The sequence below is a fragment of the Allosphingosinicella sp. genome (assembly GCF_059502505.1).
On sequence record NZ_JCACEU010000019.1, the window covers coordinates 277,085 to 383,429 of the forward strand.

Annotated in this window: 118 protein-coding genes, 1 tRNA gene, 2 other RNA genes and 3 pseudogenes (2 of these 124 cut by a window edge); 66 read left to right on the plus strand and 58 right to left on the minus strand. The window is 67.0% G+C overall.

Annotation, left to right across the window (positions count from 1 at the left end):
- From AC5JBD_RS13790 to AC5JBD_RS13805, 4 genes are all read left to right on the plus strand, one after another.
- Nucleotides 1-14, plus strand: partial view of a hypothetical protein gene (locus AC5JBD_RS13790; protein ID WP_495722391.1) — the end only. 667 nt of this gene lie to the left of the window's left edge; the window shows 14 of its 681 coding nt (coding positions 668-681); the start codon falls outside the window, past its left edge; its stop codon occupies nt 12-14.
- A gap of 61 nt (nt 15-75) precedes the next feature.
- Nucleotides 76-173: signal recognition particle sRNA small type (gene ffs / locus AC5JBD_RS13795), an RNA gene on the plus strand.
- A 308-nt stretch (nt 174-481) separates the two neighbouring features.
- Nucleotides 482-2,113, plus strand: coding sequence for a DNA polymerase III subunit gamma/tau (locus tag AC5JBD_RS13800; protein WP_495722392.1), 1,632 nt, complete (start codon nt 482-484; stop codon nt 2,111-2,113).
- On the plus strand, nt 2,113-2,436 hold the full coding sequence (locus AC5JBD_RS13805) for a YbaB/EbfC family nucleoid-associated protein (protein ID WP_495722393.1): 324 nt from the start codon (nt 2,113-2,115) through the stop codon (nt 2,434-2,436). Before AC5JBD_RS13800 ends, AC5JBD_RS13805 begins: the two co-directional genes overlap by 1 nt.
- A 209-nt stretch (nt 2,437-2,645) precedes the next feature.
- Here AC5JBD_RS13805 and mtgA read toward each other — a convergent pair.
- From mtgA to AC5JBD_RS13820, 3 genes and pseudogenes are all read right to left on the minus strand, one after another.
- Nucleotides 2,646-3,356: pseudogene (gene mtgA / locus AC5JBD_RS13810) on the minus strand (monofunctional biosynthetic peptidoglycan transglycosylase); the annotation flags it as partial.
- A gap of 48 nt (nt 3,357-3,404) precedes the next feature.
- Nucleotides 3,405-4,307: an RNA polymerase sigma factor RpoH gene (rpoH, locus tag AC5JBD_RS13815; protein WP_495722394.1), complete on the minus strand. Its 903-nt coding sequence runs from the start codon at nt 4,305-4,307 to the stop codon at nt 3,405-3,407.
- Between the two features lie 57 nt (nt 4,308-4,364).
- Nucleotides 4,365-5,318, minus strand: a complete 954-nt coding sequence (locus tag AC5JBD_RS13820; protein ID WP_495722395.1) for an RluA family pseudouridine synthase — start codon at nt 5,316-5,318, stop codon at nt 4,365-4,367.
- A 157-nt stretch (nt 5,319-5,475) separates the two neighbouring features.
- On the opposite strand from AC5JBD_RS13820, the gene AC5JBD_RS13825 reads away from it, so the two are divergent.
- The 9 genes from AC5JBD_RS13825 to AC5JBD_RS13865 all read left to right on the plus strand — a co-directional run bounded on the left by AC5JBD_RS13825 (nt 5,476) and on the right by AC5JBD_RS13865 (nt 13,053).
- Nucleotides 5,476-6,111: a histidine phosphotransferase family protein gene (locus AC5JBD_RS13825; RefSeq protein WP_495722396.1), complete on the plus strand. Its 636-nt coding sequence runs from the start codon at nt 5,476-5,478 to the stop codon at nt 6,109-6,111.
- Nucleotides 6,112-6,181: 70 nt separating this feature from the next.
- Entirely contained in the window at nt 6,182-8,518 is a 2,337-nt protein-coding gene (locus AC5JBD_RS13830; protein WP_495722397.1) for a chemotaxis protein CheA, read from the plus strand.
- 3 nt (nt 8,519-8,521) lie between these two features.
- Nucleotides 8,522-8,956, plus strand: a complete 435-nt coding sequence (locus tag AC5JBD_RS13835; protein WP_495722398.1) for a chemotaxis protein CheW — start codon at nt 8,522-8,524, stop codon at nt 8,954-8,956.
- 70 nt (nt 8,957-9,026) lie between these two features.
- Nucleotides 9,027-9,392, plus strand: a complete 366-nt coding sequence (locus tag AC5JBD_RS13840) for a response regulator (RefSeq protein WP_495722399.1) — start codon at nt 9,027-9,029, stop codon at nt 9,390-9,392.
- Nucleotides 9,389-10,504, plus strand: coding sequence for a chemotaxis protein CheB (locus AC5JBD_RS13845; protein WP_495722400.1), 1,116 nt, complete (start codon nt 9,389-9,391; stop codon nt 10,502-10,504). Before AC5JBD_RS13840 ends, AC5JBD_RS13845 begins: the two co-directional genes overlap by 4 nt.
- The gene (locus AC5JBD_RS13850; protein ID WP_495722401.1) at nt 10,495-11,349 is read left to right on the plus strand and encodes a CheR family methyltransferase; all 855 of its coding nucleotides are present in this window, start codon (nt 10,495-10,497) and stop codon (nt 11,347-11,349) included. The genes AC5JBD_RS13845 and AC5JBD_RS13850 overlap by 10 nt, the downstream gene beginning before the upstream one ends.
- A 49-nt stretch (nt 11,350-11,398) precedes the next feature.
- The gene (locus tag AC5JBD_RS13855; RefSeq protein ID WP_495722402.1) at nt 11,399-12,091 is read left to right on the plus strand and encodes an N-acetylmuramoyl-L-alanine amidase; all 693 of its coding nucleotides are present in this window, start codon (nt 11,399-11,401) and stop codon (nt 12,089-12,091) included.
- A 10-nt stretch (nt 12,092-12,101) separates the two neighbouring features.
- Nucleotides 12,102-12,466: RNase P RNA component class A (rnpB, locus tag AC5JBD_RS13860), an RNA gene on the plus strand.
- A 50-nt stretch (nt 12,467-12,516) separates the two neighbouring features.
- Nucleotides 12,517-13,053, plus strand: a complete 537-nt coding sequence (locus AC5JBD_RS13865) for a J domain-containing protein (RefSeq protein WP_495722403.1) — start codon at nt 12,517-12,519, stop codon at nt 13,051-13,053.
- A gap of 124 nt (nt 13,054-13,177) precedes the next feature.
- Here the strand turns inward: AC5JBD_RS13865 and AC5JBD_RS13870 are convergent, their stop codons facing one another.
- The 12 genes from AC5JBD_RS13870 to AC5JBD_RS13925 all read right to left on the minus strand — a co-directional run bounded on the left by AC5JBD_RS13870 (nt 13,178) and on the right by AC5JBD_RS13925 (nt 17,409).
- Nucleotides 13,178-13,603, minus strand: coding sequence for a PaaI family thioesterase (locus AC5JBD_RS13870; RefSeq protein ID WP_495722753.1), 426 nt, complete (start codon nt 13,601-13,603; stop codon nt 13,178-13,180).
- A 20-nt stretch (nt 13,604-13,623) separates the two neighbouring features.
- Nucleotides 13,624-14,031: a SufE family protein gene (locus AC5JBD_RS13875; protein WP_495722404.1), complete on the minus strand. Its 408-nt coding sequence runs from the start codon at nt 14,029-14,031 to the stop codon at nt 13,624-13,626.
- 44 nt (nt 14,032-14,075) lie between these two features.
- A complete protein-coding gene (locus tag AC5JBD_RS13880) occupies nt 14,076-14,285 on the minus strand; it encodes a hypothetical protein (protein WP_495722405.1) in 210 nt (69 codons plus the stop codon).
- Nucleotides 14,282-14,539, minus strand: a complete 258-nt coding sequence (locus AC5JBD_RS13885; RefSeq protein WP_495722406.1) for a hypothetical protein — start codon at nt 14,537-14,539, stop codon at nt 14,282-14,284. The genes AC5JBD_RS13880 and AC5JBD_RS13885 overlap by 4 nt, the downstream gene beginning before the upstream one ends.
- Before the next feature lie 28 nt (nt 14,540-14,567).
- Nucleotides 14,568-14,828: a hypothetical protein gene (locus AC5JBD_RS13890; RefSeq protein WP_495722407.1), complete on the minus strand. Its 261-nt coding sequence runs from the start codon at nt 14,826-14,828 to the stop codon at nt 14,568-14,570.
- A 10-nt stretch (nt 14,829-14,838) separates the two neighbouring features.
- On the minus strand, nt 14,839-15,108 hold the full coding sequence (locus AC5JBD_RS13895) for a hypothetical protein (protein ID WP_495722408.1): 270 nt from the start codon (nt 15,106-15,108) through the stop codon (nt 14,839-14,841).
- Nucleotides 15,109-15,118: 10 nt separating this feature from the next.
- Nucleotides 15,119-15,439 carry a hypothetical protein gene (locus tag AC5JBD_RS13900; protein WP_495722409.1) on the minus strand — a complete coding sequence of 107 codons (321 nt, stop codon included), beginning with the start codon at nt 15,437-15,439 and terminating at the stop codon, nt 15,119-15,121.
- A gap of 26 nt (nt 15,440-15,465) precedes the next feature.
- Nucleotides 15,466-15,753 (minus strand): hypothetical protein, encoded by a 288-nt coding sequence (locus AC5JBD_RS13905; RefSeq protein WP_495722410.1) that lies wholly within the window; start codon nt 15,751-15,753, stop codon nt 15,466-15,468.
- Between the two features lie 26 nt (nt 15,754-15,779).
- A complete protein-coding gene (gene pspC / locus AC5JBD_RS13910) occupies nt 15,780-16,160 on the minus strand; it encodes an envelope stress response membrane protein PspC (protein WP_495722411.1) in 381 nt (126 codons plus the stop codon).
- Nucleotides 16,157-16,438: an envelope stress response membrane protein PspB gene (pspB, locus tag AC5JBD_RS13915; RefSeq protein ID WP_495722412.1), complete on the minus strand. Its 282-nt coding sequence runs from the start codon at nt 16,436-16,438 to the stop codon at nt 16,157-16,159. Before pspB ends, pspC begins: the two co-directional genes overlap by 4 nt.
- A gap of 4 nt (nt 16,439-16,442) precedes the next feature.
- Nucleotides 16,443-17,117: a phage shock protein PspA gene (pspA, locus tag AC5JBD_RS13920; protein ID WP_495722413.1), complete on the minus strand. Its 675-nt coding sequence runs from the start codon at nt 17,115-17,117 to the stop codon at nt 16,443-16,445.
- A gap of 133 nt (nt 17,118-17,250) precedes the next feature.
- Nucleotides 17,251-17,409, minus strand: a complete 159-nt coding sequence (locus AC5JBD_RS13925; protein ID WP_495722414.1) for a hypothetical protein — start codon at nt 17,407-17,409, stop codon at nt 17,251-17,253.
- A gap of 185 nt (nt 17,410-17,594) precedes the next feature.
- On the opposite strand from AC5JBD_RS13925, the gene pspF reads away from it, so the two are divergent.
- The 4 genes from pspF to AC5JBD_RS13945 all read left to right on the plus strand — a co-directional run bounded on the left by pspF (nt 17,595) and on the right by AC5JBD_RS13945 (nt 20,382).
- Nucleotides 17,595-18,650, plus strand: coding sequence for a phage shock protein operon transcriptional activator (gene pspF, locus AC5JBD_RS13930; protein ID WP_495722415.1), 1,056 nt, complete (start codon nt 17,595-17,597; stop codon nt 18,648-18,650).
- A gap of 25 nt (nt 18,651-18,675) precedes the next feature.
- Nucleotides 18,676-19,230, plus strand: coding sequence for a tetratricopeptide repeat protein (locus AC5JBD_RS13935; RefSeq protein ID WP_495722416.1), 555 nt, complete (start codon nt 18,676-18,678; stop codon nt 19,228-19,230).
- A 91-nt stretch (nt 19,231-19,321) separates the two neighbouring features.
- Nucleotides 19,322-19,936: a superoxide dismutase gene (locus AC5JBD_RS13940; RefSeq protein ID WP_495722417.1), complete on the plus strand. Its 615-nt coding sequence runs from the start codon at nt 19,322-19,324 to the stop codon at nt 19,934-19,936.
- 65 nt (nt 19,937-20,001) lie between these two features.
- Nucleotides 20,002-20,382, plus strand: coding sequence for an endonuclease domain-containing protein (locus AC5JBD_RS13945; protein WP_495722418.1), 381 nt, complete (start codon nt 20,002-20,004; stop codon nt 20,380-20,382).
- 15 nt (nt 20,383-20,397) lie between these two features.
- Here the strand turns inward: AC5JBD_RS13945 and AC5JBD_RS13950 are convergent, their stop codons facing one another.
- From AC5JBD_RS13950 to AC5JBD_RS13980, 7 genes are read right to left on the minus strand one after another with little or no spacing between them, the layout of a single operon-like run.
- Nucleotides 20,398-21,174, minus strand: coding sequence for an ABC transporter permease (locus AC5JBD_RS13950; RefSeq protein ID WP_495722419.1), 777 nt, complete (start codon nt 21,172-21,174; stop codon nt 20,398-20,400).
- Nucleotides 21,171-22,106 (minus strand): ABC transporter ATP-binding protein, encoded by a 936-nt coding sequence (locus AC5JBD_RS13955; protein WP_495722420.1) that lies wholly within the window; start codon nt 22,104-22,106, stop codon nt 21,171-21,173. Before AC5JBD_RS13955 ends, AC5JBD_RS13950 begins: the two co-directional genes overlap by 4 nt.
- Entirely contained in the window at nt 22,103-22,708 is a 606-nt protein-coding gene (locus AC5JBD_RS13960) for a septation protein A (RefSeq protein WP_495722421.1), read from the minus strand. Before AC5JBD_RS13960 ends, AC5JBD_RS13955 begins: the two co-directional genes overlap by 4 nt.
- Entirely contained in the window at nt 22,705-23,640 is a 936-nt protein-coding gene (gene ftsY / locus AC5JBD_RS13965; RefSeq protein WP_495722422.1) for a signal recognition particle-docking protein FtsY, read from the minus strand. The genes AC5JBD_RS13960 and ftsY overlap by 4 nt, the downstream gene beginning before the upstream one ends.
- Complete coding sequence (gene mtaB, locus AC5JBD_RS13970; RefSeq protein ID WP_495722423.1) at nt 23,637-24,932, minus strand: tRNA (N(6)-L-threonylcarbamoyladenosine(37)-C(2))-methylthiotransferase MtaB; 1,296 nt, start codon at nt 24,930-24,932, stop codon at nt 23,637-23,639. The genes ftsY and mtaB overlap by 4 nt, the downstream gene beginning before the upstream one ends.
- Nucleotides 24,929-25,732, minus strand: coding sequence for a diaminopimelate epimerase (gene dapF / locus AC5JBD_RS13975; RefSeq protein ID WP_495722424.1), 804 nt, complete (start codon nt 25,730-25,732; stop codon nt 24,929-24,931). The genes mtaB and dapF overlap by 4 nt, the downstream gene beginning before the upstream one ends.
- Nucleotides 25,733-25,780: 48 nt before the next feature.
- A complete protein-coding gene (locus AC5JBD_RS13980; protein ID WP_495722425.1) occupies nt 25,781-27,418 on the minus strand; it encodes a putative bifunctional diguanylate cyclase/phosphodiesterase in 1,638 nt (545 codons plus the stop codon).
- Nucleotides 27,419-27,643: 225 nt separating this feature from the next.
- On the opposite strand from AC5JBD_RS13980, the gene ffh reads away from it, so the two are divergent.
- From ffh to mscL, 4 genes and pseudogenes are all read left to right on the plus strand, one after another.
- The gene (gene ffh, locus AC5JBD_RS13985) at nt 27,644-29,125 is read left to right on the plus strand and encodes a signal recognition particle protein (RefSeq protein ID WP_495722426.1); all 1,482 of its coding nucleotides are present in this window, start codon (nt 27,644-27,646) and stop codon (nt 29,123-29,125) included.
- Nucleotides 29,126-29,241: 116 nt separating this feature from the next.
- Nucleotides 29,242-29,793: a 30S ribosomal protein S16 gene (gene rpsP, locus AC5JBD_RS13990; RefSeq protein WP_495722427.1), complete on the plus strand. Its 552-nt coding sequence runs from the start codon at nt 29,242-29,244 to the stop codon at nt 29,791-29,793.
- Nucleotides 29,794-29,796: 3 nt separating this feature from the next.
- Complete coding sequence (rimM, locus tag AC5JBD_RS13995; RefSeq protein WP_495722428.1) at nt 29,797-30,282, plus strand: ribosome maturation factor RimM; 486 nt, start codon at nt 29,797-29,799, stop codon at nt 30,280-30,282.
- A gap of 46 nt (nt 30,283-30,328) precedes the next feature.
- Nucleotides 30,329-30,752 (plus strand): annotated as a pseudogene (mscL, locus tag AC5JBD_RS14000) (large conductance mechanosensitive channel protein MscL).
- A 3-nt stretch (nt 30,753-30,755) separates the two neighbouring features.
- On the opposite strand, the gene AC5JBD_RS14005 reads toward mscL, so the two are convergent.
- Complete coding sequence (locus tag AC5JBD_RS14005) at nt 30,756-31,139, minus strand: hypothetical protein (RefSeq protein ID WP_495722429.1); 384 nt, start codon at nt 31,137-31,139, stop codon at nt 30,756-30,758.
- The gene (locus AC5JBD_RS14010; protein ID WP_495722430.1) at nt 31,140-32,084 is read right to left on the minus strand and encodes an NAD(P)/FAD-dependent oxidoreductase; all 945 of its coding nucleotides are present in this window, start codon (nt 32,082-32,084) and stop codon (nt 31,140-31,142) included.
- A gap of 94 nt (nt 32,085-32,178) precedes the next feature.
- Between AC5JBD_RS14010 and AC5JBD_RS14015 the strand changes: the two genes are divergently transcribed.
- The 3 genes from AC5JBD_RS14015 to rplS are packed head-to-tail and all read left to right on the plus strand — an operon-like array spanning nt 32,179 to nt 34,846.
- Nucleotides 32,179-33,681 (plus strand): serine hydrolase domain-containing protein, encoded by a 1,503-nt coding sequence (locus tag AC5JBD_RS14015; protein ID WP_495722431.1) that lies wholly within the window; start codon nt 32,179-32,181, stop codon nt 33,679-33,681.
- The gene (gene trmD, locus AC5JBD_RS14020) at nt 33,678-34,424 is read left to right on the plus strand and encodes a tRNA (guanosine(37)-N1)-methyltransferase TrmD (protein WP_495722432.1); all 747 of its coding nucleotides are present in this window, start codon (nt 33,678-33,680) and stop codon (nt 34,422-34,424) included. The genes AC5JBD_RS14015 and trmD overlap by 4 nt, the downstream gene beginning before the upstream one ends.
- Nucleotides 34,421-34,846 carry a 50S ribosomal protein L19 gene (rplS, locus tag AC5JBD_RS14025; protein WP_495722433.1) on the plus strand — a complete coding sequence of 142 codons (426 nt, stop codon included), beginning with the start codon at nt 34,421-34,423 and terminating at the stop codon, nt 34,844-34,846. The genes trmD and rplS overlap by 4 nt, the downstream gene beginning before the upstream one ends.
- A 51-nt stretch (nt 34,847-34,897) precedes the next feature.
- Here rplS and AC5JBD_RS14030 read toward each other — a convergent pair whose 3' ends face one another.
- Nucleotides 34,898-36,079 (minus strand): hypothetical protein, encoded by a 1,182-nt coding sequence (locus tag AC5JBD_RS14030; RefSeq protein WP_495722434.1) that lies wholly within the window; start codon nt 36,077-36,079, stop codon nt 34,898-34,900.
- A gap of 150 nt (nt 36,080-36,229) precedes the next feature.
- On the opposite strand from AC5JBD_RS14030, the gene AC5JBD_RS14035 reads away from it, so the two are divergent.
- The 5 genes from AC5JBD_RS14035 to AC5JBD_RS14055 are packed head-to-tail and all read left to right on the plus strand — an operon-like array spanning nt 36,230 to nt 41,976.
- Nucleotides 36,230-36,652 carry a MerR family transcriptional regulator gene (locus AC5JBD_RS14035; RefSeq protein ID WP_495722435.1) on the plus strand — a complete coding sequence of 141 codons (423 nt, stop codon included), beginning with the start codon at nt 36,230-36,232 and terminating at the stop codon, nt 36,650-36,652.
- An 18-nt stretch (nt 36,653-36,670) separates the two neighbouring features.
- Nucleotides 36,671-38,464 (plus strand): acyl-CoA dehydrogenase C-terminal domain-containing protein, encoded by a 1,794-nt coding sequence (locus tag AC5JBD_RS14040; RefSeq protein WP_495722436.1) that lies wholly within the window; start codon nt 36,671-36,673, stop codon nt 38,462-38,464.
- Nucleotides 38,465-38,502: 38 nt separating this feature from the next.
- Nucleotides 38,503-38,964: a PH domain-containing protein gene (locus AC5JBD_RS14045; protein ID WP_495722437.1), complete on the plus strand. Its 462-nt coding sequence runs from the start codon at nt 38,503-38,505 to the stop codon at nt 38,962-38,964.
- On the plus strand, nt 38,961-40,433 hold the full coding sequence (locus tag AC5JBD_RS14050; protein ID WP_495722438.1) for a PH domain-containing protein: 1,473 nt from the start codon (nt 38,961-38,963) through the stop codon (nt 40,431-40,433). The genes AC5JBD_RS14045 and AC5JBD_RS14050 overlap by 4 nt, the downstream gene beginning before the upstream one ends.
- 16 nt (nt 40,434-40,449) lie before the next feature.
- Nucleotides 40,450-41,976, plus strand: a complete 1,527-nt coding sequence (locus AC5JBD_RS14055; protein WP_495722439.1) for a M20/M25/M40 family metallo-hydrolase — start codon at nt 40,450-40,452, stop codon at nt 41,974-41,976.
- Here AC5JBD_RS14055 and AC5JBD_RS14060 read toward each other — a convergent pair.
- Nucleotides 41,969-42,823: an ATP-grasp domain-containing protein gene (locus AC5JBD_RS14060; RefSeq protein ID WP_495722440.1), complete on the minus strand. Its 855-nt coding sequence runs from the start codon at nt 42,821-42,823 to the stop codon at nt 41,969-41,971. The genes AC5JBD_RS14055 and AC5JBD_RS14060 overlap by 8 nt on opposite strands.
- A gap of 263 nt (nt 42,824-43,086) precedes the next feature.
- Between AC5JBD_RS14060 and phhA the strand changes: the two genes are divergently transcribed.
- A complete protein-coding gene (phhA, locus tag AC5JBD_RS14065; protein WP_495722441.1) occupies nt 43,087-43,902 on the plus strand; it encodes a phenylalanine 4-monooxygenase in 816 nt (271 codons plus the stop codon).
- Here the strand turns inward: phhA and AC5JBD_RS14070 are convergent.
- From AC5JBD_RS14070 to AC5JBD_RS14080, 3 genes are read right to left on the minus strand one after another with little or no spacing between them, the layout of a single operon-like run.
- Entirely contained in the window at nt 43,899-44,522 is a 624-nt protein-coding gene (locus AC5JBD_RS14070) for a LysE family translocator (RefSeq protein ID WP_495722442.1), read from the minus strand. The two genes, phhA and AC5JBD_RS14070, sit on opposite strands and share 4 nt — an antisense overlap.
- Nucleotides 44,519-45,436, minus strand: a complete 918-nt coding sequence (cysK, locus tag AC5JBD_RS14075; RefSeq protein WP_495722443.1) for a cysteine synthase A — start codon at nt 45,434-45,436, stop codon at nt 44,519-44,521. Before cysK ends, AC5JBD_RS14070 begins: the two co-directional genes overlap by 4 nt.
- Nucleotides 45,433-46,776: an MFS transporter gene (locus tag AC5JBD_RS14080; RefSeq protein WP_495722444.1), complete on the minus strand. Its 1,344-nt coding sequence runs from the start codon at nt 46,774-46,776 to the stop codon at nt 45,433-45,435. The genes cysK and AC5JBD_RS14080 overlap by 4 nt, the downstream gene beginning before the upstream one ends.
- Before the next feature lie 206 nt (nt 46,777-46,982).
- On the opposite strand from AC5JBD_RS14080, the gene AC5JBD_RS14085 reads away from it, so the two are divergent.
- Nucleotides 46,983-47,789: an energy transducer TonB gene (locus AC5JBD_RS14085; RefSeq protein WP_495722445.1), complete on the plus strand. Its 807-nt coding sequence runs from the start codon at nt 46,983-46,985 to the stop codon at nt 47,787-47,789.
- 12 nt (nt 47,790-47,801) lie between these two features.
- On the opposite strand, the gene AC5JBD_RS14090 is transcribed toward AC5JBD_RS14085, so the two are convergent.
- Nucleotides 47,802-50,084: an ATP-dependent helicase gene (locus AC5JBD_RS14090; RefSeq protein WP_495722446.1), complete on the minus strand. Its 2,283-nt coding sequence runs from the start codon at nt 50,082-50,084 to the stop codon at nt 47,802-47,804.
- 104 nt (nt 50,085-50,188) lie between these two features.
- On the opposite strand from AC5JBD_RS14090, the gene AC5JBD_RS14095 reads away from it, so the two are divergent.
- Entirely contained in the window at nt 50,189-50,581 is a 393-nt protein-coding gene (locus AC5JBD_RS14095) for a GFA family protein (protein WP_495722447.1), read from the plus strand.
- On the opposite strand, the gene AC5JBD_RS14100 is transcribed toward AC5JBD_RS14095, so the two are convergent.
- From AC5JBD_RS14100 to AC5JBD_RS14110, 3 genes are all read right to left on the minus strand, one after another.
- A complete protein-coding gene (locus tag AC5JBD_RS14100; protein WP_495722448.1) occupies nt 50,578-50,751 on the minus strand; it encodes a hypothetical protein in 174 nt (57 codons plus the stop codon). The two genes, AC5JBD_RS14095 and AC5JBD_RS14100, sit on opposite strands and share 4 nt — an antisense overlap.
- 117 nt (nt 50,752-50,868) lie before the next feature.
- Nucleotides 50,869-51,411 (minus strand): 16S rRNA (guanine(966)-N(2))-methyltransferase RsmD, encoded by a 543-nt coding sequence (rsmD, locus tag AC5JBD_RS14105; RefSeq protein ID WP_495722449.1) that lies wholly within the window; start codon nt 51,409-51,411, stop codon nt 50,869-50,871.
- A complete protein-coding gene (locus AC5JBD_RS14110) occupies nt 51,408-52,370 on the minus strand; it encodes a pseudouridine synthase (protein WP_495722450.1) in 963 nt (320 codons plus the stop codon). Before AC5JBD_RS14110 ends, rsmD begins: the two co-directional genes overlap by 4 nt.
- A 140-nt stretch (nt 52,371-52,510) precedes the next feature.
- On the opposite strand from AC5JBD_RS14110, the gene AC5JBD_RS14115 reads away from it, so the two are divergent.
- Nucleotides 52,511-52,939, plus strand: a complete 429-nt coding sequence (locus AC5JBD_RS14115) for a response regulator (protein ID WP_495722451.1) — start codon at nt 52,511-52,513, stop codon at nt 52,937-52,939.
- 19 nt (nt 52,940-52,958) lie between these two features.
- On the opposite strand, the gene AC5JBD_RS14120 is transcribed toward AC5JBD_RS14115, so the two are convergent.
- A complete protein-coding gene (locus AC5JBD_RS14120) occupies nt 52,959-54,098 on the minus strand; it encodes an aromatic ring-hydroxylating oxygenase subunit alpha (protein WP_495722452.1) in 1,140 nt (379 codons plus the stop codon).
- 233 nt (nt 54,099-54,331) lie between these two features.
- Here AC5JBD_RS14120 and AC5JBD_RS14125 point away from each other — a divergent pair, with 233 nt between their 5' ends.
- Nucleotides 54,332-56,044 (plus strand): AmpG family muropeptide MFS transporter, encoded by a 1,713-nt coding sequence (locus AC5JBD_RS14125; protein WP_495722453.1) that lies wholly within the window; start codon nt 54,332-54,334, stop codon nt 56,042-56,044.
- 3 nt (nt 56,045-56,047) lie between these two features.
- Here the strand turns inward: AC5JBD_RS14125 and AC5JBD_RS14130 are convergent, their stop codons facing one another.
- The 5 genes from AC5JBD_RS14130 to AC5JBD_RS14150 are packed head-to-tail and all read right to left on the minus strand — an operon-like array spanning nt 56,048 to nt 61,661.
- Nucleotides 56,048-57,376 (minus strand): bifunctional folylpolyglutamate synthase/dihydrofolate synthase, encoded by a 1,329-nt coding sequence (locus tag AC5JBD_RS14130; RefSeq protein WP_495722454.1) that lies wholly within the window; start codon nt 57,374-57,376, stop codon nt 56,048-56,050.
- Nucleotides 57,377-58,228 (minus strand): acetyl-CoA carboxylase, carboxyltransferase subunit beta, encoded by an 852-nt coding sequence (gene accD, locus AC5JBD_RS14135; protein WP_495722455.1) that lies wholly within the window; start codon nt 58,226-58,228, stop codon nt 57,377-57,379. It lies immediately after the preceding gene.
- A 42-nt stretch (nt 58,229-58,270) separates the two neighbouring features.
- Nucleotides 58,271-58,942: an orotidine-5'-phosphate decarboxylase gene (gene pyrF, locus AC5JBD_RS14140; RefSeq protein WP_495722456.1), complete on the minus strand. Its 672-nt coding sequence runs from the start codon at nt 58,940-58,942 to the stop codon at nt 58,271-58,273.
- A complete protein-coding gene (locus tag AC5JBD_RS14145) occupies nt 58,939-59,295 on the minus strand; it encodes a LapA family protein (RefSeq protein ID WP_495722457.1) in 357 nt (118 codons plus the stop codon). Before AC5JBD_RS14145 ends, pyrF begins: the two co-directional genes overlap by 4 nt.
- 50 nt (nt 59,296-59,345) lie before the next feature.
- Entirely contained in the window at nt 59,346-61,661 is a 2,316-nt protein-coding gene (locus tag AC5JBD_RS14150; protein WP_495722458.1) for a patatin-like protein, read from the minus strand.
- 173 nt (nt 61,662-61,834) lie between these two features.
- Between AC5JBD_RS14150 and AC5JBD_RS14155 the strand changes: the two genes are divergently transcribed.
- The 3 genes from AC5JBD_RS14155 (at nt 61,835) to AC5JBD_RS14165 (ending at nt 65,882) form a co-directional block, all read left to right on the plus strand.
- Nucleotides 61,835-62,329 (plus strand): septal ring lytic transglycosylase RlpA family protein, encoded by a 495-nt coding sequence (locus tag AC5JBD_RS14155; protein ID WP_495722459.1) that lies wholly within the window; start codon nt 61,835-61,837, stop codon nt 62,327-62,329.
- Between the two features lie 128 nt (nt 62,330-62,457).
- A complete protein-coding gene (locus tag AC5JBD_RS14160) occupies nt 62,458-64,518 on the plus strand; it encodes a M13 family metallopeptidase (RefSeq protein WP_495722460.1) in 2,061 nt (686 codons plus the stop codon).
- Between the two features lie 104 nt (nt 64,519-64,622).
- Complete coding sequence (locus tag AC5JBD_RS14165; protein WP_495722461.1) at nt 64,623-65,882, plus strand: serine hydrolase domain-containing protein; 1,260 nt, start codon at nt 64,623-64,625, stop codon at nt 65,880-65,882.
- On the opposite strand, the gene AC5JBD_RS14170 is transcribed toward AC5JBD_RS14165, so the two are convergent.
- Both AC5JBD_RS14170 and AC5JBD_RS14175 read right to left on the minus strand, forming a co-directional pair.
- Entirely contained in the window at nt 65,879-66,622 is a 744-nt protein-coding gene (locus AC5JBD_RS14170; RefSeq protein WP_495722462.1) for an endonuclease/exonuclease/phosphatase family protein, read from the minus strand. The two genes, AC5JBD_RS14165 and AC5JBD_RS14170, sit on opposite strands and share 4 nt — an antisense overlap.
- Nucleotides 66,623-66,665: 43 nt before the next feature.
- Nucleotides 66,666-66,989, minus strand: coding sequence for an HPF/RaiA family ribosome-associated protein (locus AC5JBD_RS14175; protein ID WP_495722463.1), 324 nt, complete (start codon nt 66,987-66,989; stop codon nt 66,666-66,668).
- 118 nt (nt 66,990-67,107) lie between these two features.
- Here AC5JBD_RS14175 and radA point away from each other — a divergent pair, with 118 nt between their 5' ends.
- The 5 genes from radA to AC5JBD_RS14200 all read left to right on the plus strand — a co-directional run bounded on the left by radA (nt 67,108) and on the right by AC5JBD_RS14200 (nt 72,854).
- On the plus strand, nt 67,108-68,475 hold the full coding sequence (radA, locus tag AC5JBD_RS14180) for a DNA repair protein RadA (RefSeq protein WP_495722464.1): 1,368 nt from the start codon (nt 67,108-67,110) through the stop codon (nt 68,473-68,475).
- A 42-nt stretch (nt 68,476-68,517) separates the two neighbouring features.
- Complete coding sequence (locus AC5JBD_RS14185) at nt 68,518-69,069, plus strand: CvpA family protein (protein ID WP_495722465.1); 552 nt, start codon at nt 68,518-68,520, stop codon at nt 69,067-69,069.
- Complete coding sequence (gene cysS, locus AC5JBD_RS14190) at nt 69,066-70,385, plus strand: cysteine--tRNA ligase (protein ID WP_495722466.1); 1,320 nt, start codon at nt 69,066-69,068, stop codon at nt 70,383-70,385. The genes AC5JBD_RS14185 and cysS overlap by 4 nt, the downstream gene beginning before the upstream one ends.
- A 232-nt stretch (nt 70,386-70,617) precedes the next feature.
- Complete coding sequence (locus tag AC5JBD_RS14195) at nt 70,618-71,052, plus strand: iron-sulfur cluster assembly scaffold protein (protein WP_495722467.1); 435 nt, start codon at nt 70,618-70,620, stop codon at nt 71,050-71,052.
- Nucleotides 71,052-72,854, plus strand: a complete 1,803-nt coding sequence (locus AC5JBD_RS14200) for a cation:proton antiporter domain-containing protein (protein ID WP_495722468.1) — start codon at nt 71,052-71,054, stop codon at nt 72,852-72,854. The genes AC5JBD_RS14195 and AC5JBD_RS14200 overlap by 1 nt, the downstream gene beginning before the upstream one ends.
- Here AC5JBD_RS14200 and aroB read toward each other — a convergent pair.
- Both aroB and AC5JBD_RS14210 read right to left on the minus strand, forming a co-directional pair.
- Nucleotides 72,851-73,957, minus strand: coding sequence for a 3-dehydroquinate synthase (aroB, locus tag AC5JBD_RS14205; protein ID WP_495722469.1), 1,107 nt, complete (start codon nt 73,955-73,957; stop codon nt 72,851-72,853). The genes AC5JBD_RS14200 and aroB overlap by 4 nt on opposite strands.
- Complete coding sequence (locus AC5JBD_RS14210) at nt 73,954-74,496, minus strand: shikimate kinase (protein ID WP_495722470.1); 543 nt, start codon at nt 74,494-74,496, stop codon at nt 73,954-73,956. Before AC5JBD_RS14210 ends, aroB begins: the two co-directional genes overlap by 4 nt.
- A 47-nt stretch (nt 74,497-74,543) precedes the next feature.
- Between AC5JBD_RS14210 and AC5JBD_RS14215 the strand changes: the two genes are divergently transcribed.
- Genes AC5JBD_RS14215 through AC5JBD_RS14230 form a run of 4 tightly spaced genes read left to right on the plus strand, consistent with a single transcriptional unit; the run spans nt 74,544 to nt 78,380 of the window.
- Nucleotides 74,544-74,717 carry a hypothetical protein gene (locus tag AC5JBD_RS14215; protein ID WP_495722471.1) on the plus strand — a complete coding sequence of 58 codons (174 nt, stop codon included), beginning with the start codon at nt 74,544-74,546 and terminating at the stop codon, nt 74,715-74,717.
- Nucleotides 74,701-76,524: a hypothetical protein gene (locus AC5JBD_RS14220; RefSeq protein ID WP_495722472.1), complete on the plus strand. Its 1,824-nt coding sequence runs from the start codon at nt 74,701-74,703 to the stop codon at nt 76,522-76,524. Before AC5JBD_RS14215 ends, AC5JBD_RS14220 begins: the two co-directional genes overlap by 17 nt.
- Before the next feature lie 44 nt (nt 76,525-76,568).
- Entirely contained in the window at nt 76,569-77,426 is an 858-nt protein-coding gene (locus AC5JBD_RS14225; protein WP_495722754.1) for a tyrosine recombinase, read from the plus strand.
- 12 nt (nt 77,427-77,438) lie between these two features.
- Nucleotides 77,439-78,380 carry an acetyl-CoA carboxylase carboxyltransferase subunit alpha gene (locus AC5JBD_RS14230; protein ID WP_495722473.1) on the plus strand — a complete coding sequence of 314 codons (942 nt, stop codon included), beginning with the start codon at nt 77,439-77,441 and terminating at the stop codon, nt 78,378-78,380.
- A gap of 95 nt (nt 78,381-78,475) precedes the next feature.
- Here the strand turns inward: AC5JBD_RS14230 and AC5JBD_RS14235 are convergent, their stop codons facing one another.
- On the minus strand, nt 78,476-78,637 hold the full coding sequence (locus AC5JBD_RS14235; protein WP_495722755.1) for a Flp family type IVb pilin: 162 nt from the start codon (nt 78,635-78,637) through the stop codon (nt 78,476-78,478).
- 137 nt (nt 78,638-78,774) lie between these two features.
- Nucleotides 78,775-78,948 (minus strand): Flp family type IVb pilin, encoded by a 174-nt coding sequence (locus AC5JBD_RS14240; RefSeq protein ID WP_495722474.1) that lies wholly within the window; start codon nt 78,946-78,948, stop codon nt 78,775-78,777.
- Between the two features lie 93 nt (nt 78,949-79,041).
- Between AC5JBD_RS14240 and AC5JBD_RS14245 the strand changes: the two genes are divergently transcribed.
- Nucleotides 79,042-79,449, plus strand: coding sequence for a (deoxy)nucleoside triphosphate pyrophosphohydrolase (locus AC5JBD_RS14245; RefSeq protein WP_495722475.1), 408 nt, complete (start codon nt 79,042-79,044; stop codon nt 79,447-79,449).
- On the opposite strand, the gene AC5JBD_RS14250 is transcribed toward AC5JBD_RS14245, so the two are convergent.
- Complete coding sequence (locus tag AC5JBD_RS14250; RefSeq protein ID WP_495722476.1) at nt 79,442-80,302, minus strand: methyltransferase domain-containing protein; 861 nt, start codon at nt 80,300-80,302, stop codon at nt 79,442-79,444. The two genes, AC5JBD_RS14245 and AC5JBD_RS14250, sit on opposite strands and share 8 nt — an antisense overlap.
- A 44-nt stretch (nt 80,303-80,346) precedes the next feature.
- On the opposite strand from AC5JBD_RS14250, the gene AC5JBD_RS14255 reads away from it, so the two are divergent.
- From AC5JBD_RS14255 to AC5JBD_RS14290, 8 genes are all read left to right on the plus strand, one after another.
- On the plus strand, nt 80,347-81,090 hold the full coding sequence (locus AC5JBD_RS14255) for a double zinc ribbon domain-containing protein (RefSeq protein WP_495722477.1): 744 nt from the start codon (nt 80,347-80,349) through the stop codon (nt 81,088-81,090).
- Between the two features lie 48 nt (nt 81,091-81,138).
- On the plus strand, nt 81,139-81,396 hold the full coding sequence (grxC, locus tag AC5JBD_RS14260) for a glutaredoxin 3 (RefSeq protein ID WP_495722478.1): 258 nt from the start codon (nt 81,139-81,141) through the stop codon (nt 81,394-81,396).
- Nucleotides 81,397-82,224 (plus strand): carbon-nitrogen hydrolase family protein, encoded by an 828-nt coding sequence (locus tag AC5JBD_RS14265; protein WP_495722479.1) that lies wholly within the window; start codon nt 81,397-81,399, stop codon nt 82,222-82,224.
- On the plus strand, nt 82,221-82,652 hold the full coding sequence (locus tag AC5JBD_RS14270) for a DUF1178 family protein (RefSeq protein WP_495722480.1): 432 nt from the start codon (nt 82,221-82,223) through the stop codon (nt 82,650-82,652). The genes AC5JBD_RS14265 and AC5JBD_RS14270 overlap by 4 nt, the downstream gene beginning before the upstream one ends.
- Nucleotides 82,653-82,691: 39 nt before the next feature.
- Nucleotides 82,692-82,768: transfer RNA gene (locus AC5JBD_RS14275), tRNA-Arg, on the plus strand.
- Nucleotides 82,769-82,837: 69 nt separating this feature from the next.
- Nucleotides 82,838-83,362: a hypothetical protein gene (locus AC5JBD_RS14280; protein WP_495722481.1), complete on the plus strand. Its 525-nt coding sequence runs from the start codon at nt 82,838-82,840 to the stop codon at nt 83,360-83,362.
- Nucleotides 83,362-83,979 (plus strand): GTP cyclohydrolase I FolE, encoded by a 618-nt coding sequence (folE, locus tag AC5JBD_RS14285; RefSeq protein WP_495722482.1) that lies wholly within the window; start codon nt 83,362-83,364, stop codon nt 83,977-83,979. Before AC5JBD_RS14280 ends, folE begins: the two co-directional genes overlap by 1 nt.
- Nucleotides 83,980-84,165: 186 nt before the next feature.
- Nucleotides 84,166-85,461: an MFS transporter gene (locus AC5JBD_RS14290; RefSeq protein ID WP_495722483.1), complete on the plus strand. Its 1,296-nt coding sequence runs from the start codon at nt 84,166-84,168 to the stop codon at nt 85,459-85,461.
- Between the two features lie 65 nt (nt 85,462-85,526).
- Here the strand turns inward: AC5JBD_RS14290 and AC5JBD_RS14295 are convergent, their stop codons facing one another.
- The 6 genes from AC5JBD_RS14295 to rpsF all read right to left on the minus strand — a co-directional run bounded on the left by AC5JBD_RS14295 (nt 85,527) and on the right by rpsF (nt 88,979).
- A complete protein-coding gene (locus tag AC5JBD_RS14295) occupies nt 85,527-85,817 on the minus strand; it encodes a hypothetical protein (protein ID WP_495722484.1) in 291 nt (96 codons plus the stop codon).
- Between the two features lie 3 nt (nt 85,818-85,820).
- Entirely contained in the window at nt 85,821-86,483 is a 663-nt protein-coding gene (locus AC5JBD_RS14300) for a Fe2+-dependent dioxygenase (protein ID WP_495722485.1), read from the minus strand.
- An 8-nt stretch (nt 86,484-86,491) separates the two neighbouring features.
- Nucleotides 86,492-87,553 carry a hypothetical protein gene (locus tag AC5JBD_RS14305; protein ID WP_495722486.1) on the minus strand — a complete coding sequence of 354 codons (1,062 nt, stop codon included), beginning with the start codon at nt 87,551-87,553 and terminating at the stop codon, nt 86,492-86,494.
- Between the two features lie 110 nt (nt 87,554-87,663).
- On the minus strand, nt 87,664-88,272 hold the full coding sequence (gene rplI / locus AC5JBD_RS14310) for a 50S ribosomal protein L9 (protein ID WP_495722487.1): 609 nt from the start codon (nt 88,270-88,272) through the stop codon (nt 87,664-87,666).
- Between the two features lie 12 nt (nt 88,273-88,284).
- A complete protein-coding gene (rpsR, locus tag AC5JBD_RS14315; RefSeq protein WP_295371920.1) occupies nt 88,285-88,509 on the minus strand; it encodes a 30S ribosomal protein S18 in 225 nt (74 codons plus the stop codon).
- Nucleotides 88,510-88,523: 14 nt separating this feature from the next.
- Nucleotides 88,524-88,979, minus strand: coding sequence for a 30S ribosomal protein S6 (rpsF, locus tag AC5JBD_RS14320; RefSeq protein WP_495722488.1), 456 nt, complete (start codon nt 88,977-88,979; stop codon nt 88,524-88,526).
- Nucleotides 88,980-89,182: 203 nt separating this feature from the next.
- On the opposite strand from rpsF, the gene fabD reads away from it, so the two are divergent.
- The 5 genes from fabD (at nt 89,183) to mltG (ending at nt 93,567) form a co-directional block, all read left to right on the plus strand.
- The gene (fabD, locus tag AC5JBD_RS14325; protein WP_495722489.1) at nt 89,183-90,118 is read left to right on the plus strand and encodes an ACP S-malonyltransferase; all 936 of its coding nucleotides are present in this window, start codon (nt 89,183-89,185) and stop codon (nt 90,116-90,118) included.
- A gap of 2 nt (nt 90,119-90,120) precedes the next feature.
- Nucleotides 90,121-90,858 (plus strand): 3-oxoacyl-[acyl-carrier-protein] reductase, encoded by a 738-nt coding sequence (fabG, locus tag AC5JBD_RS14330; RefSeq protein ID WP_495722490.1) that lies wholly within the window; start codon nt 90,121-90,123, stop codon nt 90,856-90,858.
- A gap of 91 nt (nt 90,859-90,949) precedes the next feature.
- The gene (locus AC5JBD_RS14335; RefSeq protein WP_495722491.1) at nt 90,950-91,186 is read left to right on the plus strand and encodes an acyl carrier protein; all 237 of its coding nucleotides are present in this window, start codon (nt 90,950-90,952) and stop codon (nt 91,184-91,186) included.
- Between the two features lie 138 nt (nt 91,187-91,324).
- Nucleotides 91,325-92,587 carry a beta-ketoacyl-ACP synthase II gene (fabF, locus tag AC5JBD_RS14340; RefSeq protein WP_495722492.1) on the plus strand — a complete coding sequence of 421 codons (1,263 nt, stop codon included), beginning with the start codon at nt 91,325-91,327 and terminating at the stop codon, nt 92,585-92,587.
- Nucleotides 92,584-93,567: an endolytic transglycosylase MltG gene (gene mltG / locus AC5JBD_RS14345; protein WP_495722493.1), complete on the plus strand. Its 984-nt coding sequence runs from the start codon at nt 92,584-92,586 to the stop codon at nt 93,565-93,567. The genes fabF and mltG overlap by 4 nt, the downstream gene beginning before the upstream one ends.
- A gap of 53 nt (nt 93,568-93,620) precedes the next feature.
- Here the strand turns inward: mltG and AC5JBD_RS14350 are convergent, their stop codons facing one another.
- From AC5JBD_RS14350 to rimO, 4 genes are all read right to left on the minus strand, one after another.
- Nucleotides 93,621-94,430 (minus strand): C40 family peptidase, encoded by an 810-nt coding sequence (locus AC5JBD_RS14350; RefSeq protein WP_495722494.1) that lies wholly within the window; start codon nt 94,428-94,430, stop codon nt 93,621-93,623.
- A gap of 28 nt (nt 94,431-94,458) precedes the next feature.
- Nucleotides 94,459-94,800, minus strand: a complete 342-nt coding sequence (locus AC5JBD_RS14355; protein WP_495722495.1) for a MarR family winged helix-turn-helix transcriptional regulator — start codon at nt 94,798-94,800, stop codon at nt 94,459-94,461.
- A gap of 137 nt (nt 94,801-94,937) precedes the next feature.
- Nucleotides 94,938-96,326, minus strand: a complete 1,389-nt coding sequence (locus tag AC5JBD_RS14360; RefSeq protein WP_495722496.1) for a leucyl aminopeptidase family protein — start codon at nt 96,324-96,326, stop codon at nt 94,938-94,940.
- Nucleotides 96,323-97,657: a 30S ribosomal protein S12 methylthiotransferase RimO gene (gene rimO, locus AC5JBD_RS14365; protein WP_495722497.1), complete on the minus strand. Its 1,335-nt coding sequence runs from the start codon at nt 97,655-97,657 to the stop codon at nt 96,323-96,325. Before rimO ends, AC5JBD_RS14360 begins: the two co-directional genes overlap by 4 nt.
- Nucleotides 97,658-97,952: 295 nt before the next feature.
- Between rimO and AC5JBD_RS14370 the strand changes: the two are divergent.
- From AC5JBD_RS14370 to AC5JBD_RS14380, 3 genes and pseudogenes are all read left to right on the plus strand, one after another.
- Nucleotides 97,953-99,818, plus strand: a pseudogene (locus AC5JBD_RS14370) (PAS domain S-box protein); the annotation flags it as partial.
- 9 nt (nt 99,819-99,827) lie between these two features.
- Complete coding sequence (locus tag AC5JBD_RS14375) at nt 99,828-101,420, plus strand: hybrid sensor histidine kinase/response regulator (RefSeq protein WP_495722756.1); 1,593 nt, start codon at nt 99,828-99,830, stop codon at nt 101,418-101,420.
- Nucleotides 101,421-101,505: 85 nt separating this feature from the next.
- On the plus strand, nt 101,506-102,951 hold the full coding sequence (locus AC5JBD_RS14380) for an AMP nucleosidase (RefSeq protein WP_495722498.1): 1,446 nt from the start codon (nt 101,506-101,508) through the stop codon (nt 102,949-102,951).
- On the opposite strand, the gene AC5JBD_RS14385 is transcribed toward AC5JBD_RS14380, so the two are convergent.
- Both AC5JBD_RS14385 and surE read right to left on the minus strand, forming a co-directional pair.
- Nucleotides 102,948-103,997 carry a potassium channel family protein gene (locus tag AC5JBD_RS14385; RefSeq protein WP_495722499.1) on the minus strand — a complete coding sequence of 350 codons (1,050 nt, stop codon included), beginning with the start codon at nt 103,995-103,997 and terminating at the stop codon, nt 102,948-102,950. The genes AC5JBD_RS14380 and AC5JBD_RS14385 overlap by 4 nt on opposite strands.
- Complete coding sequence (surE, locus tag AC5JBD_RS14390) at nt 103,997-104,761, minus strand: 5'/3'-nucleotidase SurE (RefSeq protein WP_495722500.1); 765 nt, start codon at nt 104,759-104,761, stop codon at nt 103,997-103,999. Before surE ends, AC5JBD_RS14385 begins: the two co-directional genes overlap by 1 nt.
- A 98-nt stretch (nt 104,762-104,859) precedes the next feature.
- On the opposite strand from surE, the gene AC5JBD_RS14395 reads away from it, so the two are divergent.
- The 3 genes from AC5JBD_RS14395 to AC5JBD_RS14405 form a co-directional block, all read left to right on the plus strand.
- The gene (locus AC5JBD_RS14395; protein ID WP_495722501.1) at nt 104,860-105,303 is read left to right on the plus strand and encodes a host attachment family protein; all 444 of its coding nucleotides are present in this window, start codon (nt 104,860-104,862) and stop codon (nt 105,301-105,303) included.
- A 53-nt stretch (nt 105,304-105,356) separates the two neighbouring features.
- A complete protein-coding gene (locus tag AC5JBD_RS14400) occupies nt 105,357-105,893 on the plus strand; it encodes a hypothetical protein (protein WP_495722502.1) in 537 nt (178 codons plus the stop codon).
- Between the two features lie 95 nt (nt 105,894-105,988).
- A protein-coding gene (locus AC5JBD_RS14405) for a hypothetical protein (RefSeq protein ID WP_495722503.1) crosses the window boundary here: on the plus strand, nt 105,989-106,345 show its 5' portion. Its footprint extends 330 nt past the window's final position; only the first 357 of its 687 coding nucleotides appear in the window; its start codon is at nt 105,989-105,991; its stop codon lies beyond the right edge, outside the window.

A 106,345-nucleotide genomic window follows, 5' to 3' on the forward strand; every position in this document is an offset into this window, starting at 1 on the left:
GCGCTGTGCAGTAAGCGGGACTTCTCACTCCGGCCCGGCAATCTTGCGCGGGAGGAGGCCTTGCCCCATATGCGCCGCGGGAGTCGGGCGGACGGAGTTGTCGCCAACCCGGTCAGGTCCGGAAGGAAGCAGCCGTAACGATTTCGCTTCGGGTCGTTCCGGCTCCCACCGCGCAGCGCGCACGAAGATAGCAAAGCTATCTACGAGACGCGCAAGCGCGGCCGGCCTCGCTCAGGCGAGGACCGACGGCGCGGCTTTGCCGCGGCGCCATGGCGCGAGCTTCCTTTCCTACAGCTGCGCCGCCGGGCTATCGCGTAGCCATGGGTTTACGAATCTCCCATCGGCCAATTTCCATGAGCAAATGTCCTGAAGCCAAAGCTGCGAAAGCCGACGCGATACACCTGCCGATGTGTCGGCTTCGTCAGCTTTGGGGGCAGCGCCGGCCTTCGACAGCCTGCCGGGGAGGCGCTAGGGTCCGGTGATGTCCGAATCCTTCGATGAACTTGGCCTCGGCCTCGACGAGCCGCCGCAGCCGCAAAAGGCGCAGCCTTATCGCGTGCTCGCCCGCAAATACCGGCCGCAGCGTTTCGACGAGCTGATCGGCCAGGATGCGATGGTGCAGACGCTCGGCAACGCGATCCGGCGCGACCGGCTCGCTCACGCCTTCCTGCTCACCGGCGTCCGCGGGGTCGGCAAGACCTCAACCGCACGCCTGATCGCCAAGGCGCTCAACTGTATCGGCCCGGACGGGCAGGGGGGACCGACGATCAGCCCCTGCAACGTCTGCGAGCCCTGCGTCGCCATCGCCGAAGGACGCCACATCGACGTGGTCGAGATGGACGCCGCCTCTCACACCGGCGTCGACGACGTGCGCGAGATAATCGAGGCGGTCCGCTACGCGGCAGTGTCGGCGCGCTACAAGGTCTACATCATCGACGAAGTTCACATGTTGTCGAAGAACGCGTTCAACGCACTCTTGAAGACGCTTGAGGAACCCCCTGCGCACGTTAAGTTTCTCTTCGCCACCACCGAGGTGAACAAGGTGCCGGTGACGGTGCTGTCGCGCTGCCAGCGCTTCGACCTGCGCCGCATCTCGGCCGAGCAGCTCGCCGACCATTTCGCGATGGTGAGCGAAAAGGAGGGGGTGCAAGTCGAACCGGAAGCGCTGGCGCTGATCGCTCGTGCCGCGGAAGGCTCGGCCCGCGACGGCCTCTCGATCCTCGACCAGGCGATCGCCCACGGCGCCGAGGGCGTAACCGCCGATCAGGTGCGGATCATGCTCGGTCTTTCCGATAGGGGTGCGGTCCGCAAGCTGCTCGGCCTGCTTCTGGCCGGCGATGCGCAGGGCGCCCTGACGGCGGTGAAGGAGCAATATGATCTGGGCGTCGAGCCGTCGGCGCTGGTCCGCGGACTGCTCGAAAGCGTCCACGGCATCACTCGCGCCAAGGTCGGTGGTGTCCAGGACCGGGCTCAGTCGGTCGAAGAGCGCGAAGCCTATGCCGACTGGGCGAGCCGCCTCGGCTACGCCACCATCCACCGGCTGTGGCAGCTGCTGCTGAAGGGCCTCGGCGAAGTGAACAGCGCCGCGCTGCCGCTGGAAGCGGCCGAGATGGCGCTGCTGCGCGTTATCCACGCCTCGGAGCTTCCCGACCCGGGCACTCTGCTCGAGAAGCTGCAGAGCGGCGAGGCGCTGCCGGCACGCGCGGCCGAGGCTGCGGCAGCGCCGGCCCAGGGCTCCACGATGAAGGCGCCTGCGACCTTCGCGGCTCTGGTCGATCTGCTCTCGAACAACGGCAAGCCGCACCTTGCCCAGCAGTTGCACGATTATGCCGGCGTCGTCCGCTACGCTCCGCCGGAGCTGGTGATCAAGCCGTCCAAGCCGCTCGGCGATCTCGTCCGGGATCTCGCCGGCACGCTGAAGGGCCTCACTGGCGTTACCTGGCAGGTCACCACCTCGGACGGACCCGCCGAGCCCAGCCTTCTCGACCAGGAGAAGGCTCAGGCGGAGGAGCTGAGGCAGTCGGTGCTTGCCTCGCCGGTGGTGAAGGCGGCATTCGACGCCTTTCCCGACGCGGAACTCACCCACTACGATTTGAACGAACGGAGCGCATGATGCCGGATTTCGACGAGATCATGAAGATGGCGCAGAACGCCCAGGCCGAGCTGATGAAGGCGCAGGACAATCTCGACAACATCATCGTCGACGGCGCGTCCGGCGGCGGGCTGGTCAAGATCCGCGCCAGCGCCAAGGGCCGGATCGTCTCGGTCGAAATAGACGAGAGCCTGCTCCAGCCATCCGAGAAGCAGATGGTCGAGGACCTCGTCGCCGCCGCCCTCAACGACGCCCGCGCCAAGGCCGACCAGGCGGCGCAGGCCGAAATGTCCAAGATGACCAGCGGTCTGCAATTGCCGCCGGGCTTCAAGATGCCGTTCTAGAGGCCGTTCGTCACCGGCTCCTCCGCCTCCGGAACGGGCTCGGGAGCGGGCGCCTCGACGGCTTCAGGCTCGGGTTCGGCGGGAGCCGGCTCGATATAATCCTCGACTCGCTCGGGCGGCGGGGAAGGAGGCGGGGTCTCCGCGCGCTTCGGGCGCGAGCGCTTCGGCGCCGGCTCGTCTGCTTCGGGCGCCACGGCCTCCGCATCGTATACGCAGGCGTCGAGCCCGTCGCGCGCCACCACGCCGATGCGCCTGGAGATGCTGTTGCCGTAGCGGCGGGTGAAGCCGCCCGGCGTCACCGCCTCGCGCTTCTTGGGCAGCGGCAGCACCGCCGCGATCCGCGCCGCCTCCTGCCGGCTGAGGTTCGAGGCGTCCTTGTCGAAGTAACGCTGCGCGCCGGCATTGACGCCATAGGTGCCGATGCCGGTCTCGGCGACGTTGAGATAGACCTCCATGATCCGCCGCTTCGACCAGAGGTTCTCGATCAGCAGGGTGAACCAGGCCTCCAGCCCTTTGCGGAAGTAGCCGCCGCCCTGCCACAGAAAGGCGTTCTTCGCGGTCTGCTGGCTGATCGTCGAGCCGCCCCGCATCACGCCGCGCCCTTCGGCGTTCCGCCGCATCGCCTCGGCAATCGCGTCCTGGTCGAACCCCCAGTGGCTGCAGAATTTGCTGTCCTCGGCCGCGATCGCCGCCCGCGCCATGTCGCGGTCGATCTCGTCGATGCTCATCCAGTCCTTGGTGACGCCGCGCCCGCCGAGCGCGTCGCCCATCATCGTGAAGGTGATCGGCGGCGGCACGAAGCGGTAGAGCAGGACCCAAGCCAAGCTGACGACGATGAACAGGAGGAAGGCGCGGATGACCCAGCCGATCACCCGGCCGAACCCTCCGCGCCTCTGTCTGCCCCGCTTCGCTCTTGCCATCGCGGCTGCTTAGCGGGCGCTCAGTGCCTCGTCACCAGACCCCGCGGCTCAATGCGCCGGAAGGAGCCGGCGCTCGCCTGCGAGGTTCATCAGCGCCTTCTGGAGCTTCTCGAACGCGCGCACCTCGATCTGGCGGATGCGCTCGCGGCTAACGTCATAGACCTGGCTCAGCTCCTCGAGCGTCTTCGGATCCTCCGACAGGCGCCGCTCGGTGAGGATGTGCTTCTCGCGGTCATTGAGCGCGCCCATCGCCTCGACGAGCAGCTCGTGGCGGACCTTGGTCTCCTCGGCCTCGGCGACGCGCTCGTCCTGCAGCGGATCGGTGTCGACCAGCCAGTCCTGCCACTGCCCTTCGCCTTCCTCGCGCAGCGGCACGTTGAGCGACGTATCGCCGCCCATCGCCATGCGCCGGTTCATCGAAATGACGTCATCCTCGCTGACGCCGAGATCGGTCGCGATCTTGGCCACATCCTCGGGCTTGAGGTCGCCGTCCTCGAACGCCTCGATCTGGTTCTTCATCCGGCGGAGGTTGAAGAACAGCTTCTTCTGCGCCGCTGTGGTGCCCATCTTGACGAGGCTCCACGAGCGCAGGATGAATTCCTGGATCGAGGCGCGGATCCACCACATTGCATAGGTCGCAAGCCGGAAGCCCCTTTCGGGCTCGAACTTCTTCACGCCCTGCATCAGGCCGATATTGCCCTCCGAGATGAGCTCGGCGACGGGCAGGCCGTAGCCGCGATAGCCCATCGCGATCTTGGCCACGAGACGAAGGTGCGAGTTGACCAGCTTGGCCGCCGCCTCAGTGTCCTGATGCTCGGTCCAGCGCTTGGCCAGCATATATTCCTCCTCGGGGGCGAGGATCGGAAACTTCTTGATCTCGGCGAGATAGCGATTGAGCCCGGCTTCGCCGCCCATGGCGGGGATCGAGGGCACGTTCTTACCGCTTGCCATTACTTCACCTATCTCCCTGGCCGGTCGGGCATTCCCGCCTTTTCCGGTATCTGGTTGCTATAACGTGAGCGCCCTGAACAGTTCCTGCATGTCCGACGGAACGGCGCTTTTGAAGGACAGAGTCGCTTTCGAAATTGGGTGGACGAAGCCAAGTTCGGCTGCGTGCAGCGCTTGGCGTTTGAAGTCCAATTGATTGAGTAGATCACGGTGAACGATCCTGGTGCGCCCATAAACCGGGTCCCCCAGCAACGGGTGCCCGATCGAGGTCATGTGGACCCGCACCTGGTGCGTCCGGCCGGTCTCCAGCCGGCATTCGACAAGCGCCGCTTCCTTCAGCGCCTGGACGACCCGGTAATGGGTGACCGCACGCTTGCCGCGGCCATCGGCGACGATCGCCATCTTCTGGCGATTAGCCGACGAGCGGGCGAGTGGAGCATCGACCGATCCTTCGGACGGGTTCGGCAGCCCGGCGACGATTGCCTGGTAGCGGCGGTCGATGCTGTGCTTTGCAAACTGCTTGGCCAGCCCTTCATGCGCGACGTCGGTCTTGGCGACGACGAGAAGACCCGACGTGTCCTTGTCGATCCGGTGGACGATGCCGGGCCGCGCAACGCCGCCGATGCCGGACAGCCGTCCCGCACAATGATGGAGCAGGGCGTTGACGAGCGTGCCGTCCAGATTACCCGCGGCCGGATGCACCACCATCCCCGCCGGCTTATCGACAACGAGCAGATGATCGTCCTCGAACACGATCTCCAGCGCGATGTCCTGCGCCACATTGTGCGCAGGAGTCGGGGCGGGAACACGAACTTCGTAATCGCCGGCCTTGGCCTTCGAGGACGGGTCGCGCACCTGGGCACCGGCTTGGTCGCGCACTTCGCCGCTGCTGATCAGCGCCTTCACGCGTTCGCGGGAGAGGGTCGGGAGCGCCGCTGCGAGCGCACGATCGAGCCGCCAGCCTGCGGCATCGGCAGCAATCGTCGCGCGTATGATCGACACCCCCCGGTTCATCGAGCATCGGATGTGGGTATTGTGCGCTGATTTTCAAGAGCGGTGCGGCTCCGAAACGGCTGCCGGAACAGGGTTAACGCGATGGTAACCACCGCCTTGCAAGCTGGGCCGGCAAGCGCCAATAGGACGGGCGACAAGGACAGGGGCCGGTAACCGTATGAAATCCTACGAATTCGCGAGCCTGCTTTGTTCGCGCCTCTGTCACGACCTGTTGTCGCCGGTTGGTGCGCTCAACAACGGGATCGAGCTGCTCGCCGACGAGCATGATCCCGAAATGCGGGCCCGCTGCCTGGAGCTGCTGAGCGAAAGCGCCCGCGCGTCGGCCAACAAGCTCAAATTCTTCCGTCTCGCTTTCGGCGCCGCCGGCGGCTTCGCCGACGAGGTCGACACGCGCGAGGCGCGGGTCGCGATCGAGGGCCTGTTCGGCGGCGACGGCCGAATCCAGCTCGGTTGGATGGTCGACGATCCCACGATGAGCAAGTCGGCGCTGAAGGTGCTGCTGAACCTGGTGCTGATCGCGGGCGACGCTTTGGTGCGCGGCGGCCGGCTTGACGTCGGTGCGGAGCGGCACGGCAACGGCCTCGACATCGTCGTCCGCGCCGAGGGGACGCGCATCGTCCTCGATCCGGAGCTGAAGCAGGTGCTGATCGGCAAGACGGCGGAGGATGCGATCGCGCCGCGGGCCGCGGCCGCCTGGCTGGTCCACTGCCTCGTCACCGACGGCGGCGGCGAAGTCCAGGTGATGGACGGCGATGCCGGAATGCTGCTGCTGGGCGCTTCCGTGCCGGCCTGAACCGCAGGCCGGGTAAACGCCTCCTTTACCAACTCCTCTCCATAAGGCCTCCGCACGCGCTGAGGGCTCCATGGAAGACCTGATCAACGAATTCATCGCCGAAACCCGCGAGATGCTCGAGGCATTGGGCGGCGAAATCGTCGCCTGGGAAGCGACGCCCGACGACCGCGAGCGCCTCGACGCAATCTTTCGCTTCGTCCACACGGTGAAGGGCAATTGCGGCTTCTTCGACCTGCCGCGGCTGGAAGCTCTCAGCCACGCCGCCGAGGATGTCCTGGCCGAGGTTCGCTCCGGCAAGCGCGTCGCCGACCACCGGCTGGTCAGCGCCGTCCTCGCCGTGATCGACCGCATCGGCGAGCTGGTGCAGGCGCTGGAGACCGGTGAATCTTTGTCCAGCGAGGACGACCAGCAGCTCATCGACGCCCTGAGCGAGACCTGCGAGCCGCTCGAAGCTCAGCATTCCGCCGCCTCCGCGCAGATGGAGAACCGGAAGGCGATCCGCAGCATCCGCCTCTCCGTCGATCTCCTCGACCGGATGATGAGCGGCGTCTCCGACATGGTCCTGGCCAGGAACGAGCTCGCCCGCCGCCTGCGCGAGGTGCCGGGCGACATGGCCGTCGAGGCCGCCTTCGACCGCGTCTCGGCCTGTATCGCCGAGATGCGCGACGCGATCACCCGCACCCGGATGCAGCGGATCGACAATCTCTTCGCGACCCTGCCGCGCATGGTCCGGGACCTCAGCAGCGAACTTGGAAAGCAGGTGGCGCTGGATGTCGACGGCGGCGACGTGGAGCTCGATCGCGAAATGATCGAGATGATACGCGATCCGATGACGCACATCATCCGGAACGCGATCGATCATGGCATCGAGACGCCGGAGGAACGCCAGAAGGCGAAGAAGCCGGAGGCCGGGATGCTTCGCATCTGCGCCCGCCAGTCCGGCAACCAGATATTGATCGAGGTGGTCGACGACGGCCGCGGTCTCGACGGCGAGAAGCTCGTCCGCAAGGCCATCGCCAATGGCGTCATGACGCCGGAGCAGGCCGAACGCCTCTCGCCGGCCCAGCGTGCCGGCCTGATCTTCGAGGCAGGCCTTTCGACGGCGTCCGAAGTGACGGCGATTTCGGGCCGGGGCGTCGGCATGGATGTGGTCCGCGCCAATATCGAGCGGATCGGGGGCGTCGTCGACGTCGACTCCAGGCCGGGGCAGGGGGTCCGGCTGACGCTGCGCGTGCCGTTGACGCTGACGATCATCCCGGCGCTCACGGTCAGCGCGGGCGGCCAATGCTATGCCATACCGCGCTCGGCGATCGAGGAGATCGTCCGGCGCAACAATGCCATGGTGCGCATCGAAGCCGTCGGCGGGTCCCACGTCGTCAGCATCCGCGACAAGCGCATCCCGCTGGCATCGCTGGCGGAGGTGCTCGGCGTTCCGGAAGAATACGGGCCGGCCGAGCAGAGCCTGATCGTGCTGAAGCCCGCGGGCGGCGATCTCTACGCCCTCGCCGTGGACGCCGTGCTCGACCATGAGGAACTGGTGGTGAAGCCGGCGGCGCCGATCGTGATGGCCACCGGCCTTTATGCCGGCACCACGCTTGCCGACGACGGCAGTCCGATCCTGCTGATCGATGCCTCGGGCGTCGCCTCGGCAGCCGGCGTGGTGCTCGACCAGAACGAGATCGACAAGCTCACTGCCAAGGCGCCAGAGAGCAGCGCCAAGATCAAGACCAGCCCCGCCTTGCTGTTCCGCGGCCTCGATGGCGTGAAGCGCGTCGTGAGGCTCGCCGTTGTCGAGCGGATCGAGGACGTCGCGGCCGATCGCGTCCAGCTCAGCGCCGGCCGCATTCGCGTCGGGCTCGGCGAGCGCATCCTGCCGCTGGCCGGAGCCGCCGCTCTCCCGCAGGGCAATGTCCGTATCCTGCGCCTCTCCGACGGCCTGAGCGAAATCGCTTATGCCTTCGCCGAAGTTGTCGACCTGGTCGAGCTCACCCCCGAGCTCCAGCCGGCAGCCACATCCGGGGAAGTGAGCGGCGTCACCCTGATTGCCGGCGAGCAGGTCGAGGTGCTCGACCCCTTCTGGATCTTCGCCGCTCATGCGACCAAGGAAGCGGGCGAGACCTGCAAGCCCGTCTGCGCGCTGCCCAAGGACGATCCGTGGATGGACAACATCTTGCGGCCGATCGTCGAGAGCGCCGGCTATCGGGTAGTCGGCAGCGCCGAGGCCGAAACGGCCGACCTGGTGATCGCGAGTGCCGACGACGCGCCGCCGCAGGCGGGAGAAGGGAAAGTCCTTCGGCTCCGTTCGCAGCCGGATCTCGTCCATGAGAATGACGACAGCATCTATCGCTACGACCGCGCCGGCCTGCTCGCCGCGCTCAGCCGCAGCGCCGCGGCCCGGAAAGGCTGATCCATGACCCACCTCCTGCTCATCATCAAGCTGGCTGGCGAGCGCGTCGCAATCCCTGCCGAAGACGTCGAATCCGTCGTCGAGATCGAGGGGCTGACGCCGATCCCCCGCGGGGCACCTCATGTCGCCGGTCTCACCGCACTCAGGAGCCGCGTGCTGACGGCGATCGACTGCTTTGCGTCGCTGGAGCTCGGCTGCTCACACGTCGAAGGGCTGAGGGATGCCATCGTCGTCGAGCTGGACGGCTACCCCTATGCGCTGATCGTCGACAGCGTCGAGGATGTACTCGAATTTTCAGGTGAGGTCCGGCCGGTCCGCACCGCGCTCGATGCCGGCTGGCGCCGCGTCGCCAAGGGTGTGGTGGACGTGGACGGCGACCTCCTTTTGCTGATCGACACTGCGGCCCTGTTGGCGGGTCCGACCGCGGCAGCCGCCTGATGTCGTTAAGACTGTCCTTACATGTTGCCGCTAGCGTGCTCGCTACGGCCGAAGTGAAGCGAGAGCGGGAATGAAAAGCTGCCTAGTCGTCGATGATTCCAAGGTGATCCGCAAGGTTGCCCGCCATATCCTCGAGACCCTCAATTTCACGGTCGACGAGGCTGAGGACGGCCGCCAGGCGCTCGACCGGGTCGAGGCGCAGATGCCGGACGTCGTCCTGCTCGACTGGAACATGCCGGTGATGAGCGGGATGGAGTTCCTCCGCACGCTGCGGCAGCGTCATTTCGAGGTGCAGCCCAAGGTCGTCTTCTGCACGACCGAAAATGATGCGGCTCACATCCGCGCGGCGATCGACGCCGGCGCCGACGAATATGTGATGAAGCCGTTCGACCGCGAGACCCTGGAAAGCAAGCTGCAGATCGTCGGGGTCGCGTGACCCCATCCCATGCGACCGCGCCGACGGCGGCGGCGGGAGCGCCGCGGCCGGCCGAGGCCCCGATCCGACTGATGATCGTCGACGATTCGCAGATCGCACGGGCCGTGCTGTCGCGGATGCTGGCGAGCCACAAAAGGTTCGAAGTCGTCGCGCTGGCGAGCAACGCCCCGGAGGCGCTCGAGGCGCTGAAGACGACAAAAGTCGACATCGTCCTTCTTGACGTCGAGATGCCCGGTACGAGCGGGCTGGACGTCCTTCCCGAAATCCTGCGGAACGGCGCCGGCGCCAAGGTGCTGATCGTCTCTTCCCATGGCGAAGAAGGTGCCGCGGCAGCCGTGAGAGCGCTGGCGCTCGGGGCGGCCGACACGCTTCCCAAGCCCGGCGTCGGCAATTTCGGCGGCCGCTTCTCCGACGTGCTTGCCGAGCGTCTGCTCAGGATCGCCGGCGCTTCGGCGCTGTCCAAGCCGAAATCGGCAGCTCCCGCGCCCGACGCTCCCGAATTCAGCCTGCGGGCGATGCCGCCTTGGAAGCTCGGCTGCCTTGCGCTCGGCGCGTCCACCGGCGGTCTGCACGCAATCGGCGAATTCCTGCGGGCGCTGCCGCCCAAGGTAGGCGCGCCGATCCTGATCACCCAGCATCTGCCGCCGGTCTTCATGCCATTCTTCGCTCGCCAGATCGAAGCGGCGTCGGGGCGGGCGTCGTCCGTCGCCGAAGAGGGAATGACCCTCCAGCCCGAGCAGGTCGTGATCGCGCCGGGCGAGGCTCATCTCGGCCTTGAGCGGATCGGGAGCGCGGTCAAGGTTCGGCTCAACGAGACGCCGGCCAGCTCCGGCTGCCTGCCTTCGGTCGATCCGATGCTGTGGGCGGTCAGCGAAGCTTATGGGAAGAGCGCACTGGCGGTGATCTTCAGCGGCATGGGCCGGGACGGGCTCGTCGGCAGCGCCCGCGTCGCCGATCGCGGCGGCGGCGTGCTCGCCCAGGACCAGCGCAGCTCCGCCGTCTGGGGCATGCCGCGTGCCGTGGCCGAAGCGGGCCTCGCCTGCGTCGTCGCCGGTCCTGCCGAGCTGGCCCGCCGGGTCGCCTCCCGCATCGAGGGCGCCCCGTGGAAGTGAACGACGCGTCGAGCCGGATCCTCGCCGGCCTGCTCGAAACCCGCACCGGCCAGCAGCTCACCATCAGCCGCCGCTGGCGGATCGAGACCGCTCTCAAATCCCTGCTGCGCGAGCGCGGCATTCGAACACTGGACCAGCTGATCGCCACCCTCGTCGCCGGCCGGGAGCCGGGCCTCGCCGAGGAGGTGGTCGAGGCGCTGCTCAACAACGAGACCTACTTCTACCGCGACCGGCAGCCGTTCGACCTGCTGCTCAAGGGCGCCTTGCCCCGGCTCCAGCAGGCGCGGCAGCGGGAGAAGAGGCTCTCCATCTGGTGCGCCGGCTGCTCGACGGGCCAAGAGGTCTATTCACTGGCGATGAGCTTCGCCGAGCAGAAGCTCCGCTGGCAGGACTGGAAGATCGACATCGTCGGCACCGACGTCTCCCGCACCGCGGTCGAGCGCGCGCGGCAGGGCCTCTATTCCCAATTCGAAGTGCAGCGCGGCCTTCCGGTCATGCAGATGATGCGCTGGTTCGACGAAGTCGGCGCCCAGCAGTGGCAGATCTCCGCCGAGCTTCAGAAGGCGGTCCGCTTCCAGGTCCACAGCCTGCTCGAAGTGCCGCCGCAGCCCAGGCGTTTCGACATCATCCTCTGCCGCAATGTCCTGCTCTATTTCGCGGGGGACACGCAGAAGGCGGTGTTCAGGCGTCTCGCCGAAGCAAGCGCTCCCGACGCCTCGCTGATGCTCGGGGCAGGGGAGACGGTGATTGGCCATACCGAGGATTTCATCTCCGATCCCGAGCAGCGCGGCCTCTACATCCGCAGGCCGGTTCAGGCCCCGCCGGCGCGCGCCGCCGTCGGCTGAGCGGCACACTCTTGACCTCGCGCGAATTTTGGCGCGCAACACCGAAACCATGCTGCAGGTCATCGACACGCCCTCGCCCAATTTCGACGAGCGCGCGCTCCCCGTTTCGATGATCGTCCTCCATTATACCGGGATGGTGGATGCGCCGTCCGCCATCGCCCGCCTGTGCGATCCGGAGAGCCAGGTCTCGTGCCACTACTGCGTGGCCGAGGACGGGCAGATCCTGCGCATGGTCAACGAGGAGAAGCGCGCCTGGCATGCAGGCGCCTCCTACTGGCGCGGCATCACCGACGTGAACTCGGCAAGCATCGGCATCGAGATCGTCAATCCGGGTCACGAATTCGGCTACCGCCCGTTCCCCGAGGAACAGATCGACGCGCTGGTGCCGCTCGTCGCGGACATTGTCGGACGCCACGGCATCACGCGCGGCAACATCGTCGGTCATTCGGACATCGCTCCCACGCGCAAGCAGGACCCAGGCGAACTCTTCCCCTGGTCCCGGCTGGCCAAGCTCCGCCTCGCGCTGCCGCGGCCGACCAAGTGCCTGATGGACCCCAATTGGACCGACGGCGGCTTCCTGCTGGCGCTCGAGCGCTTCGGCTACGACGTCAGCGACAAGCTCGCCGCGGTCGTCGCCTTCCAGCGCCGCTACCGGCCCGAGTTGATCGACGGCGAGATCGACGGCGAGTGCCGCGCGATCCTGCTCGCCCTTCTGCTTCCCAAACCGCAAGGCGACGACTAGATAGACGCGGCCAGAGGGTCGGGCGGCCGCGGCTCGCACTCGTGCGAGGCGAGGAAAGTCCGGGCTCCACGGAACGACGGTGCCGGGTAATGCCCGGCGAGGGTGACCTCAGGGAAAGTGCCACAGAAAGGATACCGCCTGGCTTCGGCCCGGTAAGGTCGAAAGGGTGCGGCAAGAGCGCACCGCGGGCCCGGCAACGGGACCGGCACGGCAAACCCCACCGGGAGCAAAACCGAATAGGGGCGGCACATGGGCCTGTTCCGGCTCGTCGCCCGGGTTGGTTGCTTGAGGGGCGGAGCAATCCGTCCCCTAGAGGAATGGTCGCCTATCCCTGCAAGGGGTGGACAGAACCCGGCTTACAGACCCTCTGGCATTTTTCCGGCTCGCGGGTGGCGCGGGGGCGGGGCCGTCGCTATCTCGGGACGATGGCCAGGCAGACGCGTTCGAACGATTGGGGATTTCCGCGCTGGCGCGCCTATGGCAGCGAGCGGGCGGCGCAGCAGGTGCGGCTGTGCGATCGGCACGGCTGTTCCGAGCCCGGTGATCGGCCAGCCCCCAAATCTCCCAACAGCCGCGACCGCTGGTATTTCTGCGAGCGGCACGCGGCCGAGTACAACCGCAACTGGAATTATTTCGAAGGCCTGACCGCCGAGGAAGCCGCCAAGCGCGAGGCCGAGGAACGGCGCGACGCCGAGAGCTTCGGCGAGACCAAATTCTACGGTTGGGGTGGCCCGGGCGACGGCAATCGCAGCCGGGACGAGATGCGAGCGCTCGATGTGCTGGAGATAGAGGGCGATCCGGATTTCGAACAGATCAAGACGGCTTATCGCCGCCTCGCCAAGGCTAGTCACCCCGATGTCGCTGGCGAAGATCCGGAAGCCGCCAAACGCTTCCAAGCGGTGCAGACGGCATATGAAGTGCTCCGCAAGGCCGAGGAACGGCGCGCGAATCTCTCGCCCTAAGGCTTGATTCTCTGCTCCGTTCGCCCTGAGCCTGTCGAAGGGCTGTCCTTCTTCCGGTGAAAGCGACGGGCAGGGCTTCGACAGGCTCAGCCCGAACGGTTTCGCTTATTCCAAAGCTTGGGGGTCAGGGCTTGGTCGTGAACATGAAGGTTGCCGCGACGTGGGCGACCGGGTCGGCCGGATCGCCGTCATGCGCGACGCCGCGGACGAAGCCGACCGACCGCGTGACCGCATAGCATTCGCCGCGGCCGAAGATGCGCCGGCCTGGCGCCGCGGCGCGCATATAATCCACGCGGAGGTCGAGCGTCGCCTGATGCCGGAAGCGGCCGAGCTTCACCCAGATCGCCATGCTGGTTGCCATGTCCATCAGGCTGATGATCGGACCAGATGCGATCACGCCGGTCTCGGCGACGCCGACCAGCTTCTCCTGATAATCGAGAGCGAGCTCGACCCAGTCGGGGCCGTGGTCGTGGTAGAGGATGCCGAGCGCGCCGCCATGGCCGACCTGGCTCGCGTAAGCGGTGAAGAGCTTCGGGTCGAAGCCCTGCATCTTGCTGAGATCCGGCCGGCTCACGCGGCGAGCCGCTCCGCCGTCTGCCGGATGAGCGCGATCATGTTGGGAATGCCCTGCGTGCGGTTGGAGCTCAATTGGCGGCTGAGGTCGAATGGTCCGAGCGCCTCATCGATGTCGGTGGCGAGGATCTCATGCGGTGTGCGGTCCTGCACCGCCTCGAGCACCAGAGCAATGATGCCCTTGGTGATCGCCGCATTGCTGTCGGCGAGGAAATGGAGCGTGCCGTCGGGCCGGGCGACGGGGTAGACCCAGACGGCGGCGGAGCAGCCGCGCACCAGCGTCGCGTCGGTCTTCAGCGCCTCGGACATCGGCTCCAGCTGCCGACCGAGGTCGATCAGCAGCCGATAGCGGTCGTCGGGCTCGAGCAGATCGTAATCGGCATGAATGTCGGCGAGACTGGACATGCGGGCCGCCTAGCAAAGCCGCCGAGGCGCGTCACCTGACGCTCTCACTCTCCGGATGCAATCGCCTCGAGCTTGCGGACGCGCTGTTTGAGGTCGGCGAGTTCGCCGTTGGGGCGCGAGCGGCGCGGACCGCTCAGCAGCTCTTGCTGCCTGAGCTCCAGCCAGCCCTGCCACCCCCTCAGCAGGGCGAGCGCACCGAGCACGAGCGCCACGAGCGCGGTGCCGGCGACGACCAGGGCCAGCTCCGGAGTCACCGGTCCCTCAGCTTCTCGATCTCACGCTCGAGGCTGTTTTCCTTCTCGACCGTGATCCGCTCCAGCACCGCCAGCCGCTCCTTCAGCTGCTTCACTTCGGCGCGGAGCTGCTGGTTCTCGCCGCTGTCGATGCCCGCTTCGGAGTCGATCTCGCCATGGCGGTTACGACGGCGGTAGCCGTGCTTCGACTTGATGATGCTCGCGAGCATTACGATCGCGACGATCAGCACCACCATCATTTGACCACCGGTCATTCGATCCTCCCTTGTTTCGCCGCGGCGCTCAGTTGAGCGGTTTGTCCCGCAGATTTTCGATCTCGTCCGCGACGACCAGGCCCTTGTCGGTGACGATGCGTTCCAGCACGCGCAGCCTCTGCTCCATGCGCTCGGTGCCGGCGGCATATTGCGCAGCCCGCTCGGCGGTGGCCGCGACCCGCAGTTCCAGGCGGCGGTCGCGATATTTGAACCAGTTGTAGAAGACGACGCTGATCGTCAGGCAGATGGCGACGATCGCGATCGCGTCGGGAAAGCCGAAGCTGTCCATCCTTACCTCCTCAGTTGACCGGGGGTTGCCGGCGGAGATCCTCGATCTCGTCCGCGAGGTGAATGCCCTTGTCGGTCACGATCCGCTCCAGCACCCGCACCCGTTGCTCCAGCCGCTCGGTATGGGCGGCATATTGCGCCGCCTTCTCGGCCGTGATCTGGGCCTCCAGCGCCATCCTTTTTTCCTGGTGCTTCAGCCAGCGTCGATAGCTGTCGCCGAGCACGCCCATGATCGTGGGGATCCCGACCACGATCACGAAGAACCAGATCCATGCCGGCATCGCGGCCTCCTCAGTTGCGTGGGACGCGCAGGGATACGATCTCCTGCGTCAGGCGATGGCTGTCGTCGGTGACGATCCGCTCGACATTGGCGAGCCGGTCCTTGACCGATCCGAGCTCCGCGCGGAGCTGCGCGTTCTCCGTGCTGAGTAGCTTGATCCGCTCCATCGATTCATCGCTGGTCTTCGGATAGATGGCCTGCCCCCAGGCGCCATCGAGCGGATAGCCATTCTTGATGCGCATCCAGGTGGTAATCACCCATCCCGCGACGCCCACACACACGATGATGGCGATGAGCGGCGCCAAGTTGGCAACGAAATGCAGCGTGTCCATGCTTTACCCCTCTTTCGGGCCGCGTGTTAGCGCAGCCCGTCAATCTCTCGTGAAATGCGCTCGGCGGGATCGGTGGCGATCCGCTCCAGCGTCGCGATGCGCTCCTCAAGCCGGCTGACCTGACCTTTCAGCCGATCATTCTCATTGGCCATCAATTCAGCCGCTCGACGCGTCTCTATCTCGCCAGTTCCGCTCCCGTCGCTCCATTCGTCAAGCGGGTAGCCGTGCTTGACGCGAAGCCAGGTGGTGATCACCCAGGCTGCCATGCACATCGCGACGATCGTGATGACAAAGGCCGGACTTCCGAAGCTCATCCCGTGTTTCCCCGTTCGGCCTTCGCTCAGCGAAGGCTCTCGATCTCCTGCGACAGCCGGCTATTCGAACTGGTGACGTAGGTCTCGACGCTCGCCAGGCGGCGATCGATCTCACGGAACTTGGAGCGCACGTCGCGCACCATCCGCTTCGGCGAGGCGCGCACGCCCTGCCAGAACTTGGCGTCATCGGCATTGCGCGGATAGAGTTCGATCGGCTTGCGCGGCGCGAGCCAGGCGGTGACGAAATAAGCAGGAAAGGTCATCCCGCCGCTGACAAAGGTCATGATGATCATGCCGACGCGGACGATGGTTACGTCAATGCCCGTATAGTCGGCGATACCGGAGCAGACGCCGAACCACTTGGCATTGAGCTTGTCGCGATAGAAGCGGGTGCGGCTCGGGTTCACTTGCGGATGCTCCTGATCGTCTGGTCCTCGATGCCGATGCTTGCCGGATCGGCGGTCAGCGAGCGCCAGTTCGGGTTCTCGGCAGTCATGATCCGCTCGACCGTCACCAGCCGCTCTTCGAGCCGGCGGGCGAGATCATGCAGCTCATCGAGCAGATTCTCGTCCTCAGTGGTGAGGGTGGCCTGGGTCTTCCACTTGGTGATGTAGTGGAAGATGATCCAGGGCAGCCCGATGAACAGGATGCCCATGACCAGGGAGACTTGCATGACGTCTTCCATCTGATCAGCCTTCCTGGCCCGAGTTGCGCTTCGCCTTCAGGGCTTCGAGCTCGGCTTCCACCTTCTCCGCATTGCGCAGCTCGGCGATCTCCTCGTCGAGCGTCTTGGGCGGCGCGCCGAGGCTCAGCGCATCGGCGCGACCCTCGGCGAAGTCGGCGTGGCGCTCCAGGATGTCGAAGCGGCTGAATGCCTCGTCGACCTTGGGGCCGGCATACATTTCGCGCAGCTTGACGCGGTTCTGGGCGCTTTCGAGGCGGCTCTGGATCGCATTCTGGCGAGTGCGGGCCTCGCGCAGCTTGGTCTGGAGCTTGGCGATGTCGGCCTCGGAGGCGCGCAGCGCATCGTCGAGCACCCCGATCTCGGCACGCAGGCTGTCGGCCATGTCGCCGGCCTTCTGCTTCTCCATGAGGGCGGCCTTGGCGAGATCCTCGCGATCCTTGGAAAGAGCCAGCTCGGCCTTTTCGGTCCAGCTGTCCTGCAGCCGCTCCAGCTTCTGGATCTGGCGCCGCATTTCCTTCTGGTCGGCGATCGTGCGCGCGGCAGAAGCGCGGACTTCGACGAGCGTCTCCTCCATCTCCATGATGATCATGCGGATCATCTTGGCCGGATCTTCCGCCTTATCGAGGAGATCCGCGACGTTGGCGGCGACGATGTCGCGGGTCCGCGAGAAAATACCCATATTCCAGAACTCCTTGATAATTACTGCGGGCCCCGGCGGGCTGATCGGACTGGCCGGCCGCGCGGGGCGCGGCGGGCGGGGCGGACGGGGCGGCGTCATGAGTCTGAGATCCTCCCGTCCGACCAATATCACATCAGACATTCGCGCGATCCGCAACCTGGCTTTGCGCATAGACGACCGGGCTGGTCTCGACCGAGCGGGCCGGACCGACCGCGGCGCCGACCGACACGGTGGTGAGAATGAGAGCGCCGATCGCGGCAGTGGCGACGCGCTGGAAATCGGTGTTGAACATTTTCGGTCTCCTCTGAACCTGTCTGGCGTTGTCCCATCCCGCCACATCGGCGGTGATGCCCATTCTTCTACAAAAGCCGTGCCAAACCGAAAAAGTCGCTGTTTTGCTTGTTTTTTGATGATCTTGGACCCTCGGAGACCAGTTTGGACTTGCCAAGCTATGGGAGAATCCACCAACATCTGGGCATGGAGCGAACCACCCAGTTAGTCGGCCAGTCATCGTCCTTCCTGGACGCGATCGAGCGTGCCAGCCGCGCCGCGCCGCTCGACCGGCCGGTGCTGGTGATCGGCGAGCGCGGGACCGGCAAGGAGCTCGTCGCCGAGCGCCTCCACCATCTGTCGAGCCGCTGGGACGGGCCGCTGGTGGTGATGAACTGCGCCGCTCTGCCGGAAACCCTGATCGAGGCGGAGCTGTTCGGCCACGAGGCGGGCTCTTTCACCGGGGCGACCAAGTCACGGGTCGGCCGCTTCGAGGAGGCGGACGGCGGCACCTTGTTCCTGGACGAGCTCGCCACCTTGTCCAAAGCCGCCCAGGACCGGCTGCTGCGCGCGGTCGAATATGGCGAGGTGACCCGCATCGGCGCGTCGAAGCCGATGAAGGTCGACGTCCGCATCGTCGCCGCCACCAACGAGCATCTGCCAAAGCTGGTCGAGGAGAACCGCTTTCGCGCCGACCTGCTCGACCGGCTTTCATTCGAGGTCGTGACGCTGCCGCCGCTCCGCCACCGCGTCAGCGACATCCCCGTCCTGGCCGACCATTATGCCCGCCGCATGGCGCTGGAGCTGGAATGGCCGCGCTGGCCGGGCTTCAGCAATGCCGCCTCGAACCGCCTGCTCTCCTACGATTGGCCCGGGAACGTTCGCGAGCTTCGCAACGTCGTCGAACGCGCCGTCTACCGCTGGGAGGATCCGGACAGTCCGATCGACTCGATTCAGTTCGATCCGTTCGAGTCTCCCTGGCGCCCTTCCGCCGGTGAGGCCCGGTCGGTGGAGCTTCCAACGGCTGCGGCGTCGGCGCCGTCCCAGCTGCCGGCAATCGCATCCGGGGCTTACGATCCGGGCTCCTGCGCAGACTTCCGCCTCGCCGTGGCCGAGTATGAAAAGGCGATCCTCGCCGCGGCGCTTGAAAAATGCCGTTGGAATCAACGCGCTGCGGCCACCGCCCTGAAACTGTCCTACGATCAGCTCCGCCACGCGCTGAAGCGCCACGAAATGATGGCGCAAGCCTCGCAAATGGGGTAGATTCGAGCTCTTGAAGGAGGGCTCGATGATGAAGTTCAAATTCCTTCTTACCGCCGCCGGGTTTATCGCCGTTGCGGCTCCTGCGGGCGCCGCGGTCACGGTGCTCGGCTCAAGCTCCGCCAGAATGTGCTACGAAGCTGCGGAGACCACCGCGATGCCCGAGCGCGGCGCGCTCGAATATTGCAACGTCGCGCTCGCCGGCGAGGCCACGGACACGTACGAGATGGTTGCGAGCCACGTCAACCGCGGCATTCTCAGGTCCCGCCTCGGCAATGCCCAGGGCGCGCTGAGCGATTTCGACGCTGCGCTGGCGCTCGATCCGAACCAGCCCGAAGCCTATCTCAACAAGGGCGTGGTGCTGATCCGGCAGGACAGCGCGGATGCGGCGCTGCCGCTCTTCACCATGGCGCTGCAGAAGAACACCAGGCGCCCTGCTTTGGCCTATTACGGCCGCGGCATCGCCCATGAGGAGCTCGGCAACCTCAAGTCCGCTTATGCCGACTACAAGCGTGCTACGCAGGAAGATCCGAAGTGGAAGGAGCCTCGGAACGACCTCGCGAGGTTCGTCGTCACGAAGTAGGCCTCCTTCGTTGCGGCTCCGGAAAAAAGGGGCTGGAACTTTGCGGTGGGAGCACTAGCTCGGGCGGGACTCAAAAGCAGGAGATCCCGCCATGGCTTTCACGCTCCCACCGCTCCCCTATGGTTATGACGCGCTCGAGCCGACCATCGACGCGCAGACGATGACGCTTCACCATTCGAAGCATCACCAGGCTTATGTGGACAAATTAAACGAGGGTGTGGGCGAGGATCCGAGCCTCGAAGGCAAAAGCCTCGAGGAGATCCTGGCGGGCATCTCCAAGGCGTCTAAGAAGGTCCGCAACAATGGCGGCGGGCACTGGAACCACAGCTTCTTCTGGCAGATCATGGGCCCGGGCGGCGGCGCCCCGAGCGGCCGTCTGCAGGAGGCGATCAACAGCGCCTTCGGCTCGTTCGATGTCCTCAAGGCCAAGTTCAACGAAGCGGGCGTCGGCCAGTTCGGCTCCGGCTGGGTGTGGCTGATCGCGGGGCCGGACGGGCGGCTCCAGGTCACCTCGACGCCCAACCAGGACAACCCGCTGATGGACGACGCACCCGTAAAGGGCACGCCGATCCTGGGCAACGACGTGTGGGAGCACGCTTATTATCTGAAGTACAACAATCGCCGCCCCGAATATCTCGGCGCCTGGTGGAACGTGGTGAACTGGGCGAAGGTCGCCGAGCATTACGAGCGGGTGGCCGCGCGCTAAAACGAGCAACCCTCTCCCCTTCAGGGGAGAGGGTGCCGCCGAAGGCGGCGGGAGAGGGGGAGTCGATGCGGGACCCGATCCTCGTCGAGCGCGCCAAATGGATGCGCGCCAATCCAACTCCCGCCGAGCTCCGCCTCTGGCACGCCTTGCGGGCGCGCCGTTTTCACGCGTTCAAGTTCCGCCGACAAGTCGTCATCGAGCGCTACATCGTCGATTTCGCCTGCCGAACGCCGATGCACGTCATCGAAGTCGATGGCGACGCGCACGACCTTCAGGGTCAGTATGACGAACGCCGGACCCGCTTTCTGGAGGGTCTCGGCTATAGGCTGATCCGCTTCCATAATGATGACGTTATACACCATCTGGGAGGCGTGCTCGCCATGCTGGAGGAGTTCGTCGACTCCCCCTCTCCCGGCGCCGCTGCGCGTCACCACCCTCTCCCCTGAAGGGGAGAGGGTTGATTAGCTCTTCAGTCGGTACCCCGTCCGGAAGATCCAGGCGACGACGGCGAGGCAGATGAGGAAGAAGCCGCTGGTCGCGAGCAGGCTCCAATGTACCGGCACGTCGGCCTGGCCGAAGAAGGTCCAGCGGAAGCCGTTGATCAGGTAGACGATAGGGTTGAACAGCGTGATCGTCCGCCATGGCTCCGGCAGCATCTCGATCGAGTAAAAGGAGCCGCCGAGGAAGGTGAGGGGGGTCACCACGAGCAGTGGGATCACTTGCAATTGCTCGAAGCCCTTGGCCCAGATGCCGACGATGAAGCCGAACAGGCAGAAGGTCGCCGCGATCAGAAGCAGGAACCCGATCATAGCGAACGGATGAGCGATCTGCACGTCAACGAACAGGTTCGCGGTGGCGAGGATCACCAGGGCCACGATCGTCGATTTGGTCGCGGCGGCGCCGACATAGCCGAGCACCGTCTCCAGCGCCGACAGCGGAGCCGAGAGGATCTCGTAGATGGTGCCGGTGAAGCGCGGCATGTGAATGCCGAAGGAGGCGTTGAAGATGCTCTCCGTGAACAGCGACAGCATCATCAGGCCGGGCACGATGAAGCTGCCGTAGGGGATGCCGTTGATCTCGGTCATGCGGCTGCCGATGGCGGAGCCGAACACGACGAAATAGAGCGAGGTGGTGATCACCGGCACGGCGAGGCCCGTCCACAAGGTGCGGGCGAAGCGGTGCATCTCGAAACGGTAGATGGCCCAGACGCCGCGGGCGTTGAATGCGGCCGGGTTCATGCCGCCCGCCTTTCGCTGACCAGGTCCACGAAGATGTCCTCCAGCGAGCTTTGGCGGGTATTGAGGTCGGAGAAGCCGATGCCGAGGTCGCGCATCCGGGAGAGCAGGGAGGGGATCCCGGTCCGCTCCGCCTTGGCATCGAAGATGTAGAGCAAGGTGTGGCCCTCGTCGCGGAGCTCGAGCCGCCATTCGCCGAGTTCGGGAGGAATGGTCGTCATCGCCTCCGTGAGGTTCAGCGTCAGCTCCTTCTTGCCGAGCTTCTGCATCAGCCTCGCCTTCTCCTCGACCAGGATGAGTTCGCCCTTGCGGATGACGCCGACGCGGTCCGCCATCTCCTCCGCCTCCTCGATATAATGAGTGGTGAGGATGATGGTGACGCCGCTCTCGCGGAGCTGGCGGACCAGTTCCCACATGTCCCGGCGAAGCTCGACGTCGACGCCCGCGGTCGGCTCGTCGAGGAACAGGATCTCCGGCTCGTGGCTGAGCGCCTTGGCGATCATCACGCGGCGCTTCATTCCGCCGGACAGTTCCTTGATCCGCTCGTTGCGTTTCTCCCAGAGCGAAAGGTCGCGCAGCACCTTCTCGACATAGGCAGGGTTACGGGGCCGGCCGAATACGCCCCGGCTGAACGAGACGGTGTCGATCACCCGCTCGAAAGCGTCGGTGTAGAGCTCCTGCGGCACGAGGCCGATCTTCGCGCGGGCCGCGCGGTAGTCGCTTATGATGTCGTGCCCGGCCGCCTCGATCTGGCCGGTCGTGGGAGTGACAAGGCCGCAGACGATGCTGATGAGCGTCGTCTTGCCGGCGCCGTTCGGCCCGAGCAATGCGAAGATCTCGCCGCGGCTGATGTCGAGGTCGACATTCTTCAGCGCCTGCAGGCCGGAATCATAGGTCTTGGTGAGACCGCGGATCGAGAGGACGGGTGCGTTCATTGGGTGGGCGGAACCGGCGGTTCCTCTTTCGTCTCGAGCTGCATGCCGTGGCGCATCAGCATCGGCACGTTGGCGAGCGCGAACAGGAAGGTGGCGGGGAGGGCGCCCCAGAGCTTGAATCCGACCCAGAAGTCGGTGGTGGTGGTCCGCCACACGGCCTCGTTGACCAGCGCCATGAAGACGAAGAACAGGGCCCAGTTGCGGGTCAGGATCTTCCAGCCCTCGTCGGACAGGCCAGGATAGGCGGTGCCGAGCACCATCTTCAGCAGATTGCGCCCGGTATACATGCCGAACAGGAGGAGACCTGCGACCATCGTATAGTAGATGGTCGGCTTGATCTTGATGAAGGTCTCGTCGTGCAGCCAGATCGTGATGCTGCCGAGGATCAGCACCATCGCGCCGGAGAACCAGAGCAAGGGTGAGATGTGCTTGTACTTGATCTTCGAGACGAGCATCGCGGCGGCGATCGCAACCATGAAGGCGATCGTCGCCGAGAAGATGCCGCGCCAGGCATTGACGGCGAAAAAGATGACGAGCGGGCCGAGATCGATCGCGAGGCGCGCGCCAGCGCTCGGGCCTTGCTGTTCCGCTTCGGCGCTCATGCTGCCGCTCCGGCGACGCCCGCGATCGCCCGGGCCGCGTGGGCGGGGTTGAAGGGACGCAGGTCGTCGATCCCTTCGCCGATGCCGATGGCGTGGATGGGGATGCCGTATTTTTCGGCTGCCGCGACGAGCACGCCGCCGCGCGCGGTGCCGTCGAGCTTGGTCATTACGAGGCCGGTGACGCCGGCCACTTCTCTGAACACCTCGATCTGGCCGAGCGCATTCTGGCCGGTGGTGGCGTCGAGCACGAGCACCACGTCGTGCGGCGCGGCCGGGTTGAGGCGGCCGAGCACGCGGCGGATCTTGGCGAGCTCGTCCATCAATTCCTTCTTGTTCTGGAGACGCCCGGCGGTGTCGACGATCAGCACGTCGATGCCCTCGGCGGTGGCCTTCTTGACCCCGTCGAAGACGAGGGCGGACGGATCGCCTCCCTCAGGTCCGGTGATGATCGGAACGCCGATCCGGTCCGCCCACACCTTCAATTGCGCGATCGCGGCCGCGCGGAAGGTATCGCCGGCGGCGAGCAGCACGCCATAATCCTGCTCCAGGAAGAGGTGGGCGAGCTTGGCGATCGTGGTCGTCTTGCCGGAGCCGTTGACGCCGACGACCAGTATCACCTGCGGGCGCGGAAAGGCGTCGATCTCGAGCGGCACTGCGACCGGCTCCAATATCTCCGCCAGTTCCTCGGCGACGATCTCCCGGACCCGCGCCTCGGTGAGATCCAGCTCGTAATGCTCCTCGGCGAGCCGCGCGCGGACTTTGGCCGCGGTCTCCGGTCCGAGGTCGGACGCGATCAGCGCCTCCTCGATCTGGTCGAGCACCCGCTCGTCCAGCTGCGCCTTGGTGAACAGGCCCGTCAGATTGTCGCCGAGCCGGTCCGACGTCTTGCGGAAGCCCGCCGTCAGCCGCTCGAGCCATCCTGCTTCGCTCAAGCGAAATCTCCGATGAGGGCGCCGCCTTCGACGCCGGTGATATCCATGATGCCGACGTTGCCCGGCTCCCGCCCACTGACGCGGACGGTCGCGAAATTCTCCGCGTGGCCGGTGCCGCCGCGCTCGACAAGAACCTGCTGTTTCGTGCCGACAAGGCTCTTCAGCCAATCGGTCTTCCGCCGCTCCGTCGCCTCGCGCAGCCGGCGCGCCCGCGCCTTGACTGCGGACGGCGTGACCTGCGGCATGCGCGCCGCGGGCGTGCCGACGCGGGGCGAGAAGGGGAAGATATGGCCCATGACGATGTCGCACTCGTCGATCAGCCGCATGCTGTTCTCGTGCATCTCGTCGGTCTCTGTCGGGAAGCCGGCGATGAGGTCGGCGCCGATCGCGATCTCGGGCCGCCGCGCCTTCAGCCGCGCCACCGTGTCCACCGCCTGGGCGCGGCTGTGGCGGCGCTTCATGCGCTTCAGGATCATGTCGTCGCCGGCCTGGAAGCTCATGTGGAGGTGCGGCATGAAGCGAGGCTCGCCGCAGATGATCTCCTCCAGCCGCGGGTCGATCTCGACGCTGTCGATCGAGGAGAGGCGGAGGCGGGGAAGGGTCGGCACGTGGCGGAGGATACGCTCGACGAGCTGGCCGAGCGTCGGGGAGCCGGGCAGGTCGGGCCCGTAGCTGGTGACGTCGACGCCGGTGAGGACGACCTCCTGGACGCCTTCGTCGACCAGCTCCTTGATGCGTTCCACGACGATCCCGGCGGGCACCGAACGGCTGTTCCCGCGGCCGTAGGGGATGATGCAGAAGGTGCAGCGATGATCGCAGCCATTCTGCACTTCGACGAAGGCGCGGGAGCGCTCGCAGAAGGCGGCGGCGAGGTGGGGGCTCTTCTCCTGCACGGCAAAGATGTCGGAGACCACAATCCTTTCCGTCATCCCGGCGAAAGCCGGGATCTCAGGGAGAGGTGGTTCGGCGCCATTGTCTCGCTGAGAGCCCGGCTTTGGCCGGAATGACGAGGGGCGGAATTTCTCGCCATTGCCGATGACGCGGCTGACTTCCGGCATGACCGCAAAGGTCTCCGGCTCGACCTGAGCCGCGCAGCCGGTGACGATCACCCGAGCATTGGGTCTCGCCCGCTTTGCGCGGCGGATTGCCTGACGCGCTTGCCGGACCGCTTCGCCGGTGACGGCGCAGCTGTTGACGATGACGAGGTCGTCCTCGTCCGAAGCGAGGCGGCGCATGGTCTCGCTCTCGGCAGCATTGAGGCGGCAGCCCATGGTGATGACCTCCACGCTCATGCGAGCGCCTCGAGGTCGATCTCACCGGTGAAGACGTGGGCGGCGGGACCGCTCATCTGGATGCGGCCGCCGCGTTCCCAGGCTATGTTGAGGGTGCCGCCGGGCAGGCGGACCTCGACCGGCGACTTGGCCCGGCCGAGGCTGATCGCCGCCACCGCCGTCGCGCAGGCGCCGGTGCCGCAGGCCTGGGTCAGGCCGGCCCCGCGCTCCCAAACGCGCAGCCGGATCGCCTTACCCTCGGCAGAGGCGACGTTGATGTTGATCCGCTCGGGGAACAGCGGATCATTCTCGATCAGGGGCCCGAGCCGATCAAGCTCGATCGCTTGCGCATCGTCGACGAAGAAGATGAGGTGGGGATTGCCGACATTGACGGCGAACGGCGTCTGAAGCGCCTCCCAGGCCACCGGCATCGCGCGCGTGTCCATCGGGTAGGCGAGGGGGATCTCCTCCCAGCCGAAGCGCGGGCAACCCATGTCGACGCTGGCGCCGGCGCCGTTGGTCACGCCGGCGATGATTCCGCCCAGCGTCTCGATCCGCTGCACGCCGCCTTCGAGCAGGGTCACGCAGCGCGCAGCATTGCCGCAGGACTGGACCTCGCTGCCGTCGGCGTTGAAGATGCGCATGCGGATGTCCGCCACCTTCGACGGCTCCAGCAGGATCAGCTGGTCGCAGCCGATCCCCGTCCGCCGATCGGCGATGGCGCGAGCGCGCCCCGCGTCGAGACTGACCGGATGCTCGCGCCCGTCGAGCACGACGAAGTCGTTGCCGAGGCCGTGCATCTTGTGAAAGCGGCGCACCATCGCCGCGCGATCTAGGGTGCGGCGGAGATCAAGTCCACCTTGGCCGCCTCACTGGCTGCGGACGGCGCGGTCCCGGTTGTTGAGGCGGCGGCGGGGCTCGGCACAGTCGCGCGCCACCGCGAGCAGGCCCTTTTCGGCGAGCAGGGTGCGGACCTCGGGGATCGGCATCGGCCGCCCGAACAGCCAGCCCTGGCCCTTGTAGTTACCGATCGTGCGCAGCCGCGCCTCGACCATCTCATTCTCGATGCCCTCGGCCGTGACTGCGAGATTGAGGCTGTCGGCGAGCCGGGTGATCGCATTCACGATCGCCGCGCTCTCCGGATTGTCGTTGATCGAGGTGACGAAGCTGCGGTCGATCTTGATCCGGTCGAACGGCAGCGCGCGGAGGTGCGCGAGCGACGAATAGCCGGTGCCGAAATCGTCGAGCGCAAGGCGGATGCCCTGGTTCTTCAATGAGCCGACGATCGACTGGGCAAGGCCGAGATTTTCGAACAGCGAGCTTTCGGTGATCTCGACCTCGAGCCGCTCGGCCGGGAAGCCGGTCTCGACCAGCAGCTTGACGATGCGCTGGGCGAGCCACGGGTCCTTGAGCTGCGACGGCGAGATGTTGACCGACATGGTGAGCGAAGGATCCCAGCCACGGGCTTCCTCGAATGCCTGGCGCATTACCGACAGCGAGAGGTCGCTGATCAGGCCGCATTCCTCGGCGACGCCGATGAACTCGTCGGGCGGGACGATGCCGCGCTCCGGGTGCTTCCAGCGGGCGAGCATCTCGAAGCCGTGCAGGCTGCCCGTGACGAGGTCGATCTGCTGCTCGAAATAGGGAACGAACTGGCCTTCCGGGATGCCGCTCCTGAGGCCTGCCTCGGTGGCGTTCCGGCTCTGGAGCTCGCGTTCCATGCTCCCGTCGAACCAGACGCAGCGGCCGCGGCCGAGCTTCTTGGCGGCATACATGGCGATGTCGGCGCGGCGCAGCAGGGGGTCGACGCCGTCGCAATCGGTGTCCGACCGCGCGACGCCGAGCGAGGCGCTGATATGGACATGGACGCCGGCCAGGTCGAACGGCTTGCCGAGCCGGTCGACGATATAATTGGCGATCGCATCGACGCCGCCGAGATTGTCGGGATCGAAGATGAAGGCCGCGGCGAACTCGTCGCCGCCCAGTCGGGCCGCGACGGAGCCGTTGGGCAGCGCCTTCTGGATCACCTCGGCGGTCGTGCGGAGGAGATTGTCGCCGGTAAGATGGCCATGGACGTCGTTGATCGTCTTGAAGCCGTCGAGGTCGACGATCAGCATCGCGACGGCGCGGTTGCGCTTGGCGGCGGCCGTGACCAGCTCGCCCACCGCCGACGTCAGCGAGCGGCGGTTGAGAAAGCCGGTCAAGGGGTCGGTCGACGCCAGCGACTGGGCACGCTTCTCGGCGGCCGTGCGTTCCACCACCTCGTGCTTCACGTCGCGATAGCGGCGCCAGCCATAGATGGTGAGGGCCACGTTGAGCAGGAGAAGCCCCGTGATGATACTGCTATTGTCGGCGCCCAGCGCGATGATCTGCCGGCGCGCGACCTCGAAATAGCCATTGCCGAATGCGGCGAGCACGAGCAGCACCGACACGGCGATGCCGATGATGATGAAGTCTTCCCCGCCGGCACGCACACCGCGCCTGTCTCTGGAGAACATGCTCGCCATTCGTTTCTCTCGTCCCCCGGGAAAAGCGGGTTCCGTGCTATCCCTTGCGGGTGAAGATGGTGTTAAGCCGCCGCGCCTTGCCTTCGCTTGTCCTGAGAGCTATGCGCCCCCACATCCACCGTCACAGGTGAACGACACGGGAGCGTCCGCGGACGCGCGCTGGCCGGCGAGGTTTCGCCCGCCGGCGCTTTTGCGTTTGGCGATCGTGTCCAGAGGAGAAGCTGAGTGTTCGACAGTCTGAGCGATCGCCTGAACGGCGTCTTCGATCGCCTCCGCGGCCGCGGTGCGCTGACCGAAACGGACGTGCGCGCGGCGATGCGCGAGGTGCGAATCGCCTTGCTCGAGGCGGACGTGGCGCTGCCGGTGGTCCGCGAGTTCGTCGACAAGGCGACTGAGCAGGCGGTCGGCCAGCAGGTGCTGAAGTCGGTCACGCCGGGGCAGCAGGTCGTCAAGATCGTGCACGACGCCTTGGTCGAGATGCTCGGGGCCGACGTGGTCGAGCTCAATCTCGGCATCACCCCGCCCGCGATCATCCTGATGGTCGGCCTCCAGGGCTCAGGCAAGACCACCACCACGGCCAAGATCGCGAAGAGGCTCTCCGAGAAGGAGCGCAAGAAGGTGATGATGGCGTCGCTCGACGTCGCCCGCCCAGCCGCGCAGGAGCAGCTTGCCGTACTCGGCCGCCAGGCGAACGTCGCGACCTTGCCGATCGTGCCGGGCCAGCAGCCGGTCGACATCGCCAAGCGCGCTCTCCAGGCGGCGAAGCTGCAGGGCTTCGACGTGCTGATGCTCGACACGGCGGGCCGCCTCCACGTCGATCAGGCGCTGATGGATGAGATGAAGGCGGTGGCCTCCGTCTCCGATCCGGACGAAGTGCTGCTCGTCGTCGACTCGCTGACAGGTCAGGATGCGGTCAACGTCGCGCGCAACTTCTCGGAGCAGGTCGATCTCACCGGCGTCGTCCTCACCCGCATGGACGGCGATGCCCGCGGCGGTGCCGCGCTCTCGATGCGCGCCGTCACCGGCAAGCCGATCAAGTTCGCCGGCGTCGGCGAAGGCATCGACAAGATCGAGGCCTTCCACCCGCAGCGCGTCGCCGGCCGCATCCTCGGCATGGGGGACGTCGTCAGCCTGGTGGAGCGGGCCGCCGAGACCATCCAGATGGAGGAGGCCGAGGCCCTCGCCAACAAGATGGCCAAGGGGCAGTTCGACCTCAACGACCTCAGGTCGCAGCTCATGCAGATGCAGCGCATGGGCGGTCTCGGCGCGCTCGCCGGCATGCTGCCGGGCATGAAGAAGATGGCCGGCGTCGCGCAGAAGGCGCAGGACGAGAAGACGCTCGTCCACCTCGACGCGATCATCGGCTCGATGACGCCGCGGGAGCGTTCGAAGCCCGAGCTGCTCAACGCAAAGCGCAAGATCCGCGTTGCCAAGGGATCGGGAACGACGGTGCAGGAGGTCAACCGCCTCCTCAAGATGCATCAGGAAATGGCCACGGCCATGAAGAAGATCAGGAAGATGGGCGGCCTAGGCAAGCTCGGCGCCTTGTTCGGCGGCGGCGGAGCCGGCGGGCTTGGCGGCATGCTCGGTGGGATGGGCGGCATGCCTGGCGCCGGGGCGGCTCCGCCGGCCGGCCTGCCGGGCCTGCCGGGCGGCAACCAGCCGTTCAACCTCCCACCCGGCTTCGACAAGTTCATGAAGAAGTAGGTTCCGTCATCCCGGCGAAAGCCGGGATCTCGGGACGAGAAGACACAAGTGCACATATCGGCCTGAGACCCCCGCTTTCGCCGGGGTGACGGCAAAGTTCAAAAGGAGTGAAGAAAATGGCAGTTTCAATCCGGCTCGCCCGCGGCGGCGCAAAGAAGCGTCCTTATTACAAGATCATCGTCACCGACGCGCGCAACAGCCGCGACGGCAAGTTCATCGAGCGCATCGGCAGCTACAATCCGCTGCTCGCCAAGGACAATCCCGAGCGGGTGAAGCTTGACGCGGACCGCGCCCGCCATTGGCTGTCGGTCGGCGCCCAGCCGTCGGACCGCGTCGCCCGCTTCCTCGATGCCGCGGGCGTCAAGGAGCGCGCTGCCCGCAGCAACCTGAAGAAGGGCGAGCCGGGCGAGAAGGCCAAGGAGCGCGCCGAGGAGCGTGCCAGCCGCGACGCTGAGGCCGCCGAAGCCGCCGCCGCTGCCGCTGCCGAGCCGGCTCCCGCCGAGGAAGCCGCCCCGGCCGAAGAGGCTCCCGCCGAAGTGACCGCCGGGGGCGGCGAGGGTGAGGCCACTCCCGCCGACCAGGCGCCGAACGAAGGCGAGTCGACCAGCGAGCCCGCTGAGGGTTCGGACGAAGCGGCCCCCGCCGAGGGCGCCGAAAAGGCCGAATAAGCCTTGGCGGAGACGCAGCTCACCCTCGCCGCCATTGCCGGTGCTCACGGCATCGGCGGCGAGGTTCGCCTGAAGCTGTTCGGCGAAGGTGTCGATAGCCTCGCCCGCCATAAGGCGGTGCAGGTGGGCGATCGGCAGCTGACGCTGAAATCGGTGAAGCCGGGCGGCGGCGGTGCCATCGCCCGCTTTGCAGAAATCCTCGACCGAACGGCCGCGGAAGCCTTGCGCGGTCGCCTGGTCACGGTGCCGCGCTCAGCTCTCCCGCCGCTGGAGGAGGGCGAATATTACCACGCCGACCTGATTGGCCTCTCCTGCGAGGGTTCCGGCGGAGAGCAGCTCGGCCGGGTGGTCGCGGTGGAGAATTTCGGCGCCGGCGACATCATCGAGATCGAGCAGCCGGACGGGCGCCGCAACATGGTGCCGTTCCGCGCCGGCATCGCCGATCTCGCTGGCGACAAGATCCTCGTCGACCCGCTTTTTCTTGCCTGAGCGGCGGTTCGACCGCAGATTTCTCCTTCATCAGGAGGAGGGCGAGATGGCAGGATTTCGGGAGTTCATCGCGCGCGGAAACGTGCTCGACCTGGCCGTGGCGGTGATCATCGGCGGGGCGTTCGGGACGATCGTCAGCTCGCTCACCGACGATCTCATCATGCCGGTCGTGGGTGCCGTCACCGGCGGCATCGATTTTTCGAATTATTTCGTTCGTCTCGGCCCTGTACCTGCCGGATTTGCCGGTGATCCGAACAGTTATGCGGCGCTGAAGGCGGCGGGCGTGCCGATGTTCGGCTACGGCCAGTTCATCACCGCGATCGTCAATTTCCATCCTCGCCTTCATCATCTATCAACTCGTCAAGGTAGCGGCGCGGGTGCGCCCGCCTGCGGAGGCGGCGACGCCGGCGCCGAGCGACGAATTGCTGGTGCTGCGCGAGATCCGGGACGAGCTGAAGCGCCGCGCCTGAAGGTCAATCGGGTACGGGGCGGGCGATGATTTCATCGCCGCCTGCGCGGATCCGCAACTCGCCGCCCTCCGTCGTTCGCAGGGGCGCATTGCCGTTGCCGAGCGCGCGCCAATAGCCGCGCAGCTGCGGCGTCGGCGAGCATTCCTGCGCGTCGGAGATGATCATGCGCGTCCCGTCCGGAGCCGGCGCCCGGGTCGCATCGAAGCCCCAGCTGTTGCACCCGTCGCGTCCGCCGGTGACCCGACCGTCCCGCACGCGGAGCAGGAACTTGCCCGGCGGCACCTCCTGCCCGCTGATCGTGGTGACGGTCCACATCCCGTCCGGATTGGCCGCTTCGCCGTCGCATGCGGCGACAATCAGGAAAAGCGCATGGACGGCAGCGCGCATCTACCGCATCGAGTTGCCGCGCAGCCGCTCCCGGATGATCGGCTTTTCCTTCGCCAAGTCATTGCGGATCGTGGTGGCGGCGACGCCGCCTTCGCCCATGGCATGGCTGATCTGGTCGAGACCGAGCACGATATCGCCGGCGGCATAGACGCCCGCCACGCTGGTCCTTTGGTGTGAATCGACGATGATCGTGCCTTCCTCGGAAAGCTTGCAGTCGACCTGCTTGGCCAGTTCGCAATGCATGTCGGAGCCGAGGGCGGGATAGACGCTGTCGAACTCATATTCGCCATAAGGCGTCGCGACCGTGATGCATTTGCCGGCCGCAGCCACCGCGTGGCAGGGGCCGTCGACGCAGGCGATGTCGAATTCGCGCAACCGCGCCAGGTCCTCCGCATCGAGCTGGTGCGCCCGGTCGGGAGCGATCAGCGTGATATCCTCGGTAAATCCGCGAAGGAACACGGCCTCGGCGACCCCGCGCCCGCCGCTGCCGATGACGCCCACCTTCTTGTCCGTGACCTCATAGCCGTCGCACACCGGGCAATAGCGGATCAGGCCCTTCGACAGGGCCTCGTCGTGCAGGTCCTCGTCCATCGGCGGGCGGCGATTGGTGACGCCGGTCGCCAGCAGCACCTTGCGGGCGGTGACCGAGCCTTCGCCCCATTCCGCCTTGAAGCCGCCGTCGATCGGATCGAGCCGGGTGACGCGCGCGGTGTCGATGGAGGCACCGTACATCTGCGCCTGCTCCCGCATCCGCTCGAGCAGCTCCTTGCCCGAGATACCACCCGGAAAGCCGGCATGATTGTGGGTGCACGGGATCCAGCTCGCCCGGCTCTTTCCCGCATCGATCACCTTGAGCGACAGATGGTAGCGCGTGAGATAGATGGCGGCGGTGAGCCCGGCGGGCCCGCCGCCGATCACGAGGCAGTCATAGTCGAGATCGGCCATGGCGGCAGAGCGCGGCGCCCGAACTTAGGTTCCGTGGTTGCTGGCGCTCGGCTCACGCGCTGGCTAAGGCCGCGGGCAGCGAAAGGGAGGTTCGATGCGGCTTATCCTGACAGTCTGGGCGGCCTTGCTGCTGGCCCTCCCGCAGGCAGCGCAAGCGGATCTGCCGCCCGAGGCGTTGGCCCGGGCAATCCCAAACATCGACCGCATCTTCGCAGACTTCCAGCGGGAATCCCACGCGCCGGGCCTGGTCTACGGCATTGTCGCCGACGGTCGCCTCGTCCACGTCAAGACGCTCGGCGTGCAGGACCTTGAGGCAAAGCCGCCGGTCACTTCGGACAGTCTGTTCCGCATTGCATCCATGTCCAAGGCCTTCACGGCCCTCGCGATCCTGAAGCTCCGCGACGAGGGAAAGCTCTCGCTGGATGCGCTGGCGGAAACCTACGTTCCGGAGCTCCGGGCCTGGCGCTACCCGACTTCGGACTCGCCCCGCATCCGCGTCCGCGACCTCCTCAATCATACCGGCGGCTTCGTCACCGACGATCCCTGGGGCGATCGCCAGCAGGTGATGAGCGAGGCGGAGTTCACCCGGATGCTGCAGCAAGGGGTGCCCTTCACGCGGGCGCCCGGCACAGCGTTCGAATATTCGAACTTTGGCTACGCGCTGCTCGGCCGGATCGTCACCAACGTCTCCGGCATGCCGTACGACCAATATATCATGCGCAACATTCAGCGCCCGCTCGGCATGGCTTCGACCGGTTATGAGGTGCGCGACTGGCCGATCGAGCGCCGCGCCATCGGCTATCGCTGGGAGAATGAGGCCTGGAGCGAGGAGCCGACCATGCGCCACGGCGTGTTCGGTTCGATGGGCGGCGTCCAAACCAGCGCCAACGATTATGCGAAATGGATCGGCTTCCTGCTTTCCGCCTGGCCTGCCCGGGACGGACCGGCGACCGGTCCGGCCCGTCGCTCCACCGTCCGCGAGATGGCTGCCGGCTCCAATTTCGCGCGGCTCCGGTCTCGCTTCGGGACCCATCAGGTGCCGCAGGCGGCGGCTTATGGCATGGGCCTCATCGCCGCCCAGGACCCCGATCTCGGCAACACGCTCAGCCATGGCGGCGGCTATCCCGGCTACGGCTCGCACATGCTGCTGCTGACCGACCACAATGTTGGCCTCTTCGTTTTCACCAACCGCACCTATAACGGCGGCTCCGGCGCGGTCTGGGACGCGGCGATCGAGCTCCACAAGGCGGGAGGGCTGCCAGGCCGCCAGCTTCCCGTCAGCGCCTCGCTGGCAGCCGCTTATCGGGCCGCCACCTCCATGTATCGTGCGGGCGCCATCGAGCCGGGCCGCAGACTGTTGGCGATGAACTTCTTGATGGACCGCTCGCCCGAGAACTGGAGCCGCGAATTCACTCGCCTCAAGGGCGAGACCGGCGAGTGCGACACGGCGGCCCCCATCACGCCGACCGGAATGCTGTCGGGCACCTTCTCCTGGCGCTGCGCAAGGGGCCGCCTCGACGGGCAGCTGCTGCTCGCGCCGACCGATCCCGCCGGTATCCAGGCGCTGCGCTTCGCGGTGGTTCCGCCGCAGCCGTGACCTGGCGCGCCACGGCTCTCACCCTCTACCCGGAGATGTTTCCGGGGCCGCTGGGCCTCAGCCTCGCCGGGCGGGCGCTGGGGGAGGGGACCTGGTCGCTGGAGACGGTGCATATCCGCGACTTCGCCACTGACAAGCACAAGTCGGTGGACGACACGACCGCGGGCGGCGGGGCGGGGATGGTGATGCGGGCGGACGTGCTCGCACGCGCGGTCGATCATGTGCTGGAGCGGCAGCCCGAGGCGCCGATGCTCGCCATGACCCCGCGGGGCCAGCCGCTCACCCAGAAGCTGGTGCGCGAGCTTGCCACGGGACCCGGGGTGTCGATCCTCTGCGGGCGTTTCGAGGGTATCGACGAGCGTCTGTTCGAGGCGCGGCCGATCGTGCCCGTGTCCATCGGCGACTATGTGCTTTCGGGCGGCGAGACCGCCGCTTTGGTCCTCCTCGATGCTTGCGTTCGGCTGCTTCCTGGCGTAATGGGCGCGCCTTCGAGCGGTGAAGAGGAAAGCTTCGAACAGGGGCTCCTCGAATACCCTCATTATACCCGACCATATGAATGGGAAGGACGCACGATCCCCGAAGTGCTGCGATCGGGGGATCATGCGAAGATCGCTGCCTGGCGAAAGCAAAAGGCGGCGGACGATACACGGCTAAGGCGGCCGGACCTGATCGAGCGCCACGGGGGCGCGCGAAGGACACCGCCCTCTGGCGCGCGGCACGAGAGTGAAGGCGAAGAGCAATGAACCTGATCCAGACCCTCGAGGCCGAGGCCATCGAGCAGTTCAAGTCCACCAAGCAGATTCCCGATTTCCGCCCCGGCGATACGCTGCGCGTCGGCGTCCGCGTCGTCGAAGGCGACCGCACCCGCGTCCAGAATTACGAGGGCGTCTGCATCGCCCGCGCCAACAAGGGCCTGGGCTCCAGCTTCACCGTCCGCAAGATCAGCTTCGGCGAGGGTGTCGAGCGCGTCTTCCCGCTCTATTCGCCGAACATCGACTCGATCGAGGTCGTCCGCCACGGCGCCGTCCGCCGCGCCAAGCTCTATTATCTGCGCGGTCGCACCGGCAAGGCTGCCCGCATCGCCGAGCGCCGCGTCGACACCGCGAAGACCGGCCAGCCGGTCGCCGCGACGGCCACTCCGGAGACCGAGACTGCCGAGGGCTGATTGCTCCGGCCGGTGAATTGACGAAGAGGCCGCGCTTTGCGGCCTCTTTTCTTATCGGGCCATCGGCAACGCGCCGACCGGGGTCGCCGCCTTGGGGTCGCGGATCGTCAGGTAGTAGTCGAAGGCCAGGATCGTCTGCCGCGTCTTGGCGTCGATGTCCTTGAGCTCGCGCAGCTTGGGCCGCAGGGCTTTGAGGTCGATGAGCGTGACCTCGTCTGTGGCGAGCTGCCCGACCAGACTGTCTTTGCCGAAATAGGGGCTGCACGATGCAGGCTTGCTGGTCTGCGGGTTGAGCGACTCGCCGCCGTTGCAGTCCACCATCATGTTCACCAGTTCGAAGCCGCGCGGCAGGCCCCATTCGGCCAGGAAGTTCGCCAGACTCGGCACGTCGGTGCCGCTCAGGCCCCGCATGGCGTGGTAGCCGCCGAACTTCATGAAAACTTTCGGCGGGGTCCCCAGCCGCCGCTCCGCCTCCGCGAACCGGCGGGCGAAATTAACCTTCATGTAATTTTCGCGGGTGAGGTTGGCGGGATAGATTGGACCTGTCTTGCGCATGAAGGGCGCGTAGATCTCGCTCGAGAGACGCAGGTCCCGGAGCAACGCGGTCGCATGCTCGTCCCCTGCGAAGGCGGCGTCGAGCGGATCGAGCTCGGCCGGCGTCAGGACCCCGATCAGCATCGGATTGGCCGTGGATTTGGCCGCCAACGCATCGATCGCTTGGTGCTGTCCGGCCGAGCGCGCGCGCTTGCGCAGGAGATCGACTACGATCGGCGCCGCGCCGACGAACTCCTGGTCTAGGCCCCACAAGGCCTTCTGCTTGTCCGGAGAGCGCGCGACGATCTGCTCAGTGAGCGCGATTTCCTCGGCAAAGAAGAGGAAGGGAATAGTGAAGCCGTGGCCCGGCTGGGCAATATAGTTGGCGAGCCGGCCCGGGCCCTGCCGCACCAAGGTCTCGGCGAAATCGGTTGAATGGGGGCCGACCTCGAGCGCCGAGTGGGTATAGCCGCCGCTCGTCGCCAGCACACGGTGGAGGGCCTTCACGAACAAGGCGATGTCGGCGACGCCGTGCTGCTCGCCGATCATGAAGAATTGCGCCTGCCGGCCGTCCGCGATCAGCCGCTCCCAGCCTGGGCCGGAATAGGCGTCGGGGGCGCTTCGGCTGATCGGGATCTTATGTTGGAGGATGATGTCCGATGCGCTCTTTTGCTGCGCCGCCGCAGGTTGAACCGCCATCATGCACCCCGCCGCAAACAGCCACGACCGTTTCATTCACGTCCCCCTGCTCCCGGGAACGGTTTTGCATCAACGGGATGGCCGTTCAAGCGGATGGGTGCCGTTGACTTCGATTGACGTTGACGTGAACGGAAACTAGACCGGCGAGCCATGCCGCAGTCCGCTCTCCACTCCGATTTCCACCACGCCGAGCACAGCACCGTCACCTACTCCATTACCGAGCTCTGCGAGGAGTTCGGGGTGACGCCGCGCGCACTGCGTTTCTACGAGGATGAGGGGCTGATCGCGCCTCAGCGGGTCGGTCTTACCCGCGTCTATTCCTGGCGGGATCGCGCGCGGCTCGCCTGGATCCTGCGCGGGAAGCGCGTCGGCTTCAGCCTCGCCGATATTCGCGAGATGATCGACCTCTATGATCTCGGCGACGGGCGCGAGGCGCAGCGCCGCGTGACCGTCCAGAAGTGCCGGGAGCGGATCGATCTGCTCGAAAAGCAGCGCCGCGACATCGACGGGACGATCAAGGAATTGACCGCCTTCATCGCCATGGTCGGCGATGCCTCCGCAAAAATCGACTGATCGCTCCGAGGAACGAAGATGCCCAGCTACACCGCTCCCGTCGCCGACACGCGTTACATCATCGATCATCTGCTCGGGCTCGAACGCTATTCGAACCTGCCGGGCTTCGAGAATGCGACGCCCGACATGATCGAGGCCGTGCTGGGTGAGGCGGGGCGCTTCTGCGAGGAGGTGCTGGCGCCGCTCAACCGCGTCGGCGACGAGCATGGCTGCACGCGCAACGACGACGGTTCGGTGACGACGCCGCCGGGCTTCAAGGAGGCTTGGGACCAGTTCGTCGCCAATGGCTGGACCACCCTGTCGGCGCCCGAGGAATTTGGCGGGCAGGGGCTGCCGCACGTCGTCTCGACCGCGGTCTCCGAATATCTCTGCGCGGCCAATCACAGCTTCGAGATGTATAACGGCCTGACCCAGGGTGCGATCGCATCGATCCTGGTCAAGGGTTCGGACGAGCAGAAGGCCAAATACCTCCCCAACATGGTCGGCGGCCGCTGGACCGGCACGATGAACCTGACCGAGCCGCATTGCGGCACCGATCTTGGCCTCATCAAGACCAAGGCCGAGCCGCAGGGGGACGGTTCTTATAAGATCACCGGCACCAAGATTTTCATCTCGTCAGGCGAACACGACCTTTCGGAGAACATCATCCACCTGGTTCTCGCCAAGATCAGCGGCGCACCGGACAATGTGAAGGGCATCTCGCTCTTCATCGTGCCCAAGATCGCGGTGAATGACGATGGCTCGCTGGGCGACCGCAACGGCGTCACCTGCGGCTCGATCGAGCACAAAATGGGCATCCACGGCAACTCGACCTGCGTCATGAACTACGACGGCGCGACCGGATATCTCGTTGGCGACGAGAATAAGGGCTTGGCCGCAATGTTCATCATGATGAACGCAGCCCGTCTCGGCGTCGGCCTGCAGGGCCTCGCTCAGGGCGACGTCGCCTATCAGAACGCCGTCCAGTATGCGAAGGACCGCCGGCAGGGCAGGGCGCTCACCGGCCCCGCCGAACCGGGCGAGAAGGCCGACACCCTGTTCGTCCACCCGGACGTTCGCCGGATGCTGATGGAAGCCAAGGCCTATAATGAGGGCGCCCGCGCGCTCATCCTGTGGGGCGCGCTCCAGGTTGATCTCTCGCGCAAGGCGCAGACCGAGGAGGAGCGTGAGAGCGCCAACGACCTCATCTCGCTGCTCACCCCAGTCATCAAGGGCTATCTGACCGACAAGGGCTTCGAGGCCGCAATCCTCTCGCAGCAGGTCTATGGCGGCCACGGCTATATCCGCGAATGGGGCATGGACCAGTTCGTCCGCGACGCCCGCATCGCCCAAATCTACGAGGGCACCAACGGCATCCAGGCGATGGACCTGGTCGGCCGCAAGCTTGCCCAAAATGGGGGTCGCGCAGTGCAGGCCTTCTTCCGCCTCGTCGCCGAGGAAGTGAGTGATGCCAAAGGCAAGGACGGCACCGCGGAGATCGCCGCAGCGCTCGAGCGCGCTAACAGCGAGCTGCAGACCGCGACCATGTGGCTGATGCAGAATGCCATGCAGAACCCGAACAATGCTGGCGCGGCGGCCTACAGCTACATGCACCTGATGGGTATCGTCACGCTCGGCCTCATGTGGCTGCGCATGGCCAAGGCAAGCGGCGAGGTTCTCTCGAACGGAGCCGAGAATGCCGGCTTCCACCAGGCAAAGCTCGTCACCGCCCGCTTCTTCGCGGAACGCATCATGCCGGAAGCCGGGGCGCTTCGCCGCAAGATCGAGGCGGGCTCCGAGACGATCATGGCCTTGCCGGTCGAGGCCTTCTAGTCCAATCACCGTTCCGGGACGCCGGAACGGGGGATGACTTGACGCCACTCGAACGGGGGCAGCTCTGGGTGATGCTGATCCACAGCATCCTGGTCTGCCTGGTCGTGCTCGCCGCCGCTTCCGGGGCTTCAATTGGGCTCTATGTGCAGACGGGCATCTCGCCGGCTTTCGTTCTGCTGCCGCTGCTTCTGCTCCTGATCTACCCCGCCTTGATCGGCCCCCACCGCAATTACCGCTCTTGGGGCTATCGCATGGACGCGGAGGAGCTGCGCCTCGCCCACGGTGTGCTTACCCATGTCGAGACGTTGGTGCCGCTGAAGCGGGTCCAGCATCTCGATATCAGCCAGGGGCCGCTGGAGCGCGCCTTCGGCGTCTGCCGGCTGGTGCTCCACACTGCCGGCACCGCGCACAGCCAGGTTACGCTCCCAGGCCTCCCGCGCGCGACAGCCGAGGCAATGCGCAGCGAGATCCGGAGCCACATCCGCCAGGAGCCCGAATGAACGGCGGCACGGTTGCGGATCGGCGGGTCCATCCCGGCACGGTGGCGCTACGCTTCCTCAAGGACCTGCCGCAGACTTTGATTGGCTTGCCGGCGCTGTTCGCGCTCATCTCGGACACCGGCTGGAGCTACGTGCTCCTGATCGCCTTTGCCGCCGCGATCGTGCTGATCCTCGCGCAATGGCTGAGCTGGAGCCGCTTCAGCTATGGCGTCGGCAGCCAGGAGATCGTGATCAAGAGCGGCATCCTCAGCCGCAACCGCCGCTCCATCCCCTTCGATCGGGTGCAGGACGTCGATATCGAGCGGGGGCCGCTGCACCGGCTGTTCGGCCTGGCCAAGGTTCGCATAGAGACGGGGGGATCGGCCAAGGACGAGGGCGTCCTCGACAGCGTCACCCTTGCCGAAGCCGACCGGCTACGCGCCGCCATCCGCGCCGGCAGGTCCGGGCAAGCGACGGCGGATGCTCTAGAAGCGGTGGAGCCAGACGCGCATCTGCTGTTCGCGATGAGCCCGCAGCGGGTTCTACTCTCCGGCTTCTTCAACTTCTCGCTCATCTATCTCGCCGGCGTGTTCGCGGTCCTGCAGACGTTCGAGCCCTACATCCCGTTCGACATCTACGATCCGGGCCGCTGGATCGGCCTGGTCGATGAACGGACGGTGCGTGGCTTCACGCTCGGTGCCTGGCTGGCGGTGCTGATGGTCGCTCTGCTGCTCGGCGTCGTCACCGGCGTGCTGCGCACCCTGTCCCGAGACTTTGGCTTCCGGCTCATGGCGGAGGGCGCGCGGATGCGCCGCGAACGCGGCCTCTTCACCCGCAGCGAAGTGGTGCTGCCGAAGAACCGCATCCAGCTCGCGCTGGTGAGGAGCGGCCCCGTTCGCCGCGCGCTCGGCTTTGCAGACCTGCTCTTCCAGACGCTGAGCGCCGGCAAGGGCGGCAGCGGCCAGCAGAGCGTCGCGCCGTTCGCCCGGCCGCCCGAGATCCAGCGCGTGCTGGCGGAAGGGCGCCGCCTCGCCATGCCGGATCCGGCCATCCTCCAGCGCGTCTCGACCCGCCATATCGTTCGTGCCGGGCTTCGCGATGCGCTGCTGCCCTTGCTCCTCATTCTCGGTCTTTCGGTCGTGCGGTGGGAGGCGTTGCTGCTGCTCCCGATCGTGCCGCTTCTCCTTATTGCGGCCTTCGTCCGCCGCCGTTTCCACCGATATGCGCTGAGCGGCGGCACGCTCTTCGTCCGGGATGGCTTCTGGCGGCAGCGGCTGTGGATCGCGCCCGTGCGCAACACCCAGGCTGTGAGCCTTCGCCGCTCGATTCTTCAGCGCCTGCTCGGCCTCGCCACCGTCACGATCGATACTGCCGGGGCGCCCGCGCTCGGCGGCCCCCGCATCGTCGACCTTAGCCTCGAGCGGGCGCATCAGCTGATGAACGATATTGCGGCGGGGGTGCGGACGGCTAATCTCCAACGATCATCTTGAACCGGGGGACAGGTGCATGGATTCGAATGACGGTTTCGCGGCGGATCGCCGGACAGTCCTGCGCAGCGCGGCGGCAGGCGCGGTGCTGATGACGCCGCGGGCTGTCTTGGCGGCATCCGGCGACCGCGAGGCGATCCTGAAAGCGGTGGAGGCGGGCCATGACGCCTCCGTCGCCCGCATCCAGGATTGGATCCGCAACCCCTCGATTGCCGCCGAGAACTTCAAGATGCAGGAGGGCGCCGACTATATGGCGCGGCTCGCCCGCGACGCCGGCTTCCAGAAGGTCAGGGTGGTGCCGACGTCCGGTCACCCTGGCGTTTTCGCGGCCTTGGATTCCGGCGCGAAGCGCTGGGTCGGCATCTACTTCATGTATGACGTCAAGCAGTTCGACCCGGCGGAATGGTCCTCGCCGCCGCTGGAGGCGCGGATCCTCGACCGGCCGGGAACGGGCAAGGTCATCATGGGCCGCGGCGCGGTCAACCAGAAGGGGCCGGAAGCAGCCTTCCTCGCCGCCCTCCACGCCTTCCGCGCCTCGGGGCGCAAGCTGCCGGTCAACATCGCGCTCGTGGCCGAGGGCGAGGAGGAAATCGGCTCGCCCAACTTCCGCGACATGTTCAAGGATCCCGAAGTCCTCGCGACGATGAAGAAGTGCGAGGGCGTGATCATCCCCTCCGCCAGCCAGAGCCCAACCGGCGCGGCAAATATCTCGCTCGGCGCCAAGGGCATCATCGAGCTGGAGCTCGTCGCCAGCGGCGAGAAATGGGGCAGGGGGCCTGCCAAGGACGTCCATTCCAGCCTCAAGGCGCAGGTCGACAGCCCCGCCTGGCGACTCGTCCAGGCGCTGCAGACCCTGGTCACGGCCGACGGCAATACGCCGGCGATCGACGGCTGGTTCGAGAAGGTGCGGCCGCTCACCGCCCGCGAGAAGGCGATCATCGCCGAGACTGCCCGCACGCGCAGCGAAGCGGACGCCAAGCGGGCGCTTGGCGTGAAGGTCTGGATCGACGATCTGCCATGGCAGGCGTCGCTGGAGCGGCTCGCCTCGCAGCCGACCGTCAACATCGAAGGGCTGGTCGCCGGCTATACCGGCCCCGGCGGCAAGACCGTCCTGCCCGCCCGCGCCGTCGCCAAGATCGATCTGCGCCTGGTGCCCAACATGACGGCGGCGGATTCGCTCGCCAAGCTCAAGGCGCATCTCGCCAAGCGCGGCTTCGGCGATGTCGAAGTCAATATGAGCGGCGGCTACGACCCGACCGAGACGGCCGAAGACAGCAAGATCATCCGCGCGCAGCAGGCGGTCTTCACCCGCAACAAGGTCGATTATTCGCTGTCGCCGCGGAGCGCCGGCTCCTGGCCCGGGTCGGTGTTCACCGGCCCGCCGCTGATGCTCGGCGCCGGCCAGTTCGGCCTCGGCACCGGCGGCGGCGCCCATGCGCCCGACGAATATTTCGTGATCGAGAGCAGCAAGCCCGAGGTCGCCGGCCTGACCGGCGCGACCATGGGCTATGTCGACTTCCTCTTCGAGATGGCCAGCATCAGGTGACGGCGCGGGCGGCCGCGGACGCAAAGCGCGCGGGCGCCTCGGGATCGTAGCGCAGGTAGAGGTCCGGCTCGACCAGCTCCAGCTCCATGAGCACGGGCTGGCCGGAGGTGTCGCGGACGAGATCGACGCGGGCGTAGAGCAGGGGCTCCTCGACCGCGCCGAGCACCGCGTCCGCCGCCGCGCGCTCGTCGGCAGCAGGCTTATGAGCAGTGATGATGCCGTCATATTCGGGCTGCACCCGGAAGTCGCCCGGCTGCGGCTGCTTGCGGATCGCATGGCTGAACGTGCCGCCAAGATAAATGAGCGAGATCTCCCCCTCCTGCTCGATGGCGGGAAGGTAGGGCTGGACCATGGCGGGTCCGGTCGGGCCGCCGTCGAGCGGCTGTCCCGGCGACCAGCGAACCGTCTGCCACGCGCCGGCGGAGATGCGGGGCTTGGCGATCAGCCGCTCCGTCCCGAACCGCGCCGCCGCCTCGTCCAGCACCTCCTGCGAGAGGCGCTCTACGAAGATGGTCGGCGTAACGGGTGCGCCGCCGTCGGCGAGGCGGCCGAGATAAGCCTTGTCCGCATTCCAGCGCAGCACCGAACCGGGATTCTGGAGCCGCAGGCCCTGGCGCTCCCAGCGCCCGACCTGGTCGTCCCACTGCTCGCCAGCGCGGTGATAGCCCCAGACGAGCAAGGGCAGGACGAGGTTGACGCCGCCGAGCTCCGGATCCGTCCAGCTCCGCCCCTCGACCGACAGCCGGGCCGCGCGCAGCGGCGCGGCGAGCTCGGCGAGGACGTCGCGCCAGCGTGTGTGGAAGCCTTCGTCCTGTGGGTCGGGCGTGAGGATCGCGATGTTCGGCATGAGCGTCCGCTAGCCGCCGCCTGCCCTAAGGGCCACCCCGTTCATTGACAGGTCAGGCACCTGGGGTCAGGATGACGGTTGTGACCCATGATCGCGTCCTTCAGCTGATTCCGAGCGCCGCTTTCGGCGCCGCCGCTGCGGTCGCTTATTATAGCTACGGACTCGCTCGGGCGGGACCGGACTGACGCGCACCTAAAACAAGGCACGTACAATCCACCCCGTCCGAGTTCCTCGGGCGGGGTTTTTCGTCATTGGAGAACCTCATGCTGACCGACCAACTCATCAAGGAACGTTCCGTCCCGCCGCTGGGCGCTGCCGCGGACTGGACCATCCCGCAGCGCTGGGAGCGGTTCACGCCCGAGGAGCACCGCGTCTGGGACATCCTTTTCGCGCGCCAGCAAAGGCTGCTCGGCAGCCGCGCCATGCGGGCGTTCCACCAAGGCCTCGACGTGCTGCGCCTCTCCAAGCCCGGCATTCCCGACCTCGACGAGCTGAACGAACGCCTTTTCGCCCGCACCGGCTGGACGGTCGTGTCGGTTCCCGGCCTTGTCCCCGACGACATCTTCTTCGAGCATCTGAGCAAGCGCCGCTTCCCCGCCGGCAATTTCATCCGTTCGGCCGAGCAGCTCGACTATCTGGAAGAGCCGGACGTGTTCCACGACGTGTTCGGGCATGTGCCGCTGCTGGCGCAGCCGGCCGTCGCCGACTTCATGCAGGCGATCGGAGAACACGGGCTGCACGCGCTGGAGGTCGGCGCCCTCCACCGGCTCGCGCGGCTCTACTGGTATACGGTCGAATTCGGCCTCGCCCGTGAGGACGGCGCTGTAAAAATCTACGGCGCCGGCATCCTCTCCAGCTTCGGCGAGAGCCGCTACGCGCTGGAAAGCCCGGCGCCGCACCGGCCGGCCTTCGACATGCGCCGGGTGCTGCGCACGCGCTACTGCTCGAGCGAATTTCAGAAGAGCTACTTCGTCATCGACAGCTTCGAGGGCCTGCTGGAGCGCACCGTCGGCGACGACCTGGCGCCGCTCTACGAAGCGCTGGATGGTGTGCCCGACCTTGATCCCGCAGACGCTTAGTCCCGGACCAGCGCGAGGCGGGCGCCGAACAGGAGGAACAGGCCGCCCGTCAGCCGATCAAGCAGCCGCACCGTCCCGGGCCTGCGCAGGGCGGCCGCAATGGGCCGCGTCGCCAGGATCAGGGCGGCGAACCACGCGAGGCCGAGGGCAGCATGGATCGCGGCGAGCAGGATCGTCGTGCCCGGCACGTTCGCGCCCGCGGGGATGAACTGGGGCAGGAAGGAGACGTAGAAGATGCCGACCTTCGGGTTCAGCAGGTTGGTAAGGAGGCCGCGCCAGAACCAGGCGCCGCCGCTTGCAGCTGTTGCTTCTGCATCGCCTTCCACCAGCCCTTCGCGTTTTGAGCGGATCAGCTTGATCCCGAGGTAGAGGAGATAGGCGGCGCCTGCCCAGCGTAGCAGGGTGTAGGCGAGCTCGGACGCCTGCAGCAGGACGCCGAGCCCCAGCGCCACCACGACGCCCCAGGCAAGGCAGCCGAGGCAGATGCCGATGGCCGCAAGCGCAGCCTTTTGCGCGCCCTCCACGCCCGCCGTGCGGAGAACGAGGGCGGTGTCCAGCCCCGGCGTCACCGTCAGCAGAGCGGCGGCGATGACGAAGGCGATCAGCGACGCGTCGGTCATTCGGGCAGGAAGTCCGGGACCGACAGGTAACGCTCGCCGGTATCGTAGTTGAAGCCGAGGATGCGCTGCCCCTCCGGCAGCTCCTTGAGCTTCTGGGCGATGGCGGCGAGGCTGGCGCCCGAGCTGATGCCGACGAGAATGCCTTCCTCGCGCGCAGCCCGCCGCGCCATCTCCTTGGCATCGTTCGGATCGACCTGGATGACGCCATCCAGGACGTTCGTGTCCATGATCGCGGGGATGAATCCCGCGCCGATGCCCTGGATGGCGTGCGGGCCCGGCTGGCCGCCGGAGAGGACAGGGGAGAGGGTCGGCTCGACCGCGAACACCTTGAGGTTCGGCCATTCCTTCTTCAACACCTCCGCCGAAGCGGTGATGTGGCCGCCGGTGCCGACGCCGGTGATCAGCACGTCGATCGGCGCGTCGCGGAAGTCGGCGAGGATCTCCTGCGCGGTCGTGCGGCGGTGGATCTCCAGATTGGCAGGGTTCTCGAATTGCTGCGGGATCCAGGCGCCTTCGGTCTGCCCCGCCAGTTCCTGCGCACGCGCGATGGCGGCCTTCATGCCGCCTTCCTTAGGCGTGAGGTCGAACTCGGCGCCATAAGCCCGCATCAGCCGCCGCCGCTCGATCGACATGCTCTCCGGCATGACGAGGATCAGGCGATAGCCCTTGACCGCCGCGACCATGGCGAGGCCGATCCCGGTATTGCCGCTGGTCGGCTCGACGATGGTGCCGCCGGGCTTCAGCTTGCCGGTCCCCTCGGCATCCTCGATCATGGCGAGCGCGATGCGATCCTTGATCGAGCCGCCCGGGTTGGCGCGCTCCGATTTGATCCAGACTTCGGCCGAACCGAACAGGCGGTTGATGCGGATGTGCGGGGTCTTGCCGATCGTCTCGAGGATGTTGGCGGCTTTCATGGCAGTCCTTTCTCGGCTTTCGGATTGAGGCCCGCGACCATGGCGGGCAGTTCGGTTTCGGGTGCGTCCTTGCGCGGCTGCTCGGCGAGGAGGGCGTCGTCAGGCGCGACGAAGCGGTCGGCCTTGCGCAGGCTTGGGAAGGCCCAGGCGCAGATGCCGGTCACAATCACCGCCAGCGCGCCGCCGCCCACCACCGCGACCACCGGCCCGAACACGGCGCCGGCGAGCCCGGCACGAAACTCTCCCAGCTCGTTCGAGGCGGAGATGAAGAGGCCGGAGACGGCCGAGACGCGCCCGCGCATCGCGTCCGGGGTGTGGAGCTGGATCAGCGAGGATCTGACGTAGACGCTGATCATGTCGGCGGCGCCGAGCACGAACAAGCTGGCGAGCGAGAGCCAGAGCACGCGGCTCTCGCCGAACACCACCGTCGCCAGGCCGAACACGGCCACGCAGATGAACATCTTGACGCCGACATGCCGCTTCAGCGGCCGCCGTGCGAGGAGGAGGGCGGTTAGCGCCGCGCCCACCGAAGGCGCCGCACGCAGCGCACCCAGGCCTTCCGAGCCGACATGGAGCACGTCGCGGGCGTAGACCGGCAGCATCGCGGTCGCGCCGCCGAGCAGCACCGCGAACAGATCGAGCGTGATCGCGCCGAGCACGATCTTGTTGTTGCGCACATAAGCCAGCCCCTCGACCACCGCCCGGAGCGGGTGTGAGTCGCCGGCATTGCCGAGCGGGATCGGCCGGATCATCAGCATCGCCCCGACCGCGATGGCAAACAGCACAGCCGACGCCTCATAGGGGAGGGAGACGCTGAGCGCATAAGCCGTGCCACCGATCAGCGGCCCCGCGACGGCGCCCGCCTGCCAGGCGATCGAATTGAGGGCGATTGCGCTCGGCAGCAGCTCCTTCGGCACTAGGTTCGGGGCGAAAGCGGACAAAGCCGGGCCGGCAAAGGCGCGCCCGATGCCGAGCGCCACCGCGACCGCAAACAACGGCGCGAGGCTCACCGCGTCCAGCCACACCATCGCCGCCAGCGCCAGCGAGCAGGCGAGCTCCAGGCTGAGGCTCGCCCGCACGATCCAGCGCCGGTCGATGCGGTCGGCGACATATCCGGCCACGAGCGTCAGCAGGAAGAGCGGCAGGAACTGGGCGAGGCCGATCATGCCAAGCCAAAAGCTCGCTTCCTTGATGCTCATCGTCTGCCGTGCGACGTCGTAGACGTGGAGGCCGAGCACCACGACCAGCATTGTGCTGCCGATCGTGCTCGCCAGCCGCGCCGCCCAGAAGGCGCGATAATCCCGATAGTGGAATGGCGAGGAAGCGGCGGCGGCGGGCATCGGTGAAGGCACCTAGGCGCCGGACGGGGAGCCTTCAACACCTGCCTTCCGGAAGGAAGGATCTGCTCCTCCCGATGCCTGCCGGAGCAGGAAACCGCCCGTTCATGTCGCTCCGGGCAAGAAAAAGACGGCTCGACTTTGGTCTGGCTCCCGCGCCGCTTCGGTGAGAATATGCGGGCGCCGCAATCGTGTAGCGGGTGTTTGCCGTGTATCAGTCTGAAAAGCAGGACCGGATCAAGTCCGTCATCGGCGTCGCCGCCTTCCACGTTTTGCTGGGCTATGCCTTCGTCACCGGCCTCGGCGTCGACGTCGCCGCCGCTGTCGACGATCAGCTGAAGGTCTTCAGCATCCCCGTCGAGCCGCCGCCGCCGCCGATCCAGGAGGCGATCCCGCCCAAGGAGAAGACCAAGGAAAAGGCGCCGCGCCTGAAGCCTGCGCCCAAAGACCCGGAAGGCGCCGCCGCACCGCCCAACATCAAATCGCGCCCGACCGAGATCGTCGCGCCCGAGCCCGAGATCCGCCTGCCGGTGCCGCCGCCGGTCGTCGCCGCGCCGATCGCCGGCCCCGGCGCCGCCGCCACCTCAGGCAACGCGCCGGTCATCGGCCCCGGCACCGGCGCCGGCGGTGTGGGCACCGGCACCGGCAGCGGCCGCTACGGCAATGGCGGCGGGGGAGGCGGCGGAGCCGGCCTCGCCCGCGGCCCGAGGCTGATCCGTGCCGACGTGCGCGGCTCCGACTATCCCCGCTCAGCGGTTGATTTTGAGGGGACGGTCTACATGCGCTTTCTGATAAGCCCGGAGGGCCGCATCAGTCGCTGTGTGGTGACGCGTTCGAGCGGCCATCAGGGCATGGACCGTGAGACTTGCCTCGTCATGCAGAAGCGCCTCCGCTATCGTCCTGCCCGAGACATTTACGGCCGCCCTGTTCCCGCGTGGATGGAAGGCGAGCAGCAATGGTTCATCGAACAGCAGCCTGACCAATGGATCGAAGCGGACGTGCCGGAGGACGAATAAACCGTCTTTGGTTCAGCCGAGACTGATGAAGCTATCCAGCACTCGCTTCCGCCCAGCATGCTCGAAATCGATTTCGAGCTTGTTGCCTTCGATCTCCGCGACTTTTCCGTAGCCGAACTTCGAGTGGAACACGCGCTGGCCCAATGAGATGTCGGCGCGACCCGGGTTGCCGAGGCTGACGGCGCTCGCCCGCGCCTCCAGGATGCGGGGCGGGGTGCGTTCGAAGCCGCCGGTGGCGGCGCGCTGCCAGCCCGGGCCGCGCGAGCCGCCGCGGCCGGCGGCGGCGACGCTGGCGAACGGGTCGGCGCGCTCGGACCAGTTGGCGCGCCACAGGCTCTCGCCGCCGGACATCGTGGTTTCCTGCTCGATATGGGCCTGCGGCAGCTCGCCGACGAAGCGGCTCGGGATCGACGAGGTCCACTGGCCGTAGATGCGGCGGTTGGCGGCGTGAATGATCACGCATTTGCGCCGCGCGCGAGTGATCGCGACATAGGCGAGCCGGCGCTCCTCTTCGAGCGAAGCGTTGCCGCCTTCGTCGAGCGAGCGCTGGGAGGGGAACACGCCTTCCTCCCAGCCGGCGAGGAAGACTGTGTCGAACTCGAGGCCCTTGGCGGCGTGGATGGTCATGATCGTGACCTTGGCCTCGTCCCGCGCGGCGTCATTCTCCATTACCAGGGAGACGTGCTCGAGGAAGGCGCCGAGCGTCTCGTACTCCTCCATCGCGCGGGTGAGCTCGGTGAGGTTTTCGAGGCGGCCCGCGCTCTCGGCCGAGCGGTCGGCCTGGAGCATGGCGGTGTAGCCGCTCTCGTCGAGCACGAGGCGGGCGAGCTCGGGGTGGGGCAGCTCGTCGAGCTTCAGGCGCCACCGGGCAAAATCGGCGACGAGGTTGCCGAGCGACTTGCGCGCGGCGCCGGCCAGCTCGTCGGTATCGAGGATCTGCGCGGCGGCTGAGAAGAGCGAGACGCCGGCGGCGCGGGCGAAGCTATGAACCTTGCCGACCGCCTTGTCGCCGAGGCCGCGCTTGGGCGTGTTGACGATCCGCTCGAAGGCGAGGTCGTCGGCCGGCTGGGCGATGACGCGCAGATAGGCGAGCGCATCCCTGATCTCCGCGCGCTCATAGAAGCGGAAGCCGCCGACGATGCGGTAGGGCAGGCCGATCGCGATGAAGCGGTCCTCCAGCTCGCGGGTCTGGAACTGGGCGCGGACGAGGATCGCCACCTCGTCGAGCGTTCCGCCGCGGCGTTGAAAGCTTTCGATCTCCTCGCCAATGCGGCGCGCTTCCTCGGGCCCGTCCCAGACGCCGATGACGCGGACCTTTTCGCCCTTGTCGTGCTCAGTCCACAGCGTCTTGCCGAGGCGGCCGCTATTCTGGGCAATCACGCCCGACGCGGCGGCGAGGATGTGCGGCGTCGAACGGTAATTCTGCTCCAGCCGGATGATCTTCGCGCCCGGGAAATCCTTCTCGAAGCGCAGGATGTTCGCCACCTCGGCGCCGCGCCAGGAATAGATGCTCTGGTCGTCGTCGCCGACGCAGCAGATGTTCTTGCGCTCCTGGGCGAGCAGGCGGAGCCAGAGATATTGCGACTGGTTGGTGTCCTGATATTCGTCGACGAGGATATATTTGAACCGCTGCTGATAGAATTCGAGGACGTCGCGATGCGTCTTCAGGACCGTCAGCATGTGCAGCAGCAGGTCGCCGAAGTCGGAGGCGTTGAGCGCCTTCAGCCGCTCCTGATATTGCGCATAAAGTTCGGCGCCTTTGCCGTTGGCATAAGCCTCGCTCTCGGCAGCATCGACCTGCCGCGGTTCCCAGCCGCGGTTCTTCCAACGGTCGATGAGGCCGGCAAGCTGACGGGCGGGCCAGCGTTTCTCGTCGAGATCGTTGGCGGTGATCAGCTGCTTCAGCAGCCGCAGCTGATCGTCCGTGTCGAGGATGGTGAAGTTGGACTGCAGCCCCACCAGCTCGGCATGCCGCCGCAGCATCTTGGCGCCGATCGCGTGGAAGGTGCCGAGCCACGGCATGCCTTCCACCGCGTCGCCGACAATGCGCCCGACCCGTTCGCGCATCTCTCGCGCCGCCTTGTTGGTGAAGGTGACGGCGAGAATCTCGCTCGGCCAGGCGCTGCGCGTGGCGATGAGGTGCGCCAGCCGCGCCGTCAGCGCCGCCGTCTTGCCGGTGCCCGCGCCGGCGAGCACCAGCACCGGACCCTCGATGGTGAGCACGGCCTCGCGCTGCGGCGGATTGAGCCCGCGCAGATAATGCGGCTCGCTGGTCTGGGTTTCCGGAAGACTCACGTCCGAACAGGTAGGGAACGGCAGGGGCTGCGGCAAGCTCGGGTTCGAGCTTGCAGCCTTTGCCCAAATCGTGGCAAGAACATAGAACAAAAGGAGATCGCGAGATGCCGAAGGGTCAGTGCCATTGCGGCGCCGTTCGCTACGAGATGCCGGCCGAGGCCATTCACCAGGCGCTCTGCCATTGCAGCGACTGCCGCCGCCATGCGGGGGCGCCCGCCGTCGCCTGGGGGCTGGTGCCGGAGGACCAGCTCAAGGTGGAGGGCGAGACGACGGTCTATGCTTCCTCCGAGCATGGCCGGCGCCATTTCTGCGGCAGCTGCGGCACGGCGCTCTTCTACACGAACGAGCAGGTGTTTCCCGGCGCGATCGACGTCCAGATCTGCACGTTGGACGATCCCGACGCGGTCCCGCCCGCGGCGCAGATCCAGGTGGCGGATCGGATCGGCTGGATGGAGCGCCTCCAGGAGCTGCCCGCCTTCGCGCGCTATCCGGGTTAGGCGAGGCCCTTGCTGCGGGGCATGTCGCGCAGCAGCTCCATCGCCTTGCCGCGCCAGATCCCGCGCAGATAGCCGGGATAATGGTCGAGATGCTCCCAGATCACGCCGGCACTGGCGGCAAGCGCCCGGGCCATCTGCTCGATCCTGATCCTGTCCTCGAGGCTCCCCATAAGCCTGTTCTCCGGGAGGCTGTGCAAAGGCACTTCGTCCCACCTGCACGATGAATCATCCCTCGAAGAGCCGCGAGCGCGACGTGACCAAGGGCGTCGGGCTTTCGACGAAGCCGGTCAGTCGCTCCGTCGCAGCAAGGTGATGTGCGCCTTGCCGAAGCGGCGTTCGGCTTCCAGCGCAAAGCCGGGCGGGGGCGGCAGGCGGGCCTCCGTCTCGATGCTGACCATCGCGCCTGGGCGAAGCCATGCCGGATCGGTAAGGCGCTTGAGGGCGGCTTCGGCAAGTCCGCGCGCATAAGGCGGATCCATCAGCACGAGGTCGCAGGGGCGTGTCGGCGCCGACACATGCTCCACCGGCTGCGCGCGCAGGGTCGCCCGTTCCCCGGCGCCGAAGCGATCCACATTCTGCTGAAGGATGGCGAGGGCGCCGCGGTCGCTCTCTACGAACGTGCAGTGGCCGGCTCCGCGGGACAGCGCTTCGAGGCCCAGAGCGCCGGTGCCGGCGAACAGGTCCGCCACGTGCAGCCCCTCGAAGCTGCCGAGCCGGCTCTGGAGCATGGAGAACAGGCCTTCGCGGGTGCGGTCGGCAGTGGGCCGTGTCCCACGACCATCAGGCGCCGCCAGAGGGCGGCCGCGCCATTCGCCGGCGATGATCCTCACTTCTTTGGTCCGCCTCGCGACGGGGAGGGACGGCCCGGCCGCCGCGCCCCCGGCACGGCTGACGGCGGGCGGGGGCCATCCTCACCCGGTCGTCGGGTGGAGCGCGAAGGGGGCCCTCCACGTGGAGGACGGGTGGCGGGGCTGCGGCCGGGCTCGGGGCGGGTCTGAGATCTCCCGCGCCCTTGCTCGCCTTGGCCGGCCTGCCGCTGCCCGGACGGGCTCTTGAGCTCCTTCCGAAACGCCACCAGATCATGCTGCCTCACCTCGTCCACCGCTCCAGCGGGCAGATCGCCCAGCACGAACGGCCCGTAGGCGGTGCGGATCAGCCGCGATACCTGCAGCCCGAGATGCTCCAGCACCCGCCGCACCTCGCGATTCTTGCCCTCGGTGAGCTTCATCTCGACCCAGCCGTTGCGCCCGGTCCGCCGCTCCAGATTGGCGTCGATCGAGCCGTAGCGCACGCCCTCGATCTCGACACCCGTGATCAATTCCTCGAGCTGCTCCTGGCTGATCTCCCCGAACACCCGGGCGCGGTAGCTGCGCTCGACGCCGGTCGAAGGGAGCTCGAGCTGGCGCTTGAGCTCGCCGTCGGTGGTGAGCAGCAGCAGCCCTTCGGTGTTCATGTCGAGCCGTCCGACCGGCATCAGTCGCGGCAGCGCCGGCGGAAGCCGATCATAGATGGTCGGCCGGCCCTTCGGATCGCGGGCGGCGGTCAACAGGCCGGTCGGCTTGTGGAAGCGGAACAGGCGGGCAGGGGCGGGAGCCTTCACCGGCTTGCCATCGACCGTCACGCCGTGCAGCGAGGTGAGCAGGGTCGCCGACTTTTCGATGGCGACGCCGTCGATCGCGATCCGCCTCTCCTCGATCATGCGCTCGATCTCGCGGCGCGAGGCGACGCCGGCGCGGGCGAGCAGTTTGGCGATCCTCTGCGGCTCGGCGGACGGACGGGGCGGCGGCACTTGTCATTCTCCAATGCGGGCGGCGGCGCTTCCGCCGAGGGGATAAAATATTGCGCCCAAACGACGTTCCGCCGGGGACACCGATCGCTCCTCGTTCGTTACGCGTGCAAATCGATCGTTCGGGAGGCGATACGCCCTAGATGCTGTTCGGAAAGCGTGAAAGACATATTCGTCGGATCCTCGTCGTCGAGGACGAGCCGCTGGTCGCCTTCGACAACGAATATCAGCTGAGCGACGCCGGCTACGAGGTGGTCGGCACGGTCGACAACCTCGCCGACGCGGCGAAGCTGATCGACGGCGAGGAGATCGACCTCATCCTCAGCGACATCAAGCTGAGCGGCGACGGCGACGGCCTCGACGTCGCCCGCGCCGCGGCGGCCCGCAAGATCCCGGTGCTGTTCGTGACCGGCAACGCGCCTTCTGAGGCAGCCGGCCTCGGCATCGGCTGCCTCGCTAAGCCCTATAGCGAGAGGGTCCTGAAGGCGGCGCTGGAGTGCCTGGACAACAAGCTGCGCGGCAAGAAGATGAAGAAGGTCCCGGCCGGCCTCCGCTTGTACGAGGACGCGTGAAGCCCTTTCGGCCGATCATCTAGGCGCGGATCGCCGTCTCCACCTGATCGTGGAAATGCCGGATTCCGGTTTCGAGCGTCCCCAGCGTGAGCCGTTCGATCGCGCCTGAGGAGAGACCCTCCTGGCCCAGCGCCGCGGCGCGGAAATCCTCGCCGCCGAACGTGCCCTTGTCGAGCAGGGTCCAGCTCTTCTGCCAGTGATGCTCTTCCTCCTCGGTGGAGGGCGGCTGAGGGATCAGCATGAAATTCTCCACGAGTGTGCGGTCGACCGCCTGCGGCATCAGCACCATCACGTTCACATAATCGGGGCTGACCACGATCACCGTCGCCGGGAAGAGCTGGTACGCATAGGTGATCGCGCCGCGCAGCGCCGGCCAGTCGTCCAGATCGATGCGCGAAAGATAGTCCGCTCGCCCGACCGCTGAGCGCTGGTGGCAGCCGATGAAATCTCCCGCCGTCACACCGTCGGCGAAGAACTTGCCGATCGTCGGCGCGTGCAGCCGCTGGACGTGGTAGCTCTCCAAGAACGCGTCCATGATCAGCTTCCAGTTGGAGGCGACGTCATGGATGCGGCGGCGGTAGAGATGGTGCCCGGCCAAACCGAAGGCGTCGAATTCGGGCGCGAGCGTCTGCGCGTCGGCGAAGTCGCTCGGCCGCCGCGCGAACCAGATCAGCCCGCCTGCCTCGATCGAGGGGAGCTCGACCAGATTCTGCCCGAGCTTGTCGAGGCCTGGAAAGGAGTCCGAGCGCGGAATGCCGCACAGCGCGCCGTCGAGCGAGTAAGTCCAGGCATGATAGGGGCACACGATCCGCGGCGCGCATTGAGCCTCGCTACCCTCCAGCAATCGCGTGCCGCGATGGCGGCAGACGTTGAAGAAGACGTGGGCCTTGCCCGCTTTGTCCCGCGTCAGCAGCAGCGGCACGCCGAACCCGTCATGCGGCACGGCTACGTTCGGTCTCGGCAGCAGCGCCGACGGCGCGATCACCTGAGGCAGCGTCTCGAACAGCCGCTTCTTCTCGCGCTCGAACCGCTCCGAGTCGGTATAAGCGGCAGCCTCGACGCTGGTGATCCTTTCCCCTGCGGCATTGCGGCCTTCCGCAATCGCATGGGCCAGCGCGAGCTGGCCTTCGGTCGGGCGCTGGCGGGCAGGCATGTCCATCGGCCGGGATAGTGGTCTTTACGCGAACGTGAGGCAAGCGCCGCGGCGCGATCAAAACCACTAGCCGCCGGTCCGCGGGGCGCTACAAAGACCGGCATGAGCGATCCGTTCGGCCTCGGGTCTGCGTCTCGCGCTAACGGTGCCGGGCCTCGCGGTTGCGGTTCCGTTCATCACCCTTAGCCATGATGCGGAGGGCCGCGAGGTATGCGGCCGGGCGAGTAGGAGAGACGAGCATGGCCACAGCCGCAGCGAAAAAACCGGGCTGGCGGACTTTGGTGCGCTCGCTGCGCAATCCCAAGTCGGGCTTCATGGCGCTGTTCGGTTTCGCCTCCGGCCTGCCGTTCGCGTTGTTTCTCGGCACGCTCTACGCCTGGTTCACCGAGGCGCAGGTGGATCTCGAGACGATGGGCGTCTTCTCGCTGATCGGCCTCGCTTACTCGTTCCAGTTCCTGTGGTCGCCACTTGTCGACAAGATCGACATTCCGGGCCTGCGCCGCCTGGGTAAGCGCAAGCAGTGGATCGCGCCGATGCAGCTCCTGCTCGGCATCATCCTCGTGACGATGAGCCTGCTCGATCCGAAGAGCGCGCTCGGCATGTTCAGCCTGCTCGCAGGCATCGGCGCCTTTGCCAGCGCCACGCAGGACATCGCCATCAACGCCTGGCGGATCGACATCGCCGACGACGAGGCGACGATCGACATCCTCTCGACCGTCTACCAGATGGGCTTCCGCCTTTCCTCGCTCGTCGGCGGCGCGCTCGGCCTGATCATCGCCGCGCGGATCGGCTGGCCGCAGACCTACGTCATGCTGGGACTGATCTTGCTGGCGATCGGCGTGGCGGGCCTGTTCGCCCCCGATCCAGAAAAGACCGGCGCGATCATCGCTTCGGGCGAGGAGGTCGATAAGCTCTATTTGCCCGGCGAGCTGCTGCCGGCAGTTCGCACTCGGGGCCTGCTCGCCGTCGGGCTGCTGTGGGCCCTGGCGGTCGGCACGGTGCTCGTGTTCATGATCCGCTCGATGACGGCCCTGCCCGAGAACCGTCCCAACCCGACCGAGTTCACCGCCACCTACGGCCCTCTGATCATCATCGCCACCATCGTCCTGCCCGCCTTCATCGCGGCCTGGCTGGTGAAGCTTCGGCGCGAGGGGCGGCACGTGATCCCGACGGAAGGCGGATCGGAAGCGCGTGCCAGCCAGGTGACCGATCATTTCTACCGCGCGCTGGTGCTGCCGCTGGTCGAATTCGTCGGCCGGATGGGCTGGTCGCTGGTGCTGATCCTGGCGCTGGTGCTGACCTACCGGATCTGCGATTCCATCTGGGGCACGTTCGCCTATCCATTCTACCTCGGCGAGCTGAAATACACCAATGACGAGGTCGCGTTCGCGTCCAAGTTCTTCGGCATCGGCGCGATCATTCTCGGGCTGGCGCTGGGCGGCTGGCTGATCGTCGTGTTCGGGCGCATGCTCACCCTGACCCTCGGCGCGGCGCTCTCCGCGGCGACCAACCTGCTCTACGCCGACCTCGCGCTCGGCGGGGCAACCATGTCGGCGGTGAGCAGGGCGATCGGCTTCACCTGGGCGGTCGAGCAGTTCGGCGGGAGCGAGCGGCTGGCCCGGCTGATGATCACCATCGGCGGCGAGAACCTCGCCATCGGCATCGCCGGGGCGGCCTATATCGCCTGGCTCTCATCGATCGTCGCCAAGGGCTACAGCGCTGTTCAGTATGCGCTGCTCGCCTCGCTGACCCTGCTGGTCGGGACGCTCGGTCGCGGCGCGCTCGGCGAGATGATCGAGGAGCGCGGCTATTATTACGTCTTCATCTTCACCACTTTGATCGGCCTGGTCGCGGTGGTGCTGTGCGTGCTCGAATGGATCCGCGAGGCTCGGGCCGGGCGGGCTTCGGGTGTGGTGGCGCCCGACCACCCGGAGGCGGTGTCGGCGAGTTAGCTATCAGCTCGGCGCCTGGCCGTTCTTCCTGAGGATCTCGCCGGCGAGGTAGAGCGAGCCGAGGATCAGCACGATCGGCGGCGCGGCGCGGTCAGCGTGGCGGGCGATCCAGCCGAGTGCATCCTCCACGTCGCGAGCGGCCATTGCAGTGATGCCCTGCTCGCGTGCCGCCGCGGCAAGTGCTGCCGGGCTGTGGTGGGCGTGGCCTGCGATCGGGATAGCGTGGAGGGTGATGGCGCGGCCGCGGAACGGCTTCAGCACGCCGGCCGCATCCTTGTTCTCGAGGAGCCCGAACACGATGTGCAACGGCGTGCCGGCCGGCACGTGCCCTCGGAAATGATCGGCGACGACGCGCGCCGCGGCGGGATTGTGGCCGCCGTCGAGCCACAGCTCCGCTCCTTTTGGCAGCAAGGCGTGTAGCGGCCCCCCGGTCAGCCGCTGCAGGCGCGCCGGCCAGTCCGCCCAGCCCATCGCTGCCCGCAACGCCGACTCAGGCACATGGATGGCCCGCTGGTGCCTCAGCATGGCGACGGCGAGCGCCGCATTGGTCGCCTGATGGGCACCGGGCAGCCGCGGCACCGGCAGGTCGAGCTTGCCGCTTTGGTCGCGATAATGAAGCTGCTTCTGGTAGACCACGCCGTCCCACGCGCCGCCCCGCGGCAGCCAAACCGCGCCTCGCCCCGCCGCAACCTCGCCGACACGGCTGGCTACCTGTTCCGGGTAGAGTTGGGTGACGAGCGGCACCCCCGGCTTGGCGATGCCGGCCTTTTCGGCGGCGATGCCTTCGATGCGGTCGCCGAGGAATGCCTGATGGTCGAGGCCGAGATTTGCGATGCCGGTGGCGGCCGGCGCCTCGATCACATTGGTCGCGTCTAGGCGGCCGCCGAGGCCGACTTCGACGACGCAGGCCTCTGCAGGCTCCTCGGCAAAGGCGAGGAAAGCGGCGGCGGTGATGACTTCGAAGAAGCTGGCGCCGATGCCTTCCACCTGGTCGAGCACGTCCGCCAGCAGGGCGGCGAGGCGCTCGTCCTCGATCAGCGTGCCGGAGAGGCGGATGCGCTCGTTGAAGCGGACGAGGTGCGGGCTGGTGTAAACATGCACCTTGAGCCCGGCCGCCTCGATGGCGGCGCGAAGGAAGGCGCAGGTCGAACCCTTGCCGTTGGTGCCGGCGACATGGAAGACGGGCGGCAGCCGCCGCTCCGGATTGCCGAGCCGGGCCAGCAGCGCCTCGATCCGCTCCAGCCCGAGCACGTCGCCCGCCGGCGCGAGCCGCTGCAACCGGTCAAGCTGGCGCTGGACCTCAGGATGATCGGATGTGGCGAAGTCCGGCAATCACGCCGCCGCCTTTTCCGGCACAAGATAGGCGATCAGCAGGGCCAGCCGCCGCTTCAGCTCGGCGCGGGGCACGACCATGTCGACCATGCCGTGATCGAGCAGATATTCCGCCCGCTGAAAGCCCTCCGGCAGCTTCTCGCGAATGGTCGATTCGATCACGCGCTGGCCGGCGAAGCCGATAAGCGCGCCGGGCTCAGCGATCTGCACGTCGCCAAGCATGGCGTAGGAAGCGGTGACGCCGCCGGTTGTCGGATCCGTCAGGACGACAATGTAGGGAAGGCCCGCCTCCTTGAGCTCGGCGATGGCCACGGTCGAGCGCGGCATCTGCATCAGCGACAGGATGCCTTCCTGCATCCGCGCGCCGCCGGCGGCGGTGAAGATGATGTAGGGCGAGCGCTGCTCGATCGCCGCGCGCGCGCCGGCGACGAAGGCGGCACCGACCGCCATGCCCATCGACCCGCCCATGAAGGCGAAGTCCTGAACGCCGACGACGGCGCTCAACCCGTCGATCGTGCCCCTGGCGTTCAGGAGCGCGTCCGGCTCGCCGGTCGCCTGCCGCGCCGCCTTGATGCGGTCGCCGTAGCGCTTGGTGTCGCGGAACTTGAGCGGGTCCTCGCGGACCGGGGGGCTCGGCAGGATGGTGTAGCCGGGGTCGAGGATCTGGGCGAAGCGCTTCCGAGGCCCGATCCGGTCGTGATGATCGCAGCGCGGGCAGACGGAGAGGTTCTCCTCCCACTCCTTGGTGAAGATCATCGCGTCGCAATTCCGGCATTTGTGCCAGAGATTGTCGGGCGTCTCGCGCTTCGGAAGGAAGGGGATGTTATTGCGGACGCGGGTCAGCCAGCTCATGCCGCCGCCGATGGAACAAGCCCTTGTATTTGTCCAGCTTGGCTAGAGCGTCGCCTCGATCGCCCGGGCGGCATGGTCGGGGTCCTCGGCTTGGGTGATCGGGCGGCCGATCACGAGGATCGAAGCCCCGGCATCGAGCGCCTTGCGCGGGGTCATCACCCGCTTCTGGTCGCCGGTATGGCTGTTCGCCGGCCGCACGCCGGGCACGACGAAGAAGCCGCCCGGCCACAGTTTCCGCGCCGCCGCCACTTCGTTCCCGGAGCAGACGACGCCGTCCAGGCCTGCCTCGCGGGCGAGGCCGGTCAGCCGCTCGACCTGCGGATGCGGATCGCCTCCGAGCCCGATCGACTCGAGGTCCGGACCGTCGAGGCTGGTCAGCACCGTCACCGCCACCACCTTCGTCCCGGTAGGCGCCGCTGCCTTGGCATCCTCCATCATTGCCCGCCCGCCGGCGGCGTGGACGGTGAGGATGGCCGGCTCCAGTGGCCGCAGCGCCTGGATCGCCTTGCCGACGGTGTTCGGGATGTCGTGCAGCTTGAGGTCGAGGAAGATCGGCAGGCCGAGGTCCGCCATCTCCCTGATGCCGCTGCGGCCGTTGGCGGAGAAGAACTCGAGCCCGAGCTTGATGCCGCCGACATGATGCCTGACGCGGGTGGCGATCTGCTTCGCGCGCTCCAGGTCCGGCGTGTCGATGGCGACGTAGATCGGCCTCATGGCGCCGGCCAAACCTTGTTGTCGGTGGCGATGCGCTCGTCGACGGGCTTCGGTTCCGCCGGGGGCAGGGGCTCGGAGGGCACCGGCGCCGGCGCCGGCGCGGTATAGGCGGCGGCGGTCGCCTGCCTTTCAAGCGCCTCCAGCCGCCGCTTCATGGTCCACAGCCGCGCCCGGTGCACGATCAACATCGGCAGGAAGCCGAGTAGGAAGGAGACGACGACCAGCGCCGGCAGCTTCACGTCGACCTCAAGGCCGCCCCACAAATTCATGGTCACGGCATGCCAGTTGTTGGTGGCGAACAGGACCAGGATCACGGCCAGCGCCACCCAGAACAAGGTCTTGAGGAACTGCATGCCTTACTCCCAGTCGGATGCCCCTAGCTCTAACAAAAAGCGCGGGCCGTCTACAATGTTGACGCGTCGCCGCCGATCTCGCGGTCGAGCTCCTCGAACAGCGGACCGATCGAGGTCAGCCGCTCCCGCTCCTCGTCGAGAATGGCGCGGAAGGCGTCCCGCTTCAGCGATGCGACCGTTCCCGGCGGCAGATGCTCGCCTTCCGGGAGGGCGGAGACGGTGATGTCGATCAGCCGGTCGGCGCCGTGGAGGCGGCCCCACAGATAGTCATTCTCGCGATAGGCGCGGCTGAAGAAGGCGCCGAAGCTGTTGAACTGGATGCCCTTGAGGGTCGCCGCCGCGCCGCCTTCGCGGATCGCCGTCGCGTCCTCGGGCGAGATGCGGTCGACCTTGACCGGATCGAACTCGTCCAGACCCTCGCCCTGGAGCAGGGGGAGGGTGGCGATGTCGTAGAAGGCGAAGCCGAGATAGGTGAGGATCAAGGCCCGCCGCTCCGGCTTGGGAAGCATCGCCAGCGCTTCGGCGAGCGCGGCATCCGCCTCGTCGTCGAGCTGCTTCAGGTCCAGGATCTCGGCGAGGTGCGCCAGCGCGCTCGCCGGGTCCTGCTCGGCGTTGGCGAAGACGTCGTTCAGTCCCTCGGTATCGTCGGCTTGCCGGTAACGGCCGATCAGCTCGTAAACCGTCTGGCGGGCGAGCTGGAGCGCCTCCCGCGGCGCGCCGGGCTGCTGGTCGAGCGCGGCGATGCGGCGCGTCACCAGGCGGAGGCGGCGGCTGCGATAGGAGAGATCGAAATTGCGGAAGAAGTCGATCACGTGCGGCCGCGCGCCGGCGCTCGTCATCGCGTCCTGAGCGGTGAGGCCCGAACTGCGGACATGCGCCCAGAGCGCGTCGCGCAACCGGTCGACCCGCTCGCGGCCGCCGCGGCCGCCGAGCCGGTAGATGATCATCGCCGCTTCCTCGACGACGGCGGAGACCTTGAGGTGGCCGTAGGCGGCATAGGCATAGCCGGCCTCTCGTGCCGCCATGCTCTGAGCGCGGCTGCGCCAGCCGGCGAGCCGTGCGGCGGTCGGGCGCATCAGGAGCAGGGTGGTGCCGAAGGCGCGCTCGATCGCCGCCTCTACCTCCGGCTGCATCGCCTGCAGGATGTGGCGCAGCCGCTTGATCCGGCCGGAATGGCTCTCGATCGCCTCCAGATTATCGCGGATCGGCTGCTCGCGCGGAATATCGGAAAGGGCGCCGAACAGGGTCGCGAAGAAACCCGGCGATTCCGCCTCGCCCGATGCGGTCAGCTTGATGCTGCGGGCGCCGGGGGTCGGATCGATATAGACGAAGCGGCGATCGATCTCGCGCCGTGCCGGCCGGCTCTTCAGCGCCGCGATCGCCGGCCTGAAGGGTGCGTTGTTGAGCACGGAGCCGTCGATGAGCACGGCATTTTCGGGCCCGCCGACGGCGGAATGGCGCGGCAGCGTCCGCTTGAGGAATCCATCGCGCCCCTCCCAATGCTGCCGTCGCACGCTGAGAACGCCGTCGAGCTCGCCGACGCGAAACGGCGGGAAAGCGCCGGGAAAGCTCGCCGTGGCTCGCGCGGCGAAGACAAGCTCCGCCGGATCGGCCAGCCGGCGTGTATCACCGCCGGCGTCGCGAAAGGAGAGGGTGATGCGATGCTCGGTCTCCGCCACTTCGGCCGGCGAGTTCAGGCGCAGCCGCTCTGGGAAGCCGTGAAAATCGGTGACTGTGACGAACAGATCCAGCGGCTGGTAGCGCGGCAGCAGCGGCGGCCCGCAGGGGCTCTCTCGCATCGCATCCAGCGCGTCGAGCAGCATGGTGGTGAAGCCGCTGCCTCCGAACGGCGGCGCGAACCAGCGCGCCCGGACGAAATTAGCGAGCTTTGTGCGGATCTCGTCGCGATGGCCCGCTTCAACCGTTTGGTCGACATTGCCGCCACGCTTGGCCGACAGTGCCCAGGCGAAGGGCACTGCCGCCGCCTTCGCGAAGCGGGAGACCGCGCTGACGTCGGGATCGACCAGCCGGTCGATGTCGGCCATTTCCAGCCAGAGGTCGGTCAGCGGCTCCAGCGACTGGCCGGTCGAGACCGCCTGGCCGAGGAAGATGGCGTTGATCCCGCCCGCGCTGGCACCGGTGAGGATGTCGACCAGCACCCGCAACTTGACGTCCGATGTCTCGGCGATGGTTTCGAGCAGTCGCCGGTACACCCTCTGGCTGCCGGCGGAGGGCGGCTCCCCGGCATGCCACTCGCGGCTGGCGCAGGCGAGGCGCCACACCTCCTTGGTGATACCGTGCATGTACACGGCCAGGCTGATCCCGCCGTAGCAGACCAATGCTAGCCGTAGCTCCTTCTCCCGCATAGGATTCGGAGGATGGCGACAAGCTGTGAACAAGTCGAGACGATCCGGTTCCGCCGAAATTAACCCTGTTTAGTGCAACTCACCGCAATAATGGCCCGGCGCACCTCCCGTTAAGAGACTCCGCAAAAAGTTCCGGTCTAGCCCCGATCTCAAGAAGCGGAGGGGCACTCCCGATGAAGAATTTCCAGGCGCGCGGTAGCGCGAAGTATATTGTTGCAATGGCGGCGGTCGGCCTGCTGACCTCGACGCCGGGCATGGCGGTCATCCCGCACGATTTCGGCAAGGTTGCCGAGGCGCTGACGCCGGGGCCGCAGCCGCAGTTCGCGCCGATTGAGACGATCGCACCCGTCGAAGCTGAGGCCGAGCCCGCGCTCGAGCATCTCGGCGACGGCACTGCCAGCTATTACGGGCACGAGCTTGCCGGCAACCGCACCGCGAGCGGCGAGCGCTTCAACCCGAAGGCGCTGACTGCCGCCCACCGCACGCTGCCGCTTGGCACCAAGCTCAAGGTCACCAACAAGACCAACGGCAAGAGCGTGATCGTCCGCGTCAACGACCGCGGCCCGTTCGTGAAGAAGCGGCTGATCGACCTCTCGCTCGGCGCCGCCCAGCAGATCAGCATGGTCGGCGCGGGCCATGCCGCGGTGCGGCTGGAGCTGCTCCGCTAAGCGGCTCCGCCGCGGCCGAAATCTGCGAAAGTCTCCGCAGCGTCTGCAAACGGCCGTCAAGCCGCTTCCCAAACAGTCTCGGCCGTCCTAGCCTCCCGCCCATCCAGGAAACGGGTGGGATGTCCAACATGATCAAACACATGATGCTGGCCGGCGTGGCCATGCTGAGCCTTGCCGCGGCCGCTTCGCCGGCGCTCGCCGCCGAAACTGCAGCGGCCGCCGCCACCAACAAGCCGATGCTCGGCGCCTGGGGCGTCGATCTTCGCGGCATGGACAAGTCGGTCAAGCCCGGCGACAATTTCTTCGACTACGCCAACGGCGCCTGGAACAAGACCGCGGCGATCCCGTCGGACCGGCCGAGCTGGGGCAGCTTCGACGAACTGGGCGAGCTTTCGCGCACCCGCACCCGCACGATCATCGAGGAATCCGCCAAGACCAAGGGTGCGCCCGGCAGCAACCAGCAGAAGGTTGGCGACATGTACGCCAGCTTCATGGACGAGGCCGCGATTGAGCGCGCCGGCATCGCCCCGCTCCGGCCCTGGCTCGCCAAGATCGACGCCATCGGCACCAGGAGCGACCTGGCTCGCTATATTGGCGAAGCCAATCAGGTCGGGATCGCCACGCCCTTCGAGATCGCCGTCGACCAGGACCTTGCCGACAACACCCGCTACACCGCTTATCTCGGTCAGGGTGGGCTCGGCCTGCCGGACCGAGATTATTATCTCGACGACAGCAACGCCAAATATGTCGAGGCGCGCGGCAAGTACAAGCAGCACATCGTCAACATGCTCCGCCTGGCCGGCGTCTCGAACCCGGAGGCGCGGGCCGAGCGGATCTACGATCTCGAGAAGAAGATCGCGCAGGCGCACTGGACCAAGGTCGAGCAGCGTCAGGTCGAGAAGCTCAACAATCCGGTGATGCGGACCGAGCTCGCCACCAAGATGCCGGGTCTCGATTGGGCCGCCTATACGGCGGGCGCGGGCATCGCCGATCAGTCAAGGATCGTCGCCTTCCATCCCAGTGCGCTCGCCGGTGCGGCGAAGCTCGTCGAGGCGGAGCCGCTCGACACATGGAAGGACTATCTGACCTTCCGCACCATCGCCGGCGCGGCGGCCGTGCTCCCCAAGGCTTTCGTCGAGGAGAGCTTCGCCTTCAACGGCAAGACCTTGCAAGGTGTGCCGCAGCTGCGCGAGCGTTGGAAGCGGGGCGTCGACTTGGTCGGCAACGGCCTCGGCGAAGCGGTCGGGCAGCTCTATGTCGAGCGCTATTTTCCGCCCGAGTCCAAGGCCAAGATGGACGAGCTCGTCGGTAACCTCATCAAGGCGATGGACGTCCGGCTCGCCAATCTCGAGTGGATGACGCCGGAGACCAGGGCAAAGGCGCGCGCCAAGCTCGCTGCCTTCACCCCCAAGATCGGCTACCCCGCCAAGTGGCGCGATTATTCGGCGCTGGAGATCCGCCCGGGCGATGCACTCGGCAATGCGCTGCGGGCCCGGCAGTTCGAATATAATCGGAACCTCAAGAAGCTCGGCGCGCCGGTCGACCGCGACGAATGGGGTATGTCGCCGCAGACGGTGAATGCCTATGCCAATCCGCTCCTCAACGAGATCGTCTTCCCGGCCGCGATCCTGCAGGCGCCGTTCTTCGATCCCAACGCCGACGACGCGGTCAATTATGGCGGCATCGGCGCGGTCATCGGCCACGAGATCACCCACCATTTCGACGACCAGGGGAGCAAGTTCGACCCCAAGGGCAACCTCTCCGAATGGTGGACGAAGGAGGATGTCGATCGCTTCAAGCAGCAGACCAGCAAGGTCGTCGCGCAATATGGCGCCTATGAGCCGCTGCCCGGCACCAAGCTCAATGGGGAACTGACCCTCGGCGAGAACATGGCCGACCTTGCCGGCATCACCATCGCCTATGACGCCTACCGCATGTCGCTGAACGGCAAGGAAGCGCCGGTGATCGACGGCTATACCGGCGACCAGCGCTTCTTCCTCGGCTTCGGCCAGGTTTGGCGCAGCAAGTATCGGGACGACTATCTGCGCCAGATCGTCGCTACCGATCCGCATTCGCCCGACTTCTACCGCGCGAACGTGGTGCGGAACTTCGATCCTTGGTACCAGGCCTTCGGGGTCAAGGACGGCGCGCTCTATCTGGCTCCGGAACAGCGCATCAGAATCTGGTAAGCGAGCCATTGCAGGTCGGGGCCGGCGCGGATACCGCCGGCCTTGATTTGTTTGCCTGATTCCTGAGGAGAGGTTCGCTGAAGAAGCGGATCCTGTTTGCGTCCGTGGCGACGCTGGTTGCAGCGGCCGCGATCATCGGCCCTTCCATTGTCTCCTATGGCGGCAGCGATGCCGCTTCGGACAAGCGCGTCGATCGCAGCGCCGCCGAGATCGCCGATGCGGCGAGCGACAAGCCCAGCACCGTCGACTATCGTCGGCTGGACGAACGCCTCACCCGGCTGATGCAGGAAGAGGACATGGTCGCGCTCGCCGTCGGCGTCGTCGAGCATGGCCAGATCCGCTTCCTCAAAGGCTATGGCGAGACGTTCGAAGGCAGCGGCCAGCCGGTCGATGCCAACACCATGTTCCGCTGGGCCTCCGTGTCGAAGGGCGTCGCCGCCGACATGGTCGCCAAGCTCGCCGACGAGAACAAGCTCTCGCTCTACGAGCCGGTCGCCAAATATTCCGCAAGCCTGAGGCTCCCCGGCGGCAACGAGCACAAGGCGACCGTCTCCGACGTCCTGTCGCACCGGCTCGGCCTGTTCGCCCACGCCCAGGATTCGAAGCTGGAGGACGGGCAGGATGCGCGGCTGCTGCGCGCGAATCTCGCCACCCTCAACGCGATCTGTCCGCCGGCGACCTGCCACGCCTACCAGAATGTCGCCTATGACGCGGCGAGCGACATCGTCGAGCGTGTCACGGGCAAGTCCTATCAGGAAGCCGTTCGCGAGCGGCTGTTCCTGCCGCTCGGCATGACCTCGGCGAACATGAGCCGCGAAGCGCTGCTGACCTCGCCCAATTGGGCGCGCCCGCATGTCGGCGGGAACAATCCCCGGCCGGTCGAGGTGACCGACTCCTATTATCGCGTGCCCGCCGCCGGCGGCGTCAACAGCTCGATCAAGGACCTCGCCATCTGGATGCAGGCGCAGATGGGGCTGGAGCCGAGCGTGCTCTCGTCGCGCGCGCTGGAGAGCGTCCAGTCGCCCCGCGCGGTGACGCCGGGCGAGCTCCGCCGCATGCGCAAGTTCCGCGAGCGCCTCAGCAGCTCGGCCTACGGGCTTGGCTGGCGGATCTACAATTATGCCGGCTACCGCGTCATCGGCCATCGCGGCGGAGTCACAGGCTACCGCTCGCTGATCATGTTCGATCCCGAGCGCAAGAGCGGCGTCGTTGCCCTCTGGAACACGTCGACCAACCAGCCCGCCGGCCTCGAGTTCGAGGTGATGGACATGATCTACCAGCTCCCGGCCAAGGACTGGCTCGACCTCGACAAGTTGATCGAGCGCCCGCCGGCTCCACCCGAAGAAGCCACCAACGGCAGCTAGACGGGCCTGATCCGCGCCCAGATCGGCAGATGGTCCGAGGCCCGTCGCGCGGTCTCGCTCATATGCGCGCCGCTCTCGACGACTTCGAGCTGGCCGCTTACCATGATGCGGTCGAGCTGGGCGATCGGCCGCCGCGCGTGAAAGCTGCGGCCGCAGTCGGCGAAGCGGTGGTCCTGGCCGAAATCGCGAAGGCAGCCGCCATTGGCGCTCCACTCGTTGAGGTCGCCCATCAGCACCGTCGGCGGGTCGCCGTCGCGCGCCTTCAGATGCGCCAGGATGGCCAGTGCCTGACGCCGACGCCACAAGCCCGAAAGGTCGAGGTGCATGCCGACGACGCGGAGTGCCTGACCGCCGACCCTGAGGTCCGCGAGGATCGCGCCGCGCGGCTCGAGCGAGGGGAGGGGAAGCACCGCCTGGTCCAGGATCTCGGCATCCTTGCGCACCAGCATCGCATTGCCGTGGAAGCCGATGCTCTCGATCCGCGTGTCGTAATCGACTGGCTTGTAGTCCGTATGCCGCTCGATGAGGTCGAGCGGCAGCGCACTGACGCGAGGTCCGAAGCGGCGATCGGCCTCCTGCAGCACGACGACGTCCGCATCGACCTCGTTCAGCACTTCCAGCGTCCGCTCCGGCCGCCGCCGCCGGTCGGTGCCGATCGCCTTGCGCATATTGTAGCTGGCGACCGTGATCGTGCGGGTATCCGCCGCCACGTCGCCCTCCTTCTCGGCACGCTTCAGCATTCGGTGCGCGGCCTCTGATCCGCCTTCAGGGCGGCGCCTGCGCTCAATGTCCCTTCGTATCGGCCAGCTTGCCGAGTTGATGGTCGAGCGCGCGCACCGCCTTCTTGGCCGCCCCGATGATCGCCCGGTCGACCGTATTGCCTTCGTCCGTCACCGCCACCGGCGGCACGCCGTTAACCCGCGCCTCCAGCGTGCACCTGAGGTCGGCATTGCCGCCCTTCGGGCCGTTGACGTCGGAGACATGGATTTCGACGTCGGTGATCCGGTTCTCGAAGCGGGCGAGGCGCTGGCGCACCTGCTCCTCGATGCGCGCGTCGCGCTCGGCATCGCTTTGGACTTGGTTATCGGTATTGATTTGGATGAACACGTGACGGAACTCCACTCATCTAAGTTGCCCTGACCAATGCCAGGCGCGGCGAGCCGTTCCCTCTCGCCCCGAAAATCGCTGGCTGCGGGCGCGGGCGCTGGCTACGTCTCGGGGCAGGATGGCGAAGCTTCGTAAACGATATGTGTGCCAGGCCTGCGGCTCGATCAGCAGCCGCTGGCAGGGCCAGTGCAGCGACTGCTCCGAATGGAATAGCCTCGTCGAGGATGCGGGCGCGGTGGTGACGCCATTCGCAGCGCGGCACGACCTCAGGAGCGGCGGTCGTCCGGTCGCCCTGGTCGGTCTCGATGCGGAGGTTGAGCTTCCCGCCCGCACCAGCACCGGCATCGCGGAGTTCGACCGCGCATTGGGCGGCGGCCTCGTCGCCGGTTCGGCGACCCTGATCGGCGGCGATCCCGGCATCGGCAAGTCGACGCTTTTGCTCCAGGCGGCGGCGCGGATCGCTTCGCGCGGCCCGTCCGTCGCCTATATTTCAGGCGAGGAAGCCGCGGACCAGGTGCGCCTGCGCGCCCGCCGTCTCGGCCTCGGCAGCGCCCCTGTGCAGCTCGCCGCCGCCACTTCCGTGCGCGACATTCTGACGACGCTCGGCGACGCCCCTCCGGCTCTGGTCGTGATCGATTCGATCCAGACCATGCATTCCGACCTGATCGAGGGCGCCCCCGGCACCGTCAGCCAGGTCCGCGCCTCGGCGCAGGAGCTGATCCGCTTCGCCAAGGAGACCGGCGCCGCGCTCGTCCTGGTCGGCCACGTCACCAAGGACGGCAGCATCGCCGGCCCGCGCGTGCTCGAGCATATGGTCGACACCGTGCTGAGCTTCGAGGGCGAGCGCAGCCACCAATATCGCATCCTGCGCGCCGCCAAGAACCGCTTCGGCGGCACCGACGAGATCGGTGTCTTCGCCATGGTCGAGGAGGGCCTGACGGAGGTCGCCAATCCCTCGGCCCTGTTCCTCACCCACCGCGGCGAGGCGGTGGCGGGCGCAGTCGTCTTCCCTGCGCTTGAGGGGACGCGTCCGGTGCTGGTCGAGGTCCAGGCGCTGACCGTCCGCCTCGCCAGCGGCGCGACGCCGCGCCGGGCGGTAGTCGGCTGGGACAGCGGCCGGCTCGCCATGATCCTGGCGGTGCTGGAGGCGCGCTGCGGCCTCAGCTTCTCGACGGCCGAGGTCTATCTGAACGTCGCCGGCGGCTACCGGCTCAGCGACCCCGCCGCCGATCTGGCGGTCGCCGCCGCCCTGGTCTCCGCGCTCTCCGAGCGGCCCGTGCCGGCGGAAAGCGTCGCCTTCGGCGAAGTCGCCCTGTCCGGCGAGCTCCGCCCCGTCGCCCATGGCGCGCTGCGCCTCAAGGAATCCGCCAAGCTCGGCTTCGAGCGCGCGCTCGTGCCCTCCTCGCTCGCGTCGGATAAGAGCCCGCTTCGCCTCACCGGCTTTCGCACCCTCGCGCAACTCGTCGATCACCTGCTCGGCCGCTAGCCGCCACTTCCAACCCCTCAGTTCCTGGATTAGCACCTCCTCATGGGTTCGCTTACCGCTCTCGACATCATCGTCCTCCTGCTCGTCGGCGGCGGGCTCGTGCTCGGCTTCATGCGCGGCTTCATCGGCGAGGTGCTGTCGCTGCTCGCCTGGGTGGCGGCGATCGTCGCGCTCAAATTCTTCCACACGCCCGCAACGGCCGCGCTTTCCGGCGTCGGCACCGGCGCGGCCGTGCTCGCCTTCGCTCTGGTTTTCGGCATCGTCTTCATCGCCGGCAAGCTCATCGCCCGCCAGATCGGCACCGCCACGAAGCGTTCAGTGGTGGGTCCCTTCGACCGCGTCCTCGGCGCCGGCTTCGGCGCGCTGAAGGGGCTGATCCTCGCCACCCTGCTCTATCTCGCCGCGAGCCTCGTCTACGACACCATCTACGGCCGCAGCGCCGAGCGCCCGCAATGGATGGCGCAGTCCCGCACCTGGCCCCTGCTCAACGCCAGCGGCCGCGCCATAGTCGATTTCGTCGAGGCCCGCCGCACCCGCGAGCGCCGCGAGGCCGCGCAACCTTACCTCAGGAATGAAGCGGACGCCGCCCAGTGAGCGAGATCCGCCTCCACGACACGATGGCGCGGGAGAAGCGCGTCTTCACGCCCGCCGACCCAAGTCGCGTCACGATGTACGTCTGCGGCCCGACGGTCTACAATCGCGCCCATATCGGCAATGCGCGTCCTTATGTTGTCTTCGACGTGCTCGGCCGGCTGATCCGCCATCGCTACGGCGCCGACAGCCTCCTTTATGCCCGCAACTTCACCGACGTCGACGACAAGATCATCGATGCCGCACGGTCCGAAGGCGTCGACCCGTCATCGGTGACCGAACGGTACGAGCGGATCTTCCTGGACGACATGGCTGCGCTGGCGGTGCTGCCGCCGACGTTCATGCCTAGGGCGACCGAGCATATCGGCGAGATGATTGCGATGATCGCGCGTCTGATCGCCGCGGGCCACGCTTATGAAGCCGATGGCCACGTCCTCTTCGATGTGCCGTCCGATCCGGATTACGGCGCGCTCGGCCGGCGCGACCGCGACGCGATGATCGCCGGCGCGCGGGTGGATGTGGCATCCTACAAGAAGGATCCGGCCGATTTCGTCCTCTGGAAGCCGTCCGATCCGCAGGTGATCGGCTGGGACAGTCCGTGGGGGAGGGGACGCCCCGGCTGGCACATCGAATGCTCCGCCATGATCGAGCGTCATCTCGGCGAGACGATCGACATCCACGCCGGCGGCAACGACCTCATCTTCCCCCACCACGAGAATGAGCTCGCCCAGAGCCGCTGCGCGCATGGCGGCGCGCCGCTCGCCCGCTACTGGCTGCACAACGGCTTTCTTTCCATGGCCGGCAGCGAGAAGATGTCCAAGTCCCTCGGCAATGTCATGACGGTGGGCGAGCTGCTGGAGCAGGGACACAAGGGCGAGGTGCTTCGCTTCGCCTTGCTCTCGGCCCATTATCGTCAGCCGCTCGAATGGTCCTCGCAGCTGATTGCGCAGAGCAAGTCCACGCTGGACCGGCTCTACCGAAATGCCGGAGATGCGGGGGCAGGGGAGATCGACGCCGACGTGATCGATGCCCTTGCCGACGACCTCAACACACCGCTTGCCCTGTCGAGGCTGTCGGCGATCACCGATCCGGCTAGGCTTCGTGCGAGTGCGGGCCTGCTCGGCCTGCTCGGCGCGAGCCAGTCCGAATGGTTTCAGGGCGGCGCGGCCGACGATCGCATAGAATCCCTCATGGCCGCCCGCGCTGCTGCGAAGAAGGAACGCAATTTCGCCGAGGCCGATCGCATCCGCACCGAACTGGCGGAGGAAGGGATACTGCTCGAAGACGGCCCAACCGGCACCAGCTGGCGCCGGGCCTGAGCGACCTCGGTTATCCGCGGCACCAATGCATGCACTTGACTAGTAGGATCGAGGAGCATGGGGTGAACTTCATGGCGTTCCGTCCCTCCTCTCCGACCGACCTTGCTGATCTCGCGGCAGCTCTCCGCGCCAGGCCGACACGGTCCGGATGGCATGTGTCAGTTATGTCAGCTTCACCTCCGCACCATCGACTTTCACCCCGGCCTTACGCTGCCGACTCGGAGGGCGCCGGATGACCGCCGCCCTCTACAATCGCGATATCCTGCGTCTGGCCGCCTCGATCCCGCACCAGCACCGGCTGGAGCATCCGCAGGCCTCGGTGGAAAAGCGCTCCCCGACCTGCGGCAGCCGCGTAGCGATCGATGTCGTGCTGGACGAGGAGGGGCGGGTCGCCGAGCTCGGCCAGGAGGTGAAGGCCTGTGCGCTCGGCCAGGCATCGGCCGCCCTGCTGGGCGCCCATGCCGTCGGGCGGAGCGGCGGTGAGCTGGCGCGGGCGCGCGATGCGCTCGCCGAATTCCTCGATGGCCGCCGCGGCGATCCGGGCGACTGGCCGGGTCTCGACCTCCTCCGCCCCGCTCAGCCCTATAAGGCGCGCCATCCTTCGATCCTGCTTGCCTTCGACGCGGCTGCCGAGGCGGCGCGCGAGGCCGCGCGGGCGCGCCGCTGATGGAGCACGGTGCAGGCGCGGCGGCGATCGTCCTCCGGGACGGCGTCATCATGCTCGGGGTGGCGATGGCGTTCGTCACCCTTTTCCGCAGGCTCGGCCTTGGCGCGGTGCTCGGCTACCTCGTCGCCGGAGCGTTGATGGGCGCGCAGGGCCTCGGTCTCGTCGGCATCCCCGCTGAAGCAATCCTCGGCATTGCCGATCTCGGTATCGTCCTGCTGCTCTTCCTCGTCGGGCTGGAGCTGCACCCGAGCCGGCTCTGGCGCCTGAAGCGCGACATCTTCGGGCTAGGCCTGCTCCAGGTCGCGGTTGCCGGGCTTGTGCTTGCCGGCGTGGTCTATGTCGTGACCGGCTTCTCCGCTGCGGCGGCGCTCGCGATCGGGCTCCCGCTCGCCTTGTCCTCGACGGCGCAGGTCCTGCCGAGCCTGCGCTCCGACGGCTCCATCAACACCCCCACCGGCGAGCGCGCCTTTTCGGTCCTGCTATTCCAGGACCTCTCGATCGTGCCGCTGATCACGATCATCGCAGCGATGTCGCGCGCGGCGCCCGACCCGGCGGCACCTCCGGGCTGGGTGCTCGGCCTCTACACCGTCGGCGCCATCATCGGCCTCGTTCTGGCCGGCCGTTTCCTCATCAACCCCTTGTTCCAGATCGTCGGACGCGTCAGCGAGCGCGAATTGTTCGTGGTGGCGGGGCTCTTCACCGTGCTTGCCAGTGCGGCGGTGATGCAGTCGCTCCACCTTTCGACCGCGCTGGGCGCTTTCGTCGCCGGCGTGATGCTGGCCGATTCCCCCTACCGTCACGAGCTCGAGGTCGACATCGAACCGTTCCGTTCGATCCTCCTCGGCCTCTTCTTCGTCGCGGTGGGAATGATGCTGGACCTCAGCGCCGTGGCCGAGCGGCCGCTGTTCGTGATCGGCATGGCTGCGGCCTTGGTCGCCACCAAGGCGCTGGTGCTGTTCGGCCTCGCCAAGGCGTTCCGCATGGAGACGCGGCGCGCCGTCAAGCTCGGCCTGCTGCTGAGCCAGGGCGGCGAGTTCGCCTTCGTCCTGTTCGCCGCGGCGCAGGGTGCGCTGCTGATCGAGCCGGAGGCGGCGAGCCTGTTCAGCGCGATCGTCACGCTTTCCATGGCGACGACGCCGTTCCTGATGATGTTCAACGCCTGGTTCGACCGGCGCGCCCAGCTCGACGGTGGCAGGGACCTGGACGGGCCGGAGAAGTCCGACGAATCGAGCGCGATCGTGATCGGCTACGGCCGCTTCGGACAGACGGTGGCGCAGATGCTGTTGGCTAAGGGGATCAGCCTGACCCTCATCGATTCCAAGCCGAGCCAGATCGAGCTCGCCGGCACGTTCAACACGAAAGTCTATTATGGCGACGGCACCCGCCTCGACCTGCTTCGTGCCGCGGGGGCGGCCGAGGCGAAGGCACTCCTCTTCTGCATCGACGGAGATTCGCTGAACGCCAAGAAGATGGAACCGATCCTCGAGGCCTTCCCCCACGCCGCGGTCTATGTCCGCGCCTTCGACCGCCGCCAGCTGATCGCGCTCGCCGGCGTCGATCTCGCCGGCACCTACCGCGAGACCTTCGAATCCGCTGTCCACATGGGCCGCGACGCACTCAAATGCTTCTGCGTTTCGGAGGAGGAAGTGGGCCGGGTCGAGCGCGAGTTCCGCCGCCGCGATGCCGAGCGCCTTCGCGGCCAGAGCGCCTCGGGCGACCTCCACGATACCGAGCACCTGATGTTCCGCCCCGACCGCCCACTCCCCGACGACGAGAAGGCGGCGGAGCGGGAGCCGGGCTAGTGCCGTGCTTCCTCGTCGAGGAAGGCGATCACCTCTGCCGGCTCGACGGTCGCGTCGACAAAGGCGTCCCCGATGCCGCGCACCAGGATGAAGGGCAGTCTTCCCCCGGACCTTTTCTTGTCGCTCGCCATGTGGCCGACGAGCCGCTCGCCGGAGGCGTCGAGTCCCGCCTGAGCGAGACTGATCGGCAGTCCGACAGCGCCGAGATGGCGCTCGACCCGTTCGGCATCGGCCAGCGGGCAAAGGCCTCGGCGCGCCGAGAAGCGGAAGGCGAGTGCCATGCCGAGCGCCACCGCCTCGCCGTGGAGGAGCCGCTCGGAAAAGCCGGTCTCCGCCTCCAGCGCATGGCCGAACGTATGGCCGAGGTTGAGCAAGGCGCGGCGCCCGCTCGTCTCCCGCTCGTCCTCGGCGACGATCGCCGCCTTCATCCGCACGCCGGTCTCGATCGCATGCATCCGCGCCTCGGCATCGCCAGCGATGAGCGCAGCACCGTTCGCCTCGCACCATGCGAAGAAGGCCGGATCTCCGATCAACCCGTATTTCATGACCTCCGCATAGCCCGCCCGCAGTTCCCGCTCGGGGAGCGTCTCGAGCGTCGAGATGTCGATCAGCACCGTCGATGGCTGATGAAAGGCTCCGACCAGGTTCTTGCCGGCCCGGACATTGATCGCCGTCTTGCCGCCGACAGAGGAATCCACCTGCGCGAGCAAAGAGGTGGGCAGCGACACGTAGAAGCAGCCTCGCTTGAGGATGGCTGCCGCGAAACCCGTGAGGTCTCCGACCATCCCGCCGCCGAAGGCGACGACGTAGTCGCCGCGCTCCACCCCGAGCTCCACCAGATTGTCGATCAGCCGCGCGAGCATGTCCCAGCTCTTGCTGCTTTCGCCCGGCGGAAGCACGACCACGTCGGCCTTGAGCCCGCCGCTTCGCAATCCATCTCGCAGCCTTCCCCCCTGCGCAGAGGCGACATTCTCGTCGGTGACTACGATGAGACGGCCGTTTCTCGCGAACGGCGCCAGGAGCTCGCCGGCGCGGTCGAGCAGCCGCTCGCCGATTACGGCGGGGTATGCACGTGCGCCGAGCACGACCTCGACCTGTTTCACGACGGAGCCCCGCGCTCGGCGAGGCGCTGGATGATCGCCTCCACCGCCCGCTCGTGCGGGGCCGGCTGGCTGCGCACGTGAAGATGCGCCTCCGCATAGATCGGATTGCGTCGCAGCGAGAGCTCCTGGAGGAGCGGAACCGGCTCCCTGTCCCTCAGAAGCGGCCGATGGTCGCGGCGCGACACCCGCTCGGCGAGAATCTCGATATCGGCGTCGAGCCAGATGGCAATGCATCGCTCGAGGATCAGCCGCCGCGTCTGTTCGTGCAGGAACGCGCCGCCGCCCGTCGCAATCACCTTGGGCGGCCCGTCGATCAGCCGTGCGATCACCCGCCGCTCGCCGTCGCGGAAGCTGTCCTCGCCGAAGCGGTCGAAGATCTCGGAGATCTTGTGGTCGGCCGCCCGCTCGATCTCGTCGTCCGAATCGACGAAGTCCATGCCGAGCCGCTTCGCCAGCCGCCGGCCGACGGTCGATTTGCCGGCTCCCATCAGCCCCACCAGGACGATCGATCGGTCGATGCGAGGAAGCGCGGAGCCCATGCCGCGGGGGCTATACAGGGAGCCTCGGCGTGGGGCAAAAGGCCGCCATGCGTAGAACATCCAGCTTTGCTCCGGTCAGGCGGCGCCGGTCGCCCGTCCCGGTTCTTCTCCTGATACTGCTCCTGCTCATCATCGGCGGCATGGTCTATCTTTCCAACGTCGATACCGAGGTGCCGACCCAGCGCGTCGAGCAGGATGTCACGAATGCGGTCGGCAAATAAGCTCATCCTGCTGCTGAGCGGCGCGGCGGCGCTGGCCATGGCGATCCCCGCCATCGGCCAGCAGACGCCCGAATCGCTGTTGCCGCCCGGCTTCGGCGATCCCGATGCGCCGGAGCCGACGCCCGAGCCGACGAGCGAGCCCACGCCGGGCCCGACCGGCACCGCGACGCCCACGCCGGCGCCGCGCGGGGCCGTGCCGTTCGGGGGCGGCATCGAGGAATTCTCGCCCGAGGATCTCGCCGCGCTCGAGGAGCTGATCCCGACCGAGCCGCCGATCGAGATCCCGGACGCTTCCCGGCGTTCGGCAGATTTCGTCGGCGCGATAGACGAGGAATGGAGCCTCGGACCGGCAGCCTATGGCAATGCCAACGGCCGCTTCCTCTCCACCCTGATGCGTCGCCTCGACGCGCCCTTGCCGTCGCGCTGGGGCTCGATCCTGCTGCGCCGCGCCCTGCTGACGCCGACCCAGGCGCCAGCTTCCGTGAACCCGGTCGACTGGGTCGCCGAGCGCGCCTGGCTGCTGCTTCGCATGGGTGAAGCCGACGCCGCCCGGATGCTCGTCCAGGCGGTCGACGTCGACCAGTTCACGCCGAAGATGTTCGCGATCGCGGTCCAGACGGCGCTCGCCACCGCCGATCCCGCGGCTTTGTGCCCGCTCGTCGACCCGGGCCGGGAGACGTCGGACGAGCCGGTCTGGCCGCTCGCCGAAGCGATGTGCGCGTCGCTGTCCGGTGAGCCCGGCCAGTCGAGCACCCTGATCGACCAGGCCCGGCGCCGGAGCAGCCTCGATGCGATCGACATCGATCTCGCGGAGAAGGTGGTGGGCGCGGGCGCCAACACCCGGCGCGCCGTGACGATCGAGTGGGACGATGTCCCTTCGGTCAACAGCTGGCGCTTCGGTCTTGCCAGCGCCACCGGGCTCGAGATCCCGGCGCGGCTCCTCAACGGTGCCGGCCGTCATGTCCTCGCCTGGCAGGCACGCGCGCCGATGCTGCCGCTTGAGGAGCGTCTGGCGGCGTCCAACGTGGCCGCCTCCCTCGGCGTCTTCTCCAACCGCTCCCTGGTCGACATCTACAGCCTGCTGCTCGACACGACCGATCCGTCGGAGATCGCCGACTCTCTCGGCAACAGGCTGCGCGTGGCCTACACCGCGCGCAATCCTGCGGCGCGCCTCGCCGAGATGCGCCGGCTCTGGGACGATGCCGGAGAGAATGCTGATGATCGGCACGCACGGCTGATCCTCACCGCCAGCGCTGCCGCGCGGATTCCTGCCGCCGCGCAATTCTCGGAGGACGCGCCGCGGCTGATCGCCTCAATGCTCACTGCCGGTTTTGACGAGCGCGCCGCGCGCTGGTCGAACGTCGTTGGTGGCATGGATGAGGGCCGCAGGGCCGACCGCGCCTGGGCGATGCTCGCGCTGGCCTCGCCGCGGCCAAGCGTGGAGATCAGCGCCGGACGAATCGAAACCTTCCAGGGCAGCGACGAGAGCGAGGATACGCATGCGACCAAGCTGCTCGTCGCGGCGCTTGCCGGCCTAGGCCGGATCGACGCCAACACTGCCAACGGCCTTGCGCAGGATCTCGGCATCCAGCTCGGCGCCCAGAACGGCTGGACCCGCGCCCTGGCGCGCGCCGCCGAGACTGGTCAGCCGGGGACGGTCGCGCTGCTCGCCGGCATCGGCATGCAGACCGGCGACTGGCGCGGCGTGCCGCCCTCCCACCTCTACCAGGTCGTCCGCGCCCTCTCTCGCGTCGGTCTCCAATATGAAGCGAGGATGATCGCGGCCGAGGCGATCGCCCGGCTGTGACCGCAGCGGGAGAGGATCGCCAGCTTATCGGCGCGTTCCTCGAGATGATGGCGGCCGAAGCCGGGGCGGCGCGGAACACTTTGCTCGCCTACGAACGCGACCTCCGCGGCGCCTCCGAACTGCTGGGGGGCGGTCTCGCCGCCGCGTCGGAGGAGAAGCTCGGCTCGCTTGCGGAGGCGTGGCGGGATCTGAAGCGGGCAAGTGTCGCCAGGAAATCCGCAGCGCTGCGCCGCTTCTTTGCCTTTCTGAACGACGAGGGAATGCGCCCGGACGATCCTTCCGCCGGGTTGCCGCGACCGGCAAGCGAGCGGTCGCTGCCCAAGGTGCTGGACCACTCCGCGGTCGACAAGCTCTTCGCCGAGATCGAGCGCCGAAAGCTTGAAACCGAGAGTGCCGCGACGCTGCGCATGGCGGCTCTGATCGAGCTTCTCTACGGATCGGGCCTGCGGGCGACCGAGCTCGTGTCGCTCCCGCGCAACGCGATTTCTCCCGACAAGCCGTATCTCTTCCTGCGCGGCAAAGGCGGCAAGGAGCGGCTGGTGCCGATCTCCGACCGCGCTCGCGCCGCCGTCGCCGAATGGGCGGAGCTCGTGCCGAAGGACTCGCTCTGGCTGTTCCCGTCGGGGAAGAAGCATCTCAGCCGCGTCCGCCTCTATCAGCTGGTGAAGGAGCTCGCCGCCTCGGCCGGCATCCCGCCCGAGCGGATCAGCCCTCACGTGCTCCGTCATGCGTTCGCGACCCACCTGCTTGAGGGCGGCGCCGATCTTCGCGCGCTCCAGATGCTGCTCGGCCATGCCGATATCGCGACCACCCAGATCTACACTCATGTCGACTCGCGGCGACTTATCGAGCTGGTGAACAGCCGGCACCCCCTCGTTGACGCCAAGTCCGGGCGGCCCTAACCCGCGCCTCGCATGGCGACTTTCCTCGATTTCGAAAAACCTTTGGCCGAGCTCGACGCGCGCGTCGCCGAGCTGCGGGAGACCGCCGACGCGGGCTCGCTCAACATCGATGCCGAGATCGAGAAGCTCCAGGCCAAGTCCGACCGGATGCTACGCGACACTTATGCGCGGCTGACCCCGTGGCAAAAGACGCAGGTCGCCCGTCATCCGGAGCGGCCGCACTTCAAGGATTATGTGGCCGGCCTCATAGAGGATTTCGTGCCGCTATCGGGCGACCGCAACTTCGCCGAGGACCAAGCGATCGTCGGTGGTCTCGGTAAGCTTGGCGGCCGCAGGATCATGCTGATCGGCCATGAGAAAGGCGACGACACCGCCAGCCGCCTGAAGCACAATTTCGGAATGGCCAAGCCCGAAGGCTATCGCAAGGCGATCCGCCTGATGCAGCTGGCCGATCGGTTCGGTCTGCCGGTGGTGACCCTGGTCGATACGCCCGGCGCCTTCCCCGGTGTGCAGGCGGAGGAGCGTGGCCAGGCGGAAGCGATCGCGCGCTCGACCGAGCAGTGCCTGTCGCTCTCCGTGCCGCTCATTGCCGCGGTGGTGGGAGAGGGGGGCTCCGGCGGGGCGATTGCCCTCGCTGCCGCCAACCGCGTGCTGATGCTGGAGCATTCCGTCTATGCCGTCATCTCGCCCGAGGGCTGCGCGTCCATATTGTGGCGCACCGCCGACCGAGCCGCCGATGCGGCCGAGGCGATGCGCGTCACCGCGGACCACCTCAAGCAGCTCGGCGTGGTTGATCGCATCGTCTCCGAACCGGTCGGCGGCGCCCATCGCAGTCCTAACGAGGCGATCCGCATGCTCGGCGATGCGATCTCGGAAGAGTTGCAAGGCTTCGGAAGCAAGACGGGCGACGAAATCCGCCGCGAGCGCCGGGCCAAGTTCCTCGCCATCGGCTAGGCGGGCCCGTCTACCGCGCTGAAAAGAATTCGGGCGGCGGAATCGATGTCCCGCCGCCCGCGCCCTAGCCGATCCTTTCGGATCAACGTGAAGGCTTAGCCTTCCATCGCGTCCGACACGTTGTTGAACGTGTTGCCGATGCTCTCACCCAGGCCCGTCATCGCGGTAACCGCGGCGACGGCGATGAGCGCGGCGATCAGGCCGTACTCGATGGCGGTGGCACCCTTCTCGTCCTTGATCAGCTTGAAAAACTTCAGCATTTCCGGTCTCCTGTTCCACGTTTGGAAGTCCACACTTCCATGCCCCCTCTCAAAGAATTAGCTGAGGCGGACCTTTCGATTCCTATGGGAGAGACGTTGCCAAAAGCTTAAGCTCCCTCGCATCGGATCGAAACTTATGAATTCTCCTGCACAGTGTTCGACACGTTGTTCCACATGCCTGTGGTTGTATCAGCAAATCTGTTAAGTGCGGCGACCATGGCGATGACGATCAGCGAGCAGATCAGACCATATTCAATGGCCGTCGCCCCGCGCTCGTCCCGCCTTATTCTTTTGAGCAGCCGCATCATTTCTTTTGCCCCTCAGCGAACAGTGCAGTTCTCCTGCTTGAACGATGAAATATCCCTCAACTTCTTAACAAATGCCTACCTGGGAGCGATGAAGTGGAAAAAAGTCCGACGCTGCTGGTCGTGGCCGGCGCGCTCGTCGACGCGGCGGGCAGGGTACTGCTTCAGCAGCGGGCGCCAGGGCGGCAAATGGCGGGACTGTGGGAGTTTCCGGGCGGAAAGGTCGAGCCAGGCGAGCGCCCGGAGGCGGCGCTGGTCCGCGAGTTGAAGGAGGAGCTCGGCATCGATGTCGATGCCGCCTCGCTCGTCCCGGCCGCCTTTGCCAGCGCGCCGCTCGGTGAGCGGCATCTGGTCCTGCTCCTCTATCTTTGCCGAGGGTGGCGCGGAGAGCCGCGGGCCCTCGATGCCAACGCGCTCAAGTGGCTGAGGCCGAACGAAATGGTTCCGGCTGAAATGCCGCCCGCCGACGCGCCCCTGATCCCGCTGCTGGAGGCGCTCATCTGATTCCGGAGGGCGGCGGCAGGGTGTGGGCGAGCGATGCCGTCGCGCTGCCGCGGCGGGCGGGACGCGGCTGATCGGGCGAGGGCGCCCAGCCCGAGACGTGGATGATGTCAAAATGTTCGACAGTTTTGCCGTCCGACTCGGCAGCGGCAGCGAAATCCGCCGCCGCCGCAGCGAGCCCGGAGCGTCCGATCGGCCGCCGCGAGCGCGAGGCGAGGACGTTGGTGGCGCCCATCCGCCGCAAATCGGCGATCAGCGCGAAGAGGTGTGGAAAGCGGACGTCGATCCGCGCCGAATCCGCCACCGGCAGCGCGAACCCCGCTCTGGCGAGGAGGTCGCCCGCTGCCCGCACGTCGATCTGGGGATGAATGCGGGGGGAGGCGCCATCGCCGAGGGCGTCTGCGGCGAGCATGGCGGCGCGAAGACGCGGCAGGCTTCCTGCTCCAGCAAAAGCGCCGAGGAAGAGGCCGTCCGGCCGCAGCACGCGGCGGATCAGGGTCAGCGCGCCGGGCAGGTCGTTGACGCTGTCAAGCACGCCGACGGAAACGATGAGGTCGAAGGAGCCGTCGGCAAAGGGAAGCTGGTCTTCGTCGCAGACGATCCCGTTCGCCTGGCGTGCGAACAGCAATCCGGGATCGGCGGAAACCACTTCGAGACCCCGTGCGCGGAGTTGATCGCTGAGAAGGCCGCCGGCGCAGCCAAGGTCGAGCGCCTGCGTGAAGCTGCGCGTCACCGAGTCCAATCGGTCGAGCAGGTCCTCGGCGGCATGGCGATAGAGGTAATCCGCTTCGCCGAACCTAGGCGCTGCCCGGTCGCGGCGGCGGCGGCGCAGGCGGCGATCGAAGGGCGTGTCCATCGTCGAGGCTTGTGCCGCCCCGCCCTCTGACCGACAAGAGATGGATGCAGGTCGCCATGCAGATCGCGCGGGGCGCGGTTCGCCAGGTCGTCGATTTCGCGCTGCCGCCACGCTGCCCCGGCTGCGGGCTGGTGGTCGAGGATGCGCATCGCTTCTGCCTCGATTGCTGGCAGGCGCTCGTCTTCCTTGCCGAGCCCTGCTGCGTGCGCTGCGGGCTGCCTTTCGAATATGATGGCGGCAGTGACGCGGAGTGCGCGGCGTGCATGGCGCACGCTCCCGCATTTGACCGGCTGCGCTCGGCGGTCGCTTATGGCGAGATCGCGCGGAAGGTGGCGCTGAAGCTGAAATATAGCGGCCGTCCCGCCGTCGCCGAAACGCTCGCCCATTTCATGCGGCGCCACCTCGATGGCGATGCGGCAGATGCCTTGCTCGTGCCTGTGCCGCTCCACCGCTGGCGGATCTGGAAGCGCGGCTACAATCAATCGGCCCTGATTGCCTCTGCTCTGTCCCGCCGGAGCGGCATTCCCGTAGATCTTGCTCTGATTGATCGAGTGAAGGCGACGCCGCCGCTCAAGGGCCTCGGCCGGGCCGAGCGGGCGCTCGCGATGCGCGGCGCCTTCCGGATGAACGATGCCGCGAAAGCGCGTGCCCGGGATCGGACCGTCATCCTGATCGACGACGTCTACACGAGCGGCGCCACCGCCAATGCCTGCGCCAAGGTCCTGAAACGGGGAGGCGCGGCGCGCGTGAACATTCTGACCTGGGCGCGTGTTGTTCGCGAGCATTGACAAAGAAGCGGCCGGTCCGCACGTCCGCAACAACACTGGAGCTCCCCGATGGCCCGCATCGAGATCTATACCAAGTTCCTCTGCCCTTATTGCGCCCGCGCCAAGCGCCTGCTCGGCGAGAAGGGGGTGCAGTTCGAGGAATATGACATCACCATGGGCGGCGAGAAGCGTGCCGAGATGCTGAGCCGTGCCAACGGCCGCACGACGGTGCCGCAGATCTTCATCAACGATCATCATGTCGGCGGGTCCGACGACCTCCATGCCCTCGACCGCGAAGGCCGGCTCGACCCGCTGCTCGCAGGCTAGATGCGCATAGCCCTCTACCAGGCGACGACCGGCATCGATCCGGAGCGGAACGCGCGCGACCTTGTCGGCGCCGTCGAGCAGGCGAGCGCGGGCGGCGCGGAGATCCTATTCACGCCCGAGATGAGCGGCCTGCTCGACCGCGATCGCGAGCGTGCTTCCGCTCATCTGAGAAGCGAGGCCGACGACCCGGTCCTTGCCGGCATACGCGATGCGGCGGCACGAGCGGGCATCTGGGTCCATCTCGGTTCGCTTGCCCTCGCCGGGGAACGGGACGACGGGCGGCTGGTCAATCGCGGCTTCCTGATCGATGATGAGGGCCGGATCCGCGCCCGCTACGACAAGATGCATCTGTTCGACGTCGATCTTCCGACCGGCGAGAGCTGGCGCGAATCCGCGGCTTATGCGCCGGGCGAGCGGGCGGTGGTGGCGGAAAGCCCGGCCGGCAGGCTCGGCCTCTCCGTCTGCTACGATCTCCGCTTCCCGGACCTCTACCGGACGCTCACCGACGCAGGAGCGACGATCGTCGCGGTGCCCGCTGCCTTCACCGTGCCGACCGGCCAGGCCCATTGGCATATTCTGCTTCGCGCCCGCGCGATCGAGGCCGGTGCCTTCGTCGTCGCGGCGGCGCAGGTGGGACGGCATGAGGACGGGCGCGAGACGTACGGCCATTCGCTGGTCATCGACCCGTGGGGCCGCGTACTGCTCGACATGGTCAGCGAGCGGGGCGTCGGCTTCGCCGACCTGGACCTTGCCGAGGTCGAGGCGGTCCGCAGCCGCTTGCCCGCCATCCGCCACCGCCGGCCCATTCCCGCCGCCGAGCTGACATGATCGTCTTCGATCTGAAGTGCGGTGCCGGCCACGTGTTCGAGGCGTGGTTCGGCAAGAGCGAGGATTATGAGGACCAGTCCCGGCGCGGCCTGATCGAGTGCCCCCTCTGCGGCGACAAAGAGGTCGGCAAGGCTGTGATGGCCCCCGCCGTCGCCGCGAAGGGCAACCAGTCGGCCGCCACGCCGCAGCCCGAGCAGATGAAGCAGATGCTCGCCGCCATGGCCGCCGCGCAGAAGGAGATGCTCCAGCGCTCCTCCTGGGTGGGCGAGCGCTTCGCGGACGAGGCGCGGGCGATCCACCTCGGCGAGGCCGATGCGCGCGCGATCCACGGCAAGGCGACCAAGGCCGAAGCCGAGCAGCTCGCCGACGAAGGCATCCCCGTCTCGCCTTTGCCGTTCCCGGTGGCGGAGCCGGGCGAGGAGAATTGACCCGCAGGGCGGGGCGCCGTAACTCGGTCGGCGGTGGCTGGCCCCGTAGCTCAGCAGGATAGAGCATCAGATTCCTAATCTGAGGGCCACAGGTTCGAATCCTGTCGGGGTCACCACCTCCTTCGCCGCCGGTTGCATATTCGCCGCGCCGCCTTAGGCTTTTGGGCGAACGCAAAGGGGCGCTTATGAAGCTTTACATGATCATGATCGCCGGGGCGGCGGTGCTGCCTGCCGGGGCGGCGGCGCAGGAGGGGAAGCCGGTGGCGCCGGTCGTGGCCTCGGTCCTCGATTGCCGCGGGCAGACGGAGGCCGAAGCGCGGCTTCGTTGCTTCGATCAGGCCACTTCCGCGCTCGACCAGGCGGTCCGGAGCGGCGGCCTTGTCGCGCTCGACCGAAATGCGGTGCGGACGACGCGCCGGTCGCTGTTCGGCTTCAACGTCAATCTTCCTTTCTTCGGCGGCGGAGAAAAGGCGGAGGACGAGCCGGAGGAGGCGAAGCAGATCGATGCGGTGGTGAGGTCGGCCCGCGCCGCCGGCTTCGAGAACTGGCAGCTGGAGCTCGACACCGGGGCGGTCTGGCAGACGACGGAGGCGACGCCGAAGCTCGGCATGCCGCGCACCGGCGACAAGGTGACGATCCGCAAGAGCGCCGCCGGCGGCTATATGCTGGACTATGCCCAGCGGCGCATCCGCGCCAAGCGGGTGCGCTGATGGCGGCGCCCGACGAACCGGTCGACGGCGATCTCGTCCGCCGCGCGCCCAAGATCCCGGTGCCGGACGATGTCGCCGATGCGGTGCGCACGCTGATCCGCTGGGCGGGGGACGATCCCACGCGCGAGGGACTGCTCGACACGCCGGCCCGGGTCGCCCGGGCCTGGCGCGAATATGCCCGCGGCTATGAGGAGGATCCCTCCCACCATCTCAGCCGGACCTTCGAGGAGGTGGGCGGCTATGACGAGATCGTGCTGCTGAAGGACATACCGTTCCAGTCGCATTGCGAGCACCATATGGCGCCGATCATCGGCAAGGCCGCGATCGCCTACCTCCCAAGTGAGCGCGTCGTCGGCATCTCCAAGCTTGCCCGCGTCCTCCACGGCTTTGCCCGTCGGTTGCAGGTTCAGGAACGGCTGACCGCGCAGGTCGCCGACTGCATCTGGGAGCATCTGGAGCCGCAGGGCGTGGCGGTGGTGATCGAAGCGACGCATGCCTGCATGACGGCGCGCGGCGTCCACACGCCCGGCGTGATGATGAGCACAAGCCGGATGATGGGCGTGTTCCGCAGCGACGAGCGCAGCCGCCGCGAGGTGCTGGCGCTGATGGGCTATTGAGCCGGCGAAGTTGGCAAAGTTGCAACGAAAACGGGAAAATTTCGGCTTCTCATCAAGCGAATCTGTAGCCCGTGATGCCCGGGACTGCTTGCTTCAACATCTTCAAAGAACCGGCCCGGTGAGCGGGACAGCTTGATGCTATCCTGATTCGGAGCCTGTAGGAAAGCGCGGAAAAGGGGCTGAGCGATGCAGAGTGAGGAGGGGCGGACGCCGCTAAGGCGGGTCGTGACCGCGAGCATGATCGGCACCACCATCGAGTGGTACGACTTCTTCCTCTACGGCTCGGCGGCGGCGCTGGTCTTCAACAAGCTGTTCTTCCCGTCCTACGATCCGATGATCGGGACGCTGCTCGCTTTCGGCACCTATGCGGTGGGCTTCGTAGCGCGGCCGGTCGGCGGGATCGTGTTCGGCCATTATGGCGACCGGATTGGGCGCAAGCGGCTGCTGATGCTGAGCCTGATCCTGATGGGCGTGGCGACGGTGCTGATCGGGCTGCTTCCGACATATGCGCAGATCGGCGTCTGGGCGCCGATCGGTCTGATCCTGCTCCGCCTCGTCCAGGGCTTTGCCGTGGGCGGCGAGTGGGGCGGGGCGGTGCTGATGGCGGCTGAGCATGGCGACAGCGCGCGGCGCGGCTTCTGGGCGAGTTGGCCGCAGGCGGGCGTCGCCGCCGGGAGCCTGCTCTCCGCGGGCGTGCTGGCGCTGATGGCGGGGATGCAGAGTGAGGCGGACTTCCTCGCCTGGGGCTGGCGGGTGCCCTTCCTGCTGTCGGCTTTGCTGGTCGTGGTCGGCTGGTATATCCGCAACCGCGTGTCGGAGAGCCCGATGTTCGAGGCTGCGCTCGAGGAGGCGGAGGCGCCGCCCAAGCTGCCGGCGATGGACGTGATCCGCGAGCGCCCGAAGGCGATCCTGCTCGGCGCGGGCCTCCGCGTCGGCGAGAACATCTCCTATTACATCCTCACCGTCTTCTCGCTCACCTATCTGGTCGACGTGGCGGCGGAGACGCGGAGCACGGCGCTCAATGCGCTGCTGATCGGCGCGGCGGTGCAGTTCTTCGCCATCCCGCTCTTCGCTTTGCTGTCCGACCGGATCGGGCGCCGGCCGGTCTATGCGGCGGGCGGGCTCGGCCTCGCCGCCTGGAGCTTCGTCATGTTCGGCCTGCTCGGCAGCGGCAGCAGCGGCGCGATCGTGCTGGCGATCGTGGTCGGCCTCGTCCTACACAGCGCGATGTACGGCCCGCAGGCCGCCTTCATTACCGAGCTCTTCCCGACCCGCATCCGCTATTCGGGCGTGTCGATCGCCTACCAGCTCACCTCGATCGTCGCCGGCTCACTGGCGCCAATCATCGCGCTGACGCTCTACCAAGCGTATGATTCGCCACTCCCGGTGGCGATCTATGTCGGCGTCGCCTGCGCAATCAGCGGCGTGACTGCCTTGCTAGCGCGGGAGACGAGGGGGGTGGAGTTGGCGCGGATAAGGTGAATGCTCGCTAGTTCTGCGCCGCCTCCGGCTATCGCTCGCTATATGTCTTGAGCGCGTGGTCCGCGTCAAAGGCACGCACGTCGCACAATGCAGGCGATCATGAAACCGAGATATGCAAGGACTAGGAACGTGAGCGGCACGTAAAAAATGAGCGCGACGAGCTTTTGCCAAGCTTTCAGGGACAGCAGCAATATTCCGACGCCTCCCGCCGCAGCCGTGACAATAAGCCAAGGCAGTCCGATGTTTTGCGTGTGCGGGAACCAGTCGTGCCACGGCGGAATGGCCAAGAGGATGATGCTGGCGGCTGGCAGCAGAAAAGCCAAGCCGAGTGCCAGCTGGTGCCTCGAGAGCTTCATGGTCTAGGGCCTGTCGCCCCAATGCCGCAGCAAAGTCTGGTGGCAATATTGGAGCCTGGCGAGGTGGTCGGGCTTCATGTCGAGGCCGGCGAGGGCGGCGACTTCGTTCAGTTCGTAGAGCATCTCGCGGTGGAAGGAGTCGGCGACGCGGCTCTGGATGAAGGTGATGGCGACGAGGCGCTCGCCCGAGGTCACCGCCTCGACCTCGTGGAAGGTGCTGGAGGGGTAGAGGATGGCGTGGCCGGGGGCGAGACGGAAGCGGACCTCGCGATTGCCGAGATGGATCAGGAGGGCGCCGCCTTCGTAGTCGGCGGGATCGTTGAGGAAGATCGTCGCACTGATGTCGGAGCGGAGCGTCGCCTGGCCGAGATGGATATAGGCCATGTCGTGATGCGCGCCGTAGCGCATGCCGCTGGTGTAGCGGGTCATCATCGGCGGCGCGATCGCGGCGGGGAGGACGAAATTGTTGAAATCCTCATGCTCGCGCATCGCCTGCATGATGATCTGCGCTGAGCGCTGATAGGCGGTGGGATCGTGGAGCTGGAGGTTCTGCTTCACCTTGGAATGGGGATTGCTGATCTTGCCGTCGACGAACTGGGCGGCGGCGGCGATGCGCCTGAGCTCCGCCACCTCCTGGGCATTGAGCAGATCGATTTCCCTGAACATGCCTGATCCTATGCTTTGCGGCCGAGTGCGTCGGCGATGACGGGGAAGCGGCCGGCGGCCTCTTCCAGCCAGGCCATCGCCTCCCTGATTTCCGCGCGGTTGCGGTCGCGAGACTGGGCGAGGACCTGGGCGCGCAGGTCCGGGCTATATTCGTATTCTAGACCCTTGGAGTAGCGGCGCATCAGCGGCCCCTCCACAATCTGCCGCGCCCCCGCCTCGTCGAGAGGCTGGCCGAAGAAGTGCGCGATCTCGCGCAGGCGGGCGGCCGGATCGGCGAGGAATGCATCGAAATCGCTCCAGCGCACGCTCTCGCCGAGCGCGTCGGACGCGGCGGCGAGGGAGGTCATCTCGCATGCCCAGGCGAGGGCGGCGCGCTGGCCGAAGGAGAGGTCCCAAAGCTTCCACGGCACCTCGCCGAGCCGTCGCGACAGGCGCTTGAGGCGCTGGCCGGCGAGGGCGTGGACTTCCTGCCGAGAGGTTTCGCCGGCCAGGATATTCTCCAGATAGGGAAGGGCGCCGGTATAGAGCAGCAGCGCGCGCGAGTTCCCGACGAACCGGGGCGCCAGCTCGCTGGTGAAGCTGGTCGCCTTGACGATCGCACGCTGCTCGGGGCGGAAGGTGCGGGAGAGCAGGGCGCGAAGGGTGGTGATGCGCTGGTCGAGCCATTCGGGCGCCCAAGGGCTCTCCGGCTGGCCGGACAGCATCGCCAGATCGTGGAAGTTGCGCAGCAGCACGGGCTCGCGCAGCGCGAATACGCCCGGCAGCTCGCCGAGCAGGCGCGAGATCAGGGTCGAGCCGACATGGCCGATATGGAAGATGTAGCCGGCGTCGCGGCGCGCCTCGGCGGGAAGTGCGGCTTCGAGGTCGCGCCAGGCGGCGACATGCTGAGCGCCATTCGGGGCCAGAGCGCGGTCGTCGAGGAAACTCGCGGACCGGTAATCCGCCTCGCTCTTCTCGACGAGGAGGACGCGGTCGGTCGCCGGATCGAGCGCGTGCGGGAACCAGCGCGGACTCCGGGCGACCTCGGCGAGCGGATTGGCTTGAGCGGGACGGAAGGTGAAATTCTGCATGGCGGCTGGCGCGGCGACACTAAGGCGCGCGGCGCTCCGGACGCAAATCCTTCAGGCACAAAAAAGCCGCCCACCCGAAGGCAGGCGGCTCTTTCGCAACGAGCAGGAGCTCAGGCCTCGCTGGCCGCTTCGCCCTCGCCACCGGTATTCTCGCGGGTGGCGGCGATTTCGCCGGGCTCCGCGTTCGGATCGTAATCCTCGGTGAAGCCGGCGGTGTCCTTTTCGAACATGTCGGCCATGACGTCGACGCCCTGCGCCTGGAGCTCGGCCTCTTCGGGCGAGCGGGCGACGTTGACGTGGATCGTGACCGAGACCTCCGGGTGCAGCGCGATCTTCACGTCCTGCATGCCGATATTCTTGATCGGACGATCGAGCACGATCTGGTTCTTGGCGACCTTGTGGCCCTGGGCCTCCAGCGCCTCGGCGAGATCGCGGGCGGAGACGGAGCCGTAGAGCGCGCCGACATTCGAGGCCTGGCGGATCAACTGAACCGTCGCGCCCTCGATCTTCTTCGAGTCCTTCTCGGCGGCCGAGCGGCGCTCGGCATTGTCGGACTCGATCTTGGCGCGGTTGGTCTCGAAGACCTTCCTGTTGGCTTCATTGGCGCGGAGCGCCTTGCCGCTCGGGAAGAGGAAGTTGCGGGCATAGCCGTTCTTCACCTTCACCACGTCGCCGATGGCACCGAGCTTCTCGATGCGTTCAAGCAGAATGACATCCATGTCTGCGGCTCCTTACTTCACGACGTAGGGGAGAAGGCCGAGATGCCGCGCGCGCTTGATCGCCTGGGCGAGCTCGCGCTGCTTCTTGGCCGACACCGCGGTGATGCGGCTGGGGACGATCTTGCCGCGCTCGGACACGAAGCCCTGGAGCAGACGGACGTCCTTGTAATCGATCTTCGGCGCGTCGTTGCCCGAGAAGGGGCAGCTCTTGCGGCGGCGGAAAAATGGGCGTGCCATGATGCTGTCCTTCCTTAGGCTTCGGCGTCTTCGCGGGGGGCGCGGTCGGTGCGCGGGCCGCGGTCGAAGCGATCGCCGCGATCCGGACGGTCGCCGCGCGGGCCGCGATCACCACGATCGCCGCGATCACCGCGCTCGCGGTCGCGCTCGTTGCGGCGCATCATCGCGGACGGGCCGTTCTCATGCTCGTCGACGCGGATCGTCACGTAGCGGATGACGTCCTCGTTGATCTGGGTCTGGCGCTCGAGCTCGGCGACGACACCCGGAGGCGCGTCGAAATCGAGCATGACGTAATGCGCCTTGCGGTTCTTCTGGATGCGGTAGGCGAGGGACCTGAGGCCCCAGGTCTCGGTCTTGACGACCTTGCCGCCATTGTCCTCGATGATCTTGGTGGCGTTTTCCGCCAGCGCATCGACCTGGGCCTGGGCCAGATCCTGACGCGCGAGAAACACATGCTCGTATGCCGGCATGCTCACGTCCTTCATGTTGGCCGATCGCTGACGCCGCCCAATGCGAACGCCCCTCCGGCTGTCGTCTCAAAAAGCTAACGGGGCTGGAAGGCAGCGCCTCAGCCCCGATGCCGCGCCACATGGCGGATGAGGGAGCGAAAAGCAAGCCTTCGCTTGCGCTTTCGCGAGGGCCTGGCCTACCAGCCGCCGCGACAGGAGGACCTATGCGCGCTTTCATCTTTCCCGGCCAGGGAAGCCAGTCGGTCGGCATGGGCAAGGCCCTCGCAGAGGCGAGCTCGGTTGCCCGTGAGCTGTTCCAGGAGGTCGACGAGGCGCTCGGGCAGAACCTTGCGCGGCTGATGGCCGAAGGGCCGCAGGACGAGCTGACGCTGACCGCGAATGCGCAGCCGGCGATCATGGCAAATGCGCTCGCGACGTTGCGGGTTCTGGAGCGCGAGGCGGGCCTCAAGCTCGCGGACAAGGCGGATTTCGTCGCCGGCCACAGCCTCGGCGAATATACCGCGCTCGCCGCTGCGGATGCCTTCGATGTGGCGACGACGGCGCGGCTGCTGAAGCTCAGGGGCCAGGCGATGCAGGCGGCGGTGCCGGTCGGGCAGGGAGCGATGGCCGCCTTGCTCGGCGCCAACGTCGAAGTCGCGCAAGCGGTGGCAGAGGCGGCCGCGGAGGGCGAGGTGTGCACCGTCGCCAACGACAATGATCCGACCCAGGTAGTCATCTCCGGCCACAAGGCGGCCGTCGAGCGCGCGCTCGGGCTGGCCAAGGAGAAGGGCGCCAAGCGCGCCGTGCTGCTGCCGGTCTCGGCGCCGTTCCACTCCCCGCTGATGGAGCCTGCCGCGCGGGCGATGGAGGAAGCGCTCGGCCAGGCGAACCTGCGCGCGCCGATCGTGCCCGTCTACGCCAACGTGACGGCCGCTCCGGTGGAGGAGCCCGACGATATCCGCCGGCTGCTGGTGGAACAGGTCACGGGTATGGTCCGCTGGCGCGAGAGCGTCACGGCCATGTTCGACGCCGGCGTCACCCATTTCGTCGAGTTCGGCGGGAAAGTGCTCGGCCCCATGGTCAAGCGCATCGCCCCGGACGCGACGGTGACCAGCATCGTCTCGATGGACGACATCGAAGCGCTCTTGAAGGAGATTTGAGCATGTTCGACCTCAGCGGCATGACCGCACTCGTAACCGGCGCCTCGGGCGGGATCGGGTCGGCGGTGGCGCGGGCGTTGGCGGGGCAGGGGGCGCGGGTGGCGCTTTCGGGGTCCAATCAGGCGAAGCTGGAGGCCTTTGCCGGTGAGCTCGGCGGGGATCATGTGGCGCTGGTGGCGAACCTTTCCGACGCGGCCGAGGTCGATGCGCTGGTGCCGCAGGCGGTGGAGAAGCTTGGGAAGCTCGACATCCTTGTGAACAATGCCGGGGTGACGCGGGACAATCTGGCGATGCGGATGAAGGACGAGGAATGGTCTGATGTGATCCGGATCAACCTCGAGGCGGCGTTTCGGCTGGCGCGGGCGGCGCTGAAGCCGATGATGCGGGCCAGGCACGGTCGGATCATCTCGGTGACCTCAGTGGTCGGTGCGACCGGCAATCCGGGGCAGGCCAATTATGCGGCGTCCAAGGCGGGCCTGGTGGGCATGTCGAAGGCGCTGGCGCAGGAGGTCGCCTCGCGCGGGATCACCGTCAATTGCATCGCGCCGGGCTTCATCCAGTCCGCGATGACCGATGCGCTCCCAGAGGCGCAGAAGGAGGTGCTGATGGGCCGCATTCCCGCCGGCAAGCTCGGCGAAGGGAACGACGTGGCCGCTGCCGCGGTTTATCTGGCCAGCCGCGAAGCTGCTTATGTCACGGGCCAGACGCTGCACGTAAACGGCGGCATGGCGATGCTGTAGCGCGGCAGGACTTCAATCGGGCGCAGCACTTGCCAGCGCGGGCTGGGAACGGCTAGGGCCACGTCAAACATTGCCTAGGGAAGGGTAGAATATGAGCGAGACCGCCGAGCGGGTTAAGAAGATCGTCGTCGAGCATCTGGGCGTCGAGAGCGACAAGGTCACCGAGGAAGCCAGCTTCATCGACGATCTCGGCGCGGACAGCCTCGACATCGTCGAGCTCGTCATGGCGTTCGAGGAGGAATTCGGCGTCGAAATCCCGGACGATGCGGCGGAGAAGATCACCACCGTCAAGGACGCGATCGATTATATCGAGGCCAACAAGGCCTGACGGTCGAAAGACGCGTTCACCGTTCGCCCTGAGCTTGTCGAAGGGCTGTCTTTTTCCTAGACGGCCTCCAGAAAACGCAGGGCTTCGACAGGCTCAGCCCGGACGGGTCTGGGCCTGTTCGTATTTTGGAGATTCAGCATGCGCCGCGTAGTCGTGACCGGTCTTGGCCTCGTGACGCCGCTTGGCGCCGACGTGGATACGAGCTGGAGGAACATCCTCGCGTCGAAAAGCGGCGCGCGGAGGATCACGAAGTTCGACCCGACCGACTTCGCCTGCAAGATCGCCTGCGAAGTGCGGGGAGCGGACGAGGAGAATGGGTTCGACGCCAACAAGCGCGTCGACCACAAGGTCCAGCGCCAAGTCGACCCGTTCATCATCTACGGGATCGACGCCGCCGGCCAGGCGCTCGAGGATGCCGGCCTCACCGACATGACTGAAGAGCAGCGCTACCGCGTCGGCGTGTCGATCGGCTCCGGCATCGGCGGCCTGCCGGGCATCGAGAAGGAGTCGCTGGTCCTGCACGAGCGCGGACCGCGCCGGGTCAGCCCTCACTTCGTGCACGGGCGCCTGATCAACCTCATCTCAGGCCAGGTCTCCATCAAATATGGCCTGATGGGTCCCAACCACGCGGTCGTCACCGCCTGCTCGACCGGCGCCCATTCGATCGGCGACGCGGCACGGATGATCCAGCTCGACGATGCCGACGTGATGCTGGCCGGCGGCTCGGAGTGCGCGATCTGCCCGATCGGCATCGCCGGCTTCGCCCAGGCGAAGGCGCTGTCGACCAACTTCAACGACGAGCCCGAGCGGGCGAGCCGGCCCTATGACAAGGATCGCGACGGCTTCGTCATGGGCGAGGGCGCGGGCGTGGTCGTGCTCGAGGAATATGAGCGGGCGAAAAAGCGCGGCGCGAAAATCTATGCCGAGCTGATCGGCTACGGCATGTCCGGCGACGCCTATCACGTCACCGCGCCCCACCCCGAGGGCGCCGGCGGCTACCGGGCGATGGAAGTGGCGATGAAGCGCTCGGGGCTCGATCTCGGTGACATCGACTATATCAACGCCCACGGCACCTCGACGCCGCTCGGCGACGAGCTGGAGCTCGGCGCGGTCCGCCGGCTGTTCGGCAACAATGTCGCGAACCTTTCGATGAGCTCGACCAAGTCGGCGATCGGCCACTTGCTCGGCGGCGCCGGTGCGGTCGAGGCGATCTTCTGCATCCTCGCGATGCGCGACCAGATCGTGCCGCCGACGCTGAACCTCGAAAATCCGAGCGACGGCACCGCCGGGGTCGACCTCGTCCCGCTGGTCGCCAAGGAGCGCAAGGTGAAGGCGGTGCTCAACAACAGCTTCGGCTTCGGCGGCACCAATGCCAGCCTGGTGATGCGCGCCGTCCAGTGAGGCTGCCGCTGAAGCGCCTGATCGCCCTCGGCGTGGCGGCGGGAATCCTGCTCGGGCTGGTCGCGGGCATCTGGCTGCTGACCGGCTGGAACGCAGCCGGGCCGGCCAAGCAGCCCACCGCGGTGGTGATCCCGCAAGGCGCTAGCGTGGCGAGTGCGGCGCGGACGCTGGAGCAGGCGGGCGTGCTCGCATCGGCCGACAGCTTCCGGCTGCGCGCGCGCCTGTTCGGCGACAGCGAGCCGATCCACGCCGGCGAATATGAGGTGCCGGCCGGCGCCAGTCCGTCCGACATCCTGGCGCTGCTCCAGAGCGGCAAGACGCTGCAGCGCTTCGTCATCGTGCCGGAGGGGCTTCCCTCGATCATGGTGCACGAGCGGCTGATGCGCGCGCCTTTCCTCACTGGCCCGGTGGCGGTGCCGGAGGAGGGCTCCGTCCTTCCCGACAGCTACAGCTACCAGCGCGGCGAGAGCCGGGCGGCGGTGCTGAAGCGCATGCAGGACGCGATGACCAAGGAGTTCGACGCGCTCTGGGCGAAGCGCAAGCCGGGCATCGCGGTCTCCAACAAGCATGAGGTGATCACGCTGGCCTCGATCGTCGAGAAGGAGACCGGCAAGCCTTCGGAGCGCCGGATGGTGGCGGGCGTCTACACCAATCGCTTGAAGGAAGGCATGCCGCTGCAGGCGGATCCGACCGTCATCTATCCGGTGACCAAGGGCAAGCCGCTGGGCCGCCGCATCCTCCGTTCCGAGCTCAACCGGGATAATGGCTACAACACGTACCGGATGGCCGGGCTGCCGGTGGGGCCGATCGCCAATCCTGGGCGCGAGTCGATTGCTGCCGTGCTCGATCCGGCGGAGACCAAAGCGCTCTATTTCGTCGCGGACGGGACCGGCGGGCACGTCTTTGCCAACACGCTGGCAGAGCATAATGCCAATGTTTCGAAATGGTACGCCCTGCGCCGAGCTAAGGGCGAGATGTAACGCCTTCGCGTGCTGATTCAGCCTGAGCTGGAACTGTTCGAAGTCGAAAGCCGCTAGCCGAGGCGTCGCCGGTCCTGGATCGCGGTGCGGGCGGCGATCTCGTCAAGCGGCTCGATAAGAGTGCGTCCGTGATGGCCGGTGGCGTGGATCAGCCGCTCTTCATCCACCATCAGGCCGACATGGCCCTTGAAGAAGATCAGATCGCCCCGCTTCAGCTCCGCATCCTCGGGCAGCGCCTTGCCGAGCACGCGCTGCTGGTCGCTGTCGCGCGGCGCCGGGGTGCCGCAGAGCGCAAGCGAGAGCTGGACCAGACCGGAGCAGTCGATGCCGCTGACGGTGCGGCCGCCGAGGAGATAGGGCGAGCCGTCCAGCCGCTCCGCGACCGCCACGGGATCATGCTCATAGGCATCGAGCGGACGCACGCTCGTGAACGGCATGTAGCCAGCACCGGTGCCCAGGAACCCGGAGCGCTCCTCGCCGGTCACGCGCGCGCCCATCGGCAGGGTGGCGAGGACCGGCGCGTGGATGTCGGGCTCGGCGAGGATCGGTGCATGGGCGGCAGCGACGAGGTGGGTCGGCGGTGGCGTCTCGACCAGCGCGATCGCCTCGACATAGCCGACATAGTGATCGTTGCGGCAATAGCCCCAGGCCCATCCGCCGGAAATTTCGAGGACGGCGAACTCCTCGCCCGGGAGAAGCTCGGAGCCGATCACCGCGTCAGGCGTGGGCTTGTAGCGCAGGAAGGTGGAGCGGATGCCGCAACTGCGCATCATCGGCCGGGCGTAATGCGGCGCGAACAGCTGACCGGCGAGCGCGATGTCGGCAATATCGCGGCGATAGGCGTGGACGCGCTCGTCCAGCACGAGCGACGGGCCGCTGAGGCTGAAGCGCTTAGCCGTGCTGGAGGATGAAGGGTCGCTCCTTGGCGGATCGGCGGGCAGGGGCTTCCTGCTCGATGTTGCGTTCGAATCCGTCAAGGAAATCCTGTCCCGTGCTGGTCTTGGCGACGAACACGTTGCGGCGGTCCGCCTCGTCGCGCACGCGCCGCAGATAGCCGAGCGTGCCGAGCGTGTTCAAGGCGCGTGTGATCACCGGCTTGGACACGCCGAGAATGTTGGCGAGGCCGCGCACCGTGTGCGGCCCGGGAGTGAGATAGACCAGCAGCATCAGTGCCATCTGGCGGTTGGTAAGGTCGGGCTGACCTGACCTTACATAGCTGATCAGCGTCTGCATCCAGCCTTTTAGGGAGCGTTCCGACACATTGATTCTCCGCATGGCGGGCGAGTTATGTTTCGGAAGCTAAACCAGTCAGAGACGCTTTCGTTTCGTTAACCAAAAGCTTTTTCGACGCAGGAACAGCGAGGTTCGTCTCAGCCGCCGTAGCGCCCCTTCAGCATCTGCCACGCCGCGCGAAGGCCGAGCGCCTCGCCGCCCTTCGGCCGGCCGGGCTTGGCCGAGGGCCGCCAGGCGAAGGTGTCGAGATGCGCCCACGGCAGCTCGTCCGGCACGAACCTCTGCAGGAAGAGGGCGGCCGTCACGGCGCCCGCAAGCGGCGCGTCGGAGGCGTTGCCGATGTCGGCGATGTCGGAGGCGAACATCTCATTATACGCCTTCCACAGCGGCATGCGCCAAAGCGGATCGGAGACGGCCTCGCCGCCTGCGAGCAGATCGGCGGCAAGAGCGTCGTCATTGGCGAAGAGGGCCGGGAGGTCGGGTCCGAGAGCCACCCGGGCGGCGCCGGTGAGGGTGGCGAAATCGACGATCAGCTCGGGCTTCTCCTCGACCGCTTTGGCGAGCGCGTCGGCGAGGATGAGGCGGCCCTCGGCGTCGGTATTGCCGATCTCGACGGTCACGCCCTGGCGGCTCCTGAGGACGTCGCCGGGCCGGAAGGCGTTGCCGGAAATCGCGTTCTCGACCGCCGGGATAAGAAGGTGGAGACGAACCGGCAGCCGGTTCCTGACGATGAGACCGGCAAGCCCGAGCGCATGCGCCGCGCCGCCCATATCCTTCTTCATCAGGCGCATGCCGGACGCGTTCTTGATGTCGAGCCCGCCCGAATCGAAGCAGACGCCCTTGCCGACGATGGCGATACGGGGATGCCGCTGGTCGCCCCATTCGAGCTCGATCAGGCGGGGCGCCCGATCGGCCGAGGCGGCGCGGCCGACGGCGTGGATCATCGGATAGTCGGTCGCGAGCCTGTCGCCCAATGTGACCGTCAGCTTGACGCCAGCGTCCTTGGCCAGCGCGCCTGCCGCGGCCTCAAGCTCGGCGGGGCCGAGATCCTGGGCGGGCACGTTGACGAGGTCGCGGACCAGGAAGGTCGATTCCGCCAGGTGCAGCGTCTCCTCGATCCGCGCAGGATCATCGGTGAGCAGCACGCGCGGACCCTTTTTCTGGCCCTCGCTCTTGTAACGGTCGAAGCGATACTGGCCCAGCAGCCAGCCCAGCGTCGCCGGTCCCGGGCCGCGGCCCTCGACTCGATAGGTGCCCTCGGGCAGCGTCTCGGCGGCCTTGGCCAGGCACCAGGGGCTGAGCTCGTCGACATTCGCGACGCCGAGGACGGCAGACCAACCCGCTTTTTCGCCGGGCAGGATGGCGAGCTGGGAGCCTTCGCCCTTGAAGCCCTGCGCCGCCGCTGCGCCCCGGATCCGCTCCGGCTGGCCCTTCAGCCAATCCTCGACGTTCTTCTTGTCGACGAGGTGCAGCGCAGTGGCGGGCTGGCCCTTGTCGGCCTGGAGCAGCGAGGCGAGGTCGGTCATGCGGCGACGGGGACTCCAAAGAGGTCGTGCTCGTCGGCCTCTTCCACCAGCACCTTCAGGATGTCACCCGCTTTTGCATGCGGCGCGTCGCGGAGGTGCACTTCGCCGTCTATCTCCGGCGCGTCGGCATAGGAGCGGCCGGTGGCGCCGCCTTCGCCATCGGCGAGGTCGATGATGACGTCCAACGTGCGGCCGACCCTGGCCTGGAGCTTCGCGGCGGAGATGGCGGCGGTCTTCTCCATGACGCGGGCGTAGCGCTCTTCCTTGACCTCTTCGGGCACTGCGCCCGGGAGATCATTGGCGGCAGCGCCGGCGACGGGCTCGAAGCGGAAGGCGCCGACGCGGTCGAGCTGGGCCTCGTCCAGCCATTCGAGCAGATATTCGAAGTCCGCCTCAGTCTCGCCGGGGAAGCCGACGACGAAGGAGGAGCGGATCGCGATGTCCGGGCAGATCGCGCGCCAGGCGCGGAGGCGCTCGAGCACCTTCACCTGGTTCGCGGGACGCTTCATCGACTTCAGCACGGACGGGGAGGCGTGCTGGAACGGGATGTCGAGATAGGGGAGGATCAGCCCCTCGGCCATCAGCGGGATGACCTGGTCCACATGCGGATAGGGATAGACGTAATGGAGCCGCACCCAGGGCGCGATCTTGCCAAGCTCGCGGGCGAGATCGGTCATGTGGGCGCGCACCTCGCCGCCCTTCCAGGGGCGCGGCTGGTGGCGGATGTCGACGCCGTAGGCGGAGGTGTCCTGGCTGATCACCAGCAGCTCCTTGGTACCGGCGGCGACGAGCTTCTCGGCTTCGCGCAGGATCGCGTCGGGGCGGCGGGAGACTAGGTCGCCGCGCAGCGACGGGATGATGCAGAAGCGGCAGCGGTGGTTGCAGCCCTCGGAAATCTTCAGATAGCTGTAGTGGCGCGGCGTGAGCTTGAGGCCGCCTTCCGGCACCAGGTTGAGGAAGGCGTGGGGCGGCATCGGCGCGGCGTCGTGGACGGCGCCGACGACCTGCTCATATTGAGCGGGGCCGGTGACGGCGAGCACGTCCGGGAAGCGCTCGCGGATCACCTCGGCTTCCGTGCCCATGCAGCCGGTGACGATGACGCGGCCATTTTCGGCGATCGCCTCGCCGATTGCGGCCAGGCTCTCTTCCTTGGCCGAATCGAGGAAGCCGCAGGTGTTGACCAGCACCACGTCGGCATCGTCATAGTCGGGCGACAGCGCATAGCCGTCGCTCCTGAGCTTGGTCAGGATGCGTTCGGAGTCGACCAGCGCCTTCGGACAGCCGAGCGAGACCATGCCCACCTTGGGCGGGGAGGGAAGTTCTAGAGCCATGGGATGCCGGCCACATAGGCGCTCGGCACGAATTTTACTAGGATCAAGAGCGGCTTCCCTTTACGTCCCCGGCAAGCGGGTCCCGCGGTAAAGGAAGGGACGCGTCGGGAGGCAGTGAGGCGTGGCATTGGGGGATCTGTCTCAAGGCGGCAGCGCCGGCTTCCTCAGCGGCGGCGGCGAGATGGGCGCGCTGATGCGCGCGCACGATTGGTCGGACTCGCCGCTTGGCCCGCCCGAAGGTTGGCCCGAATCGCTCCGCGCCGTCGTCGCGTTGATGATCAACTCGCGCTTTCCAATGTTCATCGCCTGGGGACCAGAACTCGCCTTCCTCTACAATGACGCATACGCGCCGATTTTCGGCGCCAAGCATCCGCACATGCTGGGTCGCCCCTTCCGCGAGGCATGGTCCGAGATCTGGGAAGACCTCCTTCCGCTGATCGAGCGCGCGCTGGCGGGGGAGCCGACCTTCAACGAGGACCTCCATCTGGTGATGGAGCGAAACGGCTATCCCGAGGACACCTGGTACAGTTTTTCCTATTCCCCCGTGCGCGACGAGAGCGGGTCCGTCGCGGGCATGTTCTGCGCCTGCATGGAGACAAGTCAGCAGGTGCTCGCGGCACGCAAGCTGAGCGAGCAGCGCGAGCGCCAGCAGCGGCTGTTCCAGAAGGCGCCGGGATTCATCGCCATCCTGCGCGGTCGGGACCATGTATTCGAGTTCGTCAACGAAGCCTATGTGAGGCTGATCGGCGGGCGTGACCCGACGGGGCTGGCGGCGCGGGAGGCGCTCCCTGAAGTGGAGGGGCAGGGCTTCTTTGAGCTGCTCGACACCGTCTATTCGAGCGGCGAACGCTATAGGGCCGACGGCATCTCAATCCGCCTGCGGCGCACGCCCGAAGGGGCTTCCGAAGAGCGCTTCCTCGACTTCATCTACGAGCCGATCATCGACGAATCTGGCCGCGTCACCGGCATCTTCGTCGAGGGTCATGACGTCACCGAAGCACGCGGGGTCCAACAGGCGCTGCGGGCGAGCGAGGAGCGCTACCGGCAGATCGTCGAGGGCGCGGAGGAATTCGCCATCGTCACTCTCGACGATCAGGGCACCATCACCGGCTGGAACAGCGGCGCGGAGCGGATCATGGGCTTCTCGCCCGAGGAAGCGCTCGGGCAGCCCAGCAGCCTCTTCTTCACGCCGGAAGATCGCGCGGCCGGCGTTCCGGACCACGAGATCAACCGCGCCTATGTCGATGGCCAGGCGCAGAACGAGCGGTGGCATATCCGGAAGGACGGCAGCCGCTTCTGGGGCTCCGGCCTTATCATGCGGCTGGAAGACAGCGGCGGCTATCTAAAGATCTTCCGCGACCGCACCGTTGAGCATCAGGCGGAAGCGGAGCTGAGACGAAGCGAGGAACGCTTCCGCGAGCAGTTCGAGAATGCCAACGATTATATCTTCACGGCCGACCTCGAGATGCGGATCGTCGAAGGCAACCCGGCGATCGCCGCGGCGCTGGGCACAACGCCGGAGGAGCTGACCGGCCGATCGATTGCCGAGTTCCTGCCACCCGAGATGCACGAGCGCTCGAAGCAGATGTTCGCCAGCAAACTGTCGGGCGGGTCGGAATCGACGCGTTACGAGACCCAAGTCTACGGCGCTGAAGGGCAGCTGATGACGTGGGAGATCAACTCCCGGCTCACGCGAAACCACGAGGGCGCCCCAACCGGTTTGCACGCCATCGCTCGCGACGTGAGCGAACGCCGCCGCGCCGAGGATGCCCTGCGCGAGAGCGAGGCGCGGCTGCGCGCGCTGACCGACCATCTCCCCGGCGGCATGGTCTATCAGATCGCGACCGGCGCCGACGGCGCGGCCCGCCGCTTCGTTTATGTCTCGCAAAGCCATGAGCAACTGACTGGAATATCCGCGGAGGCCGTGCTCCAGGATCCGGCCATCCCCTACCAGCTGATCCATCCTGACGACCGGGGAACGGTAGCAGCGGCGGAGGGGGAGGCGATCCGGACCCGCACTTTCTTCGACGTGCAGGCGCGGTTCCGGCGTGCCGACGGCGAACTGCGCTGGTGCCGGATCATCTCGGCACCACGCGAGCAGGCGGACGGGTCGCTGATCTGGGACGGCATCCAGATCGACATCACGGATCAGAAGCGCATCGAGGCCGAGCTGCGCGATCGCGAGGCGCAGCTGCGGTTGGTCACCGAGTCGCTGCCGGTGCTGATCTCCTATGTCGACGCGGATTGCCGTTATCTGTTCGCCAACAAAGCTTACGAAGGCTGGTTCGACATCAGCCGCGACCAGGTGATCGGCAGAACCATGGCCGAGGTGCTGGGCGAGAAGGCCTTCGAGCAGATCCGCCCGTCGGTCGAGGCGGTGCTGCGTGGCGACCGGCAGGCGTTCGAGCGGGAGCTGCCCTACCAGTACGGCGTCTCGCGGTACGTCCATGTGGACTATGTGCCCAATTGGCTCGACGGCCAGGTCATCGGCTTCTACGCGCTCGTCAACGACGTCACCGAGGCCAAGCGGATCGAGCATGCCCTGCGCGACAGCGAAACGCGGCTGCGCGAGCTCAACGAGACGCTGGAGCGGCGGGTTGAGGAGCGCACCGACGAGCTCATCCAGGCGCAGGAGCAATTGCGGCAGTCGCAGAAGCTGGAGGCGATGGGCCAGCTCACCGGCGGCGTCGCGCACGATTTCAACAATCTGCTGACGCCGATCATCGGCTGCCTCGACCTGCTGAAGCGCCGCGGGCTCGGCGGCGACCGCGAGCAAAGGCTGATCGACGGCGGGCTGCAATCGGCCGAGCGGGCCAAGACGCTCGTCCAGCGGCTGCTCGCCTTTGCCCGCCGCCAGCCGCTCAAGTCCGGCGCGGTCGACGTGGCGAGCCTCGTCGCGGGCATGGCTGACCTCATCGCCAGCACGTCGGGGCCGCAGGTCCGGCTGGTAGTCAATGTGGCGGAAGAGCTTCCCGCTGCGCTAGCCGACCCGAACCAGCTCGAAATGGCGATCCTCAACCTCAGCGTGAACGCCCGCGACGCGATGCCTAACGGCGGCACACTTACCATCTCGGCCGCGCCCGATGCGGTCGGCGCAAGCCACCGTTCGCAGCTGAAGCCTGGCGACTATCTGCGCCTGTCGGTGGCTGATACCGGTGTGGGCATGGACGAGGCGACGCTGGCGCGAGCCATCGAGCCTTTCTTTTCGACGAAGGGCATCGGGAAGGGCACCGGCCTCGGCCTGTCGATGGTGCATGGCCTGGCCGCGCAATTGGGCGGCGGCTTCGCGATCAGCAGCCGGCCGGGGCTCGGCACCTGCGTCGACCTGTGGCTGCCGCTGACCGAAAGGTCGGCCGCGGAGCCGGAGGAGGCAGGGCCGAGGCCGGCCGCTGGACGCGGTCGCGGCACGGCCCTGCTCGTCGATGACGAGGACCTGGTGCGGATCAGCACCGCCGACATGCTGTCGGAGCTCGGCTACCAGGTTGTTGAGGCGGCGTGCGCCGCGGACGCACTGGTGAAGCTCGGCGACGGGCTCAATATCGACCTGCTCGTCACCGATCATATGATGCCGGGCATGAGCGGCGCCGACCTTGCCCGCGAGGTGCGCGACCGCCGGCCCGGATTGCCGGTGCTGATCGTCTCCGGCTATGCCGAGGCCGAAGGCGTCGCTCCGGACCTGCCGCGGCTCACCAAGCCTTTCCGGCAGGCGGACCTCGCCGCCACCCTGTCGAGCCTCGCTGGCGGAGACCCGGGCTCGGCTTAAGCATTCCCGGGGCCGCTACAGGTGTCCGCACTCTAGCCAGAGGCGCCGCGCTCCGCCTAAAGCCCTTGCGAAACAAGGGACCAGAATGAGCGATTCCAGATCCGCGCCTTATGTCGAGCAGCTGAAGGAGATCTTCTCCGAATCCGTCCAGAATCTCCAGCGCGCACTCGCCCGCTTCATCGAGGCGGGGAAGATCCCCGATGCGAATTGGCGCAAGGACGGCGCCTTCGCCTATCCGGAACTCCGCATCCGCTATCATGGAGATCCCGCGAAGTCGCCGACCGGCCGCGCCTTCGGACGACTGACCGCGCCGGGCCTTTATGCCCAGAGCGTTACTCGCCCCGAGCTGTTCGAGGATTATCTGGCCGAGCAGATCGACTTCCTGCTCGGCAATTACGACGTCGAGGTAGAGGTCGGCCGCAGCCGCCAGGAGATCCCCTACCCGTACGTGCTCGGCGATCTCGAGCTGGGCGACGTCGCTTCGGCCGATCTCGCCCGCTGGTTCCCCTCCACCGAGCTGGCTGCGATCGGCGACGAGATCGCCGACGGCCATTGGTGGGCGAGCGCGTCGGGCGCGCAGCCGCTGGCCTTGTTCGATGCGCTGAGGGTCGATTTCTCGCTGGCGCGGCTGAGGCATTATTCGGGCACCGAGCCCGAGCATTTCCAGCGCTACATGCTGTTCACCAACTATCACCGCTATGTCGACGCGTTCGTGCGCTGGGCGGTGGAGCAGGTGCGCGACCCGAACAGCCGCTACACGGCGCTGGCAGGGGCGGGCGGCCTGCTGATGAGCGGGGGAGATGAGGCCGATCCCGACAAGGTGATCGCGGAGGGGACGTGGCGGCGCCACCAGATGCCGGCCTATCACTTGATCGCCGACGGCGGGACCGGCATCACTTTGGTCAACATCGGTGTCGGGCCGTCGAATGCGAAGACGATCACCGACCATCTGGCGGTGCTTCGGCCCGAGGCGTGGCTGATGATCGGCCATTGCGGCGGCCTCAGGGAAAGCCAGAAGATCGGCGATTATGTGCTCGCCCACGCCTATCTGCGCGACGATCACGTGCTCGATGCGGTGCTGTCGCCGACCGTGCCGATCCCGCCCATCGCCGAGGTCCAGCAGGCGCTCCAGGAGGCGGCGCTGCAGGTCAGCGGCGAGGACGACGTGGCGCTCCGCCAGCGGCTGCGCACCGGCACCGTCGTCACCACCGACGACCGCAACTGGGAGCTGCGCTACTCATCCTCGGCCTTGCTGTTCAACCAGTCGCGCGCCGTCGCGATCGACATGGAATCGGCGACGATCGCGGCGCAGGGCTATCGCTTCCGCGTGCCCTACGGCACCTTGCTCTGCATCTCCGACAAGCCGCTTCACGGCGAGATCAAGCTGCCGGGCCAAGCCAACCGCTTCTACGAGCGCGCGATCGGCGAGCATCTGATGATCGGCATCGCCGCCTGCGAGCTGATGCGCACCAACAGCCGCCGGCTCCACAGCCGCAAGCTGCGCGCCTTCAACGAGCCGCCTTTCCGCTAAGCGGGGCCGAGCTCGCGCTCCGCACGGCGGGTAGGGATGATCTCGACGATGCAGTCGCCGGGGCGCAGCGACGCTGCTTCCGGCTCCCAGAAGCCGTAGGGCATGCCGTCGCGATAGACGCGCACGCCCAGCCCCTTGGCGATCGCCGACAGCGGCTTGCCGCATTCCTCCGGCAGCACGTCCCGCTCGGCGAGCCGGACCCGCCCGCTCGACGAGGCAAGGTCGGCGAGATAGTCGGATATGTGCGCGCCGTGAGTGGAGCCTGCCAACAGCAGGCCGGCGAAGCTGACCGGATTGATCACGGTCGTCGCCCCGGCCTGGCGGGCGAGCAACTCGTTATCCTCGTTGCGCACCGCGACGCTGATCTTGAGCTTGGGCGCGAGATGGCGGGCCGTCAGCGTGATGAGGATGGAGGCATCGTCGCTGCCGGCGGATATGACCATCGCCCGGGCACGCTCGATATGGACGGCCTGGAGCGTCTTGTCGCGAGTGGCGTCCGCCTCGAGCACGGCACAGCCGAGCGCTTCGGCACGCTCCAGCGCGGCGCGCCTGGGGTCGACCACCACCAGGTCCTGCGGCCGCTCGCCAAGCGCGATCAGCTCGTCCAGCGCTTCCGAGCCGCTGGTTCCGGAGCCGGCGATGATGATGTGATCGGAGAGATTTCGCTGAATGCGTTCCATGCGCCATTTTTCCCATGAGCGGCGGAAGACGAGATTGTAGGCGGTGCCGACGAAAATCAGCACGAAGAAGATGCGGATCGGCGTCACGACGAACGCATCGAACATCCGCGCTTCGGGGCTGACGGGGACGATGTCGCCATAGCCGGTCGTCGTGATGCTGATCGACGTGAAGTAGAGGATGTCGAGGAAGTCGACGACCCCGTCGTGCGTGTCCTTCAGGCCGTCCCGTTCGAGCCAATGGACGAGCACGGCGAGCAGGAGCAGGCCCAGCACCAGGGCTACCCGCCAGGCGATCTGCGCCCATACGGGCAGCGGGCTCTTGCGCCGCAGGGTGACACGATCGGGCCCGCGCGGCCGGCGGCCCATCAGGAATAGAGCTCTGCCAGGCGGCCAAGCGACGGGCCGTGGGTGAGATCGAGGTGGAGCGGCGTCACGGCGACATAGCCGTCGGCGATCGCCTCGAGATCGGTGGAATGGCTCGGCGTCTCGATCATCGGGCCGAGGCCGAACCAGAAATACTCATATCCGCGCGGGTCGGTGCGCTGGACGATGCGCAGGCGCCCATAGTCGCGCAGACCCTGCTGGGTGACGCGGACGCCCTTCACCTCCTCGGGCGCAAGGGCGGGGAAGTTGACGTTGACGAGGGTGCGCGGCTCCATCGGGCTGCTGACGATCGGCCGCAGCACCTGCTCCGCCCAGGCCTCGGCAGCCGCGAAGGGAACGGTGTCGCCCATGCCTTCCTTTGCATAGCTCTGGCTGAGCGCGACGGACGGGATGCCGGCCAGCGCGCCTTCCATCGCTGCGGAGACGGTGCCCGAATAGGTCACGTCCTCGCCCAAATTCGCGCCGCGGTTGACGCCGGACAGGACGAGGTCCGGCGGCTGGTCCTTCATGATGTGGGCGATCGCCATCATTACGCTGTCGGTCGGCGTGCCGGTGACGCAGAAACGGCGTTCGCCAAGGCGCCTGAGGCGCACCGGCTGGGTGAGGGTGAGCGAATGGCCTGCGCCGGACTGTTCCTCCGTCGGCGCGACGATCCAGATGTCGTCCGAGAATTTGCGAGCGATCCGTTCGAGCACCTTGAGGCCGGTGGCGTTCACGCCATCGTCGTTGGTGAGCAGGATCCGCATCGCCGAGAGCTATGGCGACGAGCCGGTTGGCAGGCAAGCCGGCGCGGCAACCATCCCCCCCATGCGGCGTTCATCTTGAAACCGGTAAGGAGAGCGCAATGCAGGTTCCGCACAACAGTTTCGTCGTCGTCGCAGACGGTGCCAAGATGCTGTTCTTCCGCAACGAGGGCGATGCCGAGTTCCTGAAGCTGGAGATCGAGCGCAAGCGCGAGCAGGAAGACCGGCCCGACCGCGACTGGAAGACGGACGGGCCCGGCCGGACCTTCGACGCGTCCGGCGGCGCGGGGCGCAGCGCCTATGAAGAAACCGACTTCCACCAGCTGGAAGAGGACCGCTTCGCGGCGGACACGGCCGAGCTGCTCAAGAAGCGGGCGCTCCGGAACGACTTCGAATCGCTGATCATCGTCGCTCCGCCGCGGACGCTCGGGGAGCTTCGCAAACATTATCATAAAGAGGTCGAGAAGCGCCTCGCCGGGGAGATCGCCAAGGACCTGACCGGGCATCCGGTCGAGGAGATTGAGAAAATCATCAGCGCGCAATAGGCTGCGGGCCGTGGGGCCCTGGATCAACAAAGGGGCATTGATGAGGAGTGGAAATGAAGGTTCGTAACAAGCTTATACTGATCGGTCTCGCGGCCTCCGCGGCGGCTCTCCAGCCGGCGGCGGCGCAGACGGCTTCGGCCACGGCCAGTTTCTCGGCCGGCGCCAAGGTCAGCGATACCGCCGGCGGCGATGTCGGCACCATATCCAGCGTCGACGGCGACTATGTGATCCTGAAGACCGACAAGCACGAGGTGCGGCTGCCCAAGACCTCGTTCACCGCCCATGAGGGCGGCTTCATCATGGCGATGACTCGGGACCAGGTGAATGCCGCGGTCGAGCAGTCGCTCGCTTCCGCGGCCGAGAAGATCGTCGTCGGCGCCACCGTCACCGGCTCGCAGGGCTCGACGGTTGGAACGATCGACGCGCTCGACGATCAATTCGTGACGGTAAAGCTCAGCTCCGGCAAGCTCGTCCGGCTGCCCCGGACGGGCCTCGCGCCGGGCCCGAACGGCGCCGTCATCGGCATGACCGTGGCCGAACTCGAAGCGGCTGCCGGCGCTGCCGGCGAGACGGAGGGCGGGGCGCAGTAAGCGCCAACACGCTCACGCAAAAGAAGAGGCCGCGTCCGCACCCGGACGCGGCCTTTTTCTTTGTACTTGGTGCTCAGGCTTCCGAGCGCGCTATCTTGCGTCGCGCGACCAGAGCCGCGGCGGCCGCACCGAACAGGATCATCATCGGCGGTGCGGGAACCGGCGTGCCGCCATTCGACCCGCCGGTCGAGCCGTGGCCGCCCGTCGAGGTCGAGGTGCTGGTGCTCGTGCTGGTCGACGTGCTGGTGCCACCGCCGAAGCTGCTCGACGAGGTCGACGTGGACGTCGAGACGTTGCCGCTCGAGGACGAGGACGTCGAGGTCGAAACGTTTCCACTCGACGAGGAGGAGACGTTGCCGCTCGACGAGGATGTCGAGGATACGTTGCCGCTGGACGTGGAGGTCGAGCTGCCGCCGGTCGAGGTGGAGGTCGAACTTCCGCCCGTTGAGGTG

What these genes read in the sequence shown, in the direction of transcription:
- AC5JBD_RS13800 (WP_495722392.1), top strand. Translation starts at nt 482, where the DNA reads ATGTCCGAATCCTTCGATGAACTTGGCCTCGGCCTCGACGAGCCGCCG.
- AC5JBD_RS13805 (WP_495722393.1), top strand. Translation starts at nt 2,113, where the DNA reads ATGCCGGATTTCGACGAGATCATGAAGATGGCGCAGAACGCCCAGGCC.
- rpoH (WP_495722394.1), bottom strand. Translation starts at nt 4,307, where the DNA reads ATGGCAAGCGGTAAGAACGTGCCCTCGATCCCCGCCATGGGCGGCGAA.
- AC5JBD_RS13820 (WP_495722395.1), bottom strand. Translation starts at nt 5,318, where the DNA reads ATGAACCGGGGGGTGTCGATCATACGCGCGACGATTGCTGCCGATGCC.
- AC5JBD_RS13825 (WP_495722396.1), top strand. Translation starts at nt 5,476, where the DNA reads ATGAAATCCTACGAATTCGCGAGCCTGCTTTGTTCGCGCCTCTGTCAC.
- AC5JBD_RS13830 (WP_495722397.1), top strand. Translation starts at nt 6,182, where the DNA reads ATGGAAGACCTGATCAACGAATTCATCGCCGAAACCCGCGAGATGCTC.
- AC5JBD_RS13835 (WP_495722398.1), top strand. Translation starts at nt 8,522, where the DNA reads ATGACCCACCTCCTGCTCATCATCAAGCTGGCTGGCGAGCGCGTCGCA.
- AC5JBD_RS13840 (WP_495722399.1), top strand. Translation starts at nt 9,027, where the DNA reads ATGAAAAGCTGCCTAGTCGTCGATGATTCCAAGGTGATCCGCAAGGTT.
- AC5JBD_RS13855 (WP_495722402.1), top strand. Translation starts at nt 11,399, where the DNA reads ATGCTGCAGGTCATCGACACGCCCTCGCCCAATTTCGACGAGCGCGCG.
- AC5JBD_RS13865 (WP_495722403.1), top strand. Translation starts at nt 12,517, where the DNA reads ATGGCCAGGCAGACGCGTTCGAACGATTGGGGATTTCCGCGCTGGCGC.
- AC5JBD_RS13870 (WP_495722753.1), bottom strand. Translation starts at nt 13,603, where the DNA reads ATGCAGGGCTTCGACCCGAAGCTCTTCACCGCTTACGCGAGCCAGGTC.
- AC5JBD_RS13875 (WP_495722404.1), bottom strand. Translation starts at nt 14,031, where the DNA reads ATGTCCAGTCTCGCCGACATTCATGCCGATTACGATCTGCTCGAGCCC.
- AC5JBD_RS13885 (WP_495722406.1), bottom strand. Translation starts at nt 14,539, where the DNA reads ATGACCGGTGGTCAAATGATGGTGGTGCTGATCGTCGCGATCGTAATG.
- AC5JBD_RS13890 (WP_495722407.1), bottom strand. Translation starts at nt 14,828, where the DNA reads ATGGACAGCTTCGGCTTTCCCGACGCGATCGCGATCGTCGCCATCTGC.
- AC5JBD_RS13895 (WP_495722408.1), bottom strand. Translation starts at nt 15,108, where the DNA reads ATGCCGGCATGGATCTGGTTCTTCGTGATCGTGGTCGGGATCCCCACG.
- AC5JBD_RS13900 (WP_495722409.1), bottom strand. Translation starts at nt 15,439, where the DNA reads ATGGACACGCTGCATTTCGTTGCCAACTTGGCGCCGCTCATCGCCATC.
- AC5JBD_RS13905 (WP_495722410.1), bottom strand. Translation starts at nt 15,753, where the DNA reads ATGAGCTTCGGAAGTCCGGCCTTTGTCATCACGATCGTCGCGATGTGC.
- pspB (WP_495722412.1), bottom strand. Translation starts at nt 16,438, where the DNA reads ATGGAAGACGTCATGCAAGTCTCCCTGGTCATGGGCATCCTGTTCATC.
- pspA (WP_495722413.1), bottom strand. Translation starts at nt 17,117, where the DNA reads ATGGGTATTTTCTCGCGGACCCGCGACATCGTCGCCGCCAACGTCGCG.
- AC5JBD_RS13925 (WP_495722414.1), bottom strand. Translation starts at nt 17,409, where the DNA reads ATGTTCAACACCGATTTCCAGCGCGTCGCCACTGCCGCGATCGGCGCT.
- pspF (WP_495722415.1), top strand. Translation starts at nt 17,595, where the DNA reads ATGGAGCGAACCACCCAGTTAGTCGGCCAGTCATCGTCCTTCCTGGAC.
- AC5JBD_RS13935 (WP_495722416.1), top strand. Translation starts at nt 18,676, where the DNA reads ATGATGAAGTTCAAATTCCTTCTTACCGCCGCCGGGTTTATCGCCGTT.
- AC5JBD_RS13940 (WP_495722417.1), top strand. Translation starts at nt 19,322, where the DNA reads ATGGCTTTCACGCTCCCACCGCTCCCCTATGGTTATGACGCGCTCGAG.
- AC5JBD_RS13945 (WP_495722418.1), top strand. Translation starts at nt 20,002, where the DNA reads ATGCGGGACCCGATCCTCGTCGAGCGCGCCAAATGGATGCGCGCCAAT.
- AC5JBD_RS13950 (WP_495722419.1), bottom strand. Translation starts at nt 21,174, where the DNA reads ATGAACCCGGCCGCATTCAACGCCCGCGGCGTCTGGGCCATCTACCGT.
- AC5JBD_RS13955 (WP_495722420.1), bottom strand. Translation starts at nt 22,106, where the DNA reads ATGAACGCACCCGTCCTCTCGATCCGCGGTCTCACCAAGACCTATGAT.
- AC5JBD_RS13960 (WP_495722421.1), bottom strand. Translation starts at nt 22,708, where the DNA reads ATGAGCGCCGAAGCGGAACAGCAAGGCCCGAGCGCTGGCGCGCGCCTC.
- mtaB (WP_495722423.1), bottom strand. Translation starts at nt 24,932, where the DNA reads ATGAGCGTGGAGGTCATCACCATGGGCTGCCGCCTCAATGCTGCCGAG.
- dapF (WP_495722424.1), bottom strand. Translation starts at nt 25,732, where the DNA reads ATGGTGCGCCGCTTTCACAAGATGCACGGCCTCGGCAACGACTTCGTC.
- AC5JBD_RS13980 (WP_495722425.1), bottom strand. Translation starts at nt 27,418, where the DNA reads ATGGCGAGCATGTTCTCCAGAGACAGGCGCGGTGTGCGTGCCGGCGGG.
- rpsP (WP_495722427.1), top strand. Translation starts at nt 29,242, where the DNA reads ATGGCAGTTTCAATCCGGCTCGCCCGCGGCGGCGCAAAGAAGCGTCCT.
- AC5JBD_RS14005 (WP_495722429.1), bottom strand. Translation starts at nt 31,139, where the DNA reads ATGCGCGCTGCCGTCCATGCGCTTTTCCTGATTGTCGCCGCATGCGAC.
- AC5JBD_RS14010 (WP_495722430.1), bottom strand. Translation starts at nt 32,084, where the DNA reads ATGGCCGATCTCGACTATGACTGCCTCGTGATCGGCGGCGGGCCCGCC.
- AC5JBD_RS14015 (WP_495722431.1), top strand. Translation starts at nt 32,179, where the DNA reads ATGCGGCTTATCCTGACAGTCTGGGCGGCCTTGCTGCTGGCCCTCCCG.
- rplS (WP_495722433.1), top strand. Translation starts at nt 34,421, where the DNA reads ATGAACCTGATCCAGACCCTCGAGGCCGAGGCCATCGAGCAGTTCAAG.
- AC5JBD_RS14030 (WP_495722434.1), bottom strand. Translation starts at nt 36,079, where the DNA reads ATGGCGGTTCAACCTGCGGCGGCGCAGCAAAAGAGCGCATCGGACATC.
- AC5JBD_RS14035 (WP_495722435.1), top strand. Translation starts at nt 36,230, where the DNA reads ATGCCGCAGTCCGCTCTCCACTCCGATTTCCACCACGCCGAGCACAGC.
- AC5JBD_RS14040 (WP_495722436.1), top strand. Translation starts at nt 36,671, where the DNA reads ATGCCCAGCTACACCGCTCCCGTCGCCGACACGCGTTACATCATCGAT.
- AC5JBD_RS14050 (WP_495722438.1), top strand. Translation starts at nt 38,961, where the DNA reads ATGAACGGCGGCACGGTTGCGGATCGGCGGGTCCATCCCGGCACGGTG.
- AC5JBD_RS14055 (WP_495722439.1), top strand. Translation starts at nt 40,450, where the DNA reads ATGGATTCGAATGACGGTTTCGCGGCGGATCGCCGGACAGTCCTGCGC.
- AC5JBD_RS14060 (WP_495722440.1), bottom strand. Translation starts at nt 42,823, where the DNA reads ATGCCGAACATCGCGATCCTCACGCCCGACCCACAGGACGAAGGCTTC.
- phhA (WP_495722441.1), top strand. Translation starts at nt 43,087, where the DNA reads ATGCTGACCGACCAACTCATCAAGGAACGTTCCGTCCCGCCGCTGGGC.
- AC5JBD_RS14070 (WP_495722442.1), bottom strand. Translation starts at nt 44,522, where the DNA reads ATGACCGACGCGTCGCTGATCGCCTTCGTCATCGCCGCCGCTCTGCTG.
- cysK (WP_495722443.1), bottom strand. Translation starts at nt 45,436, where the DNA reads ATGAAAGCCGCCAACATCCTCGAGACGATCGGCAAGACCCCGCACATC.
- AC5JBD_RS14080 (WP_495722444.1), bottom strand. Translation starts at nt 46,776, where the DNA reads ATGCCCGCCGCCGCCGCTTCCTCGCCATTCCACTATCGGGATTATCGC.
- AC5JBD_RS14095 (WP_495722447.1), top strand. Translation starts at nt 50,189, where the DNA reads ATGCCGAAGGGTCAGTGCCATTGCGGCGCCGTTCGCTACGAGATGCCG.
- AC5JBD_RS14100 (WP_495722448.1), bottom strand. Translation starts at nt 50,751, where the DNA reads ATGGGGAGCCTCGAGGACAGGATCAGGATCGAGCAGATGGCCCGGGCG.
- AC5JBD_RS14115 (WP_495722451.1), top strand. Translation starts at nt 52,511, where the DNA reads ATGCTGTTCGGAAAGCGTGAAAGACATATTCGTCGGATCCTCGTCGTC.
- AC5JBD_RS14120 (WP_495722452.1), bottom strand. Translation starts at nt 54,098, where the DNA reads ATGGACATGCCTGCCCGCCAGCGCCCGACCGAAGGCCAGCTCGCGCTG.
- AC5JBD_RS14125 (WP_495722453.1), top strand. Translation starts at nt 54,332, where the DNA reads ATGGCCACAGCCGCAGCGAAAAAACCGGGCTGGCGGACTTTGGTGCGC.
- accD (WP_495722455.1), bottom strand. Translation starts at nt 58,228, where the DNA reads ATGAGCTGGCTGACCCGCGTCCGCAATAACATCCCCTTCCTTCCGAAG.
- pyrF (WP_495722456.1), bottom strand. Translation starts at nt 58,942, where the DNA reads ATGAGGCCGATCTACGTCGCCATCGACACGCCGGACCTGGAGCGCGCG.
- AC5JBD_RS14145 (WP_495722457.1), bottom strand. Translation starts at nt 59,295, where the DNA reads ATGCAGTTCCTCAAGACCTTGTTCTGGGTGGCGCTGGCCGTGATCCTG.
- AC5JBD_RS14150 (WP_495722458.1), bottom strand. Translation starts at nt 61,661, where the DNA reads ATGCGGGAGAAGGAGCTACGGCTAGCATTGGTCTGCTACGGCGGGATC.
- AC5JBD_RS14155 (WP_495722459.1), top strand. Translation starts at nt 61,835, where the DNA reads ATGAAGAATTTCCAGGCGCGCGGTAGCGCGAAGTATATTGTTGCAATG.
- AC5JBD_RS14160 (WP_495722460.1), top strand. Translation starts at nt 62,458, where the DNA reads ATGATCAAACACATGATGCTGGCCGGCGTGGCCATGCTGAGCCTTGCC.
- AC5JBD_RS14170 (WP_495722462.1), bottom strand. Translation starts at nt 66,622, where the DNA reads ATGCTGAAGCGTGCCGAGAAGGAGGGCGACGTGGCGGCGGATACCCGC.
- radA (WP_495722464.1), top strand. Translation starts at nt 67,108, where the DNA reads ATGGCGAAGCTTCGTAAACGATATGTGTGCCAGGCCTGCGGCTCGATC.
- AC5JBD_RS14185 (WP_495722465.1), top strand. Translation starts at nt 68,518, where the DNA reads ATGGGTTCGCTTACCGCTCTCGACATCATCGTCCTCCTGCTCGTCGGC.
- AC5JBD_RS14195 (WP_495722467.1), top strand. Translation starts at nt 70,618, where the DNA reads ATGACCGCCGCCCTCTACAATCGCGATATCCTGCGTCTGGCCGCCTCG.
- AC5JBD_RS14200 (WP_495722468.1), top strand. Translation starts at nt 71,052, where the DNA reads ATGGAGCACGGTGCAGGCGCGGCGGCGATCGTCCTCCGGGACGGCGTC.
- AC5JBD_RS14210 (WP_495722470.1), bottom strand. Translation starts at nt 74,496, where the DNA reads ATGGGCTCCGCGCTTCCTCGCATCGACCGATCGATCGTCCTGGTGGGG.
- AC5JBD_RS14215 (WP_495722471.1), top strand. Translation starts at nt 74,544, where the DNA reads ATGCGTAGAACATCCAGCTTTGCTCCGGTCAGGCGGCGCCGGTCGCCC.
- AC5JBD_RS14220 (WP_495722472.1), top strand. Translation starts at nt 74,701, where the DNA reads ATGCGGTCGGCAAATAAGCTCATCCTGCTGCTGAGCGGCGCGGCGGCG.
- AC5JBD_RS14225 (WP_495722754.1), top strand. Translation starts at nt 76,569, where the DNA reads ATGATGGCGGCCGAAGCCGGGGCGGCGCGGAACACTTTGCTCGCCTAC.
- AC5JBD_RS14230 (WP_495722473.1), top strand. Translation starts at nt 77,439, where the DNA reads ATGGCGACTTTCCTCGATTTCGAAAAACCTTTGGCCGAGCTCGACGCG.
- AC5JBD_RS14240 (WP_495722474.1), bottom strand. Translation starts at nt 78,948, where the DNA reads ATGATGCGGCTGCTCAAAAGAATAAGGCGGGACGAGCGCGGGGCGACG.
- AC5JBD_RS14250 (WP_495722476.1), bottom strand. Translation starts at nt 80,302, where the DNA reads ATGGACACGCCCTTCGATCGCCGCCTGCGCCGCCGCCGCCGCGACCGG.
- AC5JBD_RS14255 (WP_495722477.1), top strand. Translation starts at nt 80,347, where the DNA reads ATGCAGGTCGCCATGCAGATCGCGCGGGGCGCGGTTCGCCAGGTCGTC.
- grxC (WP_495722478.1), top strand. Translation starts at nt 81,139, where the DNA reads ATGGCCCGCATCGAGATCTATACCAAGTTCCTCTGCCCTTATTGCGCC.
- AC5JBD_RS14265 (WP_495722479.1), top strand. Translation starts at nt 81,397, where the DNA reads ATGCGCATAGCCCTCTACCAGGCGACGACCGGCATCGATCCGGAGCGG.
- AC5JBD_RS14270 (WP_495722480.1), top strand. Translation starts at nt 82,221, where the DNA reads ATGATCGTCTTCGATCTGAAGTGCGGTGCCGGCCACGTGTTCGAGGCG.
- AC5JBD_RS14280 (WP_495722481.1), top strand. Translation starts at nt 82,838, where the DNA reads ATGAAGCTTTACATGATCATGATCGCCGGGGCGGCGGTGCTGCCTGCC.
- folE (WP_495722482.1), top strand. Translation starts at nt 83,362, where the DNA reads ATGGCGGCGCCCGACGAACCGGTCGACGGCGATCTCGTCCGCCGCGCG.
- AC5JBD_RS14290 (WP_495722483.1), top strand. Translation starts at nt 84,166, where the DNA reads ATGCAGAGTGAGGAGGGGCGGACGCCGCTAAGGCGGGTCGTGACCGCG.
- AC5JBD_RS14295 (WP_495722484.1), bottom strand. Translation starts at nt 85,817, where the DNA reads ATGAAGCTCTCGAGGCACCAGCTGGCACTCGGCTTGGCTTTTCTGCTG.
- AC5JBD_RS14300 (WP_495722485.1), bottom strand. Translation starts at nt 86,483, where the DNA reads ATGTTCAGGGAAATCGATCTGCTCAATGCCCAGGAGGTGGCGGAGCTC.
- AC5JBD_RS14305 (WP_495722486.1), bottom strand. Translation starts at nt 87,553, where the DNA reads ATGCAGAATTTCACCTTCCGTCCCGCTCAAGCCAATCCGCTCGCCGAG.
- rplI (WP_495722487.1), bottom strand. Translation starts at nt 88,272, where the DNA reads ATGGATGTCATTCTGCTTGAACGCATCGAGAAGCTCGGTGCCATCGGC.
- rpsR (WP_295371920.1), bottom strand. Translation starts at nt 88,509, where the DNA reads ATGGCACGCCCATTTTTCCGCCGCCGCAAGAGCTGCCCCTTCTCGGGC.
- rpsF (WP_495722488.1), bottom strand. Translation starts at nt 88,979, where the DNA reads ATGCCGGCATACGAGCATGTGTTTCTCGCGCGTCAGGATCTGGCCCAG.
- fabD (WP_495722489.1), top strand. Translation starts at nt 89,183, where the DNA reads ATGCGCGCTTTCATCTTTCCCGGCCAGGGAAGCCAGTCGGTCGGCATG.
- fabG (WP_495722490.1), top strand. Translation starts at nt 90,121, where the DNA reads ATGTTCGACCTCAGCGGCATGACCGCACTCGTAACCGGCGCCTCGGGC.
- AC5JBD_RS14335 (WP_495722491.1), top strand. Translation starts at nt 90,950, where the DNA reads ATGAGCGAGACCGCCGAGCGGGTTAAGAAGATCGTCGTCGAGCATCTG.
- fabF (WP_495722492.1), top strand. Translation starts at nt 91,325, where the DNA reads ATGCGCCGCGTAGTCGTGACCGGTCTTGGCCTCGTGACGCCGCTTGGC.
- AC5JBD_RS14355 (WP_495722495.1), bottom strand. Translation starts at nt 94,800, where the DNA reads ATGCAGACGCTGATCAGCTATGTAAGGTCAGGTCAGCCCGACCTTACC.
- AC5JBD_RS14360 (WP_495722496.1), bottom strand. Translation starts at nt 96,326, where the DNA reads ATGACCGACCTCGCCTCGCTGCTCCAGGCCGACAAGGGCCAGCCCGCC.
- rimO (WP_495722497.1), bottom strand. Translation starts at nt 97,657, where the DNA reads ATGGCTCTAGAACTTCCCTCCCCGCCCAAGGTGGGCATGGTCTCGCTC.
- AC5JBD_RS14380 (WP_495722498.1), top strand. Translation starts at nt 101,506, where the DNA reads ATGAGCGATTCCAGATCCGCGCCTTATGTCGAGCAGCTGAAGGAGATC.
- AC5JBD_RS14385 (WP_495722499.1), bottom strand. Translation starts at nt 103,997, where the DNA reads ATGGGCCGCCGGCCGCGCGGGCCCGATCGTGTCACCCTGCGGCGCAAG.
- surE (WP_495722500.1), bottom strand. Translation starts at nt 104,761, where the DNA reads ATGCGGATCCTGCTCACCAACGACGATGGCGTGAACGCCACCGGCCTC.
- AC5JBD_RS14395 (WP_495722501.1), top strand. Translation starts at nt 104,860, where the DNA reads ATGCAGGTTCCGCACAACAGTTTCGTCGTCGTCGCAGACGGTGCCAAG.
- AC5JBD_RS14400 (WP_495722502.1), top strand. Translation starts at nt 105,357, where the DNA reads ATGAAGGTTCGTAACAAGCTTATACTGATCGGTCTCGCGGCCTCCGCG.